Genomic DNA, 113,764 nt, shown 5'->3' with positions numbered 1-113,764 from the left:
CCTCGCGTTCGGCCTGTGGATCGATCACCCGATCTACCTGGGCATCCTGGGCTTCGTCCTGGCCTTCCTCGCGATGGCGATCGTCTTCGGGCGCCGGGCTGAGCGAGCGGCCTTCGGACAGCTGGAGGGCCAGCCCGGCGCCGCGGCGGCCGTGCTGGAGAACGTGGGCCGCGGCTGGTCGGTGTCGCCGGCGGTCGCGATGAACCGCAACCAGGACGTGGTGCACCGCGCAGTGGGCAAGGCGGGCATCGTGCTGGTCGCCGAGGGCAACCCGAACCGCTGCAAGGCACTGCTGGCCAGCGAGAAGAAGCGCATGGCGCGGATCGTCACCGACGTCCCGGTGCACGACATCATCGTGGGCACCGAAGAGGGCCAGGTCCCGATCAAGAAGCTGCGCACCACGCTGCTGAAGCTGCCGCGGGTGCTCCCGGGCGCGCAGGTGACGGTCGTCAACGACCGGCTGCGGGCGCTGGGCGACCTGATGAAGAACATGCCGATTCCGAAGGGCCCGCTGCCGAAGGGCATGCGGATGCCGAAGGGCCGCTGAGGCTCACCGCGCAGAGATAAGCGGCCCGGAACCGAGAGGGTTCCGGGCCGCTTCTGTATCCGCTTTTTGTATCCGTTTCTGTATGCCGCTTCTGTATCCCGCTTCTGTCTCAGCGCCCTGGTCTCAGCGCGACACTGGGTCTCAGTGCGACCCTAGGGTCTTAGTGCGACCCTAGGGGTCTCAGTGCGGGTCCCGGCGCGGTCAGATCCGAACCTGGACCGCACCGGAGAGCCGGTCGTGCAGACCGCGCGTGTCACGGTCCCAGACGACCGCCGGGATGATCAGCAGGAGCAGCACACCGCGGAACAGCGCGCGGACCGGCGACAGCCGGTCTCCCTGGTCGCCGATCACGCGCAGCCGCAGCAGCAGCTTGCCGGGCGTCGAGCCGACCGTACCGACGGTCAGGACGCTGAGTACGAAGAAGACGCCGACGGCCCAGTTGGCGACGACCTGCGCGTTGTCGCCCCGGGCGATGAGGCCGTACGAGACGAGCATGCACAGGCCCCAGTCGACGAGGATGGCCGCGATGCGCCGTCCGGGCGGGGCGATCGATCCCGGTCCCTCCTGGGGCAGCCCGAGCCGCTCGCCCCGGTAGCCGAAGTCGACGCCCATGTCCTCGGCGGCCGCGCGCGGCCCGGAGAGCCACGATCCGATTGCTTGCCTCTTGTCCACCCCACCACGGTATGCGACCGCATACGTTTCCCACCGGGCGGGGCGGCGGAACCGCCCGCGGCCCACCCCGAAACGACCCCGCGGCCGCACCACGAAACGACCCGGCGGCCCCACCACGGAAACGGCCCGGCGACCCGCCCCGGGACTGCCTCGCGGCGCCACCCCCGAAGGACCCGACCGGTGCGACACTGGGAACAGACGCCCCCCCGCACCCCACCCGACCAGCGAGGACGACCCCGAAGGCACGGGCGCGGCGCGACTCCCCGAAAGGCTCACACAAAGCCGTCCCCGCCCCCGCGTGCCGGTTAACCTCAGCGAAACAAATGGGTCATGCTCGGGAAATCCCGGCTCCCTAGTGTCGGCCCCAGCGCGCCACCGCACATGGACTGCGCCATCGAAGCAACCCCCGACCCCCCGCGGCCGGGCCTAGGAGGAGTTGGATGTTCCAGAACGCCGACGACGCTCGGAAGTTCATCAAGGACAACGACGTCAAGTTCATCGACGTCCGGTTCTGCGACCTTCCCGGTGTCATGCAGCACTTCACGGTCCCGGTGGAGTCGTTCGACCCGGACGAGGAGCTGGCGTTCGACGGCTCGTCCATCCGCGGCTTCCAGGCGATCCACGAGTCCGACATGGCGCTCCGCGCGGACCTCTCGACGGCCCGTCTGGACCCGTTCCGCCAGGAGAAGCACCTCAACATCAACTTCTTCATCCACGACCCGATCACGGGCGAGCAGTACAGCCGTGACCCGCGGAACATCGCGAAGAAGGCCGAGGCGTACCTCGCGTCCACCGGTATCGCGGACACCGCGTACTTCGGTCCGGAGGCGGAGTTCTACGTCTTCGACAGCGTGCGCTTCCAGACCAGCGCCAACGAGGGCTTCTACCACATCGACTCCGAGGCCGGCGCCTGGAACACCGGTGCGCGGGAGGACAACCGCGGCTACAAGGTCCGCTACAAGGGCGGTTACTTCCCGGCCCCGCCGGTCGACCACTTCGCCGACCTGCGCGCCGAGATCTCCCTGGAGCTGAACAAGGCCGGCCTGCAGGTCGAGCGCCAGCACCACGAGGTGGGCACCGCCGGCCAGGCGGAGATCAACTACAAGTTCAACACGCTGCTCGCCGCGGCCGACGACCTGATGCTCTTCAAGTACATCGTGAAGAACGTCGCCTGGCGCAACGGCAAGACCGCGACCTTCATGCCGAAGCCGATCTTCGGCGACAACGGCTCGGGCATGCACGTCCACCAGTCCCTCTGGACCGGCGGCGACCCGCTCTTCTACGACGAGCAGGGCTACGCGGGCCTGTCGGACACCGCCCGCTACTACATCGGCGGCATCCTCAAGCACGCCCCGTCGCTGCTGGCCTTCACCAACCCGACGGTGAACTCCTACCACCGCCTGGTCCCCGGCTTCGAGGCCCCGGTCAACCTGGTGTACTCGCAGCGCAACCGCTCCGCCGCGATGCGCATCCCGATCACCGGCTCGAACCCGAAGGCCAAGCGCGTCGAGTTCCGCGCCCCGGACCCGTCCTCCAACCCGTACCTGGCCTTCTCGGCCCTCCTCCTCGCGGGCCTGGACGGCATCAAGAACAAGATCGAGCCGGCCGAGCCGATCGACAAGGACCTCTACGAGCTCGCCCCCGAAGAGCACGCGGGCGTCCCCCAGGTCCCGACCTCCCTCCCGGCCGTCCTGGACGCCCTGGAAGAGGACAACGAGTACCTGCAGGCCGGCGGCGTCTTCACCGCGGACCTCATCGAGACCTGGATCGACTACAAGCGCACGAACGAGATCGCCCCGATCCAGCTCCGTCCGCACCCGCACGAGTTCGAGCTGTACTTCGACATCTAAAGAGCGGGGTCGGGTGACCTGGACGGGAGCCCTGGAAACAGGCCGTGACCTGCGAAAACTCTTCTCAGTAGTTCTCGCTGATCCCCCTTGTTTTCCACCCCCTTGTGCACCGCGTGTGCACCGCCCAGCCATTTCCCTGACCTGATGTCAGATAGCTACCTGCGAGGGCCGCTACCCCATAGTCGGGGTAGCGGCCCTCGCTGGCTCATACAGGCTCTGTGTGCGGCAGGAGGCTTCTTCGTCTCCTAGCAATGGGCCAGGTCGGTGACCTGCGGGGATCTTTCCTGTGGGGCGCTGACCTGGCCTTTTGGCGATTGGTGGCGATGGGGTGCGACGGTCATTAGCGAGTGTCTTGCGGACTGTGTGCGGACCGGGCACAGGGGGCAATCGAGTCGGTTCACGAGTGGGTCTGATAGGGCACGACTCAGTGCCTTGAAGATCACTTCTCGTGAATCAAGTGATCGTTCCGCGTGGGGTAGCGGTAGGTCACCGCGGAGGTCTCCGCCCCGGGGATCCCCGGACACGGCCACGGAGAAACTCCGTCCATAGAAGTGACCTCAGAGCTCGTAACGGGATCTTGTTGAGGTGTCCTGGTAGGGCGTTACCCTCAAGACTGCCGACGCCTGCAACTTGACGCTGCCGAACTGGTGCGGGGGGGCTCTCCGCCCCTGAACCTGAAGCGATCACTGCGAAGTAGCACGCAAACCTGCAAATCGACGGGACCACATGGGACTTGCCAAGCGGCACTGGATGGAAGCTCAAGACCGCGGTTGGTACGCCAGCAGAGACCAGTGGGTGTGTGAGCAGTGTGTTGCTGAGCCCTTCCTGGCAAGCAAGGTTAAAGAGGCATCCTCGCCCGAGAGGGCATGCAGCTTCTGTGATGAAAGCCCGGCTGCCGAGCTAGACGTCTTCATCGAAGCATTTATGAATGGAGTCACACGCCGTTACGAGGATGCCGATAACGAGCACCGCTACGACTCGGAAACGGGCGAGTACCTAGGCAACACCTTCAGCACGGCGGAGCTGGTCACTGAGGAATACGGGGACATCTTCGTTGAACCAGAATTCCTAGAGGCCGTGCGCGAGTCTATTATCGAAAGAATATGGACTGATAATGATTTCTGGTATTATACGCCAAGCGAAGCGCTTAGTGCTGGCTGGGATCGGTTCCGCGAAGCCGTCATGTATGAATCTCGCTATGTCTTCTGGCTTCGCAAGGACTGGCAAGGCCAGGATTACGACGCCGACGGTGTCCACCCAGCCAAGGTACTGCAAGCCCTCAGTGAGTACATAGATAAGCACGAGCTGTACCGCACCATTGAAGTAGGCAAGACCTTCTGGCGAGCCCGTACACGTACGGGTGCTGGAGCTGCCTGGGGAGCAAAGGACCTCGGAACGGCCGGACGTGAGCATGCGAAGCAAGCGAACAGAATGAGCCCGGCTGGCATCCCCATGTTCTATGGTGCCGAAGACGCAGACACTGCAGTCAGGGAAAGCCTCGTCCGAACCTCTGACACGCACGTCAGTGTTGCTGCGTTCCAGACAACACAACCTTTCACCGTCGTCGACCTGACTGGAAGTAAGATCCCCCCGGTACCCTCAGAGTTCGATATCGAACGGTTTACTGAGCGACACCGAATCTTGTTCCTCAGGGACTTTATCAAGGATCTGACTAAGCCGATCCGGGAGAGCTACGAACAAATCGACTACGTGCCCACTCAGATCTTGGTGGAGTACCTCCTCAAAGTGCACGAGCGCGAGGAAGGTGACGTAAGCGGCTTGATGTACACGTCTGCCGTGACAGGCGAGACCTGCATCGTGCTCGACGTCCCCAACAAGCGATGCATCGACCGGGACGACGAGATCGAGCGCTTCGCACAGGACAAGCTCCACCTGAAGATGGATGCTGCATCACTGAGCACTTTCAAGATTAAGCGAGACTACGAGCCGATGTCGCCGGCTAACGACAATCCGTTCGCATAGTCGGGGTGACTTCCGGGGGAATTTTGAGTCCGTCAACAAGTGCTCTGGTCATTGCCTTGGTTGGCATCGCGGGCACGCTCACTTCGGCGCTCCTCACCCAACGCAGCGCCAACAGCAGCAAGATACGAGAACTTGAAAGGATCGACGAGCAGCGCAGAGAAGACCGTGCCTACCAAGCCGAGCAAGCAGCAATAGAGGCCCGGCGTTCCTGCTATGTCGCGCTCAACATCGCCGCCCGTTTATATCAGACAGCACTAACTAACTACCTTGTTGCCATTCGCGCTGGTGCCGTGACCGATGAGATACGTACCGATGTAGACGAAATGCGACGAGAGCACAGATCTCGTCATGCTGAAGCCCAGATGGTGGTGCCTGACTCTGTGCTTGAAGCGGCTGGCGCTGTCAACGGGAACCTCGGGAAGTTCTACGGAACCTTGAAGGGCATTGACCTTGGCACTGCAAACGCAGATGAAACGATTGAAGCAGCTGAAGCTCGACGCGTGAGATCGTGGGACTTGCTGGGTGAAATGAGAGCCGTTATGCGACGCGATCTGGGAATCGCTCCGTAGAATCGCATAAAAGTGGAGGAGGAACTTCAACACCCGCAGCCCATGAGGGTACCGGCGTTCCTACTGCCAGCCGTCGAGGGAGACTTCCGGACCGCCCGCGAGGTAGCGGTGGAGGGCACTGGCGGTGGTGTCCACGAACTCCGCGGGGATGGCGTCGGCATCGACCCAGCAGACCTGGGAGTGTTTGCGTGGTTCGCGGTTTTCGGGTTCGCCGGTCCATTCGTGGGCGGTGAAGACGACAGTGAGGAAGCCGTTGAGGGCCTCCACGCCCCAGGCGCCGTGGATGATATGGGCGACCTTCAGGGCTTCCGGCTTCACGGCCAGACCGGTCTCCTCGTACAACTCCCGCACTGCCGTCTCTGTGATGGGCTCGCCGGCTTCGCTCTTGCCGACGGGGAGGTCCCACATGCCCTGGGCGAACTTGGCGTCCTGACTGTGCTGGAGGAGGACGACGCGGTTGGTGGCCTGGTCGTGGACGATGACGGCGGCGACCAGGAGGGTCATGGATTCGAGGGCGGGCGGCAGGGCTTTGGGCTGGTCGTCGGTTGTCCGCTGAGCCACGGCTTGTGTCCCTTCATCGGCCGGTTGGTGGGCAGCTTAGGCCAGTGCTTCGCGTGCGCGGCGGGCGAGTTCGGCGGCTCCGGGCACTTTGCGACGCTGGTAGACAGCGAGGGTGGAGCGGAGCGAGGTGATGGCCTTGCGGGTGCGGTCGGAGGTCATGCCCTCCATGAGGGTCAGGGCCTGTGACCAGGCGGCTACGGCCTCGTCGGCTCGGGCCTGGGCAGCAAGGCTGTCACCGAGGTCGGCGTAGGTGAGGGCGTGAACGCGCTTGTATTTCTCGGGGTCCCAGCGCACCAGGGCGTCGCGATGTTGTTGTTCGGTGCCGACGTGGTCGGCGAGGTCGGTCAGGGTGCGGGCGGTGTGGCTGGCGACGGTGCCGGCCGCGGGGCCACTGACTCGGGAGTAGCTGGGCTGGGGGCCGCCCTCAGGCAGGAGGGCATCCTCAGCGGCGAGCAGGGCACGGGCCGCCGCGGGCCTCTCACCCACGGCAGCGTATACGCGGGCGTGAGTGATGTGCAGCAGTGCCTCGGTCGGGCCATCGACGTGGCCCAGACCGCGGGTGAGGGCCCTTTCGACGAGGTCGGCGCAGTAGTGGGGCTGTTTGAGGCTGAGGGCTTGGTGGGCGAGGGCGCGCATCATCCAGGCGGCGCGACCGCGCGGGTCGGCTTCGCAAGCGAGTTGGTAGCCGACCTGGTAGTAACGCTGGGCGGCGCCTTCTTGGCCGAGGTCGTGGTGCTTCCATCCGGCGAGGTAAGCGAGTTCGGCAACGGCTCCGAAGGCGATCGCCGCAGGTCAGGGCGGGTTTCCGCTCCCCTGGTCCGCCTGTGGGCCGTCGGCCGTGTTCTTCCGTTCTTGGAAGGCGCGGCCGACGGCCTTTTCTGTGGGCGGCGTTCAGGCCGCGACCGGCGCCGCGCCGTCGTCCCCTGCAACCGTTCCGAACACGGCGTCGATGGCCTTGCGGGCACCCGCAGGCGCAGAGCACAGCCGGAGCGGGCGTCTACGCGGGCGCCTGCGCGCCTTGGGCGTCGATCTCCCTGTATGGGTTGCCGGGCGCCGGGGTCACGCGCCAGAACGTCTCGGCCGTGGCCTTGAACTGCCGGTGACCAGGGTTGCGGCCCGTGTGCTTGAGCGCCCACACCTCCACAGGGACACGGGAGTTGTCGGATGCGTCCGACGCTTCACCGCAGGACACACAGACGGCGGAGAAGATCGCCTCCGGGGCGCCCTCGCCAGTTTCCGGGCCCAGAGCCCAGTCGGCAGCCCTCATGATCGAACGCGTCACAGCGCCCACCTGCTCCGTCGGTTTGCGTCGGCCACCTTGGCGCGCAGCGCGTTGGCCTCGGTGTACGGCTGGACGTCGCCGACGGGTACGGTCCATTCCTTTCCGCCGCCGCGCGGGCGGAGCCACACCCACCCGTGTGTACGGGCCATGACGACGCCTACGAGGTTGCGCTGGACGTCCAGAGCCAACGCCCCGACCTCCGGCGCCTGCGAGCCTTCTTGGGCGTTCACCGGGGCACCTCCGGCAGGAAGTCGACTCCCGTGGTCGCCATCACGAGCGCGCGGCGGGGCCTCCGCCGTTGCTGCCGTTCCTCATGCGCCACGCGGTAGGGGCGCACTAGGGCGAGCGCGTCGCCGTCCACCGCGGACAGCTCGACCGCCTCCCGGTGGCACATCGGTGCCCGGCGAGCGGGAGCCGCTGCGCAGCCGCGCCTGTGCCTGCCGGGCGTACGCGGCCCTAACAGAACCACTCTCACCCATTCGAGGGCATGTGATAGGTGTTGCATGTCGACGCTCCTTGTCAGCGTTGGCCACGCCCCGGGGCCGGTAGGACGGTCGCCGGGGTCTCTCGTGTCCAGTCAACGGCGTAATGGACGCGCCCACTTGCACACTTCTTGCACACATGCCGTGCGTGACGCACATCGCTCATGGCAGCCTGGAGGGCATGAACGGCACGGTTCCCGGTCCTGGTACGAACGTCGCGAAGGTACGGAAGGAACACGAGCTGAGTCAGGTGGCGCTCGCCCGGAGAGCGGGCGTGTCTGTCTCACTGTTGAGCAAGATCGAAATTGGTGATCGTGCTCTGACTCAGGGCGTGGCCGCATCACTCGCCCGCGCCATGGGCCTCACGCTCGACGAGTTGCTAGGCCGAGCACCTGAGGCCAATCTTTCGGACCTTAATCACGCAATTCGCCGTTTCGATATCCCAGGAGAACCACCAGCCGAGCCCGAACGGTTACAGCGGGAAGTCGATGAGCTGAACAACCTTCGATGGAATACTGAACTTACGAAGGTGCTGGCGAAGCTTCCGTCGTTGCTATCGCGGGCAACCAATCACGCCCATGCATCGGGATCTCCGCGCGCGTGGACACTCGTAGCAGACATCTATGGTGTGGTCTATTGGCTTGCCGCTCGGTATCGCTGGATGCATCTCGCTGAACTAGCCACGATGAAACAGCACATGGCTGCCGAGAGAGCCGATCCGATCGCGGCTATCGTGGCGGCGCGTGATGACGCCGGAACATTCCTCAACTCCGGAGATTTCTCTGGGGGGCTCGCGGTAATCGACCGCGCTATTGTGCAAGCAGAATCAACACTGACGGGACGAGAGCGCGCTTTCGGCCTTGGAATCCTGCATCTGCGCGGCTTGACACTCGCTGGGCGCCTTATGGACAAGCAAACCACTGGCAGGCACATTCAGGCGGCATGGCGCGTAGCGGAGGGCTTCTCGGAAGACATCGCGGAACACGGTATCCACTTCGGGCCGCAAAACACCGCAACACACGTCATTTCGACGTCATCCGACATGGAGCAACACCGAATCGCCCTTGAAACGGGCGATGACCTCATTCGCGGTGGCCTCGCTCTTCCCGCAACCCGAGTTGCACCACTCTATATGAACCTGGGACGCTCACAGCTTGCACTCGGGGACCGAGACGGCGCCCTGGAATCCCTGGAGAAGGCATGGGACGTCGCACCAGAAATGGCCGCCGTGCACCCGACCAGTTTGGAGATTATGCGAGTGCTGGTGTCACTCCACAAGAGGAGCGACCCGCGCCTGACGAAGATTGCCAAGCGGGCCGGGATCATGTTCTGAATCGCGCCGGCCCCTAAAACACAGATATGGGCTCCGGTACCGCGCCGCCAGTAGGCGTGAGGGCGGGGCGGGTCCGCCCCGCCGAAGTGAGACAGGCCCCGCAGCACAGCGCCCGCGGGGCACTCGCACGTTACGGCTAACCTGCGCCCTCCCCGGTGCTGCGCCCCCGAATGGCGGTCTCAGTCATCCCGCCCCACGCTGGAAAGACGTACAACCCGCAAACGCCGGGAGGCCACCATGCCGGACTGGCCACCGCAGCAGCCGCGGCCCGAGCCAGAGTCACGGCGGCACAGACCACGCGCCGTCAAGATTGCGCTGGCCATATTGGGTGGCCTCGCAATCCTGTTCATCGGCGTAGGCATCGGACTCGCGGGGCAGGACGAGGAACCCGATGGGGGCGAACCGGCACCTACAGCCACCGCCACGGCAACAGTGACCCGCACAACAGCGCCCACAGCAACCGTGACAGTGACACGAACTGCGTCGGCAGCGCCCGCGGCCACCGTGACCGAGACAGTGACGCAGACCGCCCCAGGGGGTGGGGCAACCTTCTTCTACGAGAACTGCGATGCAGCCCGTGCGGCTGGCGCAGCACCCGTGCGGAGCGGCGACCCGGGTTACGGACCACACCTGGATGCGGACAATGACGGCGTCGGCTGCGAGTGATGACAGATCAGAGGGCCAGACCTGCATTACTTCCGAGCACGGCGACGTCACAGGCCCCACAAGCCCTTGGCCATCGTGGAGAAGCCGCCGACCAGGGCGAGCAAGAGGAGGAGCAGTCGGGCCGTCTTCTCCGGGATGCGCTCCGCGAGTGCCTTTCCCATGGCGGCGCCCACCGCCATTCCGGCTATGGCCAGCCCCCAGACGGAGCCGCCGAGTCGCGGAACGCCGTGGGTGGCGACGGAGAAGACGTTGACCATGACCCCGTAGAACTGGGCATTGGGCACGAACTCCCGGACCGTCCAGCCGGCGTTCACCGCGTAGAGGGAGACCGGTGGCCCGCCCACCCCGGCCGAGGAGTTCATGAAGCCGCCCACGGCGCCCGCGGTCAGGGCTCCTTTGGTCCCGCGCAGGGCGGGCACCTGGGCGCCTCGCATCACCAGCAGCACGGCTGCGGTTACCAGTGCGCCCATTCCGGCCAGCAGCGCGGGTTCCGGCAGCCGGGCGGCCACCCACGTGCCGGCGGGGACGGTGCACGCGGACGCGACGACCAGCGGAACCATCGCCCTGGGGCGCACCCGCCGCCAGCCGCCCGCGAGCCCCACCATGCTGATGGCTCCGGCCCCGCAGTTGGCGGGGACGACACCCTCGGCGGGGCCGAGCGCCAGGACGAGAGCGGGTACCGCGATGAGCGCGAACCCCATCCCCGTCAGCCACTGCACGGACGCACCCATCATGATGATGCCGCCCAGCAGCAGCTCGGCCGCCCAACCTCCCGCCAGAGGCGGCTCCTTGTGGGTTTCCGCTCATGCGTGATCCCGGAAATCCTCCACACGGCGAGCGGAGATCATCAATGATGGCGGTATGACAAGCCCACGCAGACGAGCGGAGATGTTCATCAGCACCGGGCGTGATGACCGGCTCAGCGCTCCTGCCACCGGCGACGAGCGAAGCATGCTCGTCGGCTTCCTGCGGTCTCAGCGCGTGACGCTGGAGCTGAAGTGCTCGGGCCTGGAGGCCGAGTTGTCCCGGCGGGCCGTGGCGCCCTCCACGCTCTCACTCCTCGGACTGGTCCGGCACCTCGCCGATGTGGAGCGCCGCTGGTTCCGGCGGCTCATGGCCGGACAGGACGCGCCGCCCCTCTTCTCCTCCGAGGCCAACCCCGACGAGGACTTCGACGGTGCGGTGGCCGATCCCGCGGTCGTCGCCGCGGCCTGGGACGCGTGGCGTACCGAGGTGGCGTTCGCCGATGCCTTCGTCGCCGACGCCCCCGACCTCGACCTCGTGCGCGAGGACTCGTGGCGCGGACCCGTGTCGTTGCGCTGGGTGCTCATCCACATGGTCGAGGAGTACGCCCGGCACAACGGGCACGCCGACCTGCTCCGTGAGCGGATCGACGGGGCGATAGGGGTGTGACGGGGGTGGTTCGGTCGGCCCGGTTGTAAGGCCGTGGTCCGGGCGGCCCGGTTGTAGGGCCGTGGTCCGGGCGGAAGACTGGGAGCTGTGCAAGAGGTGGACGAAGCGGACGTACGGTGGCTGGTCCTCCTGCGGCACGCCAAGTCCGCGTGGCCCGACGGCGTGGACGACCAGGAGCGGCCGCTCGCGCCGCGCGGCCGCCGGGACGCCCCAGCCGCCGGCCGGTGGCTGCGCGACGTCGGCCGTGTGCCGGATCTCGCCATCTGCTCCCCGGCCCGCCGCACCCGCGAGACCTGGGAACTCGCCGCCAGGGAACTCGGTCCGGCCGTGCCGCCTGGCAGCCCGGAGCACGTCGTCGGCGGACTTGGCCCGGCCGTCCCGCCCGGCAGCCCGGAACCCGCCGCCGAAGAATTCGGCGCTGCCGCCCCGCCCGGCAGCCCGGAGCCCGCCGCCGAAGAATTCGGCGCCGCCGCCCCGCCGGTCAGCTACGAACCGCGGCTCTACGCCGCTACCGCCCCGGCCCTGATCGACGTCGTACGCGAGACCCCGGCCGCCCTCGGGACGCTGCTGCTGATCGGCCACAACCCGGGCATGCAGGAGCTGACGCTGCGGCTCGCCGGCGATGCGGTCGGCGATGCCCTGGAACGGGCTGAGGCGAAGTTCCCCACGTCCGCCATCGCGGTGCTGGCGTGGCACGGCACGTGGTCGCAGCTCGCGCCGGGTCGCGCGCGGCTGGTGCGGTTCGCCGTACCGCGGGGCGCGAAGCGCTGACCGCCGCGCTACCGCGCCGTCCAGCAGGTCACAGCCACCCGTTCCGCCGGAAGCAGCGGTGGAGGACGACGCAGGCCAGCGCGGTGAGGCCGAGGACGAGCGGGTAGCCGTAGGTCCAGCGGAGTTCGGGCATGTGGTCGAAGTTCATCCCGTACACGCCAAAGACCATGGTGGGTACGGCCAGGATCGCCGCCCACGCGGTGATCTTGCGCATGTCCTCGTTCTGGGCGATGCTCACCTGCGCCAGCTGGGCCTGGAGTATCGAGTTCAGCAGTTCGTCGAAGGCGGCGATCTGCTCGGTGGCCTGGGTCAGGTGGTCGGAGACGTCCCGGAAGTACGTCCTGATCGCCGGTGCCACCACCGGTATCGGCCGGGTGGCGAGCATCTGCAACGGCTGGTGCAACGGGGCCACGGCCCGCTTCAGCTCCAGCAGTTCGCGCTTGAGCTGGTAGGTACGGGCGGGGTCGGCGCCCCGCCCGCCGTCCGCGGCGAACACGTCCGTCTCGACCTGGTCGAGGTCGGCCCGTACCGCGTCGGTGACCGTCAAATAGCCGTCGACGACATGGTCGGCGATCGCGTGCAGCACCGCGGACGGGCCTTTGGCCAGTTGTTCGGGTGCGGACTCCAGGTCCTCGCGCAGCGGGCCCAGGGAACCGTGCCGACCGTGTCGTACGGTGATGACGAAGTCACGGCCGGTGAACACCATGATCTCGCCGGTGTCCACCACCTCGCTGGTCGCGGTCAGTTCCTCGTGCTCGACGTAGCACACGGTCTTGAACACGGCGAACAGCGTGTCGCCGTACCGTTCCACCTTCGGCCGCTGGTGGGCGTGGACCGCCTCCTCCACGGCCAGGGGGTGGAGCCCGAAGAACTCGCTGATCCCGGCGAACTCCCGCTCGGTGGGCTCGTGCAGCCCGAGCCAGACGAATCCGTCGCCGGTCTTGCGTACGTACTCGACCGCCTCCACCACCGAGTCGCATCCGGGCTGCCGGGCGCCGTCCCGGTACGTCACGCAGTTCACCACCGCGCTGCCCAGCGGGGAGCGGGCGGGATGGCTCAGATCCACGCGGCGGCGCGGAGCCGCCAGCCGCGCGACTTTCCGGAGGGTGCCGACCATCGACATACAGGGCTCCTTCGCAGGGGCCCGCCATTTTGCCAGCACGACGCGACACCGCGGGATGGCACCACCGTGTGGCGAATGGCACCGCCGTGTGCCGATACGGGCAGGGCTCCCGGGGCGGCTCGGGCTCCGCCCCGGGAGACCCGGCCCGCCCCGGCCCGCCCCGGCTCGAACCGGTGCCCGCCCACAGGTCACCCCAGGTCGAACCGGTGCCCGCCCACGGGTCGCCCCGGTCGAACCGGTCACGCTCAGCGCGCGTGCAGCAACTCCACGACACCGGCCATGTCCTCGGCCCCGTGGCCGTCCGCCACCCGCCGCTTCATCAGCGCGTGCAGCGGAGCGAACAGCTCGGCGCTGACGCCCTGGGCACGGCTCACGTCGCCGATGCTGTCGTTCGCGACCTGCATGGCGAGGTTGGACCCGGTCGCGGAGTAGTCGCCGGAGTCGATCTGGGCGGCCATCTGCGGCAGCGACGCGCTCATGGCGTGCAGCCACGGCACCAGCAGCGTCGACGTGAACTCCTCCACGGGCCGGCCCGCCGAGCGCATCAGCGCCGCCGCGTGCAGGAAGCCGCCGATCATCCCGTACATCCCGGCCAGCAGCGAGAGGTCGTTAAGCGGCGCGAGACCGGGGTCCTCACCGACGAAGACGCTGCGCCCGAAGACCTCCAGCACCGGCTGGTGCGCCGTGAACGCCGCGCTGGAGCCGCTGTACAGCAGGACGGCGTCAGGCCCGCCGATCATGACGGGAACGGCCATGATGCCGCCGTCGAGGTAGTCGGCGCCCAGCGCCGCGACCCGCTCGGCCATGGCGCGGCCGTCCTCGGGCGCGCCGTTGGTGAGGTTCACGACGACGCGCCCCTTGAGCGCGTCTCCGGCCTGCCGCTCCAGCAGGTCGGTGACCCCCGCGTAGTCGAGGACGCACACGATGACCAGGTCGGCGGCGGCCACCGCCGCGGCGACCGACTCCGCGTGGCGTGCGCCGTGTTCCACCAGCCCGGCGGCCTTGGCGGGCGTACGGTTCCAGACGGTCACCCTGTGCCCTCGCGCGAGCAGGGCGTCCGCCAGGGCCGTTCCCATGGCGCCCAGTCCGAGGACCGCTACGGAGGGCGCGCTGTCCGCGTCCCGAGACGCCGCGGAGGTGGTACTCATCTTCGACTCCCTTGATCTGCCGTTTCCTTGATCAGAGAGTCTTGGCGGGTACGGGAGCGGGGACAAGTACGCACTTTTATGTGCGTAGGACTCCGTGCGCAGGACGCCGACTCGTGTGCGTAGGCCGCCGTACGCGCCTCCCTCGGCAGGGAGGCGCGGTCGGCGGCCTACCGATGGTTCAGGTCGCGGTGGTGCGTGGTGTCTCCGTCCATGGCGCCGCGGCCCTGGTACCGGTACCGCGAGTGCTTCTCAGCGTCAGGGCGGCCGCGGCCACACCCAGCACGCAGGTGACCGCACCGACGACGACGTTGCTCCAGATGATCCCGACGGTGGGGGAGCCCAGGATGGCCCAGGAGGAGATGACCAGCCACAGGCCGGTCGGGATCAGGGTCCAGCTCAGGCCGTACATGCGCTGCGGCGCCAGCGTCAGCCCCAGACCCAGCACGGCGACGGAGAGGCCGATGATCAGGTTGTGCCATCTCATGTCCGAGTTGCCCGCGAATCCCACCACATACGGGGAGGCCGCGAGATACACACCGGCGAGCAGCACCGGACCGTCCAGGAAGACGACATCCCTGCCACCGGTCATCCGGGCGTACCGTTCCCGCATCTCGGAAACATCGGGATGGCCCGTAATATCACTGCGATGCGAGACGTCGGCCATTGCGACTCGCCTCCTTCGATCATGGAAGTCTGACCGAGCGATGCGATGAAGCACCGCCATGACCATTGTGCCCCTAGCCCGGGTTTATAGATAGATGTCCGATTGGTCGGACTCCGTGCTGAGGGGTGGGCGTACGTAGGGCACAGGGGGGGCGATGACCTGTGGAGCGAGATCGACACGAAGCCGTGGTCGGCAGAGCCGGGTTGCTGGCGCGAGCCCGCGGCCTGCTGGCGCGCGGCGGCGGCCTGCTGCTGCCGGGACCCGCCGGAATCGGCAAGTCCACCGTGCTGGCGGCGCTGGCCGACGACTACGCGGCGCAGGGCCATCTGCTGCTGCGCTGCTCCCCCACCGAGTCCGAGTCCCAGCTGCCCTTCCTGGCGCTGATCGACGCGCTCGGCCCGGTCGTGGCCGAGGTCTCCGGCGCCCTCCCCGCCGCCCAGCACGCTGTCTTGGACGCGGCGCTCACGGGCCGGCCGGGCGGGGTGGCGCAGCACGACGGGCTGGCGCTGCGGCTCGCGGTGCTCTCCGTGTTCCGCGCGCTGGCCGCCCGTACGCCCGTGTCCCTGGTCGCCGACGACCTCCAGTGGATGGACGAGCCGAGCGCGGAGTTGCTGGCCTTCGTCGCGCGGCGGGTCGGCGAGTTGCCCGTGCGCGTGATCGGCGCGGTACGGACCGCGGCCACCGCGGAGCCGTGGGACCGTGACGGCGCGCCATGGGACCAGGGCAGAGAGCCCTGGTACCGGGACGGCGGCGTGGGCGGAGAGTCCTGGGACCGCGAGGGCGCGGAGGGGCTCGGACGCGCCCTGCGGGTGCTGCCGCCGCCGGCCCGGGTGCTGCCCGTCCCTCCGCTCAGCCCCGGCCAGGTGACGGAACTGCTGCGCCGACGAAGACGCCCGGCGCTGCCCGGCGCCGTGCTGCGCGAGATCCACCGGGCCAGTGGCGGCAACCCGCTGTTCGCCCTGGAGCTCGGGCGCGCGCTGGCCGAGCGCGGCACCCCGCCGCGCCCCGGCGACCCGCTGCCCGTACCGACCAGCCTGCGCAGCCTGGTCCTGGACCGGCTCCGCGCGCTGCCGTCCGAGGCGCGCCGCACCCTGCTGATCGCCGCGGCGGGCGCCCGCCCCAGCCTCGCCCTGCTGCGCGACGCCGACCGCCCCGACGCCGAGGCGGAGCTCGCCGCGGCGGCCGCCCTGGGCATCGCCGGGACCGGCGACGACCTGACCGTACGGTTCGCGCATCCGCTCATATCCGCCGCGCTCTACGCCGAGGCGGGCCCGCACGACCGGCGGGCCGCGCACATCGCGCTCGCCCGCGCCTCCACCGACCCCATCGAACGCGCCCGCCACCTGGCGCTGGCCACCCCCGGCCCCGACGAACAGGTCGCCGCCACCCTCGCGCGGGCCGCGGCCGTCGCGCGCGAGCGCGGCGCGCCCGGCGCGGCCGCCCGGCTGGGCCTGTTCGCCGCCGAGCGCACCCCCTCGCACGACACCGCGGCGGCGACCGGCCGGCGGCTGGACGCGGCCGAGGACGCGCTGGTGGCGGGCGAGCCGGAGTTGGCCCAGCAGACCGCGCAGGAGGTGCTCGCCGAGGCCTCGCGCCCCGCCGACCGGGTACGGGCGTGGATCGCGGTGATCGACTCGGCGGGGCAGGCGATGGCGGACGTGGACGACGTCTTCCCCCAGGCACTGGCGGACGCGGGCGACGACCCGCGGCTGCTGGCGCCGCTGCGCTACCAGTTGGCGTGGCACGCCCTGCTGGCCGGGGGTTCGCCGCCGCGGGCCCGTACCGAGGCCGCGCGGGCCGCCGCGCTCGCCGCCGAGGCCGCCGACCGGCGCACCGAACTGCTCGCCCTGTCCCTGCAAGCGCTGACCGAGGCGGTGACGGGGCATGAGGACGCGGACCGCACGCTGGCCGCGGCGCTGGCCGAGCCGCAGGACCCACGGGTGACCTGCGACCACAACGGGCCCGTCGCCATCCGGTTCCGTCTGCTCCTGATGAGCGACCGGCTGGACGAGGCGCGGGCCGCGATCAGCGGACTGGTACGGCTGGCCGCTCGGCGCGGCGCGGTCGAGAGCCAGCTGCTGTTCCTGCGCGGGCTGGCGGAGACCGAACTGCGCGCCGGGCGCTGCGCGGTGGCGCTGACGCACGCGCACGACAGCCTGCGGCTGGCCCGCGACGCCGGGGTCGGCGAGGGGCCCGTGCTGCATCTGACCGCGCTCGCCGAGGCGGCGGGTGGGAGCGTGCCGCGCGCCCTGGCCCTGGCTCAGGAGGCGGTGCACAGCGCGGAGGAGGACGGGGACCTGATCTATCTGGCCCGCGGTCTGGCCGCGCTCGGCCACGCCCGGTTGACCGGCGGCGACGCCGAGGGGGCGGTGGCCGCGCTGCGCCGGGTCCGGGACATGGAGCACGGGCAGGGGGTGACCGACCCGGCCCGGGGCCGGTGGCACGGCGATCTCGCGGAGGCGCTGGTACGGGTCGGTGAACTCGCCGAGGCCCGCGAACTCGTCGCGAGCACCCGCGCCGCCGCCACCCGGCTGCGCAGGGCCGGGGTGCTGGCCGTGCTGAACCGCGCCGAGGCGCTGGTACGGGCCGGGTACGGGGACCTGGACGGGGCGGCGGCGCAACTGCGGACGGCCGCCCGCGAACTGGGCGCCCTGGGCTGTCGCGTGGAGGAGGGCCGGGCGCGGCTGGCGCTGGGCCTGGTGGAGTCGCGGCGCGGCGAGCCGGCGGCGGGCGCGGCGGCGTACGAGGAGGCGACGCGGGTCTTCCGCCGGGCCAAGGCCCTGCCGTGGCTGGACCAGGCGTCGGCGGCCCGCGCGCGCCTCGCGGACACGGGCCGTATGCCGGGACCGGACGCGCACCATACGCCGGGACCGGACACGGGCCGTACACCGGGACCGGACGCCGGATCGGACGTGGTGCCAGACGCGGGCCCGGGCTTGCGCGTGGGTGCGGGCGTGGGCGTGGGCGTAGGGGCAGGCGTGGGCTTGAGAGTGGGCGCGGTGGGGGGCGCGGCATTGGGGCCGGAGGCGGAGGCCACGGGCAGCGAGACCCGGCCCGAGCTCTCCGGCAGCGGCGCGGACGCCCCGCCGGCCCCCCGCATGCTGGACATCCTCGCCGAGATGGAGCGGCGCGTGGCCGCCCTCGTCCTGGAGGGGGCGACCAACCGGGAGATCGCCGAGCGGCTGTTCATCAGCGTCAAGACGGTCGAGGCCACGCTGACCAGGGTCTACCGCAAGCTGGGTATCCGTTCGCGGGTCGACATCGTGCGGCTGGCATCGCGCGGCGGGGAGTGACCGGGCGGCCACAGCGCGCCGACGAAGGGCCTTATAGGGGCACGGACATGGGGTTCTCCCTATGTCCGGATACGAGGGACACCCCTCATTGGTCCGGGGCGGTGCGGCTTCTAGCCTGACGGCCAGTCGACGACGAAGTCGATCAGTCTCCCGCCCGGTGCATGTGACGCATCTGGTGCGTCACCCCCCACCACCGGCGGAAGCCCCCCACCATGACGCTCTGAGGAGATTCATGTCTTTCGCACTCCCCCGCCGTGTCAAGGCCGTCGCAGCCGCGGCCGCCGCCACCGCTGCCGCCGCCGTCGGTCTGTCGGCCACCACCGCCCAGGCCGCCCCGCAGCCGATCGTCGGCGGTACGAACACCACCGCGAGCGCTTACCCGTACGTCATGCAGATCACGGACGCCGACGAGAACCAGTTCTGCGGCGGCACGCTCGTCACGCCGACGAAGGTCGTCACCGCCGCGCACTGCGTGAACGGCGACTCCCCCGCCAACGTCCGTGTCGTCGGCGGCCGTACCTACCGCAACGGCACCAACGGCACCGTCGCCAAGGTCAGCAAGATCTGGGTCCACCCGTCGTACCAGACCGTCACCAAGGGCGACGACGTGGCCGTGCTGACGCTGTCGACGGCGATGCCGTACACCACGGCCAAGTACGTGTCCTCGTCCGAGACCGGCATCTACGCGGAGGGCGCCACCGCCCGCATCGTCGGCTGGGGCACCACCAGCTCGGGCGGCCAGTCCTCCAACCGGCTGAAGACCGCGACCGTTCCGGTCACCTCGGACAGCTACTGCGCCAACGCGTACGGCGGCCGCTTCATAGCCTCCGACATGGTGTGCGCGGGCTACGACGAGGGCGGCGTCGACACCTGCCAGGGCGACAGCGGCGGCCCGCTGATGATCAACGGCCGGCTCGCGGGCGTCGTGTCCTGGGGCGACGGCTGCGCGGACCCGGGTGTGCCGGGCATCTACACCCGTCTGACCACCTTCTCCAGCCTGGTCACGCAGCAGGTCAACTCCTGACGTGGCAAGCCGACTCCTGATGCGGTGGGTCGGCTCCTGACGCGGGGGGCCGGTTCCCGATGCGGGGGGCCGGTTCCCGACCCCGTGACGGTGCGGACGGCGGCGCGCGGCCGCCGTCCGCACCGTCCGCGCATGCGCGTTCGTCCGCGGCGAGGTCCGCCCCGGGGATCCAGGTGATCCAGGTGATCAAGGTGATCCGCAGCACGGGGCGGTCCGCGCGGCTCGGGTGTCTGCTTCAATAGGGGCATGGCCAGCCTCCACGACCACGGCACCGCGACGGGTCGCTTCGACCTCGAGCCGTTCTGGCCGTCCCGGCAGGCGCACCACTTCGACCGCGAGTGTTGCCGCGCGTCCCACGCGCGGGCCCGCTCGCACGGCTGACGCCACTTCTCGCGTCCGGTCGGCTCTCAGCCTCGGCGGCTCGTCCCGCGCACACGACGTCCTGACGACTCCTGCGCGAAAGAAGCTGACTCTCCCATGGCCAACGTCCGTTCTCTCGGCACTCCTTCCCCCGCCACTCCCGCCGGCACCTCGGCCACCGCGCCGCGGCCGAATCCGTACCAGCGCCCCCACGCACACTCGTACCCCCATGCGCACCGCCAGCGGCTGCGCGCCGTCACGGCGGACGAGGTGCCGCCGGTCGCCGAACTGCTGCACTCCGGCGCCACCTGGCTCCCCGCCCCCGCGCACACCGTGCCCGTGCTGCCCGGCCAGCCGCCGATGGTCGGCTACCTGGTGCTCGTACCGGCGGACCGGGTGGCTCCGGCACCCGGGGCGACCGACGCACCCGGGGCGACCGAAGCTCCCGTGGCACCGGCAGCGCAGGGCGACCAGCTCGTGCGGATCGACCCCGACCAGCGGACCGTGTGGGTCAAGGACCGGCTGCTCGATCTGACGTATCTGGAGTTCGAGTTGCTCGCGCATCTGGTCGCCCATCCGCACCGGGTGCACACCAGGGACCAGCTGGTGACGACGGTCTGGGGCTACGGACACGTGGGCGACGGCCGCACCGTGGACGTCCATGTCGCGCGGCTGCGCCGGAAGCTGGGCGCCGAGAACCGGGGCGCCATCGTGACGGTCCGGCGGGTCGGGTACAAGTACGTGCCGATCTCGTCAACTACCCGCCGCTAAAGCGCCGGGCTTGCGCAACGGGCATCACTGGCGGTGATGCTGCGTTTGCGTCCAGCCCCGCCCCGCTGGCGCGGTGGTGGGGCAGGGGCCGTTGACTGGGCCCCACGTCGCCACAACTCCCACGCGCGGGCGCGGATGTTGCGGGAGCCGTTCCGGTCTGCGTGCGCAACGACGCCGCAGGACCGGCATGCGAACCAGGCTTGCGAGACCCGGTTCGCCTTGTCGATGTGTCCGCATTCGGCGCAGGTGCGGGAGGTGTACGCCGGATCGACGTACACCACCGGTACTCCTGCCCGGCGGGCCTTGTACGCGATGAACGCCCCCAGCTGGGCGAAGGCCCAGCTGGAGTGGGTGGCCCGTTGGGGCTTCCTCAGCCGTACCCGCTCGCGGATGCCCGTGAGGTCCTCCAGGGCGATTCCGCGACCGGTGCGTTCTGCCTCGACCACCACATGTTTCGCGATTTTGTGGTTGATATCCTTCGCCCGCCGTGCTTCCTTACGGCGGCGCTTCTTCAGCCGCCGCCTCGCGGACGGGGTGTTCTTCTTCCGGAGCCTGGTGCGCAGACCACGCTCCCGGGCGCGGATGCGGTTGAGTTCACGCCCGGCCATGATCTCGCCGTCCGAGGTGGTGGCGATGTTGACGATGCCCAGGTCGATACCGAGGAAGTCCACCGGATCGGTGTTCGGCGGCGCCTCGGGGACCTCGCACGTGGCCAGCAGGAACCACATGCCATCCCAGCAGACGAGATCGGACTCGCCCCTGCGGTACAGCGCCAAGGTGGCCAGCTGCTCCGGGCTCGCGGTGAACGCCACGTCCTTCATCCGACCGCGCACCGTCCAGATGGACACGCGACGCTCGGGGATCTGCCAGGACAGCATCCGGTCGTCATAGGGCTGTGCACCCTCCGGGCGGAACCCGATCGGCTTCCCCGTCGCCTTCCGGTACCGCTTCGAGCCGGGCCTGCCCAAGTTCCCGGCCCTCAGGTTGGCCCGGAGCGTGGCATACGCGTCACACGTCTTCTTGATCACGTGCTGGGCGGCCTGCGCCCCCAGGTTCCACCGTGCTTTCACTTCGTCGTAGGTGAGGCGACGCAGCGCGAAGTTCTTCTTCACATCCTTTTCGAAAGCGACCCGACTGGCCCAGGTGGCGGCCTCGTTGCAGGCGCGCAGGGTCGCCTCAAGTGCCCTCACCTGTGCGGGTGTCGGCAGCAGCTTCACCTGCACCACCAGCTTCACACCCGCGACGCTATCCGACCCCCGGACCTTCCGCATTCGAACACAGAACATCTCCTCTGGTTCCCGCAAAGCCGTCCCGGTGCTCCGTACCGGATGCCGCCGCGGTGCTCCGCACTGCTCGCCCCAGGATGCGATTCCTCCCGGGCGTGAACGCCCGGGGTTCCTCGCAAGAACAGGCTGAACCGCGCCGACAGACCGGCCAAGTGGCTCCAAAGGGCGGCGGATTGCGTTCGGGAACGCCGGTATATCGTGACGCCGCTGCCCTGCGGGCCGCGTCCGCCGTCACCTGGCCGAGGAGTGCGCCGTGGAACTCGACCGTCTGTTGCCCTCGTACCACTTCCGTTCCCGCTTCCAGCGCCGCGTCGCGGCCGACCCGGACACCACGTGGCGCGCCTACCAGGAGCTGACCACCGAGGAACTGCCCTTCCTGCGGGCGCTGATGCGGGTGCGCGGGCTGGGCCGGGTGCGGCTGCGCGGGCCCGTCTCCCGGGCGTTCCCGGTGCCGCGGCTGACCATCGGCCCGTACGAGGAGGTACGGGGCCGGGCCGCGAAGTACTGGCGGCTGCGGGCACCGGCCGCCCGGATATCCCACCGCGACCCGGAGGCGTTCCGGGAACTGCGCGAGCCCGGCTGGGCCAAGGCCGCCATGGGCGTACAGGTCGTGCCGGACGGTGACGGCAGCGTGCTGAGCGCCGAGACCCGGGTCCTGTGCACCGACGGCCGCTCCCGTGCCGCTTTCACCGCGTACTGGGTGCTCATCGCGGGCGGGGCGGCCCTGATCCGGTGGGAACTGCTGCGCGCGACCGCCCGCCGCGCCGAGCGGCAGGCCAGGGCCTGACACGGCGCGCCGGGCGGCGGAACGAGCGGGGATCAACGGCTGACTGGCACCCGCGGCGGAACGAGCGGGGGCTCAGCGGCTCGCCGGCACCCGCGGCGGTCCGTCGGCCGCCCGCGGCTCCTCACCGTGGCTGAGGTCCGGCAGCCGGCGCAGCCAGCGCGGCAGGTACCAGGCGCGTTCGCCGAGCAGCGCCATGACGGACGGCAGTAGCACCATGCGGACGAGCGTGGCGTCCACCAGGACCGCGACCGCGAGGCCGACGCCCATCTGCTGCATGTCCTGCATCTGCAGCAGCGCGAAGACCGCGAACACGGTGACCATGATGGCGGCCGCGCCGGTGATCGACCCGGCCGTCGTCCGGATGCCTTCGCGGACGGCCTCCCGGGTAGCCAGTCCGCGGTCGTGGGCCTCGCGGATCCGGGAGACGACGAAGACGTGGTAGTCCATCGAAAGGCCGAAGAGCACCACGAGGACGAACAGCGGCATCCAGCTCTCGATGGCGCCCGCCTTCTCCATGCCGAGCGTCTCCGCGCCCCAGCCGTGCTGGAAGACCGCGGTCATCGTGCCGTACGCGGCGCCCACCGACAGCAGGTTGAGGACGATCGAGGCGATGGCGATGGGCAGGGACCGGAAGCAGACCAGCATCAGCAGGAAGGTCACGGCCGCTATGAAGAGGAAGACCGGCAGGATGTCGTCGCCCAGCTGATCGGTGAAGTCGACGGACTCGGCCAGCTCACCGGTGACGTACGCCTCCGTGGAGACCGCGCCGAAGCTCCGCGGGACGAGGTCGCGCAGCGTCTCCAGCGCCCGCTTGGAGGTGCCGTCCGAGCCGCTTCCGGTGAGCGGGACCTCGATCCGCGCCACACCTCGCGCCTTGTGCAGGGTGACGTCGACGGGCCGGCCGAAGACGCCGGCGGCCGCCGTCTCCTTCCTGAAGTCCGCGACGGCGGCGCGGAAGCCGGCCGAGGTGACGTCGTCGGCGCGGACCACGACCCGGGCCGGGGCGGGCCCGCCGGGGAAGGTCTCGTTGATCTCCTGGTACGCGATCGTGAGCGCGGCGTCCGAGCCGAACTGCTTCTCCAGGCCGAGGTTTTCGGCCTTCATGCCGAGCGCGGGGGCGGACAGGGCCAGGAGGAGCAGGCCCGCGGCCGCGCCGAAGAGCTTCGGGCGGGCCAGGACGGGCTTCATCAGCGCGCCGGAGAGGCCGCCGCCGACGTGCACGCCCTCGTGGAGGCCCTCGCGCACGCCCTCGTGGAGGCCTTCGCGGACGCCCTCGTGGGCGCCCTTCCTCCTCCGCCTGTTGAGGAACGGCACCCGGCCGGCGTCCGTCCGGTCGCCCAGCCAGGAGAGCATCGCGGGCAGCACCGTCACCGAACCGAGCATCGCCATCGCGACGACGAGGATGGTGGCGATCGCGAACCCCTTGAAGAGCGTCAGCCCGGACAGGAACATGCCCGCCATCGCCGCCATCACGGTGAGCCCGGAGACCAGCACGGCCCGGCCGCTGGTGGCCGCGGCGATACGCAGCGCGGTGCCGGCGTCGCGGCCCGCGGCGCGCTCGTCGCGCTCGCGCCGCAGGTAGAACAGGCAGTAGTCGACGCCGACGGCCAGTCCCATCAGGAACATCACCGAGTTGGTGGTCTCGAACAGCGGCAGCTGGTGGCTGACCAGGGCGAGCAGTCCGAACGTGGCCACGCAGGCGGTCACGGCCAGGAAGACCGGCAGCAGGGCGGCGACCAGGGCGCCGAAGACGACCAGGAGGATGCCCAGCGCCAGCGGCACAGCGGTGAACTCGGCCTTCTTGAGATCGTCGCTGAGCAGGTCGCCCAGCCACTTCTCCGCACTGGCGTCGCCGAACTGGTAGACCTTCAGGCCGTCGTGGCCGGACGCGGTGCGTTCGACCGCCTCCAGCACGGGCCCCACCCGGTCGGCCGCGGTGCCGGAATCGCCTTTCATCTCGAAGGCGATCAGCGCCTCGTGGCCGTCGCGGGAGCGGACCGGCGGTTGCAGGCCCCGCACCTCGCCGGTCTTCTCCAGACGTACGGCCAGCTCACGGGCGGCGTCCCGCCAGCCGTCGGGCTCGGCGCTGCGCACCATGACCGTCTCGGCCGCGGGCGTGTCGAGCCGGGCGTCCTCCAGGATCTTCTCGGCCCGCGCCGAGTCGCCCGCGCCGCCCTCGGAGTCGGTCATCTCCTTGCTGCCCGTGATGCCGCCGACCACGGCGGCCACCACGACGAACAGCAGCCATCCGATGATGGCCGTCTTGCGGTGGCGAGTGCTCCATCCGCCGAGCCGCGCCGCCAGATTCTGCCTCATGTCAGGATTCCCCCGAAGTGTCGATGTGCGGCGACCGCCGTGTGGCCGGAGACCGGATGAGTGGGGACTGGATGCGTCACGTCCTCGACGCTAGGAATCGGCGGCTCTCGCCCCCAGCCGCCGAGCACCCCGATCGGCCGTGACGAAAGGCCCCCTGGGGGGTGGTGCTGGCTACACCCCCGAGACGGGGGCGGGGGCCAGTGACCGATCATGGTCGTGGACCGCACACTGGTTGCGTCGCCCGAGGTCCGGGCGGCGCGGAGCGAGGCAACGGGGGTCATGGAATGAGGGTTGGCAGCGCGCTGCGGGCCGCCGTGCGGGGTCAGATGCTGGCGCTGATGACGTTGGTGTGCTCGATCACGCTGTCCGTGTTCACGGTGCTGTCGATCGCTCTGATACCGGTCGGGCTCGGCATCGTCACCACGCCTTACATGGTCGCCGCGCTGCGCAGGTACGCCACGTATCGACGCCGGCTGGCCCATCAGTGGGGCGGAGTGCGGATCGCTCAGCCGTACCGCCCGCTGCCCCCGGATCTGCGGGGTGGGTTCGTCGGGCAGGTGGAGCGCTGCGCGCTGTTGCTGAAGGACCCGGCCACCTGGCGCGACCTGCTGTGGCTGCAGATAGACATGACGGCCGGATGCGTGACGGCGATCCTGCCGCCCGGGCTGCTCGCCGAGGGCTTGTTCGGCTATGTGCTGGCGTCGGGTGTGTGGGAGCCGATCTACGACGCCGACGGCACGTACTGGTACGCGTTCGTCCCCGTCGACAGTCAGGCCACGGCGTTCCTCGCGGCGGGCCTGGGCACTATATGGATCGCGATCTCGCTGGCCTTCGGCCCGGCGATGCTGCGCGGGCACTTCCTGCTGACGCGCGCCTTCCTGGCCCCGACCCCGCGGATGTCCCTGTCGCAGCGGGTCGAGCGGCTGACGGTGACCCGGCATGACGCGCTGGACACCTCGGCCGCGGAACTGCGGCGGATCGAGCGGGATCTGCACGACGGCGCGCAGGCCAGACTGGTCGCCATGGGCATGAGCCTGGGCACGATCGAGGCGCTGATCGAGAAGGACCCGGCGAAGGCGAAGGAGTTGCTGGCCGCCGCACGGACGGACTCCGCCGAGGCGCTGGCCGAGCTGCGGGACCTGGTGCGCGGTATCCATCCGCCGGTGCTGGCCGAGCGCGGACTGGGCGACGCGGTGCGGGCGTTGGCGCTGCGGATGCCGCTGCGGGTGGAGGTCGAGGTGGAGCTGCCGGGCCGGGCCGAGGAGCCGGTCGAATCGGCCGCGTACTTCGCGATCAGCGAGGCGCTGGCCAACGCGGCGAAGCACTCCGGCGCGGAACGGGTCTGGCTGGATGTGACGTACGCGGACGGGTCGCTGCGGATCGCGGTCACCGACGACGGCCGGGGTGGCGCTGATATCACGGCGGGCTCGGGGCTGCGCGGGCTGGAGCGCAGGCTCGGCGCGTTCGACGGGGTGCTGGCGGTCAACAGCCCGGTGGGCGGCCCGACGATGGTGACGATGGAGATACCGTGCGCATTCTCCGGGAGCCCCCGCCCGTCCGGGGCGGCCTGACCTCTGGGGGCATCCTCGGTCCTAGTCGGGGGGGAGTTCGCCGGGGAGCTTGAGGCTCGACAACTGCCGCTAAGCCCCAGCCCTCCCCTCCCCCCGTCCGGCGATCGGCAACCAGGGCCCGGCGCGAAGCCCGGCTGCCCCGGCCCGTCCGGTGGTCGAGGACGGGGGGCCGGGGCGGGCCCCCCACGCGGCGCACATCACTCGGAGCCGGGAAGAGGCAGGGCAGCACCAGGGTTTCCGGCGGTACCGCGCTACATTCGACGCGTTCCGAAGTCGCCGAATCCCCGTCCCCGATCTCCTGGAGCTGCCGTGCGCGTTGTCCTCGCCGAAGACCTCTTCCTGCTGAGGGACGGCCTGGTGCGGATGCTGGAGGCGTACGACTTCGAGATCGCCGCCGCCGTGGAGAGCGGCCCGGAACTGGCCCGGGCGCTGGCCGAGCTGAAGCCGGATGTCGCCGTCGTCGACGTCCGGCTGCCGCCCTCCTTCACCGACGAGGGGCTCCAGTGCGCGCTGGCCGCCAGGCGTGCCACACCAGGGCTTCCGGTGCTGGTGCTCTCCCAGCATGTGGAGCAGTTGTACGCACGGGAGTTGCTGGCGGACGGCAGCGGCGGGGTGGGCTATCTGCTGAAGGACCGGGTCTTCGACGCCGACCAGTTCATCGACGCGGTGCGGCGGGTGGCGGCGGGCGGCACGGCGATGGATCCGCAGGTGATCTCGCAACTGCTCACGCGCAGGTCCCAGGACGAGCCGCTGGGGAATCTGACCCCGCGTGAGCGGGAGGTCATGGAGCTGATGGCCCAGGGGAGGTCCAATGCGGCCATCGCCACGCAGCTGGTCGTCACCGAGCGGGCGGTCGCCAAGCACACGTCGAACATCTTCGGCAAGCTCGGCCTGCCGCCGTCCGATGACGACAACCGCCGCGTACTGGCCGTCCTGGCCTACCTCGACCGGGGCTGACGGGCCGGGCTCCGGGCACCCCCCGATGCCGCAGGCCCGCCCGCCCGCTCCTCCGTCAGCCGAAGCGCCAGCCGCTGAACTCGACCGTTCCGCGCGCCCCGTCGCCCCCGTTCGCCGCCGTCATGAACAGGCCCGCGTCCTGGGCGGCGGCGGTGCGGGGGACGGTGACCGTCGCGACCGTCCGCCACGCCGTACCGTCACGGTCCGTGGCGAGCTCCCCTGTGTAGGACGCGTCGCCGGTCCGGGTGAGACGCAGCCACACAGGGGCCTTGACCCCCGTGATCCGCTTGTACGTGTCGAGTGTTCCGTCGCCGTTGGCGTCGTACGACAGCACCACTCCGTTGGCCGGGGTGGCAGCCAGGTTCACGAAGCCCGTCGACCCGGCCGTGGCCAGGCGGTCCCGTACGACGATGCCCGCCCGCGCCCACGGCCCCGTGGCCGCCTGGGCGTCCACCCGTACCGTCACCTGCGACCCGGCGGCCAGCGCGCCCTCCCGGTAGACCGCGCCGAACTCCGCCGTGGCCTTCCACAGGTCCTGGCCCGCGCCGTCGATCGCGAACCGGCCGCCCGACTGCCCGATGACGGCCGCGTTGGTGGTCACCGTCCGCAGCCCCGACTCCAGCGGGCCCGCCACCCACAGCCTCTCCTCCCGCACCACCCGCACCCGCCGCTCGCCTCGCGGCCCGTAGGACGCGGCGAGTTCGTACGGCAGCGGCTTCAGCGGTGACTCCAGCGGGGTGTCGGGGGCCGTGGCCCGCCAGCGCACCTCGCCGCTGCCGCCCGCCTCGACGCCCGGCAGCGTCGCGGAACCCTGGGGCACGGCCTCCAGGCCGGTCACGTCGAAGTCCACGGCGCCGGTGGCGCGCAGCCCGTTGACGTTGCGGAACGCCGCCGTCAGGGTGCCGCTGCCGCCGGGCGGCAGCGCGGCCGGCTCGGCGGTGACCGTGACCGCTCCCTGGTACGGGGCCTTCGCCAGCGTCTCGAACACCCGCCGCGCGGTGCGGTGGGCGTCGGCGGTCGGCCGTACCGGGTACGTCTTGCGCTCGCGCGTCCACGGTTCCTCGATCGCGTACCAGTCGAAGGCCTGCGGCTCCCGGCCCTCGGCGAGCGCGTCCTCCAGCTCGTCCAGATAGCGCTGCCATCGCGGCAGATGGAAGTCGGCGATCAGGCCGTTCCAGTCGCGGTTGGCATAGTTGATCAGCCTTCCGGCGTCCGCCGTCGCCCGGTCCCCCCAGGTGGTGAGCAGGATCCGCGCGGTCCGCTCCAGCAGCGCCGCCTCCGCCTCCCCGGACGCCAGCCGCTTGGCGTCCTCCAGCCACGGGCCCAGCAGGAAGCGGCGGTGGGCGCCCGCCATCTCGTCGCTCAGCCGCATCAGCTTCAGCCACAGCCGGGACAGGGCGGCGAAGGTCTGCCGGTCCTTGCGCTGGTAGGCGGCCTGGAGCTGCGGGATGAGCTGCCAGGAGCGGTTGGCCAGGGCCTGGCGTGCGACATCGGTCAGGTCGTGGCGGTACGCGTCGCTGCCGCGCAGCGAGGGCCGTACCTTCAGCAGCGCGGCGAGCGCGGCGTCGAACGCCGCCGGGTCGAACGCGGGGGTGTGCGTGGCGTAGTGGGTGCCCGAGCGCGCGGTCAGGCTCGGGCGGGCGGCGAAGACGCTGTCGTGCGGGCGGCCGTCGCGGCTGCTGATCTCGTACGCGGTGTCGCGCAGCGCCGCGAACGCCTCCCGCGCCCGCTCGTCGCGCCCGCCGAGCCGCACGTCGGCGTACTCCTCGAACCACTCCGCGCGGTCCACCGCCGCCTCGCGCCACGCCAGCTCGCTGAACAGCTCGAACGCCGCCGGGTCGCGCTCGGCCGCCTCCGCCATGTACGCGGTGCCCACCAGCTTGCTTCCGGGCTTGTCCCGCCAGGTGGTGAACCGCTCGGTCCACATGTGCGTCTTGGCGCCGATCGTCGTGCGGCCGCCGAAGTTGGGGATGGTGCCGAACGCGTACGGCACCCCGCCCCAGTCCTTCTCGCGGTCCGTCACCCGTTCCAGGTCGGACAGCCCGTCGACCACCAGCATCCGGTCGTGGCCCACGGCGTCCAGCAGCTCGCGCCGGGGGTTCTCCTGCCAGCCGAGGATGACCCACGTGGCGCCGGGACGGGCGGCCCGCAAGGCCGCTTCGACGGCCCGCGCCGCCGCCGCGACCGGCACGTCGCCCGCGCTGCCGCCCTCGTGCAGCAGATCCATCTTGAAGAAGTCGACGTCGCCGAAGAGTTCCCGCTGGTGCCGGTAGAAGGCGGCGGCCACGTCCCGGAAGGCCCCGGTGCGCGGATCGAGCCAGTCCGGGCGCTTGTATCCGTGCCACTCGCCCTGCGGGACCGTCCGCGCGCCGGGATTGCGCGCGGCGAAGCCGTCCGGAACGGTGCCGAAGTAGCCGGGGAGGACCGGCGCCATGCCCAGTTCGCGCAGCCGGCCGGTTATTCGGCGGCCCAGATCGGTGCGCTTGGCCAGCAGCTCCGGGCTCACCGGGCCGCCGTACCCGCTCAGGTTCTGCAGCAGCCACCACGGCTGGTGGGACGGGGCGGGGAGCCAGGCGCGCGCTTCCTCGTCGGAGTAGCCGAAGTCCTTCAGGAGCCGGTGGTAGACCGCTTCCTGACCGGTGGTGACCAGGAGTTCGTTGCAGCCGTGCAGGGCGGCGACGTCGATCAGGTGCTCCCAGCGGGCCCAGTCGGCGTACGGGGCGGTGTACCCGTCATGGGTGTCGTTGAACGCGAAACGGTGCGGCAGCGATGTCGCCCGCTCCACGGCGCGGTCCGGCGCGGGCAGCTTCCCCGGCAGGTCGAGCTGGTCGCCGGACCACGAGATGTGGGCGCGGCACGTGTACTTCAGATACCAGTGGACGCCGGTGAGCAGCACCGCGGGACTGGTCCCGGCCACGGTGATCCGCCCGGGCGCCCCGGTGACCCGGAACCGCTCGCCTCCGCCCTTCTCCCCGTCCAGCGCGCGCAGCCGGAACTGGTCGGCGTGCTCGGGCAGCAGCCGCTCCAGCGCGGCCCGCGCGGGCCCGGTGTCGAAGGGACCGGCGTCGGCGGCACCGGAGCCGCCGTCGTCTTCGTCGGCCACCGCCGGGGTACGGCTCCCCAGCGCGGCCCCGGCACCGAAGGCCCCGGCGGTTCCGATCAGCGTACGTCTGGTCAGATCACTCACGTGTGCCCTCCAGGCAAAGGCCAACGGTCTTGTGCGCACGGCACGTTAACCACGGCCACGGTCCGGAGCAATGGCGTGTACGAGACGTGTCCGACGGCGGCCGTGCGACCGCGTGGCCGTGGGCGGGGGCCGGGGAGTCGCACACCGGCCCGAACGGGACAAGGTGACCATCTCACCTCATCACTCGTTTACGGGCCGTGGATCAGCAGCAGGCGACAGCCCCCCTCCTCCCCGGACCCTTCGGGCCCGTTGACGTCGAGCAGGCCGAAACCGCCATCGTCGAGCACTACCCACGGCTGGTGCGGCTCGGCTATCTGATCCTGCCGCCCGGTACGGCGCGCAATCGCCGGGTGCTGACGGCGCACGCGTTGACGCAGCGGTCGCTGCCGCGGCTTCGGCCCGGTGGCGGCGAGGTGTATCTGCCGGAGCAGCGGACGGCCGAGGGGCTGCCCGCCGATCCCGCGTACGCGTATGTGCGGCTGCGGGTGGTGCGCGGTGCGCTGGAGGCCGGGCGGGCGCGGCGGTTCTGGCGGCTGCCGCGGCGTGCCCAACTGCCGCCGCTGCTGCCGCAGGTGTGGGGGCTTCGGCTGTTCCCGCGCTCGGGTGGGGCGGACGAACTCGCCCTGGACCAGGCGCTGTCCGCGCTGTCCGGGGCCGGTCGGGCCGCCTATGTGCTGCGCGGGCTGGAGGAGTTGACCGACGCCGAGGTCCGGGAGGTGCTGTTCGCGGCCGGGGTGGGGGATCCGCGGGCCGCGCTGGCCGAGGCGGACACGGTGCGCGACCCGGCGGGAAGCCGGGACGGGTCGCCGCTGGAGTCCGCGGAGTTCGACCCGTGCCTGCTCCAGGCGCGGCCGACGGATCTGCTGCGGCGACGGCAGCACGTGCGGGCCGCGCTGGTGGGCGGCGTGGCGCTGGTGGTGTGCGGTGCGCTGCTCGGGGTGCCGGGCGAGGGCTGGGGGCCGGGCGGCCGGATGGTCGGGCGGTACGCGAGCTATCCCGCGGTCGAGGAGGCCCTGGATCCGGCGCGGCTGACCCGGGTCTCCCCCACCGCGTGGCGGGAGGCGACCCGCGCGGACTTCGCGGTGTGGCCGGCGCGCGGCGGCCGGGTGGCCGACACGGCGCTGCTGCGCCGTGCGCTGTCGGTGTGGGCGCGGCCGGGCGGTGGGGTGCGGGTGACGACGGCGCCCGGCACCTCGTCGGGGCCGCCGGCCGGGCCGCCGCAGCTGCTGTTCGCCGGTGACGTGGACGGTACGGCGGTGGTGCTGCTGTACGACGGGCTGCGCGTGGTGCGGTACGCCGAGGTGGCGGGCGGCGGCGCGGCGCTGGACCTCGCGCGGGCCGACGCCGGGAACGCGGCCTCCACCACGGCGCTGGTCGTCGACCGGGCCGATGGCGACGTCCGTTTCCTCACCGCCCCTTGGGTGCGGCACGCGGCGGTACGGGACCTGCTGCGCCCCGCCGGGCCCGCCCGGGCCCTGGCGCGCTCGGCGGACGGGGTGACGGCGCCCGTGGCCAGCCCCGCGGCCCGCTCGGGGGGCTGCGAGAGCTGGCGCGCGCTGCAGTTCGGCCGGTATGTGGTCACCGACCTCGGGGACCTGATCCCGGCCCGGCTGACGTACGGGCCGCCGGGTGCGCCGGGCGAGGCGGCGGGCGCGGAGGCGCGGGCGAGCTGGGCCCGTACGGCGTGCAAGCTGTCGGCGGTGACCTCGCGCGGGGTGCGCAGCGTCAACTCCTGGCGGTTCGCGGCGCAGCCGCTGCCCGACGGGACCGGCAGCGGGGCGTGGGCGTGCGTCCGGGCGGAGACCTGGCGGGGCAGGGGCAGCAGCGTGCTGGCGGAGTTCCAGCCCCCGGCGGCGAGGCCGAGCGCGCCGGGCATGGTCGCGGCGGTGGCGGACGACACGGCGGCGTGCGGGCCAAGGGAGCCGCGGGTGCTGGCGGGCGTGCTGTGGAAGGCGCAGGGCGGGCAGTGGTACGTGATGGCGGCGGGCAGCCGCCAGGTCACGTCGATCGCGTCCACCGGCGCGGTGACGGGCGCGGAGGCGGGGCGGGTGCTGGCGCTGCCCGCCGAGGCGGGGGCCCGCCCGAAGCTGCGGGCCCGGCTGGCGGACGGCAGGCTGATCAGGCCGCTGCGCTGAGCGGACTCGCGCCGGGCCCCCCGGCCGGCCCGGCCCGCGCCCCGTCAACCAACCCGTGCACGAGGCTGTTGCCAGAACAGAACCGGCCAGTACATTGACATCATGTCTAACAAGGCGAAGGCGCAGCCCGCTCCGATAGCGTCGGAGCACACCCCGCTGCGCGCCCGCAACGTCTCCTTCGCGTGGGCAGACACGCCGCTGCACTGGATTCCGGGCGACCCGACCGCCACGCACACCATCAACGTGCTGCACCTGCTGCTCCCGGCGGGCGAACGCTGGTTCGTGCATGTGTACAAGCAGATCCTCCCCTTCATCCATGACGACGCGCTGCGCGAGGACGTCATCGGGTTCATCGGCCAGGAGGCGATGCACGCGAAGGCGCACGACGACGTGCTGCCACACCTGCGCGAGCTGGGCCTGGACCCGACTCCGTACACCGCGCAGGTGGACTGGATGTTCGAGAAGCTCCTCGGGGACCGGACGCTGCCGCCGGGCCGGGCGAGCCGGTGGTGGCTGCTGGAGCGGGTCGCGATCATCGCGGCGGTCGAGCACTACACGGCGTTCCTCGGGGACTGGGTGCTCAACGCCGAGGCGCTGGACCGCAAGGGCGCCGACCCGATGATGCTGGACCTGCTGCGCTGGCACGGCGCCGAGGAGGTCGAGCACCGCTCGGTGGCCTTCGACCTGTTCATGCACGTCGACGGCGGCTACCGGCGCCGGGTGCGGGCCTGGGCCACCGCGCTCGGCACGCTGGTCTTCCTATGGCAGCGCGGGGTGCGCTTCTTCATGGAGAACGATCCGACCCTGGCCGACGGCAGGGCGAGCTTCAAGGAGTTGCGGCGCGCCGGACGGGAGGGCGTGCTGCCGACGCCCGGCGCCATGGCGCGCTCGATCCCGCAGTACCTCAGCCGTTCGTACCACCCGTCGCGGCACGGCAGCTCGGCGCAGGCCATCGCCTACCTCGCCGGCTCACCCGCCGCGCTCGCCGCCGACGCCCGGACCGCCGCCCCCGGCGACGGCGCCCGTACCACCGGAGGTTGCTGACATGCCCCTGCCCCGCACCCGCACGGCCCTGCTGGTCGCCGGGACCGCGCTGCTGGCGCGGCGGGCCCTGCGGCGGCGGATCAAGGCGTCTCCGCTCTGGCCGCTGCCCGCGCTGCCGGAACCCGTGTCCGGGGTGGGGCGGCGGACCGGCGACAGCCGCGAGCTGCTGGTGGCGGAGCGCGTGGAGGAGGCGGACGGCGTCCTGCGGCTGCGGCTGGAGGGCGAGGAACTGCCGGGCTGGGAGCCGGGCGCGCATGTCGACCTGGTGCTGCCGTCGGGCGCGGTGCGGCAGTACTCGCTGTGCGGCGACCCGGCCGACCGCTCCTCGTACACCGTCGCGGTCCGGCTCATCGGGGACGGGCGGGGCGGTTCGCGGGAGGTGCACGAACAGCTGCACGAGGGCACGGCGGTGACGGTGCGCGGTCCGCGCAACCGCTTCGAGATGGTGCCCAGCCACGCCTACCTGTTCATCGCGGGCGGCATCGGCATCACCCCGATCCTGCCGATGCTGCGGGCGGCCGAGGCGGCGGGCGTGCCGTGGACGCTGCTCTACGGGGGGCGGTCGCGGGCGACGATGCCGTTCCTGGACGAGGTCGAGAAGCTGGGAGCCGCGGGTTCGGGCCGTTCGGGGAGCGCCGGTTCGGGGCGGCTGCGCGTCGTGGCCGAGGACACCGACGGGCTGCCGGATCTGGCCGCCGCGCTCGCCGAGGCGCCGCCGGGCTGCGCGGTCTACACCTGCGGCCCCGAGCCGCTGATGGCGGCGGTCGCCGAACTGCTGCCGGAGGGACTCGACTTGCACACCGAGCGGTTCACGCCGGTGGCACCGGGCGCGGGCGGGGAGCGCCCGTTCGAGGTCGAGTTGCGGCGCAGCGGCCGCACGGTGGCGGTGCCCGCAGGGCAGAGCGTACTGGCCGCGATCCGCGAACAGGCGCTGCCGGACGTGCCGTACTCCTGCCGGCAGGGCTTCTGCGGCACCTGCCGGCAGCGGGTGGTCTCCGGCGAGATCGATCACCGCGACGAGCTGCTGACGGACGCGGAGCGCGCGGACTCGATGCTGATCTGCGTCTCACGCGCCTGCGGGGACCGTCTCGTCCTGGACCTGTGAGCCGTAGCGTCGCGGGCCCGTTCATCTTCGGTCATTAGAGTGGGCGCATGACGAGCGGAATGCGCCGGAGAATGGGCGTTCAGGAGCGGCGCGAGCAGTTGATCTCGGTCGCGCTGGAGCTGTTCAGCCACCGTGCGCCCGAGGACGTCTCGATCGACGAGATAGCGGAGGCCGCGGGGATCTCGCGGCCGCTGGTCTACCACTACTTCCCGGGCAAGCAGAGCCTGTACGAGGCGGCGGTGCGGCGCGCGGCGCAGGAGCTGGAGCGCCGCTTCCAGGAGCCGCAGGAGGGCCCGTTGGGCGCGCGGCTGCTGCGCGTCACGCACCGGTACTTCGACTTCGTGGACGAACACGGGCCGGGCTTCTCGGCGCTGATGCGCGGCGGCCCGGCGGTGGGCAGCAGCAGTACGAGCGCGATCATCGAGCGGGTACGGCAGGAAGGGTACGAGCAGATCCTGCGGCACCTGGGGATCGCGGAGCCCTCGCCGCGCGTGGAGCTGCTGGTCCGCTCATGGGTGTCGCACGCGGAGACCACGGCGCTGCTGTGGCTGGACGGCCGCCGGGTGCCGCGCGGGGAGCTGGAGCGGCAGTTGGTGCACGACTTCGCGGCGCTGACGGCGGTCAGCGCCGCGTACGACGAGGACATGGCGGAGCTGCTGCGGCGGATGATGGCCGAGGAGCCGCCGGACGGGCCGCTCGCCGACCTGGCGGCCCGGCTGCTCGGCCTCATCCCGCAGCCCGCCTCCTGAACCCGGCGGTCTAGCCGCGCGCGAAGACCGCCACCGTGCGGGCCGGGACCGTGAAGGTGCCCGAACCCGCCTCGTACGAGGATGTCCTCACCACCGCGTCCGCGCCGGCCGCCTGCACCGGGTGCAGCCCGTACCGCTCCCCCGCGAGGGCGGGCACCGTCTGATGCTGCCGCTCCGGGGTGGCGTTGAAGACCACGACGAGCCGCCCGAGCCGCATGGTGATCACGCCGGGGGTCTCGTCCGTGCCGGAGAGCGGGAAGGACAGCGCGGACTGCACCCCCGCGGTCGTGGCCTGGCTGAACGCCTTCTCGCTCGTACGGATGCGCAGCAGGTCCCGGTACGCGGCCGAGGCGCCGGTGGTCTCCGCGCAGCCCGGCCGCAGCGCCGGGTCGGCCAGCAGCGGCTTGCCGTACGGCCACTTGGGCCGGTTGTCGGCGGCCGGGGGCAGGCCGCGGCCGAAGCCGTTGCCGTCCTGGCACCGCCAGTGCAGGGCGTTGAACCAGTCGCCGCTGTCGTAGGAGTTGCGGTCCAGCGACTTCGAGCGCAGCAGGTCGGTGCCGGCCTGGCTGAGCGCCGGGCCCTGGGAGAGCGCGGCGGTGGCCATGGCCAGCACCTGCGCGCGGGCGCGGTCGGCGGCGGACGTGCCCTGCGGGAGCTTGAAGGCGAGGGCGTCGTAGAGGGTCTCGTTGTCGTGGGCGTCGGCGTAGGCGAGGGCGTCGCCGGGGTCGGCGGCGTAGCCCGCCGGGGAGCCGTTGTAGTCGACCTCGGAGCCCTTGACGCGCTGCCCGCGGGTGTCGGTGAAGGTGAAGTCCTTCAGGTTGCCGCTCAGCCCGACCTTGATCAGGTCCTGGTAGTGGAGGAGGCGGGCCTTCGCCTGCGCCGGATCGCCGTTCGCGGGCGCGCCGTTGGGGGCGGTGTACAGGCCGGAGGCGAAGCCCTGGACGCGCGGGTCCTCGTCGAACGGGCCGCCGCCGCGCACCGCGTCGCGGGCCCGGTCGCTGAAGGTGGCGATGCCGGTGCCCGCCATGTTGCGCTGCGTGGCCTGGACGAAGCGGGCGTCGTCGGCGACCTCGCCGAAGTTCCAGCCCTCGCCGTAGAGGATGACCGCCTTGCCGTCGACGCCGTCCTTCTCGATGGTCAGGGCGTCGAGGGCCTTCCGTACGGCGAGGATGTTGGCCTTGGGGTGGTGCCCCATGAGGTCGAAGCGGAAGCCGTCGACCTTGTACTCCTTGGCCCAGGTCACCACGGAGTCGACGACGAGCTTGCCCATCATCCGGTGCTCGGGCGCGGTGTTGGCGCAGCAGGTGGAGGTGGCGACGCCGCCGTCGTCGAGGAGCCGGTGGTAGTAGCCGGGCACGATGCGGTCGAGTACGGACTTCTCGTCCTGCCCGGCGGCCACGGTGTGGTTGTAGACGACGTCCATCACGGTGCGCAGGCCGGCGCGGTTGAGGCCCTGGACCATCCGCCGGAACTCGCGGGTGCGGCCCGGACCATCCGGATCGGTCGCGTAGGAGCCCTCGGGGACGGTGTAGTGCAGCGGGTCGTAGCCCCAGTTGAAGCCGTCCTTCGCGGCGACGGCGCCGGTGCACTCCTGCTGCCGCTCGGAGTCGGCGGGCAGCGCGGCCAGGTCGCAGTCGGGTTCGGCCTGGTCGGCGCGCTTCTCCGGGACGGTGCCGAAGTCGAACGCGGGCAGCAGGTGGACGTAGGAGGTGCCCGACGCGGCGAGCCGCGCGAGGTGCTTCATGCCGTCCGAGCCGGAGTCGGTGAAGGCCAGGTAGCCGCCGGGGTGGTCGCTGGTGCGGTCGGCGATGGAGAAGTCGCGGATGTGCAGTTCCTGGATCTGCGCGTCGCGCGACGGTACGGCCGCGGGCTTGCCGAGCGCGGACCAGCCCCGGGGGGCCAGGGCCGGATCGCGCAGGTCGGTGACGAGGCTGCGGGCGGAGTCGGCGGTCAGGGCGGTGGAGTAGGGGTCGGTGACCTTGTTGGTGACGATCCGGCGGACGCTGGGAGCCCAGACGGTGACGGCGTAGCGGTACGGCTTGCCGCGCCAGCTCCGGTCCCCGGTGACGCGCCAGACGCCGCTGTCGGCGTCCCGGCGCATGGGGACGGTCCTGCCGTCCAGTTCCAGGGCGACCGTACGGGCGGTGGGGGCCCAGACGGCGAGGGTGGGACGGCCGTCGCGGAAGACGGGGCCGAGCGCGGCGCGGGTGGCGGCGTCCCCGTACAGGTCGTCCAGGGCGCCGGGGATCTGGACGCCGGTGGCCGCGATGAGGGTGCCGTCGGCGCCCGTGCGCGCGGCGACGAGCTGCCCTCGCAGGGCCTGGCGGACCTGGTCGCGGTCGCGCGCGTCGATCCGGTAGGCGGGGTGGTCCTTCAGGTGCGGGTAGGCGGCGCGCTGGGCGTCGGTGAGCCCGCCGTCGACGGGGATCAGGCGCAGCCGGCCGACCGCGCCGGTCAGGCGGCCGTTGTCGACGGCGATGCCGCCGTCGGGCGCGTACGCCAGCGTCTGGCCGGTGGCGTCGGCGCCGTCGGTGCGCCAGGCGACGGTGTCGCGGTCGATCCACTGCGCCTTCGCCGTGGCCAGGTCGATGGGCGGGGCCGCCGTCGGCTGCTGCCGGTCGGCGGAGCGGGGGGCCGGGGCGGCGAGGGCGTGCGGCACGGCGGGGAGGACCGCCATGGCCAGGGCGACGGCGATGGTGATCGCCGTCCGGCGCGGTGAGCGGATCAACTGCGTCTCCTCGTCAGGATGGGTACGGGTGGGCCGCCCGGCGAGGCGGGGTGGTTCGCCGGGCGGCCGATCGGGGGTACCGGCCGCTAGCCGGAGCAGGTGCGGGCCCCGGTGTGCAGTGCGACCGCCGTGTTGGCGCCCAGGGTCGCGGTGAACTGACCGGAGCCGTTCACCGTGACGCTGCGGCCCGACTGCACGTCGCAGTACGTGCCCTGGGGCAGCGACGTCTGGAAGGTGCGGGAGAGCGCGCCGGTCTCGTGGTTGATGGCGACATACGCCTTGTCGCCGCGGCCGAAGGCGATGGCGTCGTTGCCGTTGTCCCACCAGTTGGTGACGGCCTGGCCGCGGGCGGTGTTGCGGAGGGCGACCATCGAGGAGATCTCGCGCCAGGCGTGCTGGCACTTCCAGCCGTCGCTGTGGCAGGCGTTCACCGTGCCGCCGTTGGGCGGTCCGGCGTCCTTGTCGCTCCACTCGTAGCCGGAGTGCACGTCGGGCGATCCATACGGCCAGGCCAGCATGAAGACGTTGGCGAGGGTGTAGTTGGCGCCGTCCTTGTAGTTCAGGGTGTCGCCGCCGCGCTCGGTGTCGTGGTTGTCGACGAAGACGGCGGACTTGGCCGAAGCCATGTAGCCCCAGCCCTCACCGTAGTTCTTGAGGTAGGCGAGGTTCTCGCTGTTGAAGACCCGCTTGAGGTCGCGGGCGTACCGGAACTCCTGGACGTCCCCGGTGTCCTGGTACTCGCTGGGCGAGACGGCCTCCCCGGCACCGTAGATGGCTTCCTGCTTCCAGTAGGCGTTCGGATCGCTCAGCCGGGACTTGATGGCGGCGAGGTCGGCCGCGGGCATGTGCTTGGCCGCGTCGATACGGAAGCCGTCGACGCCGAGCGAGAGGAGGTCGTTCATGTAGGCGGCGATCCGGTCGCGTACCCGGTCCTCGCCGGTGTCGAGGTCGGCCAGGCCGACGAGCTCGCAGTTCTGGACGTTGGCGCGGTCCTTGTAGTTGGTGATCTCGGACGTGCAGTCGTCCATGTCGGAGGCCGAGTAGGCGCCGGGGTAGTCGTACTTCGTGTACGAGGTGCCGCCAGTACCGGTGCCCGAGCCCGAGGTCATGTGGTTGATGACGGTGTCCGCGACGACCTTGACGCCCGCGTCGTGGCAGGTGTCGACCATGTCCTTGAAGGCGGTGCGGTCCCCGAGCCGACCCGCGATCTTGTAGCTGACGGGCTGGTACGAGGTCCACCACTGGCTGCCCTGGACGTGCTCCTGGGGCGGCGAGACCTGGACGTAGCCGTAGCCCGCCGGGCCCAGGGTGTCCGTGCACGCCTTGGCCACCGAAGCGAACTTCCACTCGAACAGGACGGCGGTGACGTCCCTTTCGCCGGGCGGGGTGGCCTGGGCCGGTGCGGGGAGGGTGCACAGGGTCGCGGCGCCCGCCGCGAGGGCGGTGGCGAGGGCAGCGGTACGCGTTCTGATGGCCATCGTTCCTCCGTGGGGGGAAGGAGTTTGGGGTGACGTTCAGCCTCGTACGGCAACGCGCCATGCCCGTAAGGCCAGTGAAGGGTCCTGACGAACGAGCGGCCGATCGCTCATTCGCGGTTACCGGACCGTATCCCCGGTAGTTGTTTGTTGCAAGACCTTTCGCAAAGGATTGCGACGGTGTTACGTTCGACGCCGCCGGTCCGGCCGGCCGGGGGGCCGCGTCACACGACGCGGACCCCACGCGCCCGGCCGGCCGGACCGGTCCTCCTTGCCCGCCCTCGGGCGGGAGGAGCCCACACGTACGCCCCCCTCCGGCGTACGTCCCCGGTCAACCGCCCCGGCGTACCTGCCCCGTCGAGCCGCGTACCACCAGGTCGGGCTGGAAGACGAACTCCGTGGGCTGCACGGGATTCCCCTCGACCGCCTCCAGCAGCGCCCCCACGGCGGCGGTGGCCATGGCCTGCACCGGCTGCCGCACCGTGGTCAGCGGCGGGTCGGTGAAGGGGATGAGCGGGGAGTCGTCGAAGCCCACGACCGAGACGTCCCGCGGCACGTTCAGCCCGCGCCGCCACGCCTCGCGTACGGCGCCGAGCGCCATCAGGTCGCTGCCGCAGACGATGCCCGTGACCCCCTGGTCGAGCAGTGCGCCCGCCGCGACCTGGCCGCCCTCGACGGTGAACAGGGTGTGCTGGACCAGGGAACGGGCCTCCTCGGCGCCGGTGCCCAGCGCCTCCCCGACGGCCGCCACGAAGCCCTCCGTCTTGCGCTGCGCCGGTACGAACCGGGCGGGGCCGACGGCCAGGCCGATCCGCTCGTGCCCCAGCGCGACCAGATGCGCCACGGCCATGCGCGCCGCCGCCCGGTCGTCGGGGGACACGAACGGTGCCGTGACCCGCGGGTTGTATCCATTGATCATGACGAACGGGACGCCGCGCGCGGCGAGTTCCGCGTACCGGGTGGCGTCGGCGGTGGTGTCGGCGTGCAGGCCGGAAAGGAACACGATGCCGGTGACCCCGCGCTCCTCCAGCTGCTCGACCAGTTCGTCCTCGGTCGCACCGCCGGGCATCTGCGTGCACAGCACGGGCGTGTAGCCGTGCCCGGCCAGCGTCTGCTCGATGACCTGCGCGAACGCGGGGAAGATGGGGTTGGTGAGCTCAGGGATCACCAACCCCACCAGACCGGCGCTGCGCCGCCGCAGCCGCACCGGGCGTTCGTAGCCGAGCACGTCGAGCGCGGCGAGGACCCGCTGCCGGGTGCTGCCTGCGACTCCCGCCTTGCCGTTCAGCACCCGGCTGACGGTGGCTTCGCTCACCGACGCCTGGGCGGCGATGTCGGCCAGCCGGGGCGTACCCGCCGGACCGTCGTCGCGTGACGGCGGTGCGCTCACCCGGCCCACCACACGGCGGTGTCCGCGGGAAGCTCGAACGCGCCGTCCGGATCGGGCAGTTCGCCGCTGGCCAGCAGCACCCGGCCCGGTACGGCTATCGATGCCGGCGCCTTGGTGGTGTTGACGGTGCAGACGAAGTCGCCGCGGCGGAAGGCCAGGACGCCGTGCGGCGCGTCGAGCCATTCCACGGACTCGCCCGCGCCCAGGTCGGCGTGGTCCCGGCGGAGGGCGAGGGCGGAGCGGTACAGCTCCAGGGTGGACCCGGGGTCCCCGGTCTGGGCCTCGACGCTGAGATCAGCCCAGCTCTCGGGCTGCGGCAGCCAGCTCGGACCGCCCGGCACCGGCCCGAACCCGTACGGCGCCTCCGTACCCGACCACGGAATCGGCACCCGGCAGCCGTCGCGCAGTCCGTCCTGCCCGTTCTCCCGGAAGAAGGAGGGGTCCTGGCGCACCTCGTCGGGCAGGTCGGTGACCTCGGGCAGGCCGAGCTCCTCGCCCTGGTAGATGTACGTGGAACCGGGCAGCGCGAGCATCAGCAGCGCGGCGGCACGCGCCCGCCGCAACCCCTGCTCCGGACTCTCCTCCGCATAGCGGGTGGTGTGCCGCACGACGTCGTGGTTCGACAGCACCCACGTCGTCGGCGCCCCCACCGGGCGCATCGACTCCAGCGACTCGTCGATGACCGCGCGCATCTTCTCCGCGTCCCAGGGGGTGCCCAGGAAGTGGAAGTTGAACGCCTGGTGCAGCTCGTCGGGGCGCAGGTAGAGCGCGGTGCGCTCGGGGCTGGGCGTCCACGCCTCGGCGACCCCGATCCTCTCCCCCGAGTACTCGTCGAGGATCGCGCGCCAGCTGCGGTAGATCTCGTGCACACCGTCCTGGTCGAAGAACGGCATGGCCTGGTTGCCCAGCAGCCTCAGCTGTTCGCCGCGGCCGAGATCGGGCAGCCCCTCGGCCTTGACCAGGCCGTGCGCCACGTCGATGCGGAAACCGTCGGTGCCCATGTCGAGCCAGAACCGCAGGATCGAGCGGAACTCGTCGCGGACGGCCGGGTGCTCCCAGTTGAAGTCCGGCTGCTCGGGGGCGAACAGATGCAGGTACCACTCCCCCGGGGTGCCGTCGGGGTTGTCGGCGCGGGTCCAGGCCGGGCCGCCGAAGATGGACTCCCAGTCGTTGGGCGGCTCTTCGCCGTGCTCGCCCCGCCCGGGGCGGAAGTGGAACCGCTCGCGAAGCGGCGACCCCGGGCCTTCGCGCAGCGCCTGCCGGAACCAGGCGTGCTGGTCGGAGCAGTGGTTGGGCACCAGGTCCACGATGACGCGCAAGCCCAGGGCGTGCGCGTCGCGGATGACGGCGTCGGCGTCGTGCAGGGTGCCGAACATCGGGTCGATGGCGCGGTAGTCGGCGACGTCGTATCCGGCGTCGGCCTGCGGGGACGCGTAGAAGGGGCTGAGCCAGACGGCGTCGACGCCGAGGTCCCTGAGGTACGGCAGCCGGCCGCGTACGCCTTCGAGATCGCCCATGCCGTCGCCGTTGCCGTCGGCGAAGCTGCGGGGGTAGACCTGGTAGATCACGGCGTCTCTCCACCAGTCGCGGCCGCCGCCGCGGCGTTCGGGGGTGGTTGCCGTGTCGACGGCGGGGTCAGCGAGATGCTGCGTCATGTCTTCCTGGTTCTCGTATGGGTGTGGATGCCCGGATCAGGACGCGCCTGGTCAGGACTTCGTCGCGCCGGCCGTGAGGCCCGCGACCAGGTGCCGCTGGGCCCAGGAGAAGACCAGGGCGGCCGGGACGGCGATCATGACGGCGGCCGCGGTCATGGCACCCCAGTCGGACGTGTACTGGTTGACGAAGGTCTGCAGGCCGGCGGCGAGCGTGAGGTTCTCCTCGCCCGTCATGAACGCCGACGCGTAGGCGACCTCGGCCCAGGCGGTGATGAAGGTGTAGAACGCGGTGACCGCGATGCCCGGCTTGGCCAGCGGCAGGATCAGCCGCCAGAACGTGCCGAACGGGTTCAGCCCGTCCACGCGGCCGGACTCGTCGATCTCCACCGGGATGGTGTCGAAGTAGCCCTTCATCATCCACGCGCAGAACGGCACCGCGATCGTGAGGTAGGTGACGATGAGGGAGACCGGCTGGTTGAGCCAGCCGAGCTTCGACATGATGTTGTAGAGCGGCACGATGAGGATCGCCATCGGGAACATCTGGGTGATCAGCAGCAGCCACATCAGCGGGCGCATGCCCGGGAAGCGGAAGCGGCTGACGGCGTATCCGGTAGTGGCCGCGATGAGGACGCCGAGCACGGTGGTGACGGCGACGATCAGCAGCGAGTTGCCGAACCAGCTCAGGAACTCGGTGTCGTTGAGGACGTGGTCGTAGTTCTCCAGCGTCGGGCTCTTGACCACATCGGTGCTGAACGCCTCGGTCTTGGGCTTGAACGAGGTCACCAGCAGCCACAGCGGCGGGAAGACCGCGACGGCGGAGGCGATCAGCAGCGTCGCGTGCAGGGCGATCGAGGCCGGCAGGGAGCGCTTGCCGCGGCGGCCGGAGGTCTTGGCGGGGGCCTGGACCGGGGTCTTGGCCGGGGTCTTGGCGGTGGCCATGGTCACCACACCTCTCCCTGCTTGCGGAGCGAACGGCGGTAGACCACCGCGAAGAGCATCAGGATGAGCAGGATCATCACGCCCCAGGCGGAGGCTCCCGCGAAGTCGCGCGGGCTGTTCACGAACGACAGCCGGTAGGCGTACGTCACCAGGATCTCCGTGCTGTCACCGGGACCGCCCCGGGTGAGCAGGAAGATCACCGGGAACATGTTGAAGGTCCAGATGGTGCTGAGCAGGATCACCGTGCTGCTGACCGAGCGCAGTCCGGGCAGGGTGATGTGCCGGAACCGCTGCCAGGGGCTCGCGCCGTCCATCTCGGCGGCCTCGTACAGCTCGCCGGGGATGGACTGCAGGCCGCCGAGCAGCGCGACGAGCATGAACGGCACGCCCAGCCAGACGTTGACCGCGATGACGGAGACCTTCGCCATGGTGGGGTCGTTCAGCCACGGCACCGCGTCGATGCCGCCGCCGTCGAGGATCTTGTTGAGGATGCCGTTCTTCTCGTTGTAGAGCAGCCGCCAGGCGAAGACGGAGACGAAGGCGGGCACGGCCCACGGCAGGATCAGCAGCGACCGGTAGAGGGTGCGGCCCTTGAACTGGCGGTTGAGCATGACGGCCAGACCGAGCCCGATCGCGAAGGACACGGCGACGCAGGAGACGGTCCAGACGACCGTCCAGCCGAGCCGGTCCCAGAAGACCTCGTCCTGGAGGATCGCGGTGAAGTTGTCCAGGCCGACGTTCTTGTACGTGGCGGGGAGGTGGTTGACGCCGATGTGCCGCTCGACGTTGGCCTCGTTGGCGTCGGTCAGCGACAGATAGACGCCGCGGCCCAGCGGGTAGCCGACGATCACGCCGATCACGATCACCACGGGGGCGACCATGGCCCAGGCGTACCAGTGGGTGGCCAGTGCGCGGCGGATCCGGCCGGGCCGTCCGCCGTTCTTCGTGGCAGTCTTGCGGACCCGGCCAGGGGCGCCGTCCGCGCCCCCGGCCGATCCCGCCGACTGCCTGGTGTCGACAGCCATCGGTGTCAGTCCCCTACTTCCCTCTACTTCCAGTCACCCTTGAGCAGCTTGCGGTACTCGTCGCCGACCTCGGAGGCGGCGTCCTCGGGCGAGGTCTTGCCCGTCACCACGCTGGGGAACTGGACGAGGATCGCCTGGAAGAGGCTGTTGCCCTCAGGGATCCAGGGGCGCTCGACGGCCTTGTCCACGGCCGCCTTGAAGAACTTCACCTTCTGGTTGGCGGCGACGGCCTTGTTCTCATAGGCCGAGGCGCGGGTGGGCAGCAGGCTGAGCTTCTCGGTGGTCTTGATCTGGACCTCGGCCGAGCTCATGTACTTGGCGAACGCGTAGGAGGCGTCGAGGTTCTTCGAGCCGGCGTACACGGTGAGGTTCTGGCCGCCCTGCGGGGAGCCCTGCCCGGCGCTGCCGGCCGGGACCGGGACGACACCGAGGTTGTCCTTGTCCTTGAACGCCTTGCCCGCGAGGGTGTCCTCGATCGCCCACGGCCCGTTGATCGTCATGGCGACGTCGCCGTTCTTGATGGCGTTCTGCATGTTGTCCCAGCCATCGGTGGCATCGGTGGTCGCCGCGCCGGACTTGACCAGGTCGCGGGCGGAGGCGAACGCCTTGACGCCGGGCTCGTCGTCCACCGTGACCTTCTTGGCCTCGGTGTCGAGCAGGTCGCCGCCCTCGCCGTAGATGAAGGGCAGGAACCAGTAGGCGTCGTCGCCGCGCAGGTACAGACCGGTCTTGCCGGTCTTCTCCTTGATCTTCTTGGCGGCGGCCTTGAGCTCGGTGAGGGTCTTCGGCGGCTCGACGCCCGCGTCCTTGAGCATCTTCTTGTTGTAGAAGAGGCCCAGGGTGTCGATGACCTGCGGTACGGCGTAGGTCTTGCCGTTGAACTTGGTGCTGGCCAATGCCTTGGGCAGGTAGTCCTTCTCGTTGTCCAGGGCCGGGGTGCCGTCCAGCGGGGCGAGGTAGCCGATGTTGGCGAGGTCCTGGGTCCAGGCGACCTCGGCGCGCAGCACGTCGGGGGCGCCGGAGCCGCCGGCGCCGGCGGCGTTCTTGAACTTGTTCAGCGCCTCGCCGAAGGGCACGTTGACGTAGTTGACCTTGACCTTCGGGTACTTCTGGGAGAAGTCCTTGGCGAGCTTCTCGTACGTGGCCTTCTCGGCGTCGTTGGAGGTGTCCCAGTAGGTCACGGTGCCGGAGATCTCTCCGGGGGACTTGCTACCGCTGTCACTGTCGTCACCGCCGCAGGCGGTCGCCGCGAGCGCTATCGCCGCGACGAGCGCAGTGGCCGCTATGCCACGTCGCATGTGAACTCCTTCGAAGCCGGCCGCGCCATCGCGGCGCCGAGTTGTCGAGGAACGTAACAGGGATGCAAAGGCGCCGAAAGACCTTGCGGCAAATTTCTGCAAGAGCGGGGGATCGTTACATCGGCGTGTCCTGGCGGTTGCCGATGGGGCGCTTGACAGCGGCGAGGCGGGGGCGTAGACGGCGCGCCCGGGCCAGATTCTGCAAGCTCTTCCGCAAGTCTTGCAAAGCTGTTACGTTCCGGTTAAGCCGCCCGGCCGGTTCGACAGAGAGCGCCCATGACGCAGGAGCTGCCCATGACGCAAGAGCTGACGACGACCTCCGCCCCCTCTCCCCGCCCCGGGACCGCCGCGGCGCCGTACGGCGACGGCTGGTGGCGCGACGCGGTCATCTATCAGGTGTACGTGCGGTCGTTCGCGGACAGCGACGGCGACGGCATCGGCGATCTGCGCGGGGTGAGGCAGCGGCTGCCGCATCTGGCCCGGCTGGGTGTGGACGCCGTCTGGCTCACCCCGTTCTACGCCTCGCCGCAGGCCGACGGCGGCTACGACGTGGCGGACTACCGCGCCGTGGACCCGCTCTTCGGGGATCTGCGGGACGCCGACGACCTGGTGCGCACCGCCCATGAGCTGGGGCTGCGGGTGATCGTCGACGTGGTGCCGAACCACACCTCCGACCGGCACCCGTGGTTCGCCGAGGCGCTGGCGGACCGCCCCGGCGGACCAGCCCGCGCCCGCTACCACTTCCGCGCCGGCCGGGGCCCGGACGGCGCGCTGCCGCCCAACGACTGGGAGTCGGTCTTCGGCGGCCCGGCCTGGACCCGGACCACGGATCCGGACGGCACGCCTGGGGGCACCTCCCAGTCGAAGACTGGGGGAGAGTGGTATCTGCACCTGTTCGCGCCCGAGCAGCCCGACCTGGACTGGGACTGCCCCGAGGTGCGCGAGGAGTTCGACTCCGTGCTGCGCTTCTGGCTGGACCTGGGCGTGGACGGCTTCCGGATCGATGTCGCGCACGGCATGGTCAAGGCAGCCGGGCTGCCCGACATCGGCCGCAAGGAACAGGCCAAACTCATCGGCGCGCAGGTGCTGCCGTTCTTCGACCAGGACGGTGTGCACGAGATCCACCGCTCGTGGCGGCGGCTGCTGGACTCCTACCCCGGCGACCGGATCGGCGTCGCGGAGGCGTGGGCGCCCAGCGCCGAGCGGCTCGCCCTGTACGTCCGCCCCGACGAGCTGCACCAGGCGTTCAACTTCCACTTCCTGCGCTGTCCGTGGGACGCCGCCGCGATGCGGGCCGTCATCGACGAGTCACTGGCCGCCACCGCTTCGGTGGGGGCGCCGACGACGTGGGTGCTGTCGAACCACGACGTCGTGCGGCACACCACCCGCTATGCGGATCAGAGTCCAGAGCAGGGGTTGCGGCGGGCGCGCGCGGCCGCGCTGCTGATGCTCGCACTGCCCGGCTCCACGTACATCTACCAGGGCGAGGAGCTCGGCCTGCCCGAGGTCACCGACCTGCCCGACGAGGTACGCCAGGACCCGGCCTTCTTCCGCACCGGCGACGCGTCCGGCCAGGACGGCTTCCGGGACGGCTGCCGGGTGCCTATCCCCTGGTCGGGTACGGAGGCGCCGTACGGCTTCGGGCCGGCGCCGGGCGGTCCGAGCTGGCTGCCACAGCCCGAGAGCTGGGCCGATCTCAGCGTCGAGGCGCAGACCGGGGACCCCGGGTCCACCCTGGAGCTGTACCGCGCCGCACTCGCCCTCCGCCGGGAGGTGCCGGGTCTCGGCGACGGTCCGATGTCCTGGTGCCCCGCGCCGGAGGGCGTGCTCGCCCTGTCTCGGCCGGGCTTCCTGTGCGTCCTCAACACCTGCGGTGACGCCGTCGAACTCCCCGTACCGGGGAGGCTGCTGCTGTCCTCCGCGGAGCCGGCCACCGAGGGCGACACGGTGCGTCTTCCCGCTGACTCCTGTGCGTGGTGGGCAATGTGACATGCGACCGGTACAGTCCAACCCCATGACCGCACGGCTTGCTGACATCGCAGCCCAGGCGGGGGTCAGCGAGGCCACAGTAAGCCGCGTGCTCAACGGCAAGCCGGGCGTGGCCGCGGGCACCCGCGAGTCCGTCCTGGCAGCACTCGACGTCCTGGGGTACGAGCGGCCGGTGCGGCTGCGGCAGCGCAGCGCCGGGCTGGTCGGGCTGATCACCCCCGAGCTGGAGAACCCCATCTTCCCGGCGCTGGCCCAGGTGATCGGCCAGGCGCTGACCCGCCAGGGCTACACCCCGGTGCTGGCCACCCAGACCCCGGGCGGCTCCACCGAGGACGAGCTCACCGAGATGCTGGTGGACCGGGGCGTCGCGGGGATCATCTTCGTCTCCGGACTGCACGCCGACACCAGCGCCGACATGGGCCGCTACGACCAGCTGCGCGGCCAGGGCGTGCCGTTCGTGCTGGTGGACGGCTTCTCGCCGAAGGTGCGGGCGCCGTTCATCTCCCCCGACGACCGGGCGGCGATGGTGCTGGCCGTCACCCACCTGGCGTCGCTGGGACACACCCGGATCGGGCTGGCCCTGGGCCCGAAGCGGTTCGTCCCGGTGGTGCGGAAGATCGAGGGGTTCCAGCGCGGGATGGCCGAGCAGCTGGGGCTGTCCGCCGAGGAGTCCGAGCAGTTGATCCAGCACTCGCTCTACACCCTGGAGGGCGGGCAGGCCGCCGCGTCCGCGCTGATCGACCGGGGCTGCACGGCGGTGGTGTGTGCCAGCGACATGATGGCGCTGGGCGCCATCCGCGCCGCCCGGCAGCGGGGACTGGCGGTCCCGCGCGACATCTCGGTGGTCGGTTTCGACGACTCCCCGCTCATAGCGTTCACCGATCCGCCGCTGACCACCATCCGCAAGCCGGTGCAGTCGATGGGGCAGGCGGCGGTACGGGCGCTGCTGGAGGAGATCGGCGGCACCCCGGCCCCGCACAGCGAGTTCGTCTTCCTCCCCGAACTGGTGGTTCGAGGTTCAACCGCCTCCGTACCCGGAGGGCGAGGGTCCGTCCAGAAGCGGGACAGAACTGGCGAAGACCGTCCCTCTGGATGATCTGGCGCAGCCCGCTATCTGGCAGACTGTTGCCCTATGGGTGAAGCGATCCTGAGGACCCCTGAAGGCCGGACGGCGACCTCGTCACCCATCGACGAGATCGAGGCCGTCCCCTCCTCCCCGCCTACGCTTCTGACCCGGCTGCGCACCCCCCGCCGGCCCCGGCTGTGGTTCGAGGTCCTGCTGATCGCCATCAGCTACTGGACGTACTCCCTGATCCGCAACGCGGTGCCCGCGCAGCGCCACGAAGCACTGCGCAACGCCGACTGGATCTGGGAGTGGGAGCGCACCCTCGGGCTCGCCTTCGAACGCTCGGTCAACCACACGGTCGACTCGGTCGGGTGGCTGATCGTGCCCATGAACTACTACTACGCGACGCTGCACTTCATCGTGACGATCAGTGTGCTGGTGTGGCTGTACCGCTGGCATCCCGGCCGGTACGCCGCCACCCGCCTGGTGCTCTTCGCCACCACCGGCGTCGCGCTGCTCGGCTACTACCTGTTCCCGCTGGCCCCGCCCCGGCTGATGCCCGGCGAGGGGTTCATCGACACTGTCGTGGTGCACCACACCTGGGGTTCGATGGCGTCGGGCAACCTGGCCAACATGTCCAACCAGTACGCGGCCATGCCCTCGATGCACATCGGCTGGTCCCTGTGGTGCGGGCTGACGATCGCCATGCTGGCCCGCCCGGTGTGGGTGAAGGTGCTCGGGCTGCTCTACCCGACGGCGACCCTGGTGGTCATCGTGGCCACCGCCAACCACTTCTGGCTGGACGCGGCCGGCGGCATCCTCTGCCTCGGCTTCGGCTTCGCGCTGTCGCTCCTCTGGTACGGCGGGCTCTGCTACCGGCTGCCGAAGGTACCGGCGGGAGAGATCGCGGAGCCCGGGGCGTCCACCCCCGACGGTCTCCGGAGCCCCAGCCGCCACACCAGTTAAGGTTCCTTGATCGCATCCGCACCGACCAGCGGGTGCGACCCGTCATGGGAGGGAACCCGACATGTCATGCACCCTGGGCCCGCGGCAGGGCGTGGGGGCGCCGCGCCGCCCGGCACGGTCCCGCTTATCCGTCGTCGCCACGGACCTGGACGGCACGCTGCTGCGCAGCGACCGGACCATCTCGCCCCGTACCCGCGCGGCACTCGCGCTGGCCGCGGACGGCGGGGCGCGCCACATCGTGGTCACCGGGCGGCCCGCCGCCTCCTGCCGGCCGTTCCTCACCGCGATCGGCTACCAGGGCCTCGCGGTGTGCGGGCAGGGGGCGCAGCTGTACGACGCGACGGCGGACCGGCTCCTGAGCAGCGCCGAGCTCGACCGGGACCTGGCCCGCTCGGTGGTGGACCGTACGGAGCGGGCGCTGGGCGGGACGCGGCTGGAGCTGGCGGTGGTCACGGCCGCGCCCGTGAACCGCTTCGTGATCACGCCGCGCTTCACCGACCGGATGCGGCCCGAGTGGGGTCGGGTCGAGGACCCCGCGGAGCTGTTCGCCCAGCCCATCGAGAAGGTGCTGCTGTGCCACCGGGAGCTGCCGGACGAGCTGGTCGCCCAGACGGCGGCGCGGGTCGGCGGGGCCGACGTGTCGGTCACGCACTCCGAGAAGGGCATGGTCGAGGTGCTGCCCGCCGGGGTCACCAAGGCGGCCGGGCTGCGGCGCGCGGCCGAGCGGCTGGGATTCACCCCGTCCGAGACCATCGCCTTCGGTGACATGCCGAACGACATCCCGCTGCTGACCTGGGCGGGGTACGGGGTCGCGATGGGCAACGCGCACCCGGACCTGCGCGCCGTCGCGCACGAGGTGGCGCCGCGCAACGACGAGGACGGGGTGGCGGTGGTCCTGGAGCAGCTGTTCGCGCCGGCGCCGCGGGGCGGCGGCGGTTCCGCCCTTGGCCCTGACCTGGTACGGCAGCGCGCCGCGGTCCCTCCCGCCCGGCCGCGGGCGTAGGGCCTCTCCGGTGTGCCACGCGGCACCGCGTCTCATGCGCGGCTCCGCCGCGTGGCAGGGGCTCCGCCCCTGGAACCCCGGGGTCTGGGGCGGAGCCCCTCACGCGGCGGTAGCCGCATATCGGGCGCGGCCGGGAAGGTGGGGGTCCCCCCACGCCCCCAGGGCGTAGGGGGAGGGACAGGGGAAGCCCCCGCACCGGAACACGTCGTGGACCCGCTCAGCCGCCGTAGAAGAGCCGTTCCACCACGGCGCGGGCGCGGCGGGTGATCCTGCGGTAGTCGTCGAGCATCTCGCCGACGTGGCCGGGCTCGTACCCGAGATACCGGCCCACGGCGGCGAGTTCGCGGCTGCCGCCGGGGAAGGTGTCGCCGGGCCTGCCGCGCACCAGCATCACCGCGTTGCGCACCCGGGTCGCCAGCACCCACGCCTCGTCGAGGGTCTGCGCGTCCTCCGTGTCGATCAGCCGTGCCGCGTGCGCGGCGGCCAGGGCCTCGCGGGTACGGGTGGTGCGCAGCCCCGGCTCGGCCCAGCCGTGCCGCATCTGGATCAGCTGCACGGTCCACTCCACGTCGGAGAGCCCGCCGCGGCCCAGCTTGGTGTGCAGGGTCGGGTCCGCGCCGCGCGGCAGCCGTTCGCTCTCCATGCGGGCCTTGAGCCGCCGGATCTCCCGGACCGCGTCCTCGCCCAGGCCCTCGGCCGGGTAGCGCAGCGGGTCGATGAGGTCGGTGAAGCGGCGGCCGAGCTCCAGGTCGCCGGCGACGGGCTCGGCCCGCAGCAGCGCCTGGCTCTCCCAGACCAGCGACCAGCGCCGATAGTAGGCGGCGTAGCTGGCGAGGGTGCGCACCAGCGGCCCCGACTTGCCCTCCGGGCGCAGGTCGGCGTCGATGTGCAAGGGCGGGTCGACGGTGGGCAGTTGGAGGAGCCGCCGCATCTCGTTGGCGACGGCGAAGGCGGCCCGGGATGCCTCCTGCTCCTCGACGCCGTCGCGCGGCTCGTGGACGAAGAGCACGTCGGCGTCCGAGCCGTAGCCGAGTTCGTGGCCGCCGAAGCGGCCCATGCCGATGACCGTGAAGCGGGTCGGCAGCGTGTCGCCCCAGGCGTCGCGTACGGCGGCGCGCAGCGCGCCCGCGAGGGTGGCGGCGTTGATGTCGGAGACGGCACCGCCGACCAGGTCGACGGAGGCGCCGAGGTCGTCGTGGGCGGGGTCCGGGGAGGACAGGGCGGCACCGGCTCCCAAGCCACCGGAGCCGAGGGCGGACGTGCCTGACGGAGCGGACGCGCCTGACGCGCCCGGCCGGAGTCCGCCGGGCCGGGCCGCCGCGCCGCCGGTCCCGCCGGTCCCGCCCGCCTGCGCGCCGCCGGCCGCGCCACGGCCGCGGAGTGCACCGCGTCCGGACACGCCGCCGGGTGCGCCGGGGCCGCCTGCCGCCGTGCCGCCGCCCGGGCCCCGTACCGCACCGCCGCCCGAACCACGCGCCGACGCACCGCCGGAGAGGCCGCGAGGTGCGCCGGGAGCCGCCGTCGCGCCACCCGGACCGCTCGCGGGCACACCTTGGAGGAGACCGCCCGGCGCGGGCCCGGCCGCGCCGTTGCGGTGCAGCCCGCCGCCGCCCACGTGGATCCCGCCGTTGCGGTACGCGCCGATGATGTCCGCCGCGGCCGTACGGAACAGCTCGCGCCGCCGTACGCCGCGGGCCGCCGCCACCGCCTGCTCACCGCCGTCGGCGCGGCCGACCGCCGCGAGGATCTCCTGTTCCAGGGCTGGTCGGCCGCGGGGTCTGAGCCCCCCCGGGTCGCCGAGCAGGGCGACCGCCTCGGGGGCGCGCAGCAGCAGGTCCGGAGCGAGCCGTCCGGCGGACAGCACCCGCGCCAGATTCTCCGCGGCGGCGCCCTCGTCCCGCAGCAGCCGCAGATACCACGGCGTCTTGCCCAGCGCGTCGGACACCTTACGGAAGTTCAGCAGGCCCGCGTCGGGGTCTGCGGAGTCGGCGAACCAGCCCAGCAGCACGGGCAGCAGCGTACGCTGAATCGCCGCCTTCCGGGTGACTCCTGAGGCAAGCGCCTCCAGATGGCGCAAAGCGCCTGCCGGGTCGGCATAGCCGAGCGCCACCAGCCGCTGGACGGCCGCCTCGGCGCTGAGCCGGGCGGCACCGGGCTCCAGCCGGGCGACGGCGTCCAACAGGGGCCGGTAGAACAGCTTCTCGTGCAGCCGCCGGACCTCGCGCGCGTGCTGCCGCCACACCTTGCCGAGCTCGCTGACCGGCTCCGTACGGAAGCCCAACGAACGGCCGAGGCGGCGCAGTTCGGCCTCGCCCTCGGGTACCAGATGGGTGCGGCGCAGCCGGTAGAGCTGGATGCGGTGCTCCATGGAGCGCAGGAAGCGGTACGAGGTGTCCAGCGCGGCGGCGTCGGCGCGGCCCACATAGCCGCCGACCGCCAGTGCGGCGAGCGCGTCGAGGGTGGTGCCGCTGCGCAGGGTCGTGTCGGTGCGCCCGTGCACGAGCTGGAGCAGCTGGACGGCGAACTCCACGTCGCGCAGGCCGCCGGGGCCGAGCTTGAGTTCGCGGTCGACCTGGGCGGCGGGGATGTTCTCCACCACGCGGCGGCGCATCTGCTGGACGTCGGGGACGAAGTTCTCCCGGTCGGCGGCCTGCCACACCAGGGGGGCGACGGCGTCCACGTACTCCTGGCCCAGCCGCGGGTCGCCCGCCACCGGCCGGGCCTTGAGCAGGGCCTGGAACTCCCAGGTCTTGGCCCACCGCTGGTAGTACGCCAGATGGCTGGAGAGGGTGCGGACCAGCGGCCCGTTGCGCCCCTCGGGGCGGAGGTTGGCGTCGACGGGCCAGATGGTGCCCTCGGCGGTGACGTCGGAGCAGATCCGCATCATGCGGGAGGCCAGCCGGGTGGCGGCCTGGAGGGCCTTGGCCTCCTCGCCCTCCCGTCCGCCGTCCTCCACCGCGGGCTCGGCGACGAAGATGACGTCCACGTCCGAGACGTAGTTGAGTTCCCGGCCGCCGCACTTGCCCATGCCGATCACCGCGAGCCGGCAGCGCGCGGCGTCCGCGGGCTGCTCCTCCGAGGCGATCTCCAGGGCGGCCCGGAGGGTGGCGGTGGCGAGGTCGGCCAGCTCGGCGGCGGACTGGACGACGTCGATGGTGCCGCAGACGTCGCGGGCCGCGATGCCCAGCAGGGCGCGGCGGTAGGCGGCGCGCAGCGCGTCGGGCCGCGGGCGGTCGGCGCCGGACGAGCCCCAGATGCCCTCGGCGAGGGCCCGCTCGAACTCCGGGGTGGTGGGGTGCAGGTCCGCCGCCTCGTAGGTGACCAGCGACTGCCAGTCCCGCGGGTGGCGGGCCAGGTGGTCGCCCAGCGCCTCGGAGGCGCCGAGCACGCCGAGCAGCCGGTCGCGCAGCGGCTTGGCGGTGACGAGCGTGTCGAGGAGCGCCTGCCGGGTGCCTTCGCGCCCCGTGCCGCCGGCGTCCTCGGGGCCGGGCAGCGCCTCCACCAGGCGCACGAGTCCGCGCAGCGCCATGTCGGGGTCGGCGGTGCCGCCGAGCGCGTCCAGCAGCACGGGGTCGCCGCGCACCCCGGCCAGCTCGGGCAGATCGAGCAGGCGCTCGGCCGCCGCCGGGTCGTTGAACCCGTACCGCAGCAGTCGCCCGAACCGGCTGTCCCGTCGCCCGTGCAGCACGGCGCACCGCCTTCCACTGCCTGCCTCATGATCGCTCGCCTGCGAGCTTAGCCCCGGCGGCGCGGCGGCGGCCCGGCGGCCGGATCCCGCCCCGCCGAGGAACCGCCGGGGCGGGATCCGCCGAACCGCCGTGGCGGGATCCGCTACAGCACCGGAAGGCTCTTGCGCAGCTCGAAGGCGGTGACCTCGGAGCGGTACTCCTCCCACTCCTGCTTCTTGTTGCGCAGGAAGAAGTCGAAGACGTGCTCGCCGAGGGTCTCGGCGACCAGTTCGCTGCGCTCCATCAGGGAGATGGCCTCGCCGAGGTTCTGCGGCAGCGGCTCGATGCCGAGCGAACGCCGCTCGGCGTCGGACAGGGCCCACACGTCGTCGTCGGCGCCGGCCGGGAGTTCGTACCCCTCCTCGATGCCCTTCAGGCCCGCCGCCAGCAGCACCGCGTACGCCAGATAGGGGTTGGCGCCGGAGTCGAGGGACCGGACCTCGATGCGGGTGGAGCCGGTCTTGCCGGGCTTGTAGAGCGGGACGCGGACCAGCGCGGAGCGGTTGTTGTGGCCCCAGCAGATGTACGAGGGCGCCTCGCCGCCGGCGCCCGCGGTGCGGTTCGCGCCGCCCCAGATGCGCTTGTAGGAGTTGACCCACTGGTTGGTCACGGCGGAGATCTCGCCGGCGTGCCGCAGCAGACCGGCGATGAAGGACCGGCCGACCTTGGAGAGCTGGAACTCGGCGCCGGACTCGTAGAACGCGTTCCGGTCGCCCTCGAAGAGGGACAGGTGGGTGTGCATGCCGGAGCCGGGGAACTCCGAGAACGGCTTGGGCATGAAGGTGGCCTGGACGCCCTGCTCCAGCGCGACCTGCTTCATGACCAGGCGGAAGGTCATGATGTTGTCGGCGGTGGAGAGCGCGTCGGCGTACCGCAGGTCGATCTCCTGCTGGCCGGGGGCGCCCTCGTGGTGGGAGAACTCGACCGAGATGCCCATGGATTCGAGCATGGTGATCGCCTGGCGGCGGAAGTCCATGCCGACGTTCTGCGGGGTGTGGTCGAAGTAGCCGGAGGAGTCGGCCGGGACCGGCCGGGAGCCGTCCACCGGCTTGTCCTTGAGCAGGAAGAACTCGATCTCGGGGTGGGTGTAGAAGGTGAACCCGAGGTCGGAGGTCTTGGCGAGGATGCGCTTGAGGACGTAGCGCGGGTCGGCGTAGGACGGGGAGCCGTCCGGCATCAGGATGTCGCAGAACATCCGGGCGGTGCCGGGGGCCTCGGCGCGCCAGGGCAGGATCTGGAAGGTGCTCGGGTCCGGCTTGGCGATCATGTCGGACTCGTAGACGCGGGCGAAGCCCTCGATCGCGGAGCCGTCGAAGCCGATGCCCTCGTCAAAGGCCTGCTCCAGTTCGGCGGGGGCCACCGCCACGGACTTGAGGAAGCCGAGCACATCGGCGAACCACAGCCGCACGAACCGGATGTCGCGCTCTTCGAGCGTGCGGAGCACGAACTCCTGCTGCTTATCCATATCCACCCATCCTCGCAGGTCAGGCCGCCCGTTCCCAGGCCGCGGGGCACATCGGGGGCACCTGAGCATCCCACCACACCGTTACGCGTGGGTTGCGCACACGGGTCGAGACGCGGCTCTTGCGCCTCACCTCGTACGGATGTACCGCTGTGCTGCCCATATTGCCTGTTGGTGCGTATGTGGTCGACTCCCGGACGGCCGCGCACCCGGGACACGTGGTGGCCGTGCTCAGCGGGTCGTACGGCGACCGCCTTCGGGGATGACGAGCGGGGTGCCCGCGACGGGGCACTCGATGACGGCGGCGCGCATGCCGAAGACGTCGTGGACGAGGTCCGGGGTGACGACGTCGGCGGGCGGACCGGCGGCGGCGACCCGGCCGTCGCGCATGGCGATCAGGTGGTCGGCGTAGCGGCAGGCGAGGTTGAGCTCGTGCAGGACCATCACGACGGTGCGGCCGTCGGACCGGTTGAGCTCGCTGACCAGCTCCAGGACGTCGACCTGGTGGGCGAGGTCGAGGTAGGTGGTGGGCTCGTCCAGGAGGAGTACGGAGGTGTCCTGGGCCAGCGCCATCGCGATCCACACCCGCTGGCGCTGGCCGCCGGAGAGTTCGTCCAGGGAGCGGTCGGCCAGCGAGGCGGCCCCGGTGGCCTCCAGCGCGGCGTCGACCGCGGCGTCGTCGGTCGAGGACCACTGCCGCCACCAGCGCTGATGCGGGGTACGGCCACGGGCGACCAGGTCCCGGACGGTGATCCCGTCCGGCGCGGCGGGGCTCTGCGGCAGCAGGGCGAGCCGGAGGGCGAGGTCGCGGGCCGAGAGCCCGGCGATGTCCCGGCCGTCGAGGTGGACGGCCCCGGCGGCGGGCTTGAGGAGGCGGGCCAGGGCGCGCAGCGCGGTGGACTTGCCGCAGGCGTTGGGGCCGACCAGGGCGGTCACCCGGCCCGCGGGGATCTCCAGGTCGAGTCCGTCGGCGACGACACGGTCGCCGTACGCCAGGCGCAGCCCGGTGCCGCCGAGCACGGCGCCAGGCGCGCCCGCCTCAGCGCTCTTCGCCCCGGCGGTCTTCGCCGCACCGTGCGGGTCCGCCGAGCCGGGGGCGCCCGTCGTATCGGCCATGTCGGCCATGGTCAGCCTCCCTTTCCGGCCCGGTTGGCGCGGGCGAGCAGCAGCAGCAGGTAGGGCGCGCCGATGGCGCCGGTGATGATGCCGACCGGCAGCTCGGTCGGGGCGAAGACCTGGCGGGCGGCGAGGTCGGCGAGCAGCAGCAGGACGGCGCCGACCATTCCGCTGATGACCAGGGGGATCCCGGCGGTTCCGGCGAGCCAGCGGGCGATCTGCGGGGCGCCCAGGGCGATGAAGGCCACGGGGCCGACGGCGGCGGTGGCCACGGCGGTCAGGCAGGTGGCCAGTACCAGCAGGGCGATCCGGGCCCGGGCCAGCGGGATGCCGAGGCTGAGGGCGGTGTCGTCGTCGAACTGCAGCAGCTGGTAGGGGCGGGCCAGGGCGAGCGTGAGCGGGACCAGGAGGAGGAGCGCGTACCCGGCCCAGCGGACGTGCTCATAGCCGCGCCCGTTGAGGCTGCCGGTGAGCCAGACCATGGCACGGGACGCCTGGTCGATGTCGGCGCGGGTCAGCAGCCAGCGGGTGAGCGCGACCAGCGCGCCGTTCGCGGCGAGGCCGACGAGGACGAAGCGGTAGCCGGTGATGGTGCCGCCCCGGTAGGCCAGCAGGTAGATCACCGCGGCGGTGGCGATCGCCCCGGCCAGCGCCCCGAAGGGCACCGCGCCGAAGGTCCCGGCGCCGGCCGCGGTGACCCCGCCGACGAGGATGGCGGTGACGGCGCCCACCCCGGCCCCGGCCGAGATGCCGATGAGGTCGGGGCTGGCCAGGGGGTTGCGGGTGACGGCCTGGTAGATCGCGCCGGCGACGCCGAAGGCGGCCCCGGCCAGGAGAGCGGTCAGGGCGCGCGGCAGCCGGAGCTGGTGGACGATCAGGTCGGCGTCGCCGTCGCCGTAGCCGAGGACGGCGCCGAGCACGTCCCGCAGGGGGATGTGGAACGTGCCGATCGACACCGACGCGACGAGGGCGGCGAAGCCGGCCAGCGCGAGCCCGGCGACCGTGACGGCGATCCTGGGGCGCAGCCGTACGCCGACCGGCCCGAACTCCACTCTCATCGCGTGTGCTCCTTGAGCTTGCCGCGCTTGACCAGCAGGGCGAGGAACGGTGCGCCGACGAGCGCGGTGACCACTCCGGCCTGCAGCTCGGCGGGGCGGACGACCATGCGCCCGATGACGTCGGCGCCGATCAGCAGGACGGCCCCGCCGAGCGCCGAGCACGGGACGAGCCAGCGCGCGTCGGGGCCGGTGAAGGCCCGTACGACATGCGGGACGACGAGGCCGACGAAGGTGATGGGGCCGGCGGCGGCGACGGCCGCGCCGGTGAGCAGGATGACCGCGAGCCCGCCGAGCGCCCGGGTGGTGCGGACCCGGGTGCCCAGGGTGCTGGCGAGGTCGTCGCCGAGGGCGAGGGCGTTGAGCCGTCCGCTCAGCCCGAGGGCCAGCAGCAGCCCGGCCGCGATGAACGGCAGCAGTTGCCAGACCAGGTCGGCGTCGCGGCCGGCGAGGGAGCCGACCGCCCAGAAGCGGTACTGGTCGAGGGTGCGGACGTCCAGCAGCACCAGGGTGTTGGTGCAGGCGTCCAGCAGGGCCGTGACGGCGGCCCCGGCCAGGGCCAGTTTGGCGGGGGTCGCGCCGCCGTAGCCGGTGCCGCCGACCGCGTACGCGAGCAGACCGGCCAGCGCCCCGCCGAGGAAGGCGAACCAGATGTACTGGTGGGAGCTGGTCAGGCCGAGCGCGCCGATGCTCGCCGCGACGGCGAACGAGGCTCCGGCGCTGATGCCGATGAGCCCGGGGTCGCCCAGCGGGTTGCGGGTGATGTCCTGCGCGACCGCGCCCGCCGCGCCCAGGGCCAGGCCGACGAGCAGTCCGAGGAGCGTGCGCGGCATGCGCAGCTCCCGTACGACGAGCGCGTCGCCCTCCCGGCTGCCGCCCAGTGCGGCGAAGACGTCGGACAGCGGAACGGGCTTGGTGCCGATGGCGAGCGAGGCGCAACCCGCGACGGCCAGCAGCGCGAGCAGGACGACCAGCACGGCGAGGCGCGCGGAGGCCCGCCGGGGTGGCGGGGCGGTCGCCTTCGGATCCTGCGCGGCGGCGGGGGCGGGCTTCGTGGGCACGCGCACACGTTAAGGCATGCCTAACCTTCTCTTTTCGGCCACCCCCCGTGTGGATCCGCGCACGCCGGGCAGCTAACCTTACGCAGCCTTTAGGCAGGCAAGCCTTGCCTAATCACCTTGGCAGACCTTGGCAGAACTTGTCAGCGTATTGTCCGCTCCCCCGGAAGGAACACCGTGCTGCACATCGACAGGCGCCGCTGGCGTGGCCGAATCGGAGCCCTCGTCCTCACCGCCGCGCTGACCGTCGGGGCCACCGCCTGCGGCAGCGACTCCGACAGCAACAGCAAGGCGTCCGGCCCCTGCTCGTCGTCCGAGGCCGGTTCCGAGTCGGCCGCGGGCTTCCCCCGGACCGTCAAGCACGACAAGGGCAGCACCGAGATCGAGGCGCAGCCCAAGCGCGTCGTGGCCCTCGACAACAGCCTGGTCGAGGCCGTCGTGGCGCTGGACCGGCCGCTGTGCGGCGGCATCGGCTCGTACCGCGACCAGAAGGGGTTCCCGAAGTACCTCGGCGACGCGGTCAAGGACACCAAGGACGTCGGCCCGCTGGAGAGCCCGAACCTGGAGGCGATCGCGGCGCTCAAGCCCGACCTGATCGTCTCGGCGACGGTGCGCCACGAGGACCTGTACGACAAGCTCTCGGACATCGCGCCGACCGTCTTCGTGGAGACGACCGGCCCGCTGTGGAAGGACAACCTCACCCTCCTCGGCAAGGCCCTCGGCAAGGAGGACAAGGCCAAGGAGCTGCTGACCTCGTACGAGACGCGGGCGAAGAAGATCGGCGACGCGGTCAACGCCAAGGCGGACAAGCCGGAGGTGTCGATCGTCCGCTTCGTCGACGGCCCCACGCGCATCTACCTGCCCAAGACCTTCAGCGGCATCATCCTGTCCGACATGGGACTGGCCCGGCCGAAGAACCAGCGTGATCCGAAGAACTTCAACATCGAGATCAGCGAGGAGCAGATCGGGCAGGCCGACGGCGACGTCATCCTCTACACCACCTTCTCCGGCGGCGAGGAGCGCGAGAAGAAGTTCCTCGGCAACCCGCTGTGGAAGCGCCTGAACGCCGTCAAGAAGGGCAACGTGCACCAGGTGAACGACGAGACCTGGATGACGTCGGTCTCGGTGCAGGGCGCGCACATGGTGCTGGACGACATGGCGAAGATCTTCAAGGTCGACGCGTCGAAGAAGTAGCGGCGGAACGGAGGGGGTGCGGGGCCCGGGTTCGAGCCCGCCCCGCACCCCACTCTCCCGACTCTCCCGACGTGGGGCGGCCCACACCCGCCACACCCCCATTGCGTCAGACAGACGATTACACTGGCCGCGTGCCTCACCTTCGCCTCGCTCTGAACCAGATCGACTCGACCGTCGGCGACCTCGCCGGAAACGCCGAGACGATCGTCCACTGGACCCGGCACTCCGCCGAGCAGGGCGCCCATCTGGTGGCCTTCCCCGAGATGGCGCTGACCGGCTACCCCGTCGAGGACCTGGCGCTGCGCCTCTCCTTCGTCGAGGCGTCGCGTGCCGCGCTGCGCGCGCTCGCCACCCGCCTGGCCGACGAGGGCTTCGGCGAGCTGCCCGTGGTCGTCGGCTATCTCGATCGCAGCGAGCAGGCCCAGCCCCGGTTCGGGCAGCCGGCCGGGGCCCCGCAGAACGCCGCCGCCGTACTCCACCGCGGCGAGATCGCCCTCACCTTCGCCAAGCACCACCTGCCCAACTACGGCGTCTTCGACGAGTTCCGCTACTTCGTCCCCGGCGAGACGCTGCCCGTCATCCGGGTACACGGCGTGGACGTGGCGCTGGCGATCTGCGAGGACCTGTGGCAGGAGGGCGGCCGGGTGCCCGCCACCCGCGCCGCGGGGGCCGGTCTACTGCTGTCGATCAACGCCTCCCCGTACGAGCGCGAGAAGGACGACACGCGGCTGGACCTGGTCCGCAAGCGCGCCCAGGAGGCCGGGTGCACCACCGCGTACCTGGCGATGATCGGCGGCCAGGACGAGCTGGTCTTCGACGGCGACTCGATCGTCGTGGACCGCGACGGCGAAGTGATCGCGCGCGCGCCGCAGTTCGCGGAGGGCTGCGTGCTGCTCGACCTCGACCTGCCCGCCGCGCCGGACGCGATCCCGTCGGGCACCGTGGACGACGGCCTGCGCATCGACCACGTCACGCTGTCCGCCGATCCGCTGCCGACGTGCGAACCGGAGCTGGCCGGCGGCGAGGCCGAGCGGCTCGGCGACGACGAGGAGGTGTACACCGCGCTGGTCGTGGGCCTGCGCGCGTACGCCGCCAAGAACGGCTTCCGCAGCGTCCTGATCGGCCTGTCCGGCGGCATCGACTCGGCACTGGTCGCGGCCATCGCGTGCGACGCGCTCGGCGCTCGCAACGTGTACGGCGTCTCGATGCCGTCGCGCTACTCCTCCGAGCACTCCAAGGACGACGCCGCCGAACTGGCGCGCCGCACCGGCCTCAACTTCCGCACCGTCCCGATCGCCCCGATGTTCGACGCGTACATGGAGTCGCTGGGCCTGACCGGCCTGGCCGAGGAGAACCTCCAGTCCCGGCTGCGCGGCACGACGCTGATGGCCATCTCCAACCAGGAGGGCCACATCGTCCTCGCCCCGGGCAACAAGTCCGAGCTGGCCTGCGGCTATTCGACGCTCTACGGCGACTCGGTCGGCGCGTACGGCCCGATCAAGGACGTGTACAAGACGCAGATCTTCCGCCTCGCCAAGTGGCGCAACCAGGCGGCGCGGGACCGCGGCCAGACCCCGCCCATCCCGGAGAACTCCATCACCAAGCCACCGAGCGCGGAGCTGCGCCCCGGCCAGGTGGACACCGACTCGCTCCCCGACTACGACGTCCTGGACCGGATCCTGGAGCTGTACGTGGACCAGGACAAGGGCCGCGCGGAGGTCGTGGCGGCGGGCTTCGAGGAGGAGCTGGTCGCGCGGGTGCTGCGGCTGGTGGACACGGCCGAGTACAAGCGCCGCCAGTACCCGCCGGGCACCAAGATCTCGGCGAAGGGCTTCGGCAAGGACCGCCGCCTGCCCATCACCAACCGGTGGCGCGAGCACGCGTGAGGGCCTGACGGCCCGCGGGTCGGGAACAGGGGCCGGGCCCGCGCGTGGTGTGCGGGCCCGGCCCCTTGCCAGGCCCGACGGACCGCACTCCTTCCAGGCCCGGCCGACCGCCTCCTTCCAGGCCCGGCGGACCGCCTCCGGGGAATCCGCCGCCTGCCGCGTCGCCGTGATCCGGGCTTTGTAGCCTGTGCTCATGAGCGCTGGCCGGATGCACCCCGACGAGGCGGACATCGACATACCCCTCGTACGCCGGTTGCTCACCGCGCAGTTCCCGCGGTGGGCGGACCTGCCCGTCACGCCGGTCGACTCCGCCGGCACCTCCAACGCCATGTACCGGCTCGGCCCGGACATGGTCGTGCGACTCCCCCGCATCGCGGGGGCCGCCGCCGACGTGGCGAAGGAGCACCGGTGGCTGCCCCGGCTCGCCCCGCCGCTTCCGGTCGACATTCCCGTACCGCTGGGCAAGGGCGTGCCCGCCGACGGCTATCCCTGGCCCTGGTCCGTCTACCGCTGGCTGGAGGGCGAGCCGGCGACCGTGGACCGCGTCGCGGAATCCGGCCCGCTCGCAAGGGATCTGGCGGGTGATCTGGCGGAGTTCGTCACCGCGCTGCGCCGGATCGACCCCGCGGACGCGCCTCCCGCGTACCGCAGCGAACCCTTGGCGGCACGCGACACCGCGACGCGCGCCGCGCTGGAGGAGCTGCGCGCGATCGTTGACTCCGGCGCGGCCACCGCCCTGTGGGAGGCGGCTCTGGGGGCACCCGCGTGGCCATGCCCGGCCGTCTGGATCCACGCGGACCTGCAACCCGGGAACCTGCTGGTCGCCCGTGGACGGCTCAGCGCCGTCATCGACTTCGGGTGCCTGGGTGTGGGCGATCCCGCCGTCGACCTGATCGCGGCGTGGTACGTCCTGCCCGCCGACGCGCGCGATGTCTACCGCGCGGCTCTGGATGCCGACGACGCGATGTGGGCGCGAGGCCGCGGCTGGGCGCTGTCGATCGCGCTCATGGAGCTGTCGTACTACCGGGACACGCATCCGGCCATGGCGGCGCACGCGCGCCACGTCATCGGGGAACTCCTGCGCTCGGGGTGACGCGACGACCGCGGGCGTCCGGCTCCCCGAGTTGACCCTCACATGGATGTCAGGCCCTAGCGTCCCTCTCGCGGAAGTCCCCCGTAACCGAAAGAGAGACGCGCATGTCCACGTCCACCCCTGCCGTTCCGTCCTCCTCGCTCGGCCGCGTCGTCCGAGGTATGGGCCCCGGCCTGCTGCTCGCACACGGCGCGGGCGGGGGAATCGAGTCCAACTACGGCCCGGTACTGGACGGTCTGGCCGAGCGCCACACCGTGGTCGGACCGGACTTCCCGGGCACGGGACGCACCCCACGGGCGAGCACTCCGCTGTCTCTGGACGGGCTGGCCGACGAACTGGTCGCCGCCGCCGTGGAGGAGGGCCTGGAGTCGTTCGCCATCGCCGGATACTCGCTGGGCGCGGCCGTGGCCGTCCGCGCGGCCACCCGCCACCCCGAACGCGTCACGGCCCTCGTCCTCACCGCGGGCTTCGCCCGGCCGAACCCGCGCCTCCGCCTCGCGGTGCGGCTGTGGCGGGAGCTCCTCCAGGCCGGTGACACCGAGCGGATGGCGGGCTTCGCGGCCCTGATCGGCATGGGTGCGCCCGCCTTGGACGCCCTCGCCCAGGACACCCTCGACACCGCCCTCAAGCAGGCCGCGACGACCATCCCGCCCGGCACAGCGGATCACCTCGACCTGGTCGAGCGCGTCGACGTACGCGGCGACCTCGCGGGGATCACGGTGCCGGCGCTCGTCGTCTCGACGACGCACGACAGCCTGGTCACGCCCTTCCACCACCGGGAACTCGCCGACGGCATCCCCGGCGCCCGCCTGACCGAACTCGCCACCGGACACCTGCCGTTCGCGGAGCGCACCGAGGAGTGGCTGGCGACCATGCGGGACTTCCTCGACGGAGTCCGCCAGGGCTGATACGCGCCACAGCTGCTCGGGGCCGACCGCGGCTCAGCGGGAAGGAGACACGAGCACTCCGTCGACCACGCGGCGGACCTTGTCCACGGCGCCGTGGTCGCCGAGGCGCATCGCCGTGTTCGCCGCGGTGAGCACGGCGTCGATCTGGAACGCCGCGAGGTCGGCGTCCAGGTCGGCGATCTCCCCTGCCTCGACGGCGTGCCGCAGCTCGCCGGCGATGAGGGCGAGCCAGTTCCGATGCTGACGCAGCAGCGCGTCGCGAACCTTCCCCGGCCGGCTGTCGAAGTCGGGGAGGTTCGCCCCCCAGAAGCAGCCGCCGGCGAACAGCGGGGCCTCGGCGTACGAGATCCAGCGTGCCACCAGCGCGCGTAGCCGGACAGCGCCCCGCGGCACGGCCTGTACGGGATCGACGACCGCGTCGGTGAACTGCTCACGTGCCGCCTCCACGGCGGCGAGCTGCAGGTTCTCCTTCGTCCCGAAGAGAGTCTGGACGCCGCTCTTGCTCAGTCCGAGGTCGGTGGCCAGCCGGCCGATGCTGAGCCCGTTGAGCCCTTCCAGCGAGGCGACGTCGACGGCATGGCGGGCGATGGCCCGCCTGGCCCGCGCGCCACGCAGGAGCCGCTGGTCGGACACCCCCGCGTCGACTCGTTCCGCCGACCGGGCCTCCGCGTCCGAACCCGACTGCCGCGCATGCTCGTTCATCACCATCACCTCCATCCTGCCACACCCTTGCTTAAACGTACGACCGATCGTACGTTTAGTTCGACGGCGCGGGGCGCGCAGCCGAAGGAGGCACACATGGACAGCCATCGCATGGTCGAACTGGCGGAAGGGCTTGCCGCCGCCAAAAGCCGGCGGGACGTACCCGCGGCCATGAAGCTCTTTCATCAGGAGATGGCGCTGGAGGCCCCGGCCTTCGGGACGACGGCTCACGGCCTGGCGCAGAACGAGGAGGCCCTGACCCGGTTCTTCGCGTCATTCCCGGACTACGACGTCACCCTGCAAGGCCACGCCGCCAACGGCGACATCCTGGCCTGCTGGGGGACGGCGCGGATGACCATGACCGGCGACCGGTTCGGCGCGCTCCCCAACGGCAGGCGCGCCGAACTACCGGTGTTCATCCGCTTCTCTTTCCAGGACGACCTGATCTCCGGCGAGTGGTTCCACTTCGACCTGTCGGAACTCTGTGCCCAATCGGGCGTCTCGACGGACGCAGTCCGCAGAAAACTGTTCGGAGGCGATCACGCATGACATCAGACCCACGAGTGAAGTCCCTCGGCGAGATGAGGACGGAGCACCTCTTCGACATCGTCATCGATCTGAATCCGCGCCTGACCTTCGGTGACGGCCCATTCGGCCGGCGAACCCTCTTCGGCGCCGCCGGCGGCTCGTTCGAAGGCCCGAGCCTCTACGGCGACGTGCTGCCGGGCGGCGGCGACTGGGCGTTGTTCCGCCCCGACGGATCGATGGCCCTGGATGTCCGACTGACGCTGCGCACCCACGACGGCGCTCTGGTGCACATGACGTACGGCGGCCGCTGGATCACCCCGCCCGAATGGCGATCCGATATCGCCGACCCCGTCAGGAGATACCAAGTCGACCCTGCCCACTACTACTTCCGGACGAACCCGCTCTTCGAAACGGGTGCGGAGCGCTATGCGTGGCTGAACGACATCGTCTGCGTAGGGTCGGGATATCTGATCGAGGGCGGGATCGCCTACAAGGTCTCGCGGGTTGTCTGACGGCGAGCATTCCACGCGGTGCAGCAGCTGGCCGCCGTGGTCGAATTCTTGGACGAGGCCCGCTCCTGACTTCTCTGAAGCTCCACCTGTGCAGCGACTGGCCCCAGAGACATGTCGACGTCTGATTGCCGCCAGCGCCGTCTATCGCAGCTGATCACACTTGCGGCATGACCACTCAACCCACCACTGACTCGACCACCGTCCTGACCGGCATGTATGCGGCGGAGGCGGAATACCTGGCGGCCGGAGGGCCGGGCAGGGCCCCGTTCGCCCTGCTCGCCCCCTTCTTCGCCCCCGACGTCGTGCTGCACCAGGCCGACGCTCTGCCCTATGGCGGAACCTGGCGTGGACACGCGGGCATGGAACGGTTCTTCCTCATGATGAGCCAGGTGTGGGAATCCTTCGACATGGCGGAGCAGGAGTTCCTCGCGACGGGCGAGACCGCGGTGGTCCTCACCCGGATCCACGCCCGCGCCCGTGCCACCGGCCGCGAGCTCACGTTCCCGATTCTTCAGACGATCAAGGTCATGGACGGCCGGATCACCAAGGTCCACCCCTTCTACTGGGACACCGCGGCGATCGCCGACGCCTGCGCGGTTCCGCCACGGGCCGCCCCGGACCGGCCGTAAGCACGTGCGCCGCGTTTGGGTTGCCGACGGGCGTTCTAGGCCGTGGCGAGAGTCATGCCGACGACGACGCCGGAGGCGACGGACATCCCTACGAGGAAGAGCAGGCCCGAGTAGGCCAGGGCGCGGCGTAACGCGGATCGGAGCGCGCGGGGTAACCGTGGGGTGCGCGGCTTCACGTGAGCCCTTGGGGTCTGGGGTGGTTGATCGGGTTCGGGTTCGGCGGCGGGGATGGCGGGAACGGGGTCGACCCGCCAGGGCTTGTGTGTCGTGACCAGGAACTGTCGGTGCGTCGGGTTGTCCCGCGTGTGTGCGATCGCCCATGCCCCGACAGGGCGGGTGTCGTCATCGACCAAGCCGGATTCTTCCGCGCAGGTGAGGCACTGGGCGCCGTAGATCCCCTGGGGTGCGCCCTCAGCGGTCTCGGGGCTCAGCATCCACTCAGCGCCCTTGATGACGGTGTGGTCCACCGTGGCCCCCCTGAGCGCGCCGCACCAGTTGCGTCTCCGTCACCAGCGACTTGCGTTCGGTGTGGTCCTCTAACCGCGACCACACGTACGCCTGCTCGGCGTCCACCCCCGCCCAGCCGCTGCCGACCTGGACCACGACGCCTTCGAACGACTCGGGCCGTTCCCAACGAAGCCGTTCCGGGGCCACGTACGAGATGCCGCGTACATGGTCACCGAGCTGGAACGGGGGACGTGGTTCCTCTTGGGGAGTTCGCTGTGGCATGGCCATCTCCATTGATGCCGCTTCGCGGGGGCCGGTGTAGCGGAACCAGCTTCGGGCCGCGAAAACTGCGAACACAATCGAACGCGAAAACTCAAAAGAATTGGCACATGCGTCGGTTCGAGCCAATGGCTGCACAAGCCGAACCAGCCGCAGCACACTTGGGGCTGTCATCGCGACATGGCAGACTCGACGCCCGAGGAGGCGAACTCGTGGCAGCACCCACCGGACCCACGGTCCGACGCATGCAACTCGGCTGGGAGCTCAAGAAGTTACGAGAGAAGTCCCAACTCACCCTGGAGCAGGCAGTCGAAGGACTCCCCTTCTCCGTCACCAAGCTCTACCGCACGGAAAACGGCCTGACCGCCCTCAAGTCCGCCGCTGACCTGCGGATACTGCTGGATCGCTACGGCGTCGACGCCGACGAGGACATCGACTTCCTGGTCGAGATCCACCGGGACTCGGTCAACCGGGGCTGGTGGTCCGTCTTCCGCAACGTCATGCCGTCCGGGATGTCGATGTTCGTCGGCCTGGAGAGCGGGGCCCGCAGCATCCGCGCCTGGCAGCCGAACGTCGTCTACGGCCTGCTCCAGACCGAGCGCTACGCCCGCGAGATGTTCCTGACGGCCAAGCCAGTCGATGAGACGACGACCGCGTTCGTCGAGCGCAACGTCCAGCTCCGCATGGAGCGCAAGAAGGTTCTCCACCGTCCTCATGGCCCGCTGGAGCTGTGGACCATCTTGGACGAAGCTGCGCTGAGGCGGACGGTCGGCAGCCCGGACGTGATGCGCGAGCAGTACGAGGAGATCGTCAGGCTCGCCCAGCAGGACAACGTGACGGTGCAGATCCTGCCGATGGCCATGGCTGCCTACTGGTCGAGTTTCAATTTCGCCCTGCTGGAGTTCGGCTCCCCGCTTCCGACGGTCGTCCAGATCGACACCCACAAGGTCGCGGACCTCACGGACAAGGACACGGAGATCTGGACCTTCACCCGCAGGTTCGATGCCCTGCGGGCGGCCGCCCTCGCCCCGGGCGAGACACCGGCCTTCCTGCAACGACTAGCCCGAGAGATCTGACTCATGACCCACGACACGGCACCCGACGTCGCCTTCGAAGACGCTTGGCTCAAGTCCTCCTACAGCTCAGAGAACGGCACCAACTGCGTCGAGGTCGCCGACCTCACCCCCACCGGCCGCGTCGGCATCCGCGACTCCAAGGACAAGACCGGCCCCGCGCTGGTCATCCCCGCCGCCGCCTGGGCGTCCTTCGTCGCCGAAGTCCGCTCCGGCACCTGGGATCACGGCCTCGTGGACTGATCGGCTCGCACGGCACACGGTCCGTTCGCCACGTACGCGTGACGAACGGACCGTGTGCCGTGGGCTCAAACGGCCCTATCAGCCCCAGGCACGTACGTAGGGGAGCGGCCCACTGGATGGCAGCGGTCGCGCCCGGGGAACACCGCATGTGAACGTGAGTCCTCAATCCAGCACGGGTGGGCTTTCCCCTCACGGCGGTCCCCGGCTGGAACGGGCTGGCCTTGGACGACCGGACCGTGGAGCGGGCGCTGCACGGCACCGGCGAGGAAGGGCGGCGCGGGCGCTCCCCCACTTACCCGCATCGGCATTCGAGTCCAGACGGGCGCCATCTGCAGGATCTCTGCTGCCCTGTCCACCTCGTTCGGCCCGCAAGGCGTCTAGTGCGGCACCCCGTGACCTTGACTCTGAGGGCTGCGTCGGACGGAACGATCGCACTGGCTGGTTGGGCGCGGGGTGCCGCACTGGCGTCTGAGCCGGTCAGGTGCCTCCCAACAGGCGGCCGGACCTAGGTCGTGGTGATGTTGATGTCGCCGCTACCGGGAGGGAAGCCCAGCCGGGTCAGGTCATCGATGGTCATCTCCTTCCACACATCCTGGTCGAAGAGCAACCGCTCCACTTCCCTGCGACTCAGCTTGGCCGACTCGACAGGGTCTCTCAGCAGCGCGACGGTTTGCGCCACCTGGCGTCGATGCCGCTTGCTCCGCATGTCCTGGCCTCCTGTGTGCCGGCTTCCCTGACATCGATCAGTCGTGGACGGTGCCGCAGGGCTTACCCGCGATGTTGGCCCAGGTGTTGCACAGCTTGGTCTGGTCAGGGAAGCGCATAGGCATGTTCACGGCCCAGCTCTGAAAGATGTCATCACCGCACAGGGTGCGGCTCGTGCCGATGATCCGCCCGTTTCGCCAGTACGCCGCGAAGGTGCACATACGGCCCGTAAGGGGGTGATAGCCGATCGACTTCCACTGATCGACCTTGAGCTTTCTCCCCTTGAGGGTGATGCGAACGTTCTTGTTCCGGCCGGACATGCTATCCATCCGTATATGGTCCTGCTCTTGGTCCGCGACGGCACCCGTCGTGACCTCAACCTCTGCTCGAATCGGTGCGAACTCCCCAGAGCCGGGCTCGGACATGCCGGGCTTGACGCCTGCAGCCTCCAATTCCTCAAGGGACATCTCCCCCCAGCCCTCAGGGGAGTTCAGCTTGTCGGCCACGGCGGGGGGGACGCGCAGGTCCTCACCGGCCACACGCACCGTGACGTTCTCGTCCCCAGCCTCTGGCGCCGCTATGGCGGGCACTGCCGCCAGCGCCGCGACACACATCCCCAGAGCCGCACTTTTCATCAAACGCATAGTCATCTCCTCCCGTTTACCCGGTTCACGTCAGAGCCGGGCACGGCCTGATAATTACGCATTGAGAACAGTCGGTGGCAGCTCGTAGTCGATCTTGTCCGGAAAGGGCTATCGTTGACCAAATAGGGACTAAACCTATCCGGCGGCAGGACCGCGATCATGCTTTCTATTGCCGCCCCCCTTGCCGTGGCCGCCCCCGCCCGCTCCGACCGCGATGCCCGACCCCGTCCCCGAGAGCGCAGGAGCGCGCGGGCGCCTGCGCGGGCGCGTCGGCGGCCGGGACCGAGGCGGCGAGGGCGGCGGTGGCCAGCAGGCCCGTGACGAGGGTGCGCTTGGTGCGCATGCGTCCCCCAAGGTGCGGATGGAGCAGGACAAACGCCGGAGCGGGCGTGTGGCTGCCCGCCCCGGCGTTGTTCTGGGGCTTCGTTTTCGCCCCGCTGTTCGCCATCCCGGCCCTGATGACCGCGGTGACCTGGTCGTACGCAAAGCGGCACCGCGCACGGGGACAGGCGTAGCAGCACTAGCCGCCGAAGACCCCGTCGGCCTGGTCCGGGATCACGGTCCCATCGGCGCGGAGGACCGGGACGTGCGAGCCGTCGGCGGCGGTGGCGCCTGCCGTGGCGCACGGGTATGCGCCCGGCTTCTGCGGCAGGGGGTCGATGAACATGGGGTTGACCACCCAGCGGCCGTCGGCGTTGTCGTAGCCGCGGCACATCAGCTCGGACTTGTTGCGGTTGATGGCGAGGTGGGCGCCGGTGGCGTCGTCGACGAACGTCACGTCGGTGTCCGCGTCGCCCGCGCCGAAGGCGAGGCGGTGCGCCGGGTCCTGCCGCTCCCAGGCGTCCGCGCCCTTGATCTTGAAGATCTCCTGGTTGATCATGCAGCGCTTGCCGTCCATGTACGGCAGCGCGTCGCCGCGGCCGTCGTCGACGTCGCCGCAGCCGCGGATGCCGGTGGTCAGCTTGCCGTGCCGGGTGAGGTTGCGGATGCCGATGGTGTGCTCGCGGTCCAGCCCGACGCCGCCCGACCACGCCTCGGCGATGGGCTCGGAGGAGGCCGAGACGATGTAGACGTCGAAACCGGCCGCCTTGAGGGTGCGGATGAGGTCCTTCTGCTGGTCGTAGTAGCGGATGTACCCGGCCAGCTTGTGGGTGCCGACCGTCTGCGTGCTGCCGATGGGAGCCGCGAGGTTCTCGGCGCGGGCCTTCCTGGCGAACGAGTTCAGCGCCCGCGGGCTGTGCCCGGCGAACAGCTGGGGTATCCAGGCGTATTCGGGCACCGTGCGGCGGTGGTTCCAGTCGCCGGCGAAGGCCTCCTCGCCACTCATCGTCTTGGCCGTGACGCGGATCTCCATGATCTCGTCGGCGCAGGCGGCGTTGTCGGAGGTGGGCAGCGGCCTGCCTACGGGGACGGAAGTGCCACACGCCTGGGTCAGGGCGCGGTCGGCGGCCGGGGTCAGCCAGGCGCTGGTGTCCCGCCAGCTCTTGGGACGGAGGATCTTGTCGTGCTTGAGCGACCAGGCGAGCGTGGCGTCGGTGATGTCGTTCTTGACGACGGTGTTGTCCCAGTCGAACGCGGCGACCGGGCGGGGACCGCCGGTGCCGGAGCAGCTGCCGCGCTCGTCGATCATCTGCTGGAGCTTGGCGCGGTTGTCGCCGTACCACTTGAGCGACGTGTCGAGCTGCGGGCAGTCCGTACGGTACGCGGGCGCGGACGGGACCGCGCCCGCGGCCGGGACCGAGGCGGCGAGGGCGGCGGTGGCCAGCAGGCCCGTGACGAGGGTGCGCTTGGTGCGCATGCGTCCTCCAAGGTGCGGGTGGAGCAGGACTGACGCCGGAACTGGCGTGGTGCCCAGTCCCGGCGTCAGTCGATGATCTTATGTACGGCCTACCGCGTGTCATGTGCGCGCCCCCGTGACACCGCGCCAGGTCACACCGGGCGCATCAGCGGCCGACGTGCTCCGACGACGGGACCGGCTCCGTGCCGCGCGCCACCACCCGGGACGGCTCCCCGGTGCTCGACGGCGCGCGGTCCATGAGGCCCGCGGTCACCGCGATGGCCAGGCCCGCTGCCGCCAGGGCCGCGCCGACCAGAGTCGGGGAGGTCCAGCCCCAGCCCGCCGCGATGGCGGCGCCGCCCAGCCACGCGCCGCCCGCGTTGGCGAGGTTGAAGGCGGAGTGGTTGGAGGCGGAGGCGAGGGTCGGGGCGTGGCGGGCCTTGTTCATGACCAGCATCTGGAGCGGGGTGGTGGTCATGAAGCCGACGGCGCCGAGGACGACGACGGTCGCCATCGCCGCCCACTTCACGTGCACGGTGAAGTCGAAGACCACCAGTACGAGCGCGAGCGCCGCCAGCGAGCCGTACAGGGTGGGGCGCAGGGCGCGGTCGGTCAGCGGGCCCGCGGCCAGGGCGCCCAGGGTCATGCCGATGCCGAACAGGGCGAGGACGATCGTCACGGAGGACTCGGCGAAGCCGGTGACCTCGGTCATCATCGAGGCGAGGTAGCTGTAGACGGCGAAGACACCCGCGAAGCCGAAGACGGCGGTGAGCAGACCCAGCAGCACCTGGCGGTCGCGGAGTGCGTTCAGCTCGCCGCGCAGACCGCCGCCGCCCGGCTCCTGCTGGATCTGGGGGACCAGTCGGGCGAGGGCGGCCATGGCGACCAGGCCGATGCCGGTCACGACGAGGAAGGTGGCCCGCCAGCCGAGGTGCTGGCCCAGGAGGGTCGCGGCCGGTACGCCGACGATGTTGGCGACGGTGAGGCCCAGGAACATCGTGGCGACCGCCCGCGCCTGCCGGCCCTCGGACACCAGCCGCGCCGCGACCACCGCGCCCACGCCGAAGAACGCGCCGTGCGGCAGTCCGGCCAGCAGCCTGCCCGCGATGAGCAGGCCGAAGTTCGGGGCGAGGGCGGAGGCCAGGTTGCCGACGGTGAACAGCGCCATGAGCGCGATCAGCATCCGCTTGCGGGGGACGCGGGAGCCCAGCGCGGTCAGCAGCGGGGCGCCGACGACCACGCCGAGGGCGTACGCGGAGACGAGGTAGCCGGCGGTGGGCACGGAGGTGCCCAGATCGTCCGCGACGTTGGGCAGCAGGCCCATCATCACGAATTCCGTGGTGCCAATGCCGAATGCGCTGATCGCGAGGGCGAGCAGGGCGAGGGGCATGACGTGACCTTTCACTGGGCGGGGCGGGGGCGGCGGCCGGGGCGCTTATGTTCCCGAGCGGAACAAAGTCTCTCATGGGCTGGGCTTCCCATGGGAATCGCCGAGGTGAACAGCGGGTGGGCCACCCGGGCCCCACCTCCGCCGGGGCGCCGGCTTCTCCGCGTCCGCCCTCCGCGCGCACCCGCCTTCACCCGGCGCCCGGCTTCACCCGGCGCGCCTGGCTCCGCCCGGCGCCCACCCCCGCCCGGCGCCTACCCGCGCCCGCGCGGCGCGCCGTGCCTCAGAAGACGCGCCGTGCCTCAGAAGTCGACCGACGCCGCCACCGGCAGGTGGTCGCTCCCCGTCCTCGGCAGCGTCCACGCCGACACCGGGTCCACCCCGCGCACCATGATCTGGTCGATCCGCGCCATCGGGAACGAGGCGGGCCAGCTGAACCCGAAGCCGTCGCCCGCCGCGCCTTGTGCCGAGCGCAGCTGCGAGGTGACCGGCGCCAGCGCCCGGTCGTTCATCGTCCCGTTCAGGTCGCCGAGCAGGATGACCTTGTCCAGCCGCTCGGCGGCGATGGCCTGACCGAGCGCCTCGGCGCTGTCGTCGCGCTGGCTGGCGGTGAATCCCGCCTCGATTTTCACCCGGACGGAGGGCAGGTGTGCCACGTACACGGCCAGGTCGCCGTCCGGAGTGGCGACGGTGGTGCGCAGTGCGCGCGTCCAGCCCAGCTTGATGTCGACCGGCCCGCTGTCGCGCAGCGGGTACTTGCTCCACACCCCGACCGTGCCCTGGATCGTGTGGTAGCGGTACGTCCCGGCCAGCACCTTCTCGTAGGTGCCCACCCCGTCGCCGCCCAGCTCCTCCAGCGCCACCACGTCCGCACCGGACGCGGCCACGTCCCGCGCCGTCCCCTCGGGGTCGGAGTTGCCGGCGTTGACGTTGTGGGTGACGACGGTCAGGTCGCCGCCCGCGCCCGACTTGTCGAAGAACATCAGGCCGCCGAACAGGTTCAGCCACACAGCGACCGGCAGCACCAGCGCGAGCAGCGCCGTCGCCGACCTGCGCACCAGCGCCAGGACCAGCAGCAGCGGGATGAACAGCCCGAGCCACGGCAGGAAGGTCTCCACCAGGCTGCCGAGGTTGCCCACCCGGTTGGGGACCTGCGCGTGGAAGATCATGACCAGGGAGAGCAGCACGGCGCAGGCGGCGAGGACGATGCCGCGCCGCCAGATGCCGCGGTCAGTGCGCCAGCTGTCCCACAGGTTCCGGAAGCGGCCCCACAGGTTCCGGGCCCGGGAGCCGGTCCGCTGAACGGGGGGCTCCCCGTCCCGCTCCGTCTCCTGCGTGTGCGCCTGCGCCATTCGCTGTTCCTCACTGCCGGACCTGTGTGTCTGCCCGATGACCTTCGTCTACGGCATGACCATAGGCGATGACCAGGGCTTTTCCGGCGCCGCCGCGGGCGCCCCACGAAGGGGAGGACGTGGGGTGGGCGGGGCGGGTTCCGTATTCGGGCGGCAGCGGGGCAGCTGTGACAGAACGGGCACAACCGCCCGATCGGGGGGTGGGCCCAAGGACTCTCTCACGGACCTGGGGCGCCCTCACGGGCCAACGGCTCTCTCACGGGCCTGGGGCTCCCTCACGGGTCCACCCCTCCCGGCTCCAGGGCCGGACCCCTCCCGGCTCTAAGGCCGGACCCCCTCCAGCACCGTGTCCACGATGCGCTCCGCCAGCCCCTCGGACAGGTCCTTCCACTCGTGCAGCATCGACCGGGCGAGTATCGGGCTCACGAACAGCTCGGCGAGCAGCTCGGGGTCCTCGTCCTTGCGGATCTCGCCGGTCGCCATACCGCGCCGCAGTACGGCCAGCAGGGTCTCGCGCCGCGCCTGTATGACGGTTTCGTGGTACTCCCGCCAGAGGTCGGAGTTGGCCCGCACGTGGGCGACGACGGCGCGCAGCAGGGCGGAGTGGCGTTTGGCCAGTGCCCGCCGCCGGATGAACTCCACGATGGTGACGAGGTCGTCCCGTACCGAGACGCCGGCGGGTTCGGGACTCGGCTCGTCCAGGGACCGCATGACGTCCAGTATCAGCGCCTCCTTGCCGCGCCAGCGGCGGTAGACGGTCGCCTTGCCCACGCCCGCCTCGCGCGCGATCCGCTCCATCGACAGCTCGCCGATGCCGACGCCCTCCTCCAGCAGCCGCAGCACCGTCTCGATGATCGCGGTGTCGGCGGCGGCGCTGCGCGGCCGGCCGGGCGGCCGGCCCGGGGGGCCGGCGGGCGGTCGCGGCCCGGGGCGCGCGCCGGTCATCGACCACGCTCCGAGGTCGTCTGCCGCGGCTCCGCCGGGGCCCCGGCCTCCTCCCCCGCGGCCCGCTTGCCCGGCAGGAAGAACCAGACGACCAGCGCACCGGCGAGCGCGACGGCCGAGGCGCTGAGGGCCGTGATGTGCATGGCGTGGACGAAGGACGCCTCCGCCGAGGCGGCCAGTCCCTTGCCTGCCGGGCCCATCTTGTCGGTGATGCCGAGGGTCGCCTCCAGGGACTCGCCCGCCGCCTTGCGCACGGAGTCGGGGAGCCCGGGCAGGGCCGCCAGCTCGTCCTGTACGCCCCGGCGGTACGTGGCGGACAGCAGCGAGCCGAGTACGGCGACGCCGAGGGCCCCGCCGAGCTGCCGGAAGGTGCTGTTCAGCGCCGATGCGGACCCCGCTTTCTCGGGCGGCAGCGCGTGCATGATGGTGACCGTGACGGGCGGCATGATGTGCGCCATCGCGCAGCCCTGGAGGAAGAACAGCACCTCCAGCCACCAGATCGGCGAGTCGCGGTCCATCAGCAGGAAGCCCGCCATGCAGCAGGCGATCAGCAGCATTCCCGTCGTACAGACGGCGCGGGCGCCGAAGCGGTCGACGGCCAGCAGGGCGCGCGGCGCGAAAACCAGCTGGGTGGCGGCGATCGGCAGGAGCAGCAGACCGGACTGCAGGGCGCTGTAGCCGCGCGCGCTCTGGGTGTAGAAGGCGATGAAGAACGTGACGCCCATGAGGGCGAAGAAGATCAGCCCGAGGGCGGTGACGGCGGCGGAGAACGCCGGCTTGCGGAAGTAGCCGATGTCGATGGCCGGGTGGTCGCTGCGCTTCTCGTGCAGGACGAAGCAGGCCAGGACGGCGAGTCCGGCCGCAGACGTGCCCAGGACCTCCGCGTTGCCGAAGTCGGCCTGCTGGCCGCCCTTGATGATGCCGTACACGAGCAGGCTGAGCCCGATCATGGAGAGCACCACGCCCAGCGGGTCCAGGCGGCCCGGGTCGGGGTCCTTGCTCTCCGGGATGAGCGCCACCATCGCGATGATCCCGCCGATCACGATGGGGACGTTGATGAAGAAGACCGAGCCCCACCAGAAGTGCTCCAGCAGCAGCCCGCCGGTGACCGGGCCGATCGCGATGGCCAGGCCCACGGAGGCCACCCAGATGCCGATGGCCTTGGGCTGCTCCGCGCGGTCGAAGACGTTGACCAGGATGGCCAGCGTGGCGGGCATCACGAGCGCGGCGCCGAGGCCCATCAGCGCGCGGTAGGCGATGAGGTCGCCGGGCGAGCTGGACCAGGCGGCGAGCACCGAGCCGATCCCGAACACCGCCATGCCGCTGAGCAGCATCTTCTTACGGCCGAGCCGGTCCCCGAGCAGCCCGCAGGTGAACAGCAGCCCGGCGAAGACGAGCGTGTAGGAGTTGATCGCCCACTCCAGCTCGCTCTGCCGGGCGCCGAGGCCGGTGGGTTCGGGCGAGGCGATCGTCTTCATCGCCACATTGAGGATGGAGTTGTCCAGCACCACGACGATGACGCTGAACATGAGGACGGTCAGGATCGCCCACCGCCTGCGGTGGACGCTCTCCGGGACGCCCCGTACGCCCTCGGATCCGGTCTCGGAAGTGGTCGCCATGTGACCCACGTTAAATCAATTCCGATACGAAGCCGTCTCGTATCGAAAGTGACCCGGGCGAGTTCGCGCGTTCCGCCGTCTCCGTGGGGCTGATCACGTGGTCCCGACCCCGATCGGGAGGGCACTTTCGCGGCGCTGGGAGCGCGTGCCAGCATGGGTGTGGTCCGGAGACACCGTGAGGGTGCTTCGAGATGACAAAGGAGCGTTCGCAATGACGCACGTCAGCCATGCCCCGACGGCTGCGCGGAAACAACCCGACGGCAGCGGCAAGGCGCTGTACGGGGGAACCGGTTCCCGGCGCATCACCGTCCGTGACATCTCCGCCGCCAAGGAGCGCGGCGAGAAGTGGCCCATGCTCACCGCCTACGACGCGATGACCGCCTCCGTCTTCGACGAGGCCGGCATCCCGGTGATGCTGGTCGGCGACTCGATGGGCAACTGTCACCTGGGCTACGAGTCCACCGTGCCCGTCACGATGGACGAGATCACCATCCTGTCCGCCGCCGTGGTACGGGGCACCAAGCGCGCCCTCATCGTCGGAGACCTGCCCTTCGGCGCCTACCAGGAAGGCGCTGTGCAGGCGCTGCGCAACGCCACCCGGTTGGTGAAGGAGGCGGGCGTCGGCGCGGTGAAGCTGGAGGGCGGCGAGCGCTCCGCCCACCAGATCGAGCTGCTGGTCCAGGCGGGCATCCCGGTGATGGCGCACGTCGGCCTCACCCCGCAGTCCGTCAACGCCTACGGCGGCTACCCGGTCCAGGGCCGCGGCGAGGAGGCGGCGCAGCAGCTGCTGCGCGACGCCAAGGCCGTCCAGGACGCGGGCGCCTTCGCCGTCGTCCTGGAGCTGGTGCCCGCCGAGCTGGCCGCCGAGGTCACCCGTTCGCTGCACATACCGACCGTCGGCATCGGCGCGGGCCCGGAGTGCGACGCGCAGGTGCTGGTGTGGACGGACATGGCGGGCCTGACCGGCGGCCGGGTGCCGCGCTTCGTCAAGCAGTACGCGCAGCTGCGGCAGACCCTCGGCGACGCGGCCAAGGCGTTCGCCGAGGACGTCGTCGGGGGCGCCTACCCGGCGGAGGAGCACTCGTTCCACTGACCCACCGACCAGTGGGCGGCTGATCCGCCGGCCACTGGTCCGCTGAGCCGCAGCGGCACCCGTCAAGCCATCGCGGCACACCGACAGCCCGCCGATCTTCCCCCGTCGGCGGGCTGTCTGCCGCTTGTCGGTGGGCTGTCGGTGACGGCTGCCATCGTCTGCGGCATGACGGAAACGAAGACGAACCCCAGCGAGGGGAACGCCGTCCAGGTGCGCGGACTGGTCAAGCACTTCGGTGCCACCAAGGCCGTCGACGGCGTGGACCTGGACGTGCGGGAGGGCACCGTCCTGGGCGTGCTGGGCCCCAACGGCGCTGGCAAGACGACGCTCGTACGCTGCCTGTCCACCCTCCTCAAGCCCGACGCCGGGACCGCAACCGTGGCCGGCTACGACGTCGTACGCCAGCCCCGGCAGCTGCGCCGCGTCATCGGCCTGACCGGGCAGTACGCCTCGGTCGACGAGAAGCTGTCCGGCTGGGAGAACCTGTACATGATCGGGCGGCTGCTCGATCTGCCCCGCAAGGAGGCGCGGCGGCGCGCGGACGCGCTGCTGGAGCGGTTCTCCCTCGCCGAGGCGGCCCGGCGGGCCGCGCACACCTACTCCGGCGGGATGCGCCGCAGGCTGGACCTGGCGGCCTCGATGATCGGCCGCCCCGCCGTGCTCTATCTGGACGAGCCGACCACCGGTCTGGACCCGCGCACCCGCAACGAGGTGTGGGACGAGGTCAAGCGGATGGTCACCGAGGGCACCACGGTGCTGCTCACCACCCAGTACATGGAGGAGGCCGAGCAGCTCGCCAGTGAGCTGACGGTCATCGACCGCGGCCGGGTGATCGCCGAGGGCCGGGTCAACGACCTCAAGGCCAAGGTCGGCGGCCGCACGCTGCGGATCCGCCCGGCCGACCCGGGCGAGCTGAACCGGCTGGTCGGCGCCATCGCCCAGGCGGGTCTCGACGGCGTCGGGGGCGCCACCGCCGACGCCGCGGAGGGCGTCGTGCAGGTCCCGGTCATCAGCGACGAGCAGCTCACCGCGATCGTCGGGCTGCTGGGCGAGCGCGGCTTCGCGATCGCCGGTATCGACACCCATCTGCCCAGCCTGGACGAGGTATTCCTGGCCCTGACCGGCCAGAAGGCATCTCGTGACGACGATGGCAGCACCAGCCTTGAGGAGGTCGCCGCATGAGCGCGGTCACCACGAAACCGGCCACCGCCCTGCCCGCGAAGCCTGCCGCCCTGCCCGCCGACGGCCGGATCGGGCTGCGCGACAACGCGCGGCACATCGGCGCGCTGGTGCGCCGCAACGCGCTGAAGATCAAGCAGGACCCGGAATCGATGTTCGACGCCGTGTTTATGCCGGTCATCCTGACGCTGCTGTTCGTGTACGTCTTCGGGGGCGCCGTCGCGGCGGGCGACCGGGACGCCTACATCGACTACTTCATCCCCGGCATGATGGCGATGGGCGGGCTCCAGATCGCGATGGGGGTCGGCACCGGCCTCAACGAGGACGTCAACAACGGCGTGATGGACCGCTTCCGCACGATGCCGATCGCCCGGTCCTCGGTGCTGATAGCCAAGCTCATCGTGGAGGGCGGCCGGATGCTGGTCTCCACCGTCATCCTGCTCGCCCTGGGCTTCGCCATCGGGTTCGACGTGAAGACCGGACCGCTGGAGCTGCTGGCCGCGGTGGCCCTGTCGCTGCTCTTCGGCACCTCGCTGACCTGGGTGTTCATGCTGCTGGGCCTGTCACTGAAGACCGCGCAGGCCGTCCAGGGGATGGGTTTCCTCGTGATGATGCCGCTGCAGTTCGGTTCGTCGATCTTCGCGCAGCCCACCACCATGCCGGGCTGGCTGGAGTCGTTCACCGACTACAACCCGCTGTCCCAGCTCGCCGACGCGGCAAGGGCGCTGACCCAGGGCCACGGAGCGGTGGCCTCGCCGGTGCTGGGCTGTCTGGCGTGGGCAGTGGCAATCACGGCGGTGACGGCGCCCCTGGCGGTACGCAAGTTCCGCGACCGGACGTGAGCCACACGACCGCCGGACGGGCCCAGGCGGGGGTCAGGCCGGTCCGGCGGTCTACGGCGCGGCCTGGACCAGGGCGATGGCGTCCTCCAGCGTCATGCCGCGCCCCTCGGCGTAGTGGCGCTCGTACGCGGCATCGCCCAGCTCGGCCCGGGCCAGGTCCTCCGCCGCCGTCCGGGTCTGCTGCTCCATGAACGGCAGACGCCGCACCCGGTCCCGCAACGCGCCCCGTAGCGCGTCGTAGGCACCGATCAGCCGCGTCGCCCTCCCGGCCGCCGCGGCGTCGCCGGCGCCGCCGATGGCGGCGAACGTGCGGGCGGCGGTGAGCAGTTGGACGGTCGGCAGCTGCGGGGCCACCACGCGCGCCACCGGGTGCAGCACCTTCGGCAGCGCCACCCGCACCCGGGCCAGCGCCTCCTCGGCCCGCCCGTCCTGCACGTCCAGCCAGGCGTACAGCCCCTCCACCACCCCCTGGAACATCTGCAGCTCACGGATGTGGAACTGCTGCATGACCTGGCGGAGTTCGGCCCGCGCCGCGTCGGTGCGGCCGGTTCCTCCGTACCGGAGGGCCAGATGCAGCTGGGCGTAGGCCACCGCGTCGACGCCGATGTGCCGCTCGCCCGCGCTCACGTCCCGCAGCACCCGCTCGCCCTCCTCGGCCTCGGCCGGGTCCGGGGACTCGATCTGGGCCCCGGCCAGCCGGGCGCGCAGCACCTCGACCTGGGCCAGGGCGCCGAGTTCGTGGGCGTAACCGATGGCCGCCCGGTAGTCGGCGGCGGCCGCCTCGTACTCACCGACCGCCTCGAACAGCTCGCCCCGGGCGGACAGCGCCTCGGCCGCGCCCCAGGCGTCACCGACCTCGGTGAAGATCCGCAGGCTCTCGTCCGCGTCCGCGTGGTGGGAGCCCGTCCCGCCGGTGTCCCGCACCATCTTGGCGCGGAGGTGCAGGCCGAACGCCAGCTCCCACGCCAACCCCAGCTCCCGGGAGGCGGCCACCGCCCCGTCGACCGCCTTCCGCAGCAGCTCGAAGTCGCCGGTCAGGATCACCGCGTAGAACCACATGACCCCGGGCGTACGGCAGGTCTGCGGCAGCCCGGGGCGGTAGGCCGCCACCAGCCCGTCGCGCAGCTCCTCCTGCTGCTCGTCCAGGACCGTCATGTCGCCGTCCATGTTCGCCAGGGAGATCAGCCGGACGCCGCGCCGTGCCTCTTGCAGCAGTTCGGGAGGCATCGGCGGCGGTGCGTCGATCGGCGAGACGGAGAGCGGCGGCGCGGGCGTGACGGGCGGCCGGAGCGGACTCGGGCCGAGCCGGGCGGCGGCTGCCGACCAGTGCCGGGCGTCGGATCCGTGCCCGCGCAACTGCCAGAACCAGCCGAGCGAGAGCACCAGGCACAGGGCCTCCTGCTCGTCGCCCGCCGCGACGGCGCGGCGCAGCGCGGTACGGAGGTTGTCATGCTCCAGCTCCAGCCGGTCCAGCCAGACGCGCTGCGCGGGGCCGCGCAGCAGGGGGTCGGCGGCACGGGCGAGTTCCCGGTACGCGACGAGGTGCCGCCGCTCCACCGCCTCCCGCTCCCCCGCGGCGTCCAGCCGCTCGGCCGCGTACTCCGCGACGGTCTCCAGCAGCCGATACCGCATCCCGCCACCGACGGCGTCGGGATCGGGGTGGGGTGTGGCGACGACCAGAGATTTGTCGACAAGTGACCCGAGCAGTGCGGCCACGTCGCGGGGGTCCACGTGGGCGGGGGAACCGGGCGGTGGGCTGTCCGCGCAGACCGCCTCCGCGGCGGTCAGATCGCAGCCGCCCGCGAACGCCGACAGGCGGCGCAGCGCGACGCGCTCAGGCTCGTCCAGCAGGTCCCAGGACCAGTCGACGACCGCGCGCAACGTCTGCTGGCGCGGCAGTGAGGTCCGGCTACCGCTGGTCAGCAGCCGGAACCTGTCGTCCAGCCGGTCGGCGAGCTGGCGCGGAGTGAGTGACCTCAGCCGGGCGGCGGCGAGTTCGATGGCCAGCGGGAGCCCGTCGAGTCGGCGGCAGATCTCCGCGCAGGCCGTCGGATCGTCGTCCGTACGGAACCCCGGCCTGGCGGACGCGCCACGGTCCTGGAGCAGCCGGAGGGCGACGGGGTCCGGCAGCGGGTCGACGGGGCGGACCAACTCCCCCGGAACCGCCAGCGGTTCACGGCTGGTGGCCAGCACGGCGACGCCGGGGCAGTGCGCGAGCAGCCACTCGGCGAGGTGCGCGGCGGCGTGTACGAGGTGCTCGCAGTTGTCGAGGACGAGCAGCATGCGGCGTGCGGCGCAGTGCTCGCCGAGCCGGAGGTACGGATCCCGCTCGGCGGGGTCGGCGGCCGCGCGCAGCCCCTCGGCGGCGGTGCCGCGGATGACGGTCTCGCGCGCGCCGAGTGCCGTGAGGACCGCCTCGGGGACGGTTCCGGGGTCGTCCAGAGGGGCCAGTTCCACGAACCAGACGCCGTCGGGCCAGCCCCTGGCGACGGCGTCGGCGGCCTCCTGCGACAGACGCGTCTTTCCGGCGCCGCCGGGTCCGAGCAGCGTGACGAGCCGGTGGGCGGCGAGGTCGCCGCGGAGTGCGGCGAGGTCGTCCTCGCGGCCGACGAAGCTGGTGAACCGGGCCCGCAGATTGCCGTGCCCGGCCGTACCGGGAGCGGCGGCGGCCCCTGCCGGACCGGGGGCGGCCGGACCAGGGCCGATGGCGCCGGGCCCCGGGCCGGTGGGCGCGGCCGGGCGGTGCGGCGCGGGCGGGTCGTGCGGCGCAGCCGGGCGGTGCGGCGCCGGTGGGCTCGTGTCGGACGCGGCGGGCGGTGCCAGCAGTTCCGCGTGGAGGGCCCGGAGCGCCGGGCCCGGGTCCGTGCCCAGGCGGGACACGAGGTCCTCGCGCACCGCCTCGTACGCGGCGAGGGCCTCCGCCGGGCGGCCCGCCGCGCGCAGAGCGCGGATCCGGGCGGCGTGCAGCGGCTCGTCGAGCGGGTGGTCGCCGCTGAGTTGGGTGAGCGCCAGCACCGCCTCCTCGGCGCGGCCCAGTGCGATATCGGCCTCGGCCCGGTCCCGGCGCGCCGCCAGGTGCCGGGCGTCGGCGCGCGCGGCCGGTGCCGTACGGTCCGGGAGGTCGGCGCACGCCGGGCCGCGCCACAGTGCGAGCGCCTGGTCCAGTAGGGCGGCGGCCGTGGCGGGATCGCCGCCCGTGAGAGCGCGTGCCCCGTCATCGGCGAGGCGCTCGAAGCGGTGCAGGTCCACCGCCTCGGGGTCGGCGGACAACCGGTAGCCGCCGGGTGCCGACCGCACGGTGTCCTTGCCGAGGGCCCGGCGCAGGCGGGCGACGAGTGCCTGGAGCGCGGCGTGCGGGTCGCGCGGCGGCTCGTCCGGCCAGACCTCGGCGATCAGCACATCGGTGGTGCGTACGCGTCCGGGGTACAGGGCCAGCGCGGTGAGGAGTGCGCGCAGCCGGGCACCGCCGAGGGCGACCGCGGTGCCGTCGGGGCGTTGGGCCTGGGTGGTGCCGAGGATGCCGTAGCGCGGCTGCCCGTCCTTGCCCTCGGGCCCCGCTCCCTCGTCCGCCCGCGTCGCGCCGTCGTCCCCATCGCGCCGTGGTCCCTCGCCCATGCCCGTCGTCATGTCCCCCGCCCGCGAACGTAAGAACCCGTCACCGGGTCACCCCTCCGCCGCGTCCTCCAACTCGACCAGCACGCCCGTCTCGTCCCGGCGGTACGCGCGCCCTTCGCGTGGCGGCAGCTGCCCGCCCACGCCGTTCTCGAACCATTTCGGGCAGGCGTCCACCGGGCGCAACCGGAAGTCGCCCGGCACGGGCGAGAACGAGTCGGGCTCGCGGCGGGAGGCGCGATAGCCCTGGATGACCACCTGGATACGGCGGACCCGGCCGGTGAGGGTGGCCGGCGTGCCGGTCTGCGAGGAGTGCGCAGTGAACACGAAGAGCTCACCGGCGCCGTCCCCGGCGTCCACCGGGGCCGGGCGCTTCCCCGGTGGCAAGGTGCTGCGCACGACTTTCCACGTCACCTTGTCCCCCACCGAGAACGGCGTGCCGCAGCACTCCATCTCCCAGTCCTCGTAGAACACCGTACGGATCAAGAGCTGTCCCCCTGCTCGGTCTATCCGGCCTGCTCTGCCTGCTGCTGCTCCCGCTCCCGCTGCTCCCGCTCCAGCTTCGCCTTCCGCAGGTAGAACCACGCCATGTTGGACGAGATTCCGGCGACGAAGATCCACACGATGCCGAGCCACAGCCCCTGCGCGAAAGACACGACGGCCGCGGCGACGGCCAGGGCGCAGACGATCAGGGAGTAGAGAGCGAGGCGGGGCATGGGGTCGGCTCCTGTCCGGGTGTAGCAGTCCGGGCCATTGTCCCCCATGGCCCCCGGCCGCCCCCACGCCCCTCGCCGTCAGGCGTCCGCCGGCCCCGGCCGTCAGACGTCCGTGACCCGCAGCCCCGCGTGCGCCTTGTAGCGGCGGTTCACCGAGATCAGGTTGGCGACCAGGGACTCCACCTGGTGCGCGTTGCGCAGCCGCCCGGCGAAGACGCCCCGCATCCCGGGGATCCGGCTCGCCAGCGCCTGCACCACGTCGGTGTCCGCGCGCGACTCGCCCAGCACCATCACGTCGGTGTCGATCTCGTCGATCGACTCGTCCTGGAGCAGGACTGCCGACAGGTGGTGGAAGGCGGCCGTGACCCGCGAGTCCGGCAGCAGGGCGGCGGCCTGCTCGGCGGCGCTGCCCTCCTCCGGCTTCAGCGCGTAGGCGCCCTTCTTGTCGAAGCCCAGCGGGTTGACGCAGTCGACGACCAGCTTGCCCGCGAGCTCCTCGCGCAGCGACTCCAGCGTCTTGGCGTGGCCGTCCCACGGCACGGCGACGATCACGATGTCGCTGCGCCGCGCGCACTCGGCGTTGTCAGCGCCCTCGACGCCGAGCTCGGCGCCCAGCTCGGCGGCGGCGACCTGCGCCCGGTCGGCGGCGCGCGAGCCGATGATCACCTTCTGGCCGGCCTTGGCGAGCCGGTAGGCCAGGCCCCGGCCCTGGTCGCCGGTGCCGCCCAGGACGCCCACCACCAGGCCGGACACGTCCGGCAGGTCCCACGGGTCCTTGGCGGGGGCCTTCTTCGCTGCGGCAGCCGCATCGTTCGTCGTCGTCATGACAGCGATACTGTCACGCCCGGGCCGGACCTTCGCCGTGCCGTCCGTCACCCTTTTACGCCACCTTTTGCGCCGCTCGTCACGCCTTGACGCTGCCCTCCGTCAGGCCCGTACGCCAGTACCGCTGGAGTACGCCCATCAGCACCATCAGCGGCAGTACGGACAGGAACGCGCCGCCGACCGTGTACTGGTACAGCTCGGGCTGCCGGTCCGCGTACCCCTGCCACGAGGTCAGGCCCAGCTGGATCGGATACAGGTCGGAGTCGGAGAGCATCACCAGTGGCAGGAAGAAGTTGTTCCAGATGTGCACGAACTGGAACAGGAAGACGGTGACCAGCGCGGGCGTCATCAGCCGCAGTCCCAGCGTGGCGAAGATCCGCAGCTCTCCCGCGCCGTCGATGCGGGCCGCCTCCAGCAGCGAGTCGGGGACGGCCGCGGTGGCGTAGATGCGGCACAGATAGACCCCGAAGGGGCTGACGACGCTGGGGATGAGCACCGCCCAGTACGTGTTGGCCAGCTCCATCTCGCTGAAGAGCAGATACAGCGGGAGGGCGAGCGCGGTGCCGGGCAGCAGCACCCCGGCGAGCACCACGTTGAAGATCGCCTCCCGGCCCGGGAAGGAGTACTTGGCCAGCGCGTATCCGGCCGCCGCCGACAGCAGCGTGGCGGCGACGGCCCCGATGCCCGCATAGAGCAGGCTGTTGGCGAACCAGCGCACGTAGATGCCGTCGTCGTAGGTCAGGACGTCGCCGAGGTAGTCGACGGGGTGCGGGTCGGCGAACCAGAAGCCGAACGTGCCGAACAGGTCGCCGCTGGACTTGGTGGCGGAGACCGCGAGCCAGTAGACGGGGGTGAGGAAGTAGATCGCGGCGACGGTCAGCAGCGAGACGGTGACGATGCGGTGCCGCAGCGGCGGCTGCCGGGCGGACGCGCCCGGCCGTCCGCGCCCCCTGCGCGTACGGGCCGTGGGAGCCGTACGTGCGGCGGCGCGAGCGGTGCGGTCGGCTGTGCCCGGTTCGTCCGGCTCTCCGGCCTTGTTGAGCGTGTCGGCCCGGCTCATCCGCCGTCCTCCCTTCGGCGCCGCCGCGCGCCGCCTCCCACCAGCCGCAGGAACCCGAACGACAGCACGCACGCGACGACGGCGAGCAGCACCGCCTCCGCCGCCGCGATGTGCTGGTTGTTACTGGTGAACGCCTCGTTGTAGGCGTGCAGATTGGGGGTGTAGCCGGAGTCGATGGTGCTGGCCAGCCCGCGCAGCACCATGGGTTCGGCGAACAGCTGGAGCGTGCCGATGATGCTGAAGACGGTGGTCAGGACGAGCGCGGGCCGGATGAGCGGGAGTTTGACGTGCCGGGCGACCTGCCACGCGTTCGCCCCGTCGATCCTCGCGGCCTCGTACAGCTCCTCGGGGACCGCTTTGAGCTGGGCGATCAGTACGAGCATGTTGTAGCCGGTGAACTGCCAGGTGATGATGTTGGCGATGGACCACAGCACGGTGTCGCGGGCGAGGAAGTCCACCTCCCAGCCCGCCGAGTGGGCCATCTCCACCAGCGGGCTGATCCCCGGCACGTACAGGAACCCCCACAGGATGGAGGCGATGACGCCCGGCACCCCGTACGGCAGGAAGAACGCGGTGCGGAAGAAGCCGACCCAGCGGGCCGAGGCGGCGTCCAGCAGCAGCGCCAGCCCCGTCGCGAGCAGGATCATCACCGGGATCTGCACGGCGCCGAAGAGCAGCACCCGCCCGAAGCCGGAGACGAACCGGTCGTCCTCCAGCGCGTGCGTGTAGTTGGCGAAGCCCGCCCACACCTCCCTGGTCTCGCCGCCGAGGCCGAGCGGCCCGGTCCGCTCGACCTTGAGCAGGCTCTCGTAGACGGCGTAGCCGATGGGCGCGAGGAAGCACAGGACGAACAGCGCGAGGAACGGCAGCAGGAAGCCGGCCGCCGCGCGGGCGTTGCGGACTTCGGTGCGGGTCCAGCGCCGTGCGGGGGCGCCCTTTCCGCGGCGTACGGGGGCGCCCTTCCCTCGGCGCCTCACCCGGTCTCCACCTTCAGGCCCTTGTCCTTGAGGTCCTGGACCGTCTCGCGCTGCACCTTCGCCAGGACGGACCGGAAGGATCCGCCGTCGCCGAGGGCCTCGGTGAACGCGTCGCCGAGCCGCTGGTAGAGCGTGTCGACGGCGGGGCCCCAGCGCCAGCTGGTGTCCACCCCCTTCCCCGCCTCCTCGAACACCTCGCTGTACGCCTGCCCGCCGAAGAAGTCCTTGTGTACATCGAGGTCGGAGGCGGCGAAGCCCTGCTTGGCACCGGGGAAGCCGTAGCCGCCCTCGATGAGCAGCCCGATCGACTCGGGGTCGGTGTTGAGCCAGACGGCGAAGGCGAGCGCGTCCTCGGGGTAGTCGGTCCTGGCGAACACGGCGGTGGTGGAGCCGCCCCAGTTGGCGTAGGCGCCCGCGCCCTTCTTCCACTGCGGCATGGGGACCACCCGCCATTTGCCGGAGGTCTTGGGGGCGTTGCCGACCAGCAGCGCGTCTCCCCAGCTCGCGCCGAGCCAGCTGGCCATGTCGCCGGTCTGGATGTCCTTGTACCAGGCGTTCTGCCGGTCCGGGATGGTCTTGATCAGCTTCTGCTTGACCAGGTCCTCCCAGAAGTCGGCGACCTTGCGGGTGGGCTCGTCGTCGATGCTGACCGTCCAGGCGTCGCCTGAGGTGCCGAACCAGTTCGCCCCGGCCTGCCAGGCCAGGCCCGCGAAGCGGTTGCCGTTGGTGGCGGAGAAGGTCTCGATCCAGGCGCCCTTCTTGCGAACCGCGCTGGCCGCGGCCGCGTAGTCGTCCCAGGTGGCGGGCGGCTCGATGCCCCACTTGTCGAACAGGTCCTGGCGCAGGAAGAGGCCCATGGGGCCGGACGCCTGCGGGACGGCGTAGACGCCCTCGCCGAAGACGGACTGCTGCCATTGCCAGCCGACGAACTTGCTCTTGTGCTTCTGGACGCCGTACTTCGCCAGGTCCAGCAGCCCGTTGTCGAGGAGGAAGCTGGGGACGACCGGGTACTCGATCTGGCCCAGGTCCGGCGGGTTGCCCGCCTTGATGGAGGCGTGCATCTTGGCGTACTGCGCGCCGTTGACCGCCGAGACCTTCTCCAGCTTGATCTGCACGTCGGGGTTCTGGCTGTTCCACAGGTCGACGGGTTTGTCGATGCCCGGCACCCAGGACCAGAAGGTCAGCGTGGCCTTCTCGCCCTTCTTCCGGCCCTTGGGCTCGCCGTCGCCGTCATCGTCGGAGCCGCAGCCGGCCAGTGCCAGGCCCGCGGCGGCGGCCGCCGCGCCGCCCAGCAGGGTGCGGCGGTGCGGCAGGTGGCCGTGGCCGAAGGTCTCGTCGGGGTTCTCGCTCATACCAGCTCCTCCACCGGGATGCGCCGGAAGGTGATCGTCGAGTAGGCGCTGAAGTCGCCGGTCTCGTAGAGCAGTCCGACCGTGTCGTCGTCGATCCGGACGAGGTCGGAGTAGGCGGCGGGCAGACCGTCGACGGTGTGCGCCGTCCGCCAGGTGACGCCGCCGTCGTCACTGGCCCGGACCGTCATCAGGGCCCGGTACCCGGGGTCGGCGGGGCCGGAGAAGAGCAGCACGTCCGGTTCGCCCAGGTGCAGCACGCTGCACTCGACCACGGGGGTGACCAGCCCGGCCTGCGGCCGGAAGGGCTTGACCAGGGTCGCGCCGCCGTCGCGGGAGTAGGCGTCCGCGCGGTTGCCCGGGGCGTTGGCGTCGGTGCGGGTGTTGAAGTAGACGCGGCCGTCGGGGAGTTCGGCCGCGGTGGTCTCGTTGACGTTGACGTAGCCGTCGGGGTTGTCGTCGATGTAGCCGATCCGCCAGGTCCGGCCGCCGTCGTCGCTCAGCAGGTCGTGTCCGCCGTTGTACCGGCCCGAGGTGGCGTCGTCGGAACCGGCCGGAGGCAGCGAGTGGTTGGCGGGGATCACGATGCGCCCGGCGTGCGGGCCGTGCCGTAACCGGAGGGCGTGGCCGGGGGTGGTGGCGTACCACCGCCACGCGGGCTTCTTCGTCTGCGCCGTGATCTCGCGCGACGAGCTCCACGTCCGGCCGTCGTCGTCGCTGTGCTGCACCCACACCCGGCGCCCGTCGGCCGCGGGGACCTCGCCGCGCCGGATGGCGGACTCGCTCGCGGCGGCGCCGTTGCGGACATGGACCAGGACGATCCGGCCGGTGTCGAGGACCACGGGCGCCGGGTTCCCGGCGGTGCCGGTCCCGTTCCGGGCGACGACCTGTAGGCGGCCCCAGGTGCGGCCGCCGTCGGTGGACCGTTTGAGCACCACGTCGATGTCGCCGGTGTCGGCGGAGGACCCCACCCGGCCCTCGGCGAAGGCGAGCAGGTCGCCGGAGTCCGCGGCCACCACGGCGGGGATGCGGTAGCTGGCGTAGCCGCCGGTCCCGGCCCGGAACGGTACGGACACCTCGTAGGTACGCGCCGCGACTCCGCTTGCCATCAGACCTCCCGATGCCCCATCGCGATCGAGCGCTGCTGCCGGCCCACTGGACGTGGAACGTCCGGACGTAGGACGTCCCTTGTGTGCGGTGACCATAGATATCGCCTTACGGAGCGTCAAGGCACGGCACATGAACAGTTGGTGCGTCGGCCCGGGGTGCAGTCGGTGCGACGGCTGGGGCCGCGACGCGCCAGCCCCCGGACGGGCACACCGCCCGAAGAGGTGACCGGATCCGGAATCCGGCCTGCCGGGCCGTCGGTCGAGGGCAGGATGCGGGCGCATGGACGCCGTACGAGTCGCGCTGCTGCGCGAAGTACTCGCCGGGACCGAGTGGCTGCCGGCCACCCGCCGCTTCGCCGGATCGCTGCGGGCCGCGGTCGGCCCGCGCGGCGGCGGGCTGCTGCTGGTCGGCAGCGAGGTGTACGAGCCGTGGCACCTGGCCGCGCATCTGGATGACGAGGCCGCCTGGTCCGGCCTCCCCGAGCTCTCCCCGACCCTCGTACGGCACCGGGTGCCGGACGGGGTCCCGGCGCATCTGTCGGTGGGGCTCGGCCGGTTGGAGGCGGCGGGGCGCGGGGAGACGCTGCTGGTGGTGGCTCCGGACGGCCCGGGCGCGGGGCTGCTGGAGCGGGTCCACGACGCGCGCCGGAGCGGCGCGACGGTGCTCGCCCTCGACGGCGGGGACCGGTGTCTGCACGCGCTGGCCCATGACGCGCTGGCCGTTCCGGCGGGCGCGGATCTGGACCTGGAGACCGTGCAGCACCTGGTGAGTGCGGCCGCCGGGGAGAACAGCCTGCCGCCGCGGCGTGGCCGGCACCGCTTCCGCGACCGGCTCTCCCGGCTGGCGGAGCGGCTGACGGCCCCGCCGCCGCCGCGCTGGTAGCCGGGACCGGATCCTCGTCGCCGCCCCGCCGGGACCGGCGACCAGCACCCCGCCCGGCCCCTGCGGCGGTCCGGTCCGATGACGCCGGCCCGCGCCGGCGTCTGCCCATGGGAGCGGTGGCTGTGGCGGGATGCGGCCGCCGCCACGGAGCTCCGGTTGCGGTGGAAGTCCGGTCGCCGCGGAAATCCGGTTGCCGCCGACACCGGACCGACCGGACGATGGGACGTCGTGATCGAAGACGACCATCCCCGGCGCGACCGGCGCGGCTCCCGGCTGCGCGCCCTGCTGCCCGACCTGTCCCCGTGGCGCTCCTCCCGCGACTTCCGCCTGCTGTGGGTCGCCGGCCTGGTGACCTCCTTCGGCAGCTTCCTGGCCCTGGTGGCGCTGCCGCTCCAGATCAAGGAGCTCACGGGGTCGGCGTTCGCGGTCGGCGCCATCGGCGCGGTGGAGCTGGTGCCGCTGATCGTCTTCGGGCTGTACGGCGGGGCGCTGGCGGACGCCGTGGACCGCCGCAAGGTCATCCTGCTCACCGAGGCGGGGCTCGGCCTGCTGGCAGTGGTGCTGCTGATCAACAGCCTGCTGCCGCACCCCATGCTCTGGCCGCTGTACGTGGTCGCGGCGCTGACCAGCGCGCTCACCGGACTCCAGCGCCCGGCGATCGACGCCGTGGTGGCCCGCATCGTGCCGCATGACCAGATCACCGCGGCCGCCGCGCTCAACGCGCTGCGCTGGCAGACGTCGGCCGTGGCGGGCCCCTCGCTGGCCGGTGTCATCGTCGCCTACCTCGGGCTGCCGCTGGCGTACGGCCTGAACGTGCTGACCTTCGTGTGCTCCGTGCTGCTCAGCCTGCGGCTGACCGTCGCGCCACCCGCGCACGATGCGGAGAAACCCTCGCTGCGCGCGATAGCGGAGGGCGCGCGCTACGCCTGGCGGCGCAAGGAGCTGCTGGGCACCTACGTGGTCGACATGGCCGCGATGTTCTTCGCCTTCCCCACCGCGATCTATCCCTTCCTCGCCGATGACCTGGACGCCCCCTGGGCACTGGGCCTGCTCTACGCCGCCATGCCGGCCGGTTCGATGGTGGTGAGCGCGACCAGCGGGTGGACCTCGCGGGTGCACCGGCACGGGCGGATGGTGGCGCTCGGGGCGGCGGTGTGGGGGCTGGCGATGGCGGCGGCCGGGCAGATGACGAACATCTGGCTGGTGCTGCTGTGCGTGGCCGTCGCGGGTGCCGGGGACATGGTCAGCGGGCTGTTCCGGTCCACCATGTGGAACCAGACCATCCCCGACGAGCTGCGCGGCCGGCTCGCCGGCATCGAGGTCCTCTCGTACACCGTCGGCCCCCAGCTCGGCCAGGTCCGCGCCGGCACGATGGCCGGCCTGACCGGCGTACGCACCGCCATCTGGTCCGGCGGCCTCGCCTGCGTCGGCGCGGTGGGGCTGCTCGCGCTGAGCCTGCCGAGGCTCATGTCGTATGACGCGCGTACGGACGAGCACGCGGCCCGCGTCCGCGCGGAGCGCGCGGGGCAGACTGCGGCACCGGTGCCGTAGGGGCGCCCTCGCCTAAGCCGTTCCCGCCTGCGGGCCGTACGCGGCTGCGGGCCGGTGGTCGGTTGTGCCCACCCTCCCCCAGCGCGGCCGCTGGGAGGTGCCCCCAGCCCTGCGGGACGATTGCCCACAACCTGGTCAGGTTCGGTCGTCTCGCCAGCGCTGGTCCGTCTCCCATTCCACGTTTCGCTCGCGGGCCGTTTCCATCGCGTGCGTGGCCTCCTCACGCGTGGTGTACGGGCCGAAGCGGTCGGCGGCGCGGCATTCGGGACCTTCCTCGACCTTCTCGTGCTTGAGGCAGTAGTACCACTCGCCGGGCTTGCCCTCGGTCCGTCTCTTGAACAGCGCCATCCCCGTCTCCGTCCTCGCTCATCGCCTTGTCGCCATGCTGCCCGATGGCCCCCGGATACACTCGCAGACATGTCTGGCCAGTCGCTTCTTGTCCCGGGGACGCTCTCCCCCGCCCGTTCCGTCCCCGCTTCGATCGCCCGCCCCGAGTACGTGGGCAAGGCCGCGCCGACCCCGTACACCGGGCCTGAGGTGCAGGACACCGAGACGATCGAGCGGATGCGGACCGCCGGGCGGATCGCCGCGCAGGCCATGGCGGAGGCCGCCAAGCTCATCGCGCCGGGGGTCACCACCGACGAGCTGGACCGGGTGGCGCACGAGTTCATGTGCGACCACGGCGCCTATCCGTCGACCCTGGGGTACCGCGGCTTCCCCAAGTCGCTGTGCGCGTCGATCAACGAGGTCATCTGCCACGGCATCCCCGACTCCACGGTGCTGCGCGACGGCGACATCGTGAACCTCGACGTCACCGCCTTCATCGGGGGCGTGCACGGCGACAACAACGCCACCTATCTGTGCGGCGAGGTGGACGAGGAGTCCCGGCTGCTGGTCGAGCGCACCCGGGAGTCCCTGAACCGCGCGATCAAGGCCGTGAAGCCGGGCCGCCAGATCAACATCATCGGCCGGGTCATCGAGTCGTACGCCAAGCGGTTCGGGTACGGCGTGGTGCGCGACTTCACCGGCCACGGCATCAACTCGGCGTTCCACTCCGGCCTGATCGTGCCGCACTACGACAGCCCGCACCACACGACCGAGATCAAGCCGGGGATGACCTTCACCATCGAGCCGATGCTGACCCTGGGGACGCACGAGTACGACATGTGGGAGGACGGCTGGACGGTCGTCACCAAGGACCGCAAGCGGACAGCCCAGTTCGAGCACACCCTGGTCGTGACCGACACCGGTGCGGAGATTCTCACGCTGCCGTAGGGTTTTACCGACAGCGCGTCGGGAAGGCTTTGACTTAGGCAAACCTAAGTAACCATAATTGCCTTCCCGTCCCCTCTTGGTACCCGGAGGCCGCCTTGGACGCCGCAGCAGCCAGCCCGACGCCGTTCACGCCGTTTTCCATGCTCATCCGCACGGCCTCGCACGAGCAGCACACCGAGGCCGAGAACTCCACGTTCATGAGCGACATGCTCGGCGGCAGGCTCGGCGTCGACGCCTACCGGCGCTACACCGAGCAGCTGTGGTTCGTCTACCGCGCCCTGGAGTCCTGCTCCGCGGAGCTCGCCGCCGATCCGGTCGCGGGCCCGTTCATACAGCCCGAGCTGGCCCGTACCGCCGAACTGGAGCGCGACCTCGCGCACCTCGGCGGCGCGGACTGGCAGACGGGCCTGCGGCCGCTGCCCGCGACGGCGGCGTACGCGGCGCGGGTCGTGGAGTGCGCGCGCACGTGGCCCGCGGGCTACGTCGCCCACCACTACACCCGCTATCTCGGCGACCTCTCCGGCGGCCAGATCATCCGCGGCACGGCGGAGAAGACCTGGGGCTTCGAGCGCAAGGGCGACGGCGTGCGGTTCTACGTCTTCGAGGACATCGCCAACCCGGCCGCGTTCAAGCGGCACTACCGCGAGCTGCTGGACGCACTGCCGGTCGACGACCTGGAGAAGCACCGGGTGGTCGAGGAGTGCAAGCGCGCGTTCGCGCTGAACACGGCGGTCTTCCGGGAGTTGGGCGAGCAGTTCCCGCTCAGCGCGTAGCCCCACGCCACCGCGCCGCGCCGCTCCGCCAGTCGGACAGGCAGACGGGGCGGACCCGGCGGGGATACACGCGAGTCCGCGCCCACCGGGGGACAGGACCGGTGAGCGCGGACGTGTGGGGGGCGGCGCCTGGCAGGGTGTCAGTCTGCTGATGCCGGTGGAGGGTTGGTCGGGCAGTGGTTCACTGGGCCGTGCGCCTGCGGGCCGCGAACACCGCGGCCGCGCCGCCCGCCGCCAGCAGTCCGGCACCGCCCAGCAGCGCGGCGGACGGGACTCCGGCGCCGGTGGCGGCCAGCGATCCGGTGCCGCCGCCCACGACCCCGCCGCTGCCGCCGGACGAGGACGGCTCCGAGCCCGCGCCGCCGGATCCGCCGCCGGGCAGAGCGGCGCCCTCGTCGAGGGAGGCGGAGACGGTGACGGGATCGAGGGCGTCGCCGGAGTGGTAGAAGCCGCCGAACGCCTTGGCGCCGCCCTTCGTCAGGGTGGCCGGGACCTTGGTGAGGGTGACCACCTCGCCCTTGGGCCCGTAGGAGGCGGGCAGCTTCAGCTCGGCGACGGTCAGGTCGTCGGACTCGGTGACCTTGCCCGTCTCCCGGTCCTTGGCGGACACGTCCGCGACCAGCGAGCCCTTCGCGCCCTTGCCCCGCACCTTCAGATCGCTGAACTTCAGGTCCAGATCGCCGCCGTGGCCGGTGAAGCGGACGGTGCCGTCGAACGCCGCGTTCAGGGTGCGGGACTTCTCGTCGTACGTGCCCTGCCCACCGGGGAAGCGGAAGCCGCCGTCGGTCTTCTTCGCACCGCCGGAGACGGTGATCTTGCCGTGCGAGATGGGCCCGGTGACGTAGTCGCGGAAGGACTTCTTCACGCCCCAGTCGAGGCTGCCGTCCACCACGGTGCCGCCCTGGGGCCGCTGTCCGGGCGAGCCGGCCGGGGACGTGGGCGTGGCGGTGGGGTCGCCCGTGGGCCGCGGGGTGGGCGAGCCGGTGTGCGGCCGGGTGGGCGTGCCGGTCGGCGGCTGGGACGGAGACTGCGTCTGGGTCTGGGGCGGGCTCTGGGGCGGGGTCGTCGCGGGCTTGGTGGCCGGGCCGCCCGCCTTCACCGTCAACGTGGCCGGGTCGAGCTCCTGCCCCTCCTTGTACATGTCGTTGAACGCCTTGGCGCCGTCGGCGGTCAGCGCGGCCGGGATCTTCGCGAACGTGACCGCACCGCCCTCGCCCGCCCCCGGCTTCAGCCCGGTGAGGTCGAGCGAGGCGAGCGCGACGTCGTCGGTGGTCTTGCCCGAGGCGGTGACGTCGGCGGTGATCGCGCCCTTCGTCCCTTCCGTACGCACCTTCAGATCGCTGAGCTTGAGGTCGAGTTCACCGCCGTGGCCGGTGAAGCGCACGCTGCCTTTGAAGGTGGTCGCGACGGCGTGGGTGGAGGTGTCGTACGTCCCCTTGCCGCCGGTGAAGGTGAAGGAGCCGTTCCCCTCCGCCTGGCGGGCGCCGTCCGCGACCTCGATCGCGCCGTGGGCGATCGGGCCGGTGACGTACTTCCGGAAGCCCTCCTTCACGCCCCAGTCCAGGGTTCCGTCGGTGATCTCCAGCTTCGGCGCCGCACCGCCCTCGGCGGCGTGCGCGGGCAGGACGAGCACGGCGGCGCCGACGGCCGCGGAGGCGACCGCCGCCGCGAGGGCGAGCGGGCGGGCGCCTGTCCGGCGGGTCGGGCGAGCCGTGGTTGAGGGAGCCGTCATGGTCGGCTGTCTCCTTGGGTTGGCGGCCGCACGGGGCGGCACACGGTGGGGATGGGACGGGCGCGCCGGTCGGGCGGCGCGGCCCTGGTGTCAGTCGTCGCCCTCTTCGGGCGCGCGGGGTGGTGCGGTCTGGTCACCTGGCGCGGCGTCGCCGACCGGTGCGGTGTCGTCGCCGTCCGCTGGTGCGATGTCGTCGTTGCCCATCGGTGCGGTGTCGTCGCCGTCCGCTGGTGCGGTGTCGTCGCTGCCTGCCGGTGCGATGTCGTCGCTGTCCGCCGGTGCGGTGTCGTCGCTGCCTACCGGTACGAACCCGGAGGCATCCGCCGAGGCGATGGCCGTGTGGCGCCTGCGCCGCAGGGCGACAGCAGCCGCCGCGGCCGCGGCGAGAGCGCCCGCGGCGCACAGCGCCACCACGAGCGCCGTGCCCGACGACGAAGACGACGAACCCCCCTCGGCCTCGCGCGCCGCGGGCTTCGGCGACGCCGACGTCGCGTCGCCGAGGTCGGGCAGGGCCGGGAGCCGGGCGGAGTCGTCGAGGGCCACGGCGAGGGAGACGGGGTCCATCTCGGTGCCCGCCGCGTACATGCCGCCGAAGGCCCGCGCGCCCCGGGCGGTCAGTTCGGCGGGTGCCTCCGTGACGCTGATCAGGCCGTCGCGGGGCCGCAGTTCACCGGCCTTGAAGGTGACCAGCGGGACATCGCGGTCCTCGCCACCACCGCCACCGCCGCCGTCTCGTACGTCGGCCGAGAGCGTGCCCGTGCCGTCCGCCGCGATCCGTACGGACACCCCGCTCAGCGTGAGGTCCAGGTCCTTGCCGGTGAACCGCAACGTCCCGGCGAACCTGCCTTCCAGCGTGCCCCGGTCCGTGTCGTACGTGCCGTGCCCGGCGGAGAACCGGAACAGCGCCCCGCCGTCCTGGGCGCCCTCGGACAGCCGCCACGCGCCCTGGGCGACGGAGCCCGTGACGTACTCGCGGAAGGTCCGGCGGACGCCCCAGTCGACGGCCGCGTTCTCGAACCGTCCCTTGGCGGGGGCCTTGGCAGGCTGACCGGGCCGCTTCGTGGTGGGGTTCGGCGCCGGCGTGCCCGTGCCCTCCGGCCGCGCGGGCTCCGAGGTGACATCGACCGACAGGCTCAGCGGGTCCAGCGCCGTGCCCTCGGTGTAGTAGCCCGCGAAGGCCCGCGCGCCGTCGGCGGTGAGCCGGGTGGGGACGGCGTCCAGCCGGACCGCCGCGCCGCCGCCCCGCATGTTCACCCCCGTCAGGTCGAGTGCGGCCAGCGGGACGCGCGCGGCGGAGGTGACCGTGCCGCTGCCGCGCGCCTTGCTGGTCATGTCGGCGTAGAGGGTGCCGCGGCCGTCGCTGATCCGGACCACAGGGTCGGCGATGGTCAGGTCCAGCTCATGGCCGCCGTCCGGCTTCGCGTGGCCGGTGAACCGCACGCCTCCGGTGAAGCGCGCCTCGAAGGCGCCGGTGTCCGGGTCGTACGCGCCCTTGGCGGAGTGGAACCGGAAGTCGCTCTCCCCCGCCGTCGCCGCCCCGCCCCGCAGGGTCCAACTCCCCTTGGCGATCGGCCCGGTCACGTAGCTCTGGAATGACGCCTTGACGCCCCAGTCGAGCCGCCCGCCGGAGACCGCGTGGCCCTCCGCGCGAGCCCCGGCGGCGGGGAGCAGGGCCGCCGCCAGCACCGTCAGGAGCATGACGGCACGGGCACGGACCGGTCTGGACGGCAGCATCGATGACCCCTCCCCTGTCGCGATCTCGAAGGTAAGGCTAACCTAAGCTACATCTCGCCGGATCGGCCAGAGTGGAACCGGCGCGACCGGAGCGACACGACCGACGCGACCGCGTGGAAGGGCCTGACAGTGGATCAACGGCAGTCGGCGGACCGGCACTTGCGCCGCCCGCGCGCGCTCTGCGGCCTTCTCGCCGTCCTGGCCCTGCTGCTGGGCCTGACGGCCTGCGGCGGCTCCGGGGACTCCGGCGGCGCCACGTCGGGAGCCGGCTCGCGGCACGGCGCCGGACAGCCCGCCGACCGCGTCGAACCGCTCACCGGCGCACCGCCCGCGCCCCGGCTGCCCGCCACGGTCCGGTCCGCCGACGGGCGCGACGTCACCGTCCGCAGCACCGACCGCGTGGTGCCGCTCACCGGCGCGCTCTCCGAGATCGTCTTCACCCTCGGCCTCGGCGACAAGGTGGTGGCCCGCGACATCACCGCCACCTTCGAGCAGGCCAGGAAGCTGCCCGTGGTCACCAGGGGGCACGACGTCTCCGCCGAGAGCGTGCTGTCCCTCAAGCCGACCCTGGTGCTCGCGGAGTCCCTCACCGGCCCCGACGAGGCCATCGCGCAGATCCGGGACGCGGGCATCCCGCTGGTCGTCCTCGACCCGGCCAAGAAGCTGTCGGATGTCGGGCCCCGCATCGACACCGTGGCCGCCGCGCTCGGCGTCACCCGGGCCGGCGACCGGCTGCGCCAACGTACCGAGCAGCGCGTCGAGAAGGTACGTCAGGCCATCCCCGGCAGGGAGAAGCGGCCGCGCGTCGCCTTCCTCTACGTACGCGGCTCCGCTTCCGTCTACCTGCTCGGCGGGGCCGACTCCGGCGCGGGCTCGCTCCTGGAAGCCGTCGGCGCGATCGACGCGGGCAAGGAGTCCGGGCTGACGAAGGACTTCACCCCCATCACCAGCGAGGCGCTGGTCAAGGCCGAGCCCGACGCGATCCTCGTGATGGCGAAGGGGCTCGACTCGGTGGGCGGGATCGACGGCTTGCTGAAGGTGCCGGGCGTCGCCGAGACGCCCGCCGGGCTCGACCGCCGCGTCGTGACCGTCGAGGACGGCGTGCTGCTCAACTACGGCCCCCGCACGGACGAGGTGCTGCGGAGCATCGCCGACCAGCTGCACGGGACCGGGGACCGGTGAGCGCGCCGCATCGCGAGGCGCCCGCGGGCGCACCCGTCCGGACGGATGCCGACGGCGCCCGTCCCGCCGACGGGGAACCTGCCGCGGATCCGGCCGTCGACAAGGCGTCCGGCCACCTGCCGTACGACGACGCGGGCGGCGCGAGCGGCCCGGCGAGCGGTGCGGCCGTCCGGCGCGCCCGCACCGCGCTGCTCGCCACCGGCCTCGCCACCGCCCTGGTCGTGCTCGCCGTGCTCGCCACCAGCGTCGGCGCCTACGACATCCCCGTCGGCGACGTCGTGGGCTCGCTCCGCCACCGCGCCGGGCTCGGCGGCTCCGCGCTGGACCGGGTCGGCGAGAGCGTGCTGTGGAACGTGCGGCTGCCGCGCGTCGTCCTCGCCCTGCTGGTGGGCGCGTCGCTGGGCTGCGCGGGCGCGCTCATGCAGGGCGTGTTCGGCAATCCGCTCGCCGAACCCGGCGTCATCGGGATCTCCTCGGGCGCCGCCGTCGGCGCGGTCGGCTCGATCGCGCTCGGCCTGGACTTCCTGGGCAACTGGACGGTGACCGCCTGCGCGTTCGCCGCCGGGCTGGTCACCGTCACCCTCGTGTACGCGCTGTCGCGGTCGGACGGCCGCACCGAGGTCGTGACGCTCATCCTCACCGGCATCGCGGTGAACGCGTTCGCGGGCGCGCTCATCGGACTGTCGGTGTTCTTCGCCGACAACGCCCAGCTCACCCAGATCACCTTCTGGCAGCTCGGCTCGCTCGCGCAGGCCACCTGGCCGAAGGTGCTGGCGGTCCTGCCGTGCGCGGCGGCCGGGTTGCTGCTGGCGCCGCTGTTCGCCCGCAGGATCGACCTGCTGGCGCTCGGCGAGCGGCCCGCTCACCACCTGGGAGTCGACGTCGAACGGCTCCGGCTCGCCGTCGTCCTCCTCGTCGCGCTGCTGACCGCCGCCGCGGTCGCCGTCGCCGGGGTCGTCACCTTCGTCGGACTGCTGGTGCCGCACGTGTTGCGGATGGCGGCGGGCCCCGGCCACCGGTTCCTGATCCCGGGCAGCGCGCTCGGCGGCGCGCTGGTGCTGGTGGCGGCGGATCTGACGGCCCGTACGGTGGCGCAGCCCGCCGAGCTGCCGCTCGGGGTGCTGACCGCGCTCGTCGGCAGCCCGTTCTTCTTCTGGCTGCTGCGCAGGACGCGGCGCAGGCAAGGGGGGTGGGCATGAGACGGCCGCTCTCCCAGGTGCTGTCCGCGTCCCGGGCGGTGCTCACTCCGCGCGCGCTGTTCGCGCCTCGTACGGCCGTGCCGCCGCGGCCGGCCGCCCCCGGCGCGGTGGTCGCCGACGTCACCGGCCTGGAGGTCAGGCTGGCGGGCCGCGCCGTGCTGTGCGGCGTCGAGCTGTCGGTGGCGGCCGGTGAGGTGCTCGCGCTCGTCGGGCCGAACGGGGCGGGCAAGTCCACCCTGTTGGCCGCGCTCGCCGCCGATGTGCCCGCCGCCTCCGGCACGGTACGGATCGACGGTCGGCCGGCGTCGGGGTGGCCGCCCCGCGAACTGGCCCGGCGCCGGGCCGTGCTGCCGCAGTCGGCCGCGCTCTCCTTCCCGTTCACCGTCGAGGAAGTGGTGCGGATGGGGCGTGCGCCGTGGTCGGGCACGCCGCGCGAGGACGAGGACGAGCCCGCGGTGCGCGCGGCCATGGCGGCCACCGAGGTCACCGGGTTCGCCGCGCGGCCCTTCTCCGCGCTCTCCGGCGGCGAGCGGGCCCGGGTCGCGCTCGCCCGCGTCCTCGCGCAGCGCACCGGGCTCCTGCTGCTGGACGAGCCGACCGCCGCGCTCGACCTGCGCCACCAGGAGCTGGTGTTGCGGATCTGCCGGGACCGGGCGGCTGCCGGGGACGCGGTCGTGGTGGTGCTGCACGACCTGGGGCTCGCCGCCGCGTACGCCGACCGGGTCGTGGTGCTGCACGAGGGGCGGGTGGCGGCCGAGGGCGCCCCGGCCGAGGTGTTCGGCGCCCAGCTGCTCTCCCGGGTCTACCGGCAGCCGGTCGAGGTGCTGCGGCATCCGCGCACCGGTGATCCACTCGTGCTGCCGCACCGAGATGGCGGGGATTTTGCCCAGCGATGACGGAATCATGACAGATTCTTGACCCTACGCAGGAGCTGCTCAGGCAAGCCTCAGCTAAGTTGATGCGGCCCCGTCCCCTGTGGCCCCGTCCCCTGTGGCCCCGTCCCCTGCCCGAGCCTGTCTGGAGCCCCACATGAGAGCCGCTCGCTCTTCCGCCGTCGCCGCCCTCGCCGCGGCAGCGCTCGCCGCCGTCGCCGGCTGCGCGGAGAAGTCCGACGCCAACGACTCCGACGCCATCAAGGTGACCGCATCCGACAATGCCTGCGAGGTCTCGAAGAAGACGTTCCCCGCCGGGCACGTCACGCTCGCCGTCGAGAACAAGGGCTCCAAGGTCACCGAGGTGTACGTCTACGCCCCGGGCGACCGGATCGTGACCGAGCGGGAGAACATCCTCTCCGGCACCAAGGCCACCATCACCGCCGAGGTGAAGGCCGGTTCGTACGAGATCGCCTGCAAGCCGGGCATGAAGGGCGACGGCATCCGGCAGAAGGTCACCGCGTCCGGCAAGGGCGCCCCGGCCGCCAAGCGCGACCCGCGGCTGGACAAGGCCGTGGCCGAGTACCGCCGTTACGTCCAGGAACAGGCGGACGAGACCCTGCCGCTGGTGAAGAAGTTCACCGACGCGATAGTCAAGGGCGATCTGGAGGCCGCGAAGAAGGCGTACGCGCCGTCCCGCGTCGGCTGGGAGCGCACCGAACCGGTCGCCGAGTCCTTCGGCGACATCGACCCGAAGGTCGACGTCCGCGAGGACGGGGTGGAGAAGGGCACCAAGTGGACCGGCTGGCACCGGCTGGAGAAGTCCCTGTGGGTGGAGAAGAAGATCACCGCTGAGGACAAGAAGCTCGCCAAGCAGCTGCTGACGGACCTCGAGGACTGGCAGAAGCGGGTCGGCAAGGCGGAGCTGACGCCCACCGGCATGGCCAACGGCGCCAAGGAGCTCCTCGACGAGGTGCAGACCGGCAAGGTCACCGGCGAGGAAGAGCGCTACAGCCACACCGACCTGGTCGACGTCCAGGCCAACGTCGAGGGTGCCGAGAAGTCGTACACCCTGCTCAAGGCGGTCGCCGCCGAACGGAACCCGGAGCTCGCCAAGGAGCTCGACAAGCAGTTCACCGCCGTGAAGAAGCACCTCGGCACCTACCGCGAGGGCGACGGCTTCGTGTCGTACGACAAGGTCGGCAAGAAGGACCGCAAGGAGTTGTCGGACATCGTCAACGCCCTGGCCGAGCCGCTGTCCAAGCTCGCCGCGGCCGTCGTGCCGAGCACCACGAAGTGATCCGCGTCATCCGCGAGGGGATCGGCTGATGTCCACTGACGAGACCGCAGAGCAGACACCGGAGCAGCGGGAGCCGGAGCGGCAGCGTCCGTCGCGCCGCGCGCTGATCGGCTGGGGCGGCGCCGGGCTCGCGCTCGGTGCCGCCGCCGCGGGCGGGACCGTGGCCGCCGTGCGGCACGGCGACGACGCCGAGCCCGTCGCCGAGGCCGGGGCCGCCGTCGCCTTCCACGGCGGCCACCAGGCCGGTATCGCCACGCCCGTCCAGGACCGGCTGCACTTCGCGGCCTTCGACGTCACCACCGACGACCGGGACGAGCTGATCGCCCTGCTCAAGGAGTGGACGAAGGCCGCGGCCCGGATGACGGCGGGCCACGCGGTCGGCGAGGGCGCGGTCGGCGGGCTCGCCGAAGCGCCGCCGGACGACACCGGGGAGGCGCTGGGCCTCAAGCCCTCCCGGCTCACCCTCACCGTCGGCTTCGGCCCCACCCTCTTCCAGGACCGGAAGGGCCGGGACCGCTTCGGGCTGAGGAAGCAGCGGCCCGAGGCCCTGATCGACCTGCCCGCGTTCCCCGGCGACAACCTCGACGCGGCGCGCAGCGGCGGCGACCTGTGCGTGCAGGCGTGCGCCGACGATCCGCAGGTCGCCGTGCACGCGATCCGCAACCTGGCCCGGATCGGCATGGGCAAGGTGGCGATCCGCTGGTCACAGCTGGGCTTCGGCAAGACCTCCTCCACGACCCCCGACGCCCAGACCCCGCGCAACATGATGGGGTTCAAGGACGGCACCCGGAACGTCTCGGGCACCGACACCGCCGCCCTGAAGAAGCATGTGTGGGTCTCGGCCAAGGACGGGCCCGACTGGATGGTCGACGGCTCGTACCTGGTCGCCCGGCGCATCCGGATGCACATCGAGACCTGGGACCGCACCTCGCTCCAGGAGCAGGAGGACATCTTCGGCCGGAACAAGGGCGAGGGCGCCCCGGTGGGCAGGCAGCGCGAGCGCGACGAGCCCAACCTCAAGGCCATGCTGCCCACCGCGCACGTCCGGCTGGCGCACCCGGACAGCAACGGCGGGGCGACGATCCTGCGCCGCGGCTACTCCTTCACGGACGGCACCGACGGGCTCGGCCGGCTGGACGCGGGGCTGTTCTTCCTCGCGTACCAGCGGGACGTGCGGGACGGCTTCGTGCCCGTACAGCAGTCCCTGGCGCGCGACGACGCGCTCAACGAATACATCCAGCACGTGGGTTCGGCCGTGTTCGCCGTCCCGCCGGGCGTCCGAGACGAGGACGACTGGTGGGGCCGGACGCTGCTGTCCTGAGGGAGGTCGGACCTGGTGTTCGGTAACTATCTGATCGGGCTGCGCGAGGGGCTGGAAGCCAGCCTCGTCGTCTGCATCCTCATCGCGTACCTGGTCAAGACGGAGCGCCGCCAGGCGCTGCTGCCGATCTGGCTGGGCATCGCGGTGGCGGTCGCGGTGAGCCTGGGCTTCGGCGCCGCCCTCGAATTCGGCTCGCAGGAGCTGACGTTCGAGGCGAAGGAGGCGCTCGGCGGCTCGCTTTCGATCGTCGCCGTGGGCCTGGTGACGTGGATGGTCTTCTGGATGCGGCGCACCGCCCGGCATCTGAAGGCGGAGCTGCACGGCAAGCTGGACGCGGCGCTCGCGATGGGCACCGGCGCGCTGGTGGTCACGGCGTTCCTGGCGGTGGGCCGCGAGGGCCTGGAGACGGCGCTGTTCGTCTGGGCGGCGGTGCACACGAGCAGCGACGGCAGCACCCAGCCGCTGCTCGGGGTGCTGCTCGGGCTGCTCACGGCGGTGCTGCTGGGCTGGCTGTTCTACCGGGGCGCGCTCCGGATCAACCTGGCGAAGTTCTTCACCTGGACCGGCGGGATGCTCGTCGTGGTGGCGGCGGGGGTGCTGGCGTACGGCTTCCACGACCTCCAGGAGGCGCGGTTCCTGCCCGGCCTGTACGCCCGGCCGTTCGACATCAGCGACACGATCCCGCCGGACAGCTGGTACGGCACGCTGCTGAAGGGCGTCTTCAACTTCCAGCCGGACCCGACCTGGTTGCAGATCGCGGTCTGGTCGCTGTACCTGGTCCCCACCCTCGCCTACTTCCTCATCCCCGGTAGGGTTGCGCCGATCGCAGCAGCCCCGAAGGAGCCGGAGCCCCATGACACGCAGGTCGCCCCGTCGGCAGCTCACGACGCTGGCAGCCGCGGCGCTGCTGATGCTGGCGCCGACGCTGACCGGATGCGTGACGGTGCACGGCGAGCGGGAGAACATCCCGTCGGTGGACAAGGCTGAGGCGCCCGCCGCCCTCAAGCAGTTCCTGAACGGGTACAACAAGGCGTACCGGGAGCTGGACCCGGCGCTGCTGGACCAGGTCGAGACCGGGGCGCTGCACGCGCTCAACACCGCCGACCTCACGGCGCAGCACAAGCTGAAGCCGGGGGGCAATCCGGGCTGGGGCGCCCTGGAGCTGACCGACGCCCGCTATCTGGTGCCCAAGCAGGTCGGCTGGCCGAAGTTCTTCGTGGCCGACACCCGCAGCAACCGCGAGGCGGTGGAGACCGGTACGCGCTGGCTGCTGGTGTTCACCCGGGACAGCGCCGACCAGCCGTGGCGGGTGGCGTACCTGTCGATCCTCAGCCGGGACGAGGTGCCGCGGTTCGCGACCGACGAGGACGGCTGGGCGCGGGCGGTCCCGGCCGGCGCGGCGTCGCGTCTGGCGGTCGGTCCCGACGGGCTGAGCAAGGCGTACGCGGACTACCTGAGAACCGGCAAGGGGAAGGCGTTCGCCGACGGCGGCCCGACGTCGGCGCTGCGGGCGGAGCGCAAGAAGGAGCGGAACACGCCCAGGTACTGGACGGAGTACATCGACACTCCGGCACAGGGCGCGCGGTACGCCCCGGTGGGGCTGCGGCTGGAGGACGGCGGGGCGCTGGTCTTCTTCACCGCGCACCACCATCAGAAGCAGACGATGGCCAAGGGCCTCAAGCCGACCCCTAAGCCGAACGAGAAGGCGCTGATGACCGGCGAGGCGAAGAAGGCGCTCACGCTGACGAAGGTGTCGGAGGCGGCAGTACGGGTTCCGGCCGGGGACGCCGCGGACCCGCGGGTGGTCTTCCTCAACCGGCTCGAGGGTGTGACGGCCGCGAAGGGCGAGTGATCGGCCCCACGGTGTGCCGGTCCGTACGCGTCCGCTTCCGGAGGCGCGTTCAGCGGCCCATGGGCCAGGCGGCGGCGCCGTGCTCCCGGTCGGTGGCGCCCGCGTACTGGGCGCACGAGTCCGTCAGCGTCTCCAGCAGCGTCAGCGGGTCCGGCAGCGGCCGCTCGGGGCCCAGCAGCCAGGCCACATGTCCCTCGCCGGGCAGCCGGGCGGGCGGCATCAGCACATAGCTGCCCCGGCAGTGCCAGCGCAGCCCGGGATGCTCGTCCATCGTCTCGGGGTGGCAGTCCAGCTCGCACGGCCACCACTCGTCCTCGTCCTCCGGGGTGCCGCGGGTGGCGGTGAAGAACAGCATCCGGCTCTCGTGGAGGTCGGCGCTGCTGGTGGCGACGGGGCCGACCTCGACACCCGCCGCGCCCAGCCGATCCAGGGCCATCCGCCCGGCGTCGGCGGGCACGTCCAGCACGTCGTGGGTGATGCCGGTGGCGGTGATGAAGTTCGCCTCGGGCTGGCCGCTCACCCACTGGGCGACCTTCTGCGGGTCGGTGGTCGCCTGGGTCTGCCAGGCGAAGGAGACCGGGTGCCTGGCGGGCGTGGGACAGCCGATGCGGTCACACGAACAGCCGTATCCGGCCGGGTGGGCGGCCGGTGCCAGCGGGAATCCGGCGGCCGCGGCGGCCAGGAGCAGGTCCTCGCGCGCGCTTGCCGCGCCCGCGCCCGTGCGCGACTCGCCGTCCGCTCCGCTCCTCGGGCGGCGCAGCCACTGGGAAAACCTGCTCTTGCGTTCCATCTATCGCCTCGCTTCACGGCCGACTCGCGATATCGCCGGTTACCCGATCAATGCTGCCACCATCCTGCTCCCGGCGTGGCCGGTGTCCGCATCCGGGGTCCGCGCTCCCCCCGCCCGCGGCGGCCATTTCCAGACATACCGCGCATAATTTGGCGCTTCGGTCTAGCGTTCCCTTATGGCCTCAAGATCCCTCATGGCGGCGATGCTGACCGTCGCGCTCTCCACGGCCACGACGGGCGCGACCTCCCCCGCCGAGCGGTCCGGCGCGGCCAGGCCGCCCGCCCCTGCGCGGCTCGCGAAGGTCACGTACACGGCGCACCGCGGCGGCGCCCTGGAGGTACCCGAGAACAGCATGTCCGGGCTGGTCGCCACCTTCGAGCGGGGGCAGGCCGACGTACTCGACGTGGACAGCCGGGTACTCAGGGACGGCACACTCGCGGTGATCCACGACTCGACGCTGGACCGCACCACGTACGCGACGGGCGCGGTGACGGAACTCACGCTGGCGCAGTGGCGCAAGGTGCTGCTGCGGCCCGACCCGTCGCTGCCGGGCCCCTGGCGGCCGGAGCCGCCGCCCACGGTCGAGGACGTGCTGGAGCGGTTCGGCGGACACACGCAACTGGTCGTGGAGCTCAAGGACCCCGCCGGACTGCCCGCCCTGGCCCGGATGATCAGGGACCGGGGGCTGACCCGCTCGGTGTACATCAACACGAACGCGCCGGGCGTCGCCCGGAAGGCGCACGACCTGGGCCTGCTCACGCAGCTGTGGCGCTCGCACGCCCAGATGCGCGACGACGACCCGGCCGCGTGGCGCGGCTACGTCGACGTGCTGGACGTGGAGCACCGGGCGCGGGACGCGGACGTGCGGCGGGCGGTGAAGTCCGGGATCCGCCGGGTGTGGGCGCATACGGTGAACATCCCCCAGGAGCGCGACCGGATGCTGCGGCTGGGCTGCACGGGCGTCATCACGGACGCGCCGGGACTGATGGTGCGCACTCCGGTGAGGCCGTGAGCCGCCGATGAGCCCGCGAGCCAGCCGACGAGCCCGCGAGTCCGGCCGATGAGGCCGTGAGTCTCCCGGCGCGCCCCTGACCCGCCGCCCGTCCGTCAGCGCGGGGCCAGCCCGCGCAGCGTCATCTCCACGACCGCGTCGGCGTGCTCATGGCTCAGCGGCAGGGTGCGCAGCAGCCAGCGGTGGGCGATCGGCCCGACGAGCAGCTCCAGAGCGATCCGCGGGTCGATGTCCGGGTCGACCTGGCCGGCCTCCTGGGCGGCGCGCAGCCGCTTGACGTACAGCTGGAGCTGCGGCTCCAGGAGGCGGGAGACGAATTCGGCGCCGAGTTCCGGATCGACCACTCCCTCGGCGGTCAGCGCGCGGGCGGGCAGGTCGTACTTGGGCGAGTTCATCTCGTCGACCGTGGCCCGCAGGACCAGCTTGAGGTCGGCCTCCAGGTCGCCGGTGTCCGGCAGCTCGTACCCACCGCCCGACTCCGCCGCGGCCCCCTCGCCGGGGGCGGCGAAGGCCTCCAGCAGGACCGCCGCCTTGGAGGGCCACCAGCGGTAGATCGTCTGCTTGCCCACGCCCGCCCGGGCGGCGATGGCCTCGACGGTGAGCTTCGGATACCCCAGTTCGCCGACGAGTTCGAGGGCGGCGTCGAGAATCGCCCGGCGGGAGCGCTCGCTGCGGCGACTGGCGTCGGGGGCTGTCTTGTTGGCCATGGCCCCAATCTACCGGCATGCGAGTCGATACGTATCGTCTCAGTATGTGGATTTCACCCGTAAGGTTCATGTACAGCGGTGCGCCAGGGTGGACTATTTGATCCGTGTACGACAACCCCGTACACGGTCAACACCACCGTGAGGAGCCATCGTTGTCCTTGCGCAACGCTGCGCGCCGTGCCACCGCGCGCCGCTATCTGATGTGTCCGCCGACCCACTTCAAGGTCACCTACTCCATCAACCCCTGGATGGACCCGGCCAAGCCGGTGGACCTGCCGCTGGCCCTGGCCCAATGGGAGGACCTGCGGGACCGGTACCGCGACCTGGGCCACACCGTCGAGGAGCTCGAACCCCACCGGGAACTCCCGGACATGGTGTTCGCCGCGAACGGTGCCACCGTCGTCGAGGGCCGGGTGCTGGGCGCCCGGTTCGCCCATTCCGAGCGGACCGCCGAGGCCGCCGCGCACCGAGCCTGGTTCCGGGCCCACGGCTACGCGGACGTGTACGAGCCCGAGCACATCAACGAGGGCGAGGGCGACTTCGCCGTCACCGCCTCATGGCTGCTGGCCGGCCGCGGCTTCCGCAGCAGCCCGCTCTCCCATCCCGAGGCCCAGGAGTTCTTCGGCCGCCCGGTCATCGGCCTGGACCTCGTCGACCCGCGCTACTACCACCTGGACACGGCGCTGTGCGTGCTGGACGACTCCACCGACACCGAGGTCATGTACTACCCGGGCGCGTTCTCCGCGGGCAGCAAGGCCGTCCTGGCCCGGCTCTTCCCCGACGCGATCATCGCGGAGGAGACGGACGCGGCGGCTCTCGGCCTGAACGCGGTCAGTGACGGACGCCATGTGCTGCTGCCGCAGGCGGCGGTCGGGCTGTTCGGCCCGCTGCGGGAGCGGGGGTACGAGCCGATCGGCATGGACCTGAGCGAACTACTCAAGGGCGGCGGCAGCGTGAAGTGCTGCACGCAGGAACTGCGTTGACCGGCTGAACACGCCGACCCGGCGGTCGGGCTGACCGGCCAGTGGGCTGACGGGCCCGTCGGACTGACCGGGCTGACGCCCCGATCAGCCTGCTGACGCCCCGATCAGCCCTCCTCGGGCGGCGGCCAGGCGTCGCCCCAGCCCGTGTCACGGGCGGCACGGTAGAGCGGACCGTGCCGCTTCGTGACGGTCTCCCGGCGCAAGCCCTCCTCCGCCGTGCACAGTTCGAGCAGCACCTGCCCCTTGCGGATCTGCGGCTTCCGCACCACCCGCGCGGCCGCCGCGGCACCTTCGTCCCGCACCGCCGCGACATAGCTGAACTTCTCGTCCTCGTACGGCAGCGACCCGCCCTTGACCTGCCGGTGCAGCGAGGAGCGGCTCACCCGCGCCGCGAAGTGGCACCAGTCGGTCCCGGGCTCGATCGGGCAGGTCCCGCTGTGCGGGCACGGGGCCACCACCCGCAGCCCGGCGGCCACCAGCCGGTCCCGGGCCTCGCGGATCCGCAGATAGCCCTCGGGCGTCCCCGGCTCGACGACCACCACGGCCCGCGCCGCGCGGGCCGCCTCCGCCACGACCGCGCGCCGCCCCTCGTCGGTGAGCTCACCCAGGACGTACGAGACGGTCACCAGCTCGGTGTCCGGGATCCGCAGCCCGGCCCCGATGACCTGCCGCCGCCACTCGGCGGCCCGCAGCGCCGGGTCGCCGGACGCCCCGGCCAGCTCCCGCCCGAGCGCCAGCGCGGCCTCGGCCCAGTCCAGCACCACCGTCGTACGGTCCGCCCCCGGCCAGGCATCGGCGACGGCCCAGCTCGCGGCGCCCGTACCCCCGCCGACGTCGACGTGCGACGCGGGCGTGAACGCGGGCATCACATCGCGAAAAGCACCCAGCGCGGCCCGCACGGCCTCGAACGTCGCGGGCATCCGATAGGCGGCGTACGCCGCCACATCCGACCGGTCCCGCAACACGGGCGCGTCGGTGGGCGTCCGCCCCCGGTAGTTGGCGATCAGCCGCTCGACGGACTGCGCGGCCTGCTTGGGCGGCAGACCGTCCAGGAGCTGCGCCAGCGCGGCGGGGAGGGTGTCACCGGCGGATACGGCTTCGGGGGCGTGCATTGCACCGATTCTACGGCGCGCGGTCCCCACCCTCGCCGGCCACCGCTGGGCGTCCCGGCTGCGTCCAATATGCGGCTCCGCCGCGTGGGGGGCTCCGCCCCCGGACCCCCGGGCGTCACCAGCCCCTCAAGGGCAGCCCGAGACGGACGGGGGCGGCCGCGGCCCGACGGCGGGAGGCGGCGGGGCCGCAGGGGCGGGTCCTGGAGGCCACGTGTATTTGTGGCGTAAGCACCCAGACGCCGACCTCACCGCGCACGCGCCGTAAATAGACGCTCCAGGGCCCGCCCCGGAGGCCCCAGCCGCCGGCACCCGACAACGACGCTCAACCCGCCCCCGCCCCCGCCCGCGCCACCCGCACCACCCGGGCCAGCGCCGTCGCCGCGGCCGCACGCGGCGCGCTGCCACTCGCCCGCCGCCGCGGGTGCACCGTATTGGCCAGCAGCACCAGAAAGGCCCCCGTCGCCCGGTCCAGCACCAGGCTCGTCCCCGTGAACCCGGTGTGCCCCGCCGCACCGCGCCCCGCCAACTCCCCCATGAACCACCCCTGGTCCACCTCGAAGCCCAGCCCCGGCGCGGCCAGCAGCAGATCCACCGAGTCCGCGGCGAGGATCCGTACGCCCTCGTACGCGCCCCCGCCCAGCAGCGCCCCGCAGAACCTGGCCAGATCCCCGGCGGTGCCGAAGAGCCCGGCGTGCCCGGCGACCCCGCCCAGCGCGTACGCGTTCTCGTCGTGCACCACACCGCGCAGCATCCCGCGGTCGAGCTTCGCCCAGGGCCGCCGCTGGTCCTCCGTCGCGGCGACGCGGGGCAGCAGCGCGGCGTGGGGGCGGAAGCAGGTGTCGCGCATCCCCAGCGGCCCGGTGACCACATCCCGTACCAGCTCGTCCAGCGGCCGCCCCGTGATCCGCTCCAGCACCTGCTGGAGGATAAGCAGGTTCAGGTCCGAGTAGCACCGCGCGCCGCCCGGCGCGGTCAGCGGCGCCTCGGCGCGCAGCAGCTCCAGCATCCGCGCGGTCCCGGCGCACTCGTACAGCGGCAGCTCGGGCCGCAGCCCCGAGGTGTGGGTGAGCAGCTGCCGCACCGTGACCCCGTGCTCGGCGGCGGCCGTGAACTCCGGGGCGTACGCGGCGACGGGCCGGTCCAGCTCCAGCGCCCCGCGCTCGACGCACCACACCGCGACCACGGCGGTGCACAGCTTGGTCAGGGACGCCAGGTCGAAGACCGTGTCGCGGCGCGCGGGCACCCACCGTTCGCGGGGCAGCTCCACGCCCCGGTCAGCCGCCTCGTCGTACGAGGCGTAGCGCACGGCCCAGCCGAAGGCTTCGTGGGCGAGCGTGTCCGCGCCGTGTCCGGCGAGCACGACCGCGCCCGCGCACCAGGGCCGCTGGCCCTCGGTGAGCGCGGCCACGCCCCGTACGAGCTGATCCACCCCGCCGAGCCCAGCCGACCCGTTCAGTCCGTCCGTTCCCCGTTCCGCCGCCATGGACGGCACAGTCCCACGAAGCACCCGACCGCCGCGAGCGCGCACCCCAGCTGGACCAGGGTCATCGGCACGGCCGTCCGCTCGCCCGCGATCCCGACCAGCGGCGAGGCGACGGCGCCGACCAGGAAGGAGCTGGTGCCCAGCAGCGCCGACCCCGACCCGGCGGCGTGCCCGGCCCGCTGGAGCGCCTGCGCGTTGGTGTTCGCCATGATCAGGCCCATCGCGGACATCAGCCCGAACAGCCCCGCGGCCATCCCGGCCAGACTGGCCTTTCCGAACACCCCTGAGGCCAGCACCAGCAGCACGCTCGCCGCCACGGTGATGGCGGTCAGGCCCACGGCGATCACCTTGTCGGGGCTGACCCGGCCGACGAGGACCTTGCCGTTGAGCTGTCCGACGGCGACCAGCCCGATGGAGTTGAGGCCGAAGAGCAGGCTGAAGGTCTGCGGCGAGGCGCCGTAGATCTCCTGTACGACGAACGCCGACCCCGAGACGTACGCGAACAGCGCGGCGAAGGCGAAGCCGCCGGCCAGCATGTAGCCGGTGAAGACCCGGTCGGCGAGCAGTTCGCGCATGGTGCGCAGCGCCGGCCCGAGGCCGCCGCTCTGCCGCCGCCCGGGCGGCAGTGTCTCGTCGAGGCAGCGCCAGACCAGCACGGTGAGCAGGGCCCCGACGACGGTCAGGACGACGAAGACGCCGCGCCAGTCGGTGATCCGCAGCACCTGGCCGCCGATGACCGGCGCGATGATCGGCGCGGTGCCGGAGATCAGCATGAGGGTGGAGAAGAACCGGGCCATCGCGACGCCGTCGTACAGGTCGCGGACCACGGCCCGCGCGATCACGATCCCGGCGGCGCCGGCCAGGCCCTGCGCGATCCGGAACCCGACGAGGAGTCCGGCCGTGGTCGCGAAGGCGCACGCGGCGGTGGCGAGGACGTAGATCACCATCCCGGCCAGCAGCGGCCGGCGGCGCCCCCACTTGTCGCTCATCGGGCCGACGAGGAGCTGGCCGAGGGCCATGCCCGCGAGGCAGGCGGTGAGGGTGAGCTGGATGGTGGCGGCGGGGCTGTGCAGCGCGTCGGTGACCTCCGGCAGGGCCGGGAGGTACATGTCCATGGAGAGCGGCGGCAGCGCGGTGAGCCCGCCGAGGACGAGTGTGGTGAGCCAGGCGGTACGGCGGGTGGCGGCCCGCGGCGCGGCAGGAGCGGGAGCGGAGGCGGGGGCGGGGCCCGGCGAACCGGGCCCGGGTATGTCGCCGGGCTCGGATACGTCGCCGGGCCCGGATATGTCATCGGGTGTGGTCGGGTGGCCGGTCTCCGGCATGGGGCAGCTCTCCGTACGTCGGGGGATCCGCCCCATGCTCTCAGCTCACTGGTCGGCGCACTGGTCGACGGCGGAAACCTCCGACGTCAGACCTGCCGCAGCCCGGGGTTTCCGGCCTCGGTGGCGAAGGATGCCGCGGTGCTCAGCGTGCCGCCCGGCGCGGTCACCGCCGAGACGGTCCTGTAGTCGGCGCGGGCCTGCTCGCCGTCGAGGGTGACCACGGTGTAGCCGCGGCGGCCGTTGTAGAACTTCAGGTGCGGGTTGGCCGCCATGATCGTCGCCCAGTTGGCGGGCTTGTCGGCGCCGTCCTTGCCGCTGCTGACGGACGTGCCCACGAACTCAACGCCGGCCGTCCGCGAGGCCGGGTCGTCGAAGTCCTTCTTGATGTCCATGG

97 protein-coding genes and 3 pseudogenes (2 of these 100 only partly in view) are annotated in these 113,764 nt (G+C 71.8%); 48 read left to right on the top strand and 52 right to left on the bottom strand.

Annotated elements, in window-relative coordinates; translation table 11 throughout:
• Window positions 1-547, top strand: partial view of a DUF4191 domain-containing protein gene (locus ACQUSR_RS24730; protein WP_431044809.1) — the 3' portion only. It extends 134 nt beyond the left edge of the window; 547 of the gene's 681 nt are visible here — the last part of the coding sequence; the start codon falls outside the window, past its left edge; its stop codon occupies window positions 545-547.
• A 201-nt stretch (window positions 548-748) separates the two neighbouring features.
• On the opposite strand, the gene ACQUSR_RS24725 is transcribed toward ACQUSR_RS24730, so the two are convergent.
• Window positions 749-1,219, bottom strand: coding sequence for an RDD family protein (locus ACQUSR_RS24725; RefSeq protein WP_431044808.1), 471 nt, complete (start codon window positions 1,217-1,219; stop codon window positions 749-751).
• Window positions 1,220-1,659: 440 nt separating this feature from the next.
• Here ACQUSR_RS24725 and glnA point away from each other — a divergent pair, with 440 nt between their 5' ends.
• From glnA to ACQUSR_RS24710, 3 genes are all read left to right on the top strand, one after another.
• Window positions 1,660-3,069, top strand: coding sequence for a type I glutamate--ammonia ligase (glnA, locus tag ACQUSR_RS24720; RefSeq protein WP_431044807.1), 1,410 nt, complete (start codon window positions 1,660-1,662; stop codon window positions 3,067-3,069).
• Between the two features lie 726 nt (window positions 3,070-3,795).
• On the top strand, window positions 3,796-5,052 hold the full coding sequence (locus ACQUSR_RS24715) for a HEPN-associated N-terminal domain-containing protein (protein WP_431044806.1): 1,257 nt from the start codon (window positions 3,796-3,798) through the stop codon (window positions 5,050-5,052).
• Between the two features lie 5 nt (window positions 5,053-5,057).
• Window positions 5,058-5,621 carry a hypothetical protein gene (locus ACQUSR_RS24710; RefSeq protein WP_431044805.1) on the top strand — a complete coding sequence of 188 codons (564 nt, stop codon included), beginning with the start codon at window positions 5,058-5,060 and terminating at the stop codon, window positions 5,619-5,621.
• A 60-nt stretch (window positions 5,622-5,681) separates the two neighbouring features.
• On the opposite strand, the gene ACQUSR_RS24705 is transcribed toward ACQUSR_RS24710, so the two are convergent.
• From ACQUSR_RS24705 to ACQUSR_RS24685, 5 genes and pseudogenes are all read right to left on the bottom strand, one after another.
• Window positions 5,682-6,182 (bottom strand): NUDIX domain-containing protein, encoded by a 501-nt coding sequence (locus ACQUSR_RS24705; RefSeq protein WP_431044804.1) that lies wholly within the window; start codon window positions 6,180-6,182, stop codon window positions 5,682-5,684.
• 36 nt (window positions 6,183-6,218) lie between these two features.
• Window positions 6,219-6,962 (bottom strand): annotated as a pseudogene (locus tag ACQUSR_RS24700) (tetratricopeptide repeat protein); the annotation flags it as partial.
• Window positions 6,963-7,179: 217 nt separating this feature from the next.
• A complete protein-coding gene (locus tag ACQUSR_RS24695) occupies window positions 7,180-7,464 on the bottom strand; it encodes a hypothetical protein (protein WP_431044803.1) in 285 nt (94 codons plus the stop codon).
• Window positions 7,461-7,694, bottom strand: coding sequence for a hypothetical protein (locus ACQUSR_RS24690; RefSeq protein ID WP_431044802.1), 234 nt, complete (start codon window positions 7,692-7,694; stop codon window positions 7,461-7,463). Before ACQUSR_RS24690 ends, ACQUSR_RS24695 begins: the two co-directional genes overlap by 4 nt.
• Window positions 7,691-7,858, bottom strand: a complete 168-nt coding sequence (locus ACQUSR_RS24685) for a hypothetical protein (protein ID WP_431044801.1) — start codon at window positions 7,856-7,858, stop codon at window positions 7,691-7,693. The genes ACQUSR_RS24690 and ACQUSR_RS24685 overlap by 4 nt, the downstream gene beginning before the upstream one ends.
• Window positions 7,859-8,094: 236 nt before the next feature.
• Between ACQUSR_RS24685 and ACQUSR_RS24680 the strand changes: the two genes are divergently transcribed.
• Together ACQUSR_RS24680 and ACQUSR_RS24675 are read left to right on the top strand one after the other, a co-directional pair.
• Window positions 8,095-9,279, top strand: a complete 1,185-nt coding sequence (locus ACQUSR_RS24680; RefSeq protein ID WP_431044800.1) for a helix-turn-helix domain-containing protein — start codon at window positions 8,095-8,097, stop codon at window positions 9,277-9,279.
• Between the two features lie 237 nt (window positions 9,280-9,516).
• Window positions 9,517-9,945 (top strand): excalibur calcium-binding domain-containing protein, encoded by a 429-nt coding sequence (locus tag ACQUSR_RS24675; RefSeq protein WP_431044799.1) that lies wholly within the window; start codon window positions 9,517-9,519, stop codon window positions 9,943-9,945.
• Window positions 9,946-9,992: 47 nt separating this feature from the next.
• On the opposite strand, the gene ACQUSR_RS24670 is transcribed toward ACQUSR_RS24675, so the two are convergent.
• Window positions 9,993-10,679, bottom strand: coding sequence for a sulfite exporter TauE/SafE family protein (locus ACQUSR_RS24670; RefSeq protein WP_431044798.1), 687 nt, complete (start codon window positions 10,677-10,679; stop codon window positions 9,993-9,995).
• A 127-nt stretch (window positions 10,680-10,806) separates the two neighbouring features.
• Here ACQUSR_RS24670 and ACQUSR_RS24665 point away from each other — a divergent pair, with 127 nt between their 5' ends.
• Both ACQUSR_RS24665 and ACQUSR_RS24660 read left to right on the top strand, forming a co-directional pair.
• Window positions 10,807-11,358 carry a DinB family protein gene (locus ACQUSR_RS24665; protein WP_431044797.1) on the top strand — a complete coding sequence of 184 codons (552 nt, stop codon included), beginning with the start codon at window positions 10,807-10,809 and terminating at the stop codon, window positions 11,356-11,358.
• Between the two features lie 87 nt (window positions 11,359-11,445).
• Entirely contained in the window at window positions 11,446-12,129 is a 684-nt protein-coding gene (locus ACQUSR_RS24660) for a SixA phosphatase family protein (protein WP_431044796.1), read from the top strand.
• Window positions 12,130-12,157: 28 nt separating this feature from the next.
• Here the strand turns inward: ACQUSR_RS24660 and ACQUSR_RS24655 are convergent, their stop codons facing one another.
• From ACQUSR_RS24655 to ACQUSR_RS24645, 3 genes are all read right to left on the bottom strand, one after another.
• The gene (locus ACQUSR_RS24655; protein ID WP_431044795.1) at window positions 12,158-13,252 is read right to left on the bottom strand and encodes a magnesium and cobalt transport protein CorA; all 1,095 of its coding nucleotides are present in this window, start codon (window positions 13,250-13,252) and stop codon (window positions 12,158-12,160) included.
• Between the two features lie 245 nt (window positions 13,253-13,497).
• Entirely contained in the window at window positions 13,498-14,400 is a 903-nt protein-coding gene (locus tag ACQUSR_RS24650; RefSeq protein ID WP_431044794.1) for an NAD(P)-dependent oxidoreductase, read from the bottom strand.
• Between the two features lie 178 nt (window positions 14,401-14,578).
• Complete coding sequence (locus ACQUSR_RS24645; protein WP_431044793.1) at window positions 14,579-15,010, bottom strand: SPW repeat protein; 432 nt, start codon at window positions 15,008-15,010, stop codon at window positions 14,579-14,581.
• 239 nt (window positions 15,011-15,249) lie between these two features.
• Between ACQUSR_RS24645 and ACQUSR_RS24640 the strand changes: the two genes are divergently transcribed.
• The 4 genes from ACQUSR_RS24640 (at window position 15,250) to ACQUSR_RS24625 (ending at window position 20,512) form a co-directional block, all read left to right on the top strand.
• The gene (locus tag ACQUSR_RS24640; RefSeq protein ID WP_431044792.1) at window positions 15,250-18,357 is read left to right on the top strand and encodes an AAA family ATPase; all 3,108 of its coding nucleotides are present in this window, start codon (window positions 15,250-15,252) and stop codon (window positions 18,355-18,357) included.
• 232 nt (window positions 18,358-18,589) lie between these two features.
• The gene (locus ACQUSR_RS24635) at window positions 18,590-19,381 is read left to right on the top strand and encodes a S1 family peptidase (protein ID WP_431044791.1); all 792 of its coding nucleotides are present in this window, start codon (window positions 18,590-18,592) and stop codon (window positions 19,379-19,381) included.
• Window positions 19,382-19,627: 246 nt separating this feature from the next.
• Window positions 19,628-19,762: a hypothetical protein gene (locus ACQUSR_RS24630; RefSeq protein WP_431044790.1), complete on the top strand. Its 135-nt coding sequence runs from the start codon at window positions 19,628-19,630 to the stop codon at window positions 19,760-19,762.
• A 96-nt stretch (window positions 19,763-19,858) separates the two neighbouring features.
• On the top strand, window positions 19,859-20,512 hold the full coding sequence (locus ACQUSR_RS24625) for a winged helix-turn-helix domain-containing protein (RefSeq protein WP_431044789.1): 654 nt from the start codon (window positions 19,859-19,861) through the stop codon (window positions 20,510-20,512).
• Here the strand turns inward: ACQUSR_RS24625 and ACQUSR_RS24620 are convergent.
• Window positions 20,509-21,747, bottom strand: coding sequence for an RNA-guided endonuclease InsQ/TnpB family protein (locus ACQUSR_RS24620; RefSeq protein WP_431044788.1), 1,239 nt, complete (start codon window positions 21,745-21,747; stop codon window positions 20,509-20,511). The genes ACQUSR_RS24625 and ACQUSR_RS24620 overlap by 4 nt on opposite strands.
• 304 nt (window positions 21,748-22,051) lie before the next feature.
• Here ACQUSR_RS24620 and ACQUSR_RS24615 point away from each other — a divergent pair, with 304 nt between their 5' ends.
• A complete protein-coding gene (locus ACQUSR_RS24615) occupies window positions 22,052-22,585 on the top strand; it encodes a hypothetical protein (RefSeq protein ID WP_431044787.1) in 534 nt (177 codons plus the stop codon).
• Between the two features lie 72 nt (window positions 22,586-22,657).
• Here ACQUSR_RS24615 and ACQUSR_RS24610 read toward each other — a convergent pair whose 3' ends face one another.
• Window positions 22,658-24,901, bottom strand: coding sequence for an MMPL family transporter (locus tag ACQUSR_RS24610; RefSeq protein ID WP_431044786.1), 2,244 nt, complete (start codon window positions 24,899-24,901; stop codon window positions 22,658-22,660).
• 284 nt (window positions 24,902-25,185) lie between these two features.
• On the opposite strand from ACQUSR_RS24610, the gene ACQUSR_RS24605 reads away from it, so the two are divergent.
• Complete coding sequence (locus ACQUSR_RS24605) at window positions 25,186-26,472, top strand: sensor histidine kinase (protein ID WP_431044785.1); 1,287 nt, start codon at window positions 25,186-25,188, stop codon at window positions 26,470-26,472.
• A 309-nt stretch (window positions 26,473-26,781) separates the two neighbouring features.
• Window positions 26,782-27,429, top strand: a complete 648-nt coding sequence (locus ACQUSR_RS24600; RefSeq protein ID WP_431044784.1) for a LuxR C-terminal-related transcriptional regulator — start codon at window positions 26,782-26,784, stop codon at window positions 27,427-27,429.
• 55 nt (window positions 27,430-27,484) lie between these two features.
• Here ACQUSR_RS24600 and ACQUSR_RS24595 read toward each other — a convergent pair whose 3' ends face one another.
• Window positions 27,485-30,616 carry an alpha-N-acetylglucosaminidase gene (locus ACQUSR_RS24595; protein ID WP_431044783.1) on the bottom strand — a complete coding sequence of 1,044 codons (3,132 nt, stop codon included), beginning with the start codon at window positions 30,614-30,616 and terminating at the stop codon, window positions 27,485-27,487.
• Between the two features lie 197 nt (window positions 30,617-30,813).
• Here ACQUSR_RS24595 and ACQUSR_RS24590 point away from each other — a divergent pair, with 197 nt between their 5' ends.
• The 4 genes from ACQUSR_RS24590 to ACQUSR_RS24575 all read left to right on the top strand — a co-directional run bounded on the left by ACQUSR_RS24590 (window position 30,814) and on the right by ACQUSR_RS24575 (window position 35,649).
• Window positions 30,814-32,751 carry a hypothetical protein gene (locus ACQUSR_RS24590; protein ID WP_431044782.1) on the top strand — a complete coding sequence of 646 codons (1,938 nt, stop codon included), beginning with the start codon at window positions 30,814-30,816 and terminating at the stop codon, window positions 32,749-32,751.
• 102 nt (window positions 32,752-32,853) lie between these two features.
• A complete protein-coding gene (locus ACQUSR_RS24585) occupies window positions 32,854-33,795 on the top strand; it encodes a metal-dependent hydrolase (RefSeq protein ID WP_431044781.1) in 942 nt (313 codons plus the stop codon).
• 1 nt (window position 33,796) lies between these two features.
• The gene (locus ACQUSR_RS24580) at window positions 33,797-34,900 is read left to right on the top strand and encodes a PDR/VanB family oxidoreductase (protein ID WP_431044780.1); all 1,104 of its coding nucleotides are present in this window, start codon (window positions 33,797-33,799) and stop codon (window positions 34,898-34,900) included.
• Between the two features lie 47 nt (window positions 34,901-34,947).
• Window positions 34,948-35,649, top strand: a complete 702-nt coding sequence (locus ACQUSR_RS24575) for a TetR/AcrR family transcriptional regulator (protein ID WP_431044779.1) — start codon at window positions 34,948-34,950, stop codon at window positions 35,647-35,649.
• A gap of 10 nt (window positions 35,650-35,659) precedes the next feature.
• Here ACQUSR_RS24575 and pulA read toward each other — a convergent pair whose 3' ends face one another.
• The 7 genes and pseudogenes from pulA to ACQUSR_RS24540 form a co-directional block, all read right to left on the bottom strand.
• Window positions 35,660-38,326 (bottom strand): pullulanase-type alpha-1,6-glucosidase, encoded by a 2,667-nt coding sequence (pulA, locus tag ACQUSR_RS24570; protein ID WP_431047808.1) that lies wholly within the window; start codon window positions 38,324-38,326, stop codon window positions 35,660-35,662.
• 140 nt (window positions 38,327-38,466) lie between these two features.
• A pseudogene (locus ACQUSR_RS24565) lies at window positions 38,467-39,855 on the bottom strand (alpha-amylase); the annotation flags it as partial.
• Window positions 39,856-40,183: 328 nt separating this feature from the next.
• On the bottom strand, window positions 40,184-41,251 hold the full coding sequence (locus tag ACQUSR_RS24560; protein ID WP_431044778.1) for a LacI family DNA-binding transcriptional regulator: 1,068 nt from the start codon (window positions 41,249-41,251) through the stop codon (window positions 40,184-40,186).
• Window positions 41,239-42,897, bottom strand: coding sequence for a glycoside hydrolase family 13 protein (locus ACQUSR_RS24555; RefSeq protein WP_431044777.1), 1,659 nt, complete (start codon window positions 42,895-42,897; stop codon window positions 41,239-41,241). The genes ACQUSR_RS24560 and ACQUSR_RS24555 overlap by 13 nt, the downstream gene beginning before the upstream one ends.
• A 51-nt stretch (window positions 42,898-42,948) precedes the next feature.
• Window positions 42,949-43,836, bottom strand: coding sequence for a sugar ABC transporter permease (locus ACQUSR_RS24550; RefSeq protein ID WP_431044776.1), 888 nt, complete (start codon window positions 43,834-43,836; stop codon window positions 42,949-42,951).
• Between the two features lie 2 nt (window positions 43,837-43,838).
• Window positions 43,839-44,861, bottom strand: a complete 1,023-nt coding sequence (locus tag ACQUSR_RS24545; RefSeq protein ID WP_431044775.1) for a carbohydrate ABC transporter permease — start codon at window positions 44,859-44,861, stop codon at window positions 43,839-43,841.
• Between the two features lie 23 nt (window positions 44,862-44,884).
• Entirely contained in the window at window positions 44,885-46,159 is a 1,275-nt protein-coding gene (locus ACQUSR_RS24540) for an extracellular solute-binding protein (protein ID WP_431044774.1), read from the bottom strand.
• Window positions 46,160-46,453: 294 nt separating this feature from the next.
• Between ACQUSR_RS24540 and ACQUSR_RS24535 the strand changes: the two genes are divergently transcribed.
• The 4 genes from ACQUSR_RS24535 to ACQUSR_RS24520 all read left to right on the top strand — a co-directional run bounded on the left by ACQUSR_RS24535 (window position 46,454) and on the right by ACQUSR_RS24520 (window position 51,183).
• The gene (locus tag ACQUSR_RS24535) at window positions 46,454-48,148 is read left to right on the top strand and encodes a glycoside hydrolase family 13 protein (protein WP_431044773.1); all 1,695 of its coding nucleotides are present in this window, start codon (window positions 46,454-46,456) and stop codon (window positions 48,146-48,148) included.
• A 25-nt stretch (window positions 48,149-48,173) separates the two neighbouring features.
• Window positions 48,174-49,244 carry a LacI family DNA-binding transcriptional regulator gene (locus ACQUSR_RS24530; protein WP_431044772.1) on the top strand — a complete coding sequence of 357 codons (1,071 nt, stop codon included), beginning with the start codon at window positions 48,174-48,176 and terminating at the stop codon, window positions 49,242-49,244.
• Window positions 49,245-49,280: 36 nt separating this feature from the next.
• Complete coding sequence (locus ACQUSR_RS24525) at window positions 49,281-50,180, top strand: phosphatase PAP2 family protein (RefSeq protein ID WP_431044771.1); 900 nt, start codon at window positions 49,281-49,283, stop codon at window positions 50,178-50,180.
• Window positions 50,181-50,241: 61 nt separating this feature from the next.
• The gene (locus ACQUSR_RS24520; protein ID WP_431044770.1) at window positions 50,242-51,183 is read left to right on the top strand and encodes an HAD family hydrolase; all 942 of its coding nucleotides are present in this window, start codon (window positions 50,242-50,244) and stop codon (window positions 51,181-51,183) included.
• Between the two features lie 217 nt (window positions 51,184-51,400).
• Here the strand turns inward: ACQUSR_RS24520 and ACQUSR_RS24515 are convergent.
• From ACQUSR_RS24515 to ACQUSR_RS24495, 5 genes and pseudogenes are all read right to left on the bottom strand, one after another.
• Window positions 51,401-54,868: pseudogene (locus ACQUSR_RS24515) on the bottom strand (bifunctional [glutamine synthetase] adenylyltransferase/[glutamine synthetase]-adenylyl-L-tyrosine phosphorylase).
• 146 nt (window positions 54,869-55,014) lie between these two features.
• Window positions 55,015-56,376: a glutamine synthetase family protein gene (locus ACQUSR_RS24510; RefSeq protein ID WP_431044769.1), complete on the bottom strand. Its 1,362-nt coding sequence runs from the start codon at window positions 56,374-56,376 to the stop codon at window positions 55,015-55,017.
• A gap of 228 nt (window positions 56,377-56,604) precedes the next feature.
• The gene (locus ACQUSR_RS24505) at window positions 56,605-57,489 is read right to left on the bottom strand and encodes an ABC transporter ATP-binding protein (protein WP_431044768.1); all 885 of its coding nucleotides are present in this window, start codon (window positions 57,487-57,489) and stop codon (window positions 56,605-56,607) included.
• Between the two features lie 11 nt (window positions 57,490-57,500).
• Complete coding sequence (locus ACQUSR_RS24500; protein WP_431044767.1) at window positions 57,501-58,547, bottom strand: FecCD family ABC transporter permease; 1,047 nt, start codon at window positions 58,545-58,547, stop codon at window positions 57,501-57,503.
• Window positions 58,544-59,605: a FecCD family ABC transporter permease gene (locus ACQUSR_RS24495; protein ID WP_431044766.1), complete on the bottom strand. Its 1,062-nt coding sequence runs from the start codon at window positions 59,603-59,605 to the stop codon at window positions 58,544-58,546. Before ACQUSR_RS24495 ends, ACQUSR_RS24500 begins: the two co-directional genes overlap by 4 nt.
• Before the next feature lie 174 nt (window positions 59,606-59,779).
• Between ACQUSR_RS24495 and ACQUSR_RS24490 the strand changes: the two genes are divergently transcribed.
• The 4 genes from ACQUSR_RS24490 to ACQUSR_RS24475 all read left to right on the top strand — a co-directional run bounded on the left by ACQUSR_RS24490 (window position 59,780) and on the right by ACQUSR_RS24475 (window position 64,683).
• Window positions 59,780-60,796, top strand: coding sequence for an ABC transporter substrate-binding protein (locus ACQUSR_RS24490; protein WP_431044765.1), 1,017 nt, complete (start codon window positions 59,780-59,782; stop codon window positions 60,794-60,796).
• 131 nt (window positions 60,797-60,927) lie between these two features.
• Entirely contained in the window at window positions 60,928-62,682 is a 1,755-nt protein-coding gene (locus ACQUSR_RS24485; protein ID WP_431044764.1) for an NAD+ synthase, read from the top strand.
• A 193-nt stretch (window positions 62,683-62,875) separates the two neighbouring features.
• Window positions 62,876-63,775 carry an aminoglycoside phosphotransferase family protein gene (locus tag ACQUSR_RS24480; protein WP_431044763.1) on the top strand — a complete coding sequence of 300 codons (900 nt, stop codon included), beginning with the start codon at window positions 62,876-62,878 and terminating at the stop codon, window positions 63,773-63,775.
• A gap of 104 nt (window positions 63,776-63,879) precedes the next feature.
• On the top strand, window positions 63,880-64,683 hold the full coding sequence (locus ACQUSR_RS24475; RefSeq protein ID WP_431044762.1) for an alpha/beta fold hydrolase: 804 nt from the start codon (window positions 63,880-63,882) through the stop codon (window positions 64,681-64,683).
• A 33-nt stretch (window positions 64,684-64,716) separates the two neighbouring features.
• On the opposite strand, the gene ACQUSR_RS24470 is transcribed toward ACQUSR_RS24475, so the two are convergent.
• Window positions 64,717-65,385 carry a TetR/AcrR family transcriptional regulator gene (locus ACQUSR_RS24470; protein ID WP_431044761.1) on the bottom strand — a complete coding sequence of 223 codons (669 nt, stop codon included), beginning with the start codon at window positions 65,383-65,385 and terminating at the stop codon, window positions 64,717-64,719.
• 96 nt (window positions 65,386-65,481) lie between these two features.
• Between ACQUSR_RS24470 and ACQUSR_RS24465 the strand changes: the two genes are divergently transcribed.
• The 3 genes from ACQUSR_RS24465 (at window position 65,482) to ACQUSR_RS24455 (ending at window position 67,054) form a co-directional block, all read left to right on the top strand.
• Window positions 65,482-65,934 carry an ester cyclase gene (locus tag ACQUSR_RS24465; RefSeq protein ID WP_431044760.1) on the top strand — a complete coding sequence of 151 codons (453 nt, stop codon included), beginning with the start codon at window positions 65,482-65,484 and terminating at the stop codon, window positions 65,932-65,934.
• 32 nt (window positions 65,935-65,966) lie between these two features.
• Window positions 65,967-66,425 (top strand): DUF3237 domain-containing protein, encoded by a 459-nt coding sequence (locus ACQUSR_RS24460; protein WP_431044759.1) that lies wholly within the window; start codon window positions 65,967-65,969, stop codon window positions 66,423-66,425.
• Window positions 66,426-66,592: 167 nt separating this feature from the next.
• Window positions 66,593-67,054, top strand: coding sequence for a nuclear transport factor 2 family protein (locus ACQUSR_RS24455; protein WP_431044758.1), 462 nt, complete (start codon window positions 66,593-66,595; stop codon window positions 67,052-67,054).
• Window positions 67,055-67,089: 35 nt separating this feature from the next.
• On the opposite strand, the gene ACQUSR_RS24450 is transcribed toward ACQUSR_RS24455, so the two are convergent.
• A complete protein-coding gene (locus ACQUSR_RS24450; RefSeq protein WP_431044757.1) occupies window positions 67,090-67,521 on the bottom strand; it encodes a hypothetical protein in 432 nt (143 codons plus the stop codon).
• Window positions 67,493-67,783 carry a hypothetical protein gene (locus tag ACQUSR_RS24445; protein WP_431044756.1) on the bottom strand — a complete coding sequence of 97 codons (291 nt, stop codon included), beginning with the start codon at window positions 67,781-67,783 and terminating at the stop codon, window positions 67,493-67,495. Before ACQUSR_RS24445 ends, ACQUSR_RS24450 begins: the two co-directional genes overlap by 29 nt.
• A 209-nt stretch (window positions 67,784-67,992) precedes the next feature.
• On the opposite strand from ACQUSR_RS24445, the gene ACQUSR_RS24440 reads away from it, so the two are divergent.
• The gene (locus ACQUSR_RS24440; RefSeq protein WP_431044755.1) at window positions 67,993-68,856 is read left to right on the top strand and encodes a helix-turn-helix domain-containing protein; all 864 of its coding nucleotides are present in this window, start codon (window positions 67,993-67,995) and stop codon (window positions 68,854-68,856) included.
• 3 nt (window positions 68,857-68,859) lie between these two features.
• Window positions 68,860-69,096 carry a DUF397 domain-containing protein gene (locus tag ACQUSR_RS24435; RefSeq protein ID WP_431044754.1) on the top strand — a complete coding sequence of 79 codons (237 nt, stop codon included), beginning with the start codon at window positions 68,860-68,862 and terminating at the stop codon, window positions 69,094-69,096.
• A 505-nt stretch (window positions 69,097-69,601) separates the two neighbouring features.
• Here the strand turns inward: ACQUSR_RS24435 and ACQUSR_RS24430 are convergent.
• From ACQUSR_RS24430 to ACQUSR_RS24400, 7 genes are all read right to left on the bottom strand, one after another.
• Window positions 69,602-69,775 carry a hypothetical protein gene (locus ACQUSR_RS24430; protein WP_431044753.1) on the bottom strand — a complete coding sequence of 58 codons (174 nt, stop codon included), beginning with the start codon at window positions 69,773-69,775 and terminating at the stop codon, window positions 69,602-69,604.
• Between the two features lie 64 nt (window positions 69,776-69,839).
• Window positions 69,840-70,445: a hypothetical protein gene (locus ACQUSR_RS24425; RefSeq protein ID WP_431044752.1), complete on the bottom strand. Its 606-nt coding sequence runs from the start codon at window positions 70,443-70,445 to the stop codon at window positions 69,840-69,842.
• A gap of 520 nt (window positions 70,446-70,965) precedes the next feature.
• Entirely contained in the window at window positions 70,966-72,243 is a 1,278-nt protein-coding gene (locus ACQUSR_RS24420) for a haloacid dehalogenase-like hydrolase (protein ID WP_431044751.1), read from the bottom strand.
• A 145-nt stretch (window positions 72,244-72,388) separates the two neighbouring features.
• A complete protein-coding gene (locus tag ACQUSR_RS24415) occupies window positions 72,389-73,612 on the bottom strand; it encodes an MFS transporter (protein ID WP_431044750.1) in 1,224 nt (407 codons plus the stop codon).
• Between the two features lie 299 nt (window positions 73,613-73,911).
• A complete protein-coding gene (locus ACQUSR_RS24410; RefSeq protein ID WP_431044749.1) occupies window positions 73,912-74,961 on the bottom strand; it encodes an endonuclease/exonuclease/phosphatase family protein in 1,050 nt (349 codons plus the stop codon).
• A gap of 321 nt (window positions 74,962-75,282) precedes the next feature.
• Entirely contained in the window at window positions 75,283-75,906 is a 624-nt protein-coding gene (locus ACQUSR_RS24405; protein ID WP_431044748.1) for a TetR/AcrR family transcriptional regulator, read from the bottom strand.
• The gene (locus ACQUSR_RS24400) at window positions 75,903-77,525 is read right to left on the bottom strand and encodes an MFS transporter (protein ID WP_431044747.1); all 1,623 of its coding nucleotides are present in this window, start codon (window positions 77,523-77,525) and stop codon (window positions 75,903-75,905) included. Before ACQUSR_RS24400 ends, ACQUSR_RS24405 begins: the two co-directional genes overlap by 4 nt.
• A 211-nt stretch (window positions 77,526-77,736) precedes the next feature.
• On the opposite strand from ACQUSR_RS24400, the gene panB reads away from it, so the two are divergent.
• From panB to ACQUSR_RS24385, 3 genes are all read left to right on the top strand, one after another.
• The gene (gene panB, locus ACQUSR_RS24395; protein ID WP_431044746.1) at window positions 77,737-78,618 is read left to right on the top strand and encodes a 3-methyl-2-oxobutanoate hydroxymethyltransferase; all 882 of its coding nucleotides are present in this window, start codon (window positions 77,737-77,739) and stop codon (window positions 78,616-78,618) included.
• A gap of 165 nt (window positions 78,619-78,783) precedes the next feature.
• Window positions 78,784-79,800, top strand: coding sequence for an ATP-binding cassette domain-containing protein (locus ACQUSR_RS24390; RefSeq protein ID WP_431044745.1), 1,017 nt, complete (start codon window positions 78,784-78,786; stop codon window positions 79,798-79,800).
• A complete protein-coding gene (locus ACQUSR_RS24385; RefSeq protein ID WP_431044744.1) occupies window positions 79,797-80,639 on the top strand; it encodes an ABC transporter permease in 843 nt (280 codons plus the stop codon). The genes ACQUSR_RS24390 and ACQUSR_RS24385 overlap by 4 nt, the downstream gene beginning before the upstream one ends.
• Before the next feature lie 51 nt (window positions 80,640-80,690).
• Here the strand turns inward: ACQUSR_RS24385 and ACQUSR_RS24380 are convergent, their stop codons facing one another.
• The 8 genes from ACQUSR_RS24380 to ACQUSR_RS24345 form a co-directional block, all read right to left on the bottom strand.
• Window positions 80,691-84,254 (bottom strand): AfsR/SARP family transcriptional regulator, encoded by a 3,564-nt coding sequence (locus ACQUSR_RS24380; protein ID WP_431044743.1) that lies wholly within the window; start codon window positions 84,252-84,254, stop codon window positions 80,691-80,693.
• 48 nt (window positions 84,255-84,302) lie between these two features.
• The gene (locus ACQUSR_RS24375) at window positions 84,303-84,737 is read right to left on the bottom strand and encodes a DUF6578 domain-containing protein (RefSeq protein ID WP_431044742.1); all 435 of its coding nucleotides are present in this window, start codon (window positions 84,735-84,737) and stop codon (window positions 84,303-84,305) included.
• A 20-nt stretch (window positions 84,738-84,757) separates the two neighbouring features.
• Window positions 84,758-84,967 carry a hypothetical protein gene (locus ACQUSR_RS24370; protein WP_431044741.1) on the bottom strand — a complete coding sequence of 70 codons (210 nt, stop codon included), beginning with the start codon at window positions 84,965-84,967 and terminating at the stop codon, window positions 84,758-84,760.
• A 102-nt stretch (window positions 84,968-85,069) separates the two neighbouring features.
• Complete coding sequence (gene npdG, locus ACQUSR_RS24365; protein ID WP_431044740.1) at window positions 85,070-85,792, bottom strand: NADPH-dependent F420 reductase; 723 nt, start codon at window positions 85,790-85,792, stop codon at window positions 85,070-85,072.
• Window positions 85,793-85,871: 79 nt separating this feature from the next.
• The gene (locus ACQUSR_RS24360; protein WP_431044739.1) at window positions 85,872-86,852 is read right to left on the bottom strand and encodes a carbohydrate ABC transporter permease; all 981 of its coding nucleotides are present in this window, start codon (window positions 86,850-86,852) and stop codon (window positions 85,872-85,874) included.
• The gene (locus tag ACQUSR_RS24355) at window positions 86,849-87,829 is read right to left on the bottom strand and encodes a carbohydrate ABC transporter permease (protein WP_431044738.1); all 981 of its coding nucleotides are present in this window, start codon (window positions 87,827-87,829) and stop codon (window positions 86,849-86,851) included. The genes ACQUSR_RS24360 and ACQUSR_RS24355 overlap by 4 nt, the downstream gene beginning before the upstream one ends.
• Complete coding sequence (locus ACQUSR_RS24350; protein ID WP_431044737.1) at window positions 87,826-89,181, bottom strand: ABC transporter substrate-binding protein; 1,356 nt, start codon at window positions 89,179-89,181, stop codon at window positions 87,826-87,828. Before ACQUSR_RS24350 ends, ACQUSR_RS24355 begins: the two co-directional genes overlap by 4 nt.
• On the bottom strand, window positions 89,178-90,287 hold the full coding sequence (locus ACQUSR_RS24345; RefSeq protein WP_431044736.1) for a sialidase family protein: 1,110 nt from the start codon (window positions 90,285-90,287) through the stop codon (window positions 89,178-89,180). The genes ACQUSR_RS24350 and ACQUSR_RS24345 overlap by 4 nt, the downstream gene beginning before the upstream one ends.
• 280 nt (window positions 90,288-90,567) lie before the next feature.
• Here ACQUSR_RS24345 and ACQUSR_RS24340 point away from each other — a divergent pair, with 280 nt between their 5' ends.
• Window positions 90,568-91,170, top strand: coding sequence for a hypothetical protein (locus ACQUSR_RS24340; protein WP_431044735.1), 603 nt, complete (start codon window positions 90,568-90,570; stop codon window positions 91,168-91,170).
• 228 nt (window positions 91,171-91,398) lie between these two features.
• Window positions 91,399-92,721: an MFS transporter gene (locus tag ACQUSR_RS24335; RefSeq protein ID WP_431044734.1), complete on the top strand. Its 1,323-nt coding sequence runs from the start codon at window positions 91,399-91,401 to the stop codon at window positions 92,719-92,721.
• A gap of 135 nt (window positions 92,722-92,856) precedes the next feature.
• Here ACQUSR_RS24335 and ACQUSR_RS24330 read toward each other — a convergent pair whose 3' ends face one another.
• A complete protein-coding gene (locus ACQUSR_RS24330; protein ID WP_431044733.1) occupies window positions 92,857-93,069 on the bottom strand; it encodes a hypothetical protein in 213 nt (70 codons plus the stop codon).
• A 69-nt stretch (window positions 93,070-93,138) separates the two neighbouring features.
• Between ACQUSR_RS24330 and map the strand changes: the two genes are divergently transcribed.
• A complete protein-coding gene (gene map, locus ACQUSR_RS24325; RefSeq protein WP_431044732.1) occupies window positions 93,139-93,996 on the top strand; it encodes a type I methionyl aminopeptidase in 858 nt (285 codons plus the stop codon).
• 140 nt (window positions 93,997-94,136) lie between these two features.
• A complete protein-coding gene (locus ACQUSR_RS24320; RefSeq protein WP_431044731.1) occupies window positions 94,137-94,769 on the top strand; it encodes a heme oxygenase (biliverdin-producing) in 633 nt (210 codons plus the stop codon).
• A gap of 181 nt (window positions 94,770-94,950) precedes the next feature.
• Here the strand turns inward: ACQUSR_RS24320 and ACQUSR_RS24315 are convergent, their stop codons facing one another.
• Both ACQUSR_RS24315 and ACQUSR_RS24310 read right to left on the bottom strand, forming a co-directional pair.
• A complete protein-coding gene (locus ACQUSR_RS24315) occupies window positions 94,951-96,501 on the bottom strand; it encodes an HtaA domain-containing protein (protein ID WP_431044730.1) in 1,551 nt (516 codons plus the stop codon).
• Window positions 96,502-96,591: 90 nt separating this feature from the next.
• Window positions 96,592-98,235, bottom strand: a complete 1,644-nt coding sequence (locus ACQUSR_RS24310) for an HtaA domain-containing protein (protein ID WP_431044729.1) — start codon at window positions 98,233-98,235, stop codon at window positions 96,592-96,594.
• A gap of 129 nt (window positions 98,236-98,364) precedes the next feature.
• Between ACQUSR_RS24310 and ACQUSR_RS24305 the strand changes: the two genes are divergently transcribed.
• From ACQUSR_RS24305 to ACQUSR_RS24275, 7 genes are all read left to right on the top strand, one after another.
• On the top strand, window positions 98,365-99,417 hold the full coding sequence (locus tag ACQUSR_RS24305) for a heme/hemin ABC transporter substrate-binding protein (protein WP_431044728.1): 1,053 nt from the start codon (window positions 98,365-98,367) through the stop codon (window positions 99,415-99,417).
• A gap of 116 nt (window positions 99,418-99,533) precedes the next feature.
• Window positions 99,534-100,616, top strand: a complete 1,083-nt coding sequence (locus ACQUSR_RS24300) for a FecCD family ABC transporter permease (protein WP_431047806.1) — start codon at window positions 99,534-99,536, stop codon at window positions 100,614-100,616.
• The gene (locus tag ACQUSR_RS24295) at window positions 100,613-101,512 is read left to right on the top strand and encodes a heme ABC transporter ATP-binding protein (RefSeq protein WP_431044727.1); all 900 of its coding nucleotides are present in this window, start codon (window positions 100,613-100,615) and stop codon (window positions 101,510-101,512) included. Before ACQUSR_RS24300 ends, ACQUSR_RS24295 begins: the two co-directional genes overlap by 4 nt.
• Before the next feature lie 133 nt (window positions 101,513-101,645).
• The gene (efeO, locus tag ACQUSR_RS24290; protein ID WP_431044726.1) at window positions 101,646-102,788 is read left to right on the top strand and encodes an iron uptake system protein EfeO; all 1,143 of its coding nucleotides are present in this window, start codon (window positions 101,646-101,648) and stop codon (window positions 102,786-102,788) included.
• 28 nt (window positions 102,789-102,816) lie between these two features.
• A complete protein-coding gene (gene efeB, locus ACQUSR_RS24285) occupies window positions 102,817-104,109 on the top strand; it encodes an iron uptake transporter deferrochelatase/peroxidase subunit (protein WP_431044725.1) in 1,293 nt (430 codons plus the stop codon).
• A 15-nt stretch (window positions 104,110-104,124) separates the two neighbouring features.
• Window positions 104,125-105,096 (top strand): iron uptake transporter permease EfeU, encoded by a 972-nt coding sequence (gene efeU, locus ACQUSR_RS24280; protein WP_431044724.1) that lies wholly within the window; start codon window positions 104,125-104,127, stop codon window positions 105,094-105,096.
• Entirely contained in the window at window positions 105,020-105,961 is a 942-nt protein-coding gene (locus ACQUSR_RS24275) for a hypothetical protein (RefSeq protein WP_431047804.1), read from the top strand. Before efeU ends, ACQUSR_RS24275 begins: the two co-directional genes overlap by 77 nt.
• Before the next feature lie 49 nt (window positions 105,962-106,010).
• On the opposite strand, the gene ACQUSR_RS24270 is transcribed toward ACQUSR_RS24275, so the two are convergent.
• On the bottom strand, window positions 106,011-106,751 hold the full coding sequence (locus tag ACQUSR_RS24270) for a bifunctional DNA primase/polymerase (RefSeq protein ID WP_431044723.1): 741 nt from the start codon (window positions 106,749-106,751) through the stop codon (window positions 106,011-106,013).
• A 175-nt stretch (window positions 106,752-106,926) separates the two neighbouring features.
• Between ACQUSR_RS24270 and ACQUSR_RS24265 the strand changes: the two genes are divergently transcribed.
• Window positions 106,927-107,763 carry a glycerophosphodiester phosphodiesterase gene (locus ACQUSR_RS24265; RefSeq protein WP_431044722.1) on the top strand — a complete coding sequence of 279 codons (837 nt, stop codon included), beginning with the start codon at window positions 106,927-106,929 and terminating at the stop codon, window positions 107,761-107,763.
• Between the two features lie 95 nt (window positions 107,764-107,858).
• On the opposite strand, the gene ACQUSR_RS24260 is transcribed toward ACQUSR_RS24265, so the two are convergent.
• Window positions 107,859-108,470 (bottom strand): TetR/AcrR family transcriptional regulator, encoded by a 612-nt coding sequence (locus tag ACQUSR_RS24260; protein WP_431044721.1) that lies wholly within the window; start codon window positions 108,468-108,470, stop codon window positions 107,859-107,861.
• A gap of 158 nt (window positions 108,471-108,628) precedes the next feature.
• On the opposite strand from ACQUSR_RS24260, the gene ddaH reads away from it, so the two are divergent.
• Complete coding sequence (ddaH, locus tag ACQUSR_RS24255) at window positions 108,629-109,453, top strand: dimethylargininase (RefSeq protein ID WP_431047802.1); 825 nt, start codon at window positions 108,629-108,631, stop codon at window positions 109,451-109,453.
• Window positions 109,454-109,557: 104 nt separating this feature from the next.
• Here the strand turns inward: ddaH and ACQUSR_RS24250 are convergent, their stop codons facing one another.
• The 4 genes from ACQUSR_RS24250 to ACQUSR_RS24235 all read right to left on the bottom strand — a co-directional run.
• A complete protein-coding gene (locus ACQUSR_RS24250; protein ID WP_431044720.1) occupies window positions 109,558-110,565 on the bottom strand; it encodes a small ribosomal subunit Rsm22 family protein in 1,008 nt (335 codons plus the stop codon).
• A gap of 322 nt (window positions 110,566-110,887) precedes the next feature.
• A complete protein-coding gene (locus ACQUSR_RS24245) occupies window positions 110,888-112,048 on the bottom strand; it encodes a serine hydrolase domain-containing protein (protein WP_431044719.1) in 1,161 nt (386 codons plus the stop codon).
• On the bottom strand, window positions 112,018-113,370 hold the full coding sequence (locus ACQUSR_RS24240; RefSeq protein WP_431044718.1) for a multidrug effflux MFS transporter: 1,353 nt from the start codon (window positions 113,368-113,370) through the stop codon (window positions 112,018-112,020). Before ACQUSR_RS24240 ends, ACQUSR_RS24245 begins: the two co-directional genes overlap by 31 nt.
• Before the next feature lie 86 nt (window positions 113,371-113,456).
• Window positions 113,457-113,764, bottom strand: partial view of an alkaline phosphatase D family protein gene (locus ACQUSR_RS24235; protein ID WP_431044717.1) — the 3' portion only. The gene runs 1,357 nt beyond the window's last position; 308 of the gene's 1,665 nt are visible here — the last part of the coding sequence; the start codon falls outside the window, past its right edge; its stop codon occupies window positions 113,457-113,459.

This window comes from Streptomyces sp. P1-3 (genome assembly GCF_050613155.1).
Taxonomy (GTDB): domain Bacteria; phylum Actinomycetota; class Actinomycetes; order Streptomycetales; family Streptomycetaceae; genus Streptomyces.
The sequence above is the reverse complement of the archived record's forward strand: the minus strand, read 5'-3'. Positions and strand labels throughout refer to the sequence as shown.

Coding starts and splice junctions, on each gene's coding strand:
- ACQUSR_RS24445 (WP_431044756.1), bottom strand. CDS start 67,783: ATGCCACAGCGAACTCCCCAAGAGGAACCACGTCCCCCGTTCCAGCTC.
- ACQUSR_RS24315 (WP_431044730.1), bottom strand. CDS start 96,501: ATGACGGCTCCCTCAACCACGGCTCGCCCGACCCGCCGGACAGGCGCC.
- ACQUSR_RS24250 (WP_431044720.1), bottom strand. CDS start 110,565: ATGCACGCCCCCGAAGCCGTATCCGCCGGTGACACCCTCCCCGCCGCG.
- ACQUSR_RS24425 (WP_431044752.1), bottom strand. CDS start 70,445: ATGCGTTTGATGAAAAGTGCGGCTCTGGGGATGTGTGTCGCGGCGCTG.
- ACQUSR_RS24715 (WP_431044806.1), top strand. CDS start 3,796: ATGGGACTTGCCAAGCGGCACTGGATGGAAGCTCAAGACCGCGGTTGG.
- ACQUSR_RS24645 (WP_431044793.1), bottom strand. CDS start 15,010: ATGCGGGAACGGTACGCCCGGATGACCGGTGGCAGGGATGTCGTCTTC.
- panB (WP_431044746.1), top strand. CDS start 77,737: ATGACGCACGTCAGCCATGCCCCGACGGCTGCGCGGAAACAACCCGAC.
- ACQUSR_RS24530 (WP_431044772.1), top strand. CDS start 48,174: ATGACCGCACGGCTTGCTGACATCGCAGCCCAGGCGGGGGTCAGCGAG.
- npdG (WP_431044740.1), bottom strand. CDS start 85,792: ATGACGACGACGAACGATGCGGCTGCCGCAGCGAAGAAGGCCCCCGCC.
- ACQUSR_RS24435 (WP_431044754.1), top strand. CDS start 68,860: ATGACCCACGACACGGCACCCGACGTCGCCTTCGAAGACGCTTGGCTC.
- ACQUSR_RS24610 (WP_431044786.1), bottom strand. CDS start 24,901: ATGAGGCAGAATCTGGCGGCGCGGCTCGGCGGATGGAGCACTCGCCAC.
- ACQUSR_RS24685 (WP_431044801.1), bottom strand. CDS start 7,858: ATGTGCCACCGGGAGGCGGTCGAGCTGTCCGCGGTGGACGGCGACGCG.
- ACQUSR_RS24275 (WP_431047804.1), top strand. CDS start 105,020: ATGCTGGCGCCGACGCTGACCGGATGCGTGACGGTGCACGGCGAGCGG.
- ACQUSR_RS24270 (WP_431044723.1), bottom strand. CDS start 106,751: ATGGAACGCAAGAGCAGGTTTTCCCAGTGGCTGCGCCGCCCGAGGAGC.
- ACQUSR_RS24655 (WP_431044795.1), bottom strand. CDS start 13,252: ATGTCGATGGTCGGCACCCTCCGGAAAGTCGCGCGGCTGGCGGCTCCG.
- ACQUSR_RS24405 (WP_431044748.1), bottom strand. CDS start 75,906: ATGACCGGCGCGCGCCCCGGGCCGCGACCGCCCGCCGGCCCCCCGGGC.
- ACQUSR_RS24465 (WP_431044760.1), top strand. CDS start 65,482: ATGGACAGCCATCGCATGGTCGAACTGGCGGAAGGGCTTGCCGCCGCC.
- ACQUSR_RS24585 (WP_431044781.1), top strand. CDS start 32,854: ATGTCTAACAAGGCGAAGGCGCAGCCCGCTCCGATAGCGTCGGAGCAC.
- ACQUSR_RS24665 (WP_431044797.1), top strand. CDS start 10,807: ATGACAAGCCCACGCAGACGAGCGGAGATGTTCATCAGCACCGGGCGT.
- ACQUSR_RS24245 (WP_431044719.1), bottom strand. CDS start 112,048: ATGGCGGCGGAACGGGGAACGGACGGACTGAACGGGTCGGCTGGGCTC.
- ACQUSR_RS24420 (WP_431044751.1), bottom strand. CDS start 72,243: ATGCGCACCAAGCGCACCCTCGTCACGGGCCTGCTGGCCACCGCCGCC.
- ACQUSR_RS24670 (WP_431044798.1), bottom strand. CDS start 10,679: ATGATGGGTGCGTCCGTGCAGTGGCTGACGGGGATGGGGTTCGCGCTC.
- ACQUSR_RS24370 (WP_431044741.1), bottom strand. CDS start 84,967: ATGCCCCGCCTCGCTCTCTACTCCCTGATCGTCTGCGCCCTGGCCGTC.
- ACQUSR_RS24525 (WP_431044771.1), top strand. CDS start 49,281: ATGGGTGAAGCGATCCTGAGGACCCCTGAAGGCCGGACGGCGACCTCG.
- ACQUSR_RS24475 (WP_431044762.1), top strand. CDS start 63,880: ATGTCCACGTCCACCCCTGCCGTTCCGTCCTCCTCGCTCGGCCGCGTC.
- ACQUSR_RS24400 (WP_431044747.1), bottom strand. CDS start 77,525: ATGGCGACCACTTCCGAGACCGGATCCGAGGGCGTACGGGGCGTCCCG.
- ACQUSR_RS24635 (WP_431044791.1), top strand. CDS start 18,590: ATGTCTTTCGCACTCCCCCGCCGTGTCAAGGCCGTCGCAGCCGCGGCC.
- ACQUSR_RS24675 (WP_431044799.1), top strand. CDS start 9,517: ATGCCGGACTGGCCACCGCAGCAGCCGCGGCCCGAGCCAGAGTCACGG.
- ACQUSR_RS24380 (WP_431044743.1), bottom strand. CDS start 84,254: ATGGGCGAGGGACCACGGCGCGATGGGGACGACGGCGCGACGCGGGCG.
- ACQUSR_RS24310 (WP_431044729.1), bottom strand. CDS start 98,235: ATGCTGCCGTCCAGACCGGTCCGTGCCCGTGCCGTCATGCTCCTGACG.
- ACQUSR_RS24550 (WP_431044776.1), bottom strand. CDS start 43,836: ATGGCCACCGCCAAGACCCCGGCCAAGACCCCGGTCCAGGCCCCCGCC.
- ACQUSR_RS24500 (WP_431044767.1), bottom strand. CDS start 58,547: ATGAGAGTGGAGTTCGGGCCGGTCGGCGTACGGCTGCGCCCCAGGATC.
- ACQUSR_RS24505 (WP_431044768.1), bottom strand. CDS start 57,489: ATGGCCGATACGACGGGCGCCCCCGGCTCGGCGGACCCGCACGGTGCG.
- ACQUSR_RS24240 (WP_431044718.1), bottom strand. CDS start 113,370: ATGCCGGAGACCGGCCACCCGACCACACCCGATGACATATCCGGGCCC.
- ACQUSR_RS24385 (WP_431044744.1), top strand. CDS start 79,797: ATGAGCGCGGTCACCACGAAACCGGCCACCGCCCTGCCCGCGAAGCCT.
- efeB (WP_431044725.1), top strand. CDS start 102,817: ATGTCCACTGACGAGACCGCAGAGCAGACACCGGAGCAGCGGGAGCCG.
- ACQUSR_RS24520 (WP_431044770.1), top strand. CDS start 50,242: ATGTCATGCACCCTGGGCCCGCGGCAGGGCGTGGGGGCGCCGCGCCGC.
- ACQUSR_RS24260 (WP_431044721.1), bottom strand. CDS start 108,470: ATGGCCAACAAGACAGCCCCCGACGCCAGTCGCCGCAGCGAGCGCTCC.
- ACQUSR_RS24605 (WP_431044785.1), top strand. CDS start 25,186: ATGAGGGTTGGCAGCGCGCTGCGGGCCGCCGTGCGGGGTCAGATGCTG.
- ACQUSR_RS24545 (WP_431044775.1), bottom strand. CDS start 44,861: ATGGCTGTCGACACCAGGCAGTCGGCGGGATCGGCCGGGGGCGCGGAC.
- ACQUSR_RS24320 (WP_431044731.1), top strand. CDS start 94,137: ATGCTCATCCGCACGGCCTCGCACGAGCAGCACACCGAGGCCGAGAAC.
- map (WP_431044732.1), top strand. CDS start 93,139: ATGTCTGGCCAGTCGCTTCTTGTCCCGGGGACGCTCTCCCCCGCCCGT.
- ACQUSR_RS24630 (WP_431044790.1), top strand. CDS start 19,628: ATGGCCAGCCTCCACGACCACGGCACCGCGACGGGTCGCTTCGACCTC.
- glnA (WP_431044807.1), top strand. CDS start 1,660: ATGTTCCAGAACGCCGACGACGCTCGGAAGTTCATCAAGGACAACGAC.
- ACQUSR_RS24580 (WP_431044780.1), top strand. CDS start 33,797: ATGCCCCTGCCCCGCACCCGCACGGCCCTGCTGGTCGCCGGGACCGCG.
- ACQUSR_RS24390 (WP_431044745.1), top strand. CDS start 78,784: ATGACGGAAACGAAGACGAACCCCAGCGAGGGGAACGCCGTCCAGGTG.
- ACQUSR_RS24470 (WP_431044761.1), bottom strand. CDS start 65,385: ATGAACGAGCATGCGCGGCAGTCGGGTTCGGACGCGGAGGCCCGGTCG.
- ACQUSR_RS24295 (WP_431044727.1), top strand. CDS start 100,613: ATGAGACGGCCGCTCTCCCAGGTGCTGTCCGCGTCCCGGGCGGTGCTC.
- ACQUSR_RS24345 (WP_431044736.1), bottom strand. CDS start 90,287: ATGGCAAGCGGAGTCGCGGCGCGTACCTACGAGGTGTCCGTACCGTTC.
- efeO (WP_431044726.1), top strand. CDS start 101,646: ATGAGAGCCGCTCGCTCTTCCGCCGTCGCCGCCCTCGCCGCGGCAGCG.
- ACQUSR_RS24555 (WP_431044777.1), bottom strand. CDS start 42,897: ATGACGCAGCATCTCGCTGACCCCGCCGTCGACACGGCAACCACCCCC.
- ACQUSR_RS24265 (WP_431044722.1), top strand. CDS start 106,927: ATGGCCTCAAGATCCCTCATGGCGGCGATGCTGACCGTCGCGCTCTCC.
- ACQUSR_RS24360 (WP_431044739.1), bottom strand. CDS start 86,852: ATGAGCCGGGCCGACACGCTCAACAAGGCCGGAGAGCCGGACGAACCG.
- ACQUSR_RS24340 (WP_431044735.1), top strand. CDS start 90,568: ATGGACGCCGTACGAGTCGCGCTGCTGCGCGAAGTACTCGCCGGGACC.
- ACQUSR_RS24480 (WP_431044763.1), top strand. CDS start 62,876: ATGAGCGCTGGCCGGATGCACCCCGACGAGGCGGACATCGACATACCC.
- ACQUSR_RS24455 (WP_431044758.1), top strand. CDS start 66,593: ATGACCACTCAACCCACCACTGACTCGACCACCGTCCTGACCGGCATG.
- ACQUSR_RS24575 (WP_431044779.1), top strand. CDS start 34,948: ATGACGAGCGGAATGCGCCGGAGAATGGGCGTTCAGGAGCGGCGCGAG.
- ACQUSR_RS24650 (WP_431044794.1), bottom strand. CDS start 14,400: ATGAGTACCACCTCCGCGGCGTCTCGGGACGCGGACAGCGCGCCCTCC.
- ACQUSR_RS24510 (WP_431044769.1), bottom strand. CDS start 56,376: ATGGATAAGCAGCAGGAGTTCGTGCTCCGCACGCTCGAAGAGCGCGAC.
- ACQUSR_RS24540 (WP_431044774.1), bottom strand. CDS start 46,159: ATGCGACGTGGCATAGCGGCCACTGCGCTCGTCGCGGCGATAGCGCTC.
- pulA (WP_431047808.1), bottom strand. CDS start 38,326: ATGGCGGTCCTCCCCGCCGTGCCGCACGCCCTCGCCGCCCCGGCCCCC.
- ACQUSR_RS24535 (WP_431044773.1), top strand. CDS start 46,454: ATGACGCAAGAGCTGACGACGACCTCCGCCCCCTCTCCCCGCCCCGGG.
- ACQUSR_RS24415 (WP_431044750.1), bottom strand. CDS start 73,612: ATGCCCCTCGCCCTGCTCGCCCTCGCGATCAGCGCATTCGGCATTGGC.
- ACQUSR_RS24410 (WP_431044749.1), bottom strand. CDS start 74,961: ATGGCGCAGGCGCACACGCAGGAGACGGAGCGGGACGGGGAGCCCCCC.
- ACQUSR_RS24330 (WP_431044733.1), bottom strand. CDS start 93,069: ATGGCGCTGTTCAAGAGACGGACCGAGGGCAAGCCCGGCGAGTGGTAC.
- ACQUSR_RS24350 (WP_431044737.1), bottom strand. CDS start 89,181: ATGAGCGAGAACCCCGACGAGACCTTCGGCCACGGCCACCTGCCGCAC.
- ACQUSR_RS24625 (WP_431044789.1), top strand. CDS start 19,859: ATGGCCAACGTCCGTTCTCTCGGCACTCCTTCCCCCGCCACTCCCGCC.
- ACQUSR_RS24460 (WP_431044759.1), top strand. CDS start 65,967: ATGAGGACGGAGCACCTCTTCGACATCGTCATCGATCTGAATCCGCGC.